Origin of the sequence: Pseudomonas sp. KNUC1026 (genome assembly GCF_021650705.1) — a bacterium.
Lineage (GTDB): Bacteria > Pseudomonadota > Gammaproteobacteria > Pseudomonadales > Pseudomonadaceae > Aquipseudomonas.
Window position 1 is genome coordinate 288,358 of sequence record NZ_CP087138.1, and the last position, 111,393, is coordinate 399,750.

Annotated in this window: 103 protein-coding genes, 1 tRNA gene and 10 pseudogenes (2 of these 114 cut by a window edge); 54 read left to right on the forward strand and 60 right to left on the reverse strand. The window is 63.9% G+C overall.

Translation table 11 applies throughout. The annotated features are described in order from the left end of the window. Positions 1-1,333, reverse strand: partial view of a polynucleotide adenylyltransferase PcnB gene (locus LN139_RS01035; RefSeq protein WP_236358025.1) — the 5' portion only. The gene continues 41 nt to the left of window position 1, outside the view; 1,333 of the gene's 1,374 nt are visible here — the first part of the coding sequence; it begins with the start codon at positions 1,331-1,333; its stop codon lies off the left edge, out of view. Between the two features lie 99 nt (positions 1,334-1,432). Between LN139_RS01035 and LN139_RS01040 the strand changes: the two genes are divergently transcribed. Continuing rightward, a complete protein-coding gene (locus tag LN139_RS01040) occupies positions 1,433-1,858 on the forward strand; it encodes a hypothetical protein (RefSeq protein ID WP_236358027.1) in 426 nt (141 codons plus the stop codon). A 200-nt stretch (positions 1,859-2,058) separates the two neighbouring features. Here the strand turns inward: LN139_RS01040 and LN139_RS01045 are convergent, their stop codons facing one another. The 5 genes and pseudogenes from LN139_RS01045 to dksA all read right to left on the reverse strand — a co-directional run bounded on the left by LN139_RS01045 (position 2,059) and on the right by dksA (position 8,129). Next, the gene (locus LN139_RS01045; RefSeq protein ID WP_236358029.1) at positions 2,059-3,498 is read right to left on the reverse strand and encodes a sigma-54-dependent transcriptional regulator; all 1,440 of its coding nucleotides are present in this window, start codon (positions 3,496-3,498) and stop codon (positions 2,059-2,061) included. Between the two features lie 4 nt (positions 3,499-3,502). Next, positions 3,503-6,471 (reverse strand): annotated as a pseudogene (locus LN139_RS01050) (sensor histidine kinase). Then, the gene (locus LN139_RS01055) at positions 6,461-6,637 is read right to left on the reverse strand and encodes a hypothetical protein (RefSeq protein ID WP_097085740.1); all 177 of its coding nucleotides are present in this window, start codon (positions 6,635-6,637) and stop codon (positions 6,461-6,463) included. Before LN139_RS01055 ends, LN139_RS01050 begins: the two are co-directional and overlap by 11 nt. A 120-nt stretch (positions 6,638-6,757) precedes the next feature. After that, a complete protein-coding gene (gene gluQRS, locus LN139_RS01060) occupies positions 6,758-7,642 on the reverse strand; it encodes a tRNA glutamyl-Q(34) synthetase GluQRS (protein ID WP_236358031.1) in 885 nt (294 codons plus the stop codon). Between the two features lie 40 nt (positions 7,643-7,682). Beyond that, positions 7,683-8,129 carry an RNA polymerase-binding protein DksA gene (dksA, locus tag LN139_RS01065; protein WP_236358033.1) on the reverse strand — a complete coding sequence of 149 codons (447 nt, stop codon included), beginning with the start codon at positions 8,127-8,129 and terminating at the stop codon, positions 7,683-7,685. Between the two features lie 214 nt (positions 8,130-8,343). Between dksA and LN139_RS01070 the strand changes: the two genes are divergently transcribed. Next, positions 8,344-9,516, forward strand: a complete 1,173-nt coding sequence (locus tag LN139_RS01070) for a pyridoxal phosphate-dependent aminotransferase (RefSeq protein WP_236358034.1) — start codon at positions 8,344-8,346, stop codon at positions 9,514-9,516. After that, positions 9,516-10,226 carry a DNA/RNA nuclease SfsA gene (sfsA, locus tag LN139_RS01075; protein ID WP_236358036.1) on the forward strand — a complete coding sequence of 237 codons (711 nt, stop codon included), beginning with the start codon at positions 9,516-9,518 and terminating at the stop codon, positions 10,224-10,226. The genes LN139_RS01070 and sfsA overlap by 1 nt, the downstream gene beginning before the upstream one ends. A gap of 170 nt (positions 10,227-10,396) precedes the next feature. Here sfsA and LN139_RS01080 read toward each other — a convergent pair whose 3' ends face one another. From LN139_RS01080 to LN139_RS01095, 4 genes are all read right to left on the reverse strand, one after another. Further along, positions 10,397-11,188, reverse strand: a complete 792-nt coding sequence (locus tag LN139_RS01080; RefSeq protein ID WP_236358038.1) for a Crp/Fnr family transcriptional regulator — start codon at positions 11,186-11,188, stop codon at positions 10,397-10,399. Between the two features lie 44 nt (positions 11,189-11,232). Continuing rightward, positions 11,233-11,505, reverse strand: a complete 273-nt coding sequence (locus tag LN139_RS01085) for a TfoX/Sxy family protein (RefSeq protein WP_236358040.1) — start codon at positions 11,503-11,505, stop codon at positions 11,233-11,235. A gap of 75 nt (positions 11,506-11,580) precedes the next feature. After that, positions 11,581-11,925, reverse strand: a complete 345-nt coding sequence (locus LN139_RS01090; RefSeq protein WP_236360195.1) for a pentapeptide repeat-containing protein — start codon at positions 11,923-11,925, stop codon at positions 11,581-11,583. Positions 11,926-12,017: 92 nt separating this feature from the next. Further along, a complete protein-coding gene (locus tag LN139_RS01095; protein ID WP_236358042.1) occupies positions 12,018-13,547 on the reverse strand; it encodes a bifunctional aminoglycoside phosphotransferase/ATP-binding protein in 1,530 nt (509 codons plus the stop codon). A 107-nt stretch (positions 13,548-13,654) separates the two neighbouring features. On the opposite strand from LN139_RS01095, the gene mrcB reads away from it, so the two are divergent. From mrcB to LN139_RS01110, 3 genes are read left to right on the forward strand one after another with little or no spacing between them, the layout of a single operon-like run. Beyond that, the gene (mrcB, locus tag LN139_RS01100) at positions 13,655-15,982 is read left to right on the forward strand and encodes a penicillin-binding protein 1B (protein ID WP_236358044.1); all 2,328 of its coding nucleotides are present in this window, start codon (positions 13,655-13,657) and stop codon (positions 15,980-15,982) included. A 16-nt stretch (positions 15,983-15,998) separates the two neighbouring features. Further along, positions 15,999-16,748 carry a tetratricopeptide repeat protein gene (locus LN139_RS01105; RefSeq protein ID WP_236358046.1) on the forward strand — a complete coding sequence of 250 codons (750 nt, stop codon included), beginning with the start codon at positions 15,999-16,001 and terminating at the stop codon, positions 16,746-16,748. Next, on the forward strand, positions 16,748-17,071 hold the full coding sequence (locus LN139_RS01110) for a YqcC family protein (RefSeq protein ID WP_236358048.1): 324 nt from the start codon (positions 16,748-16,750) through the stop codon (positions 17,069-17,071). The genes LN139_RS01105 and LN139_RS01110 overlap by 1 nt, the downstream gene beginning before the upstream one ends. On the opposite strand, the gene LN139_RS01115 is transcribed toward LN139_RS01110, so the two are convergent. Next, positions 17,072-17,530, reverse strand: coding sequence for a DUF4124 domain-containing protein (locus LN139_RS01115; protein WP_236358050.1), 459 nt, complete (start codon positions 17,528-17,530; stop codon positions 17,072-17,074). It lies immediately after the preceding gene. A gap of 357 nt (positions 17,531-17,887) precedes the next feature. Between LN139_RS01115 and LN139_RS01120 the strand changes: the two genes are divergently transcribed. Genes LN139_RS01120 through ilvC form a run of 3 tightly spaced genes read left to right on the forward strand, consistent with a single transcriptional unit; the run spans position 17,888 to position 21,178 of the window. Beyond that, positions 17,888-19,612 (forward strand): acetolactate synthase 3 large subunit, encoded by a 1,725-nt coding sequence (locus LN139_RS01120; protein ID WP_236358053.1) that lies wholly within the window; start codon positions 17,888-17,890, stop codon positions 19,610-19,612. Between the two features lies 1 nt (position 19,613). After that, positions 19,614-20,105 carry an acetolactate synthase small subunit gene (ilvN, locus tag LN139_RS01125; RefSeq protein WP_236358055.1) on the forward strand — a complete coding sequence of 164 codons (492 nt, stop codon included), beginning with the start codon at positions 19,614-19,616 and terminating at the stop codon, positions 20,103-20,105. A gap of 56 nt (positions 20,106-20,161) precedes the next feature. Beyond that, positions 20,162-21,178, forward strand: coding sequence for a ketol-acid reductoisomerase (gene ilvC, locus LN139_RS01130; RefSeq protein ID WP_236358058.1), 1,017 nt, complete (start codon positions 20,162-20,164; stop codon positions 21,176-21,178). 246 nt (positions 21,179-21,424) lie between these two features. On the opposite strand, the gene adeC is transcribed toward ilvC, so the two are convergent. Genes adeC through LN139_RS01145 form a run of 3 tightly spaced genes read right to left on the reverse strand, consistent with a single transcriptional unit; the run spans position 21,425 to position 27,159 of the window. Then, entirely contained in the window at positions 21,425-22,876 is a 1,452-nt protein-coding gene (adeC, locus tag LN139_RS01135) for an AdeC/AdeK/OprM family multidrug efflux complex outer membrane factor (protein WP_236358059.1), read from the reverse strand. Beyond that, a complete protein-coding gene (locus LN139_RS01140; protein ID WP_236358061.1) occupies positions 22,873-26,028 on the reverse strand; it encodes an efflux RND transporter permease subunit in 3,156 nt (1,051 codons plus the stop codon). The genes adeC and LN139_RS01140 overlap by 4 nt, the downstream gene beginning before the upstream one ends. A 3-nt stretch (positions 26,029-26,031) precedes the next feature. Beyond that, positions 26,032-27,159 carry an efflux RND transporter periplasmic adaptor subunit gene (locus LN139_RS01145; RefSeq protein ID WP_236358063.1) on the reverse strand — a complete coding sequence of 376 codons (1,128 nt, stop codon included), beginning with the start codon at positions 27,157-27,159 and terminating at the stop codon, positions 26,032-26,034. Positions 27,160-27,413: 254 nt separating this feature from the next. On the opposite strand from LN139_RS01145, the gene LN139_RS01150 reads away from it, so the two are divergent. Continuing rightward, on the forward strand, positions 27,414-28,088 hold the full coding sequence (locus LN139_RS01150) for a TetR family transcriptional regulator (protein ID WP_236358065.1): 675 nt from the start codon (positions 27,414-27,416) through the stop codon (positions 28,086-28,088). 30 nt (positions 28,089-28,118) lie between these two features. Here the strand turns inward: LN139_RS01150 and LN139_RS01155 are convergent, their stop codons facing one another. Beyond that, a complete protein-coding gene (locus tag LN139_RS01155) occupies positions 28,119-29,549 on the reverse strand; it encodes an MDR family MFS transporter (RefSeq protein ID WP_236360197.1) in 1,431 nt (476 codons plus the stop codon). Between the two features lie 1,051 nt (positions 29,550-30,600). Here LN139_RS01155 and LN139_RS01160 point away from each other — a divergent pair. After that, entirely contained in the window at positions 30,601-33,381 is a 2,781-nt protein-coding gene (locus LN139_RS01160) for an ATP-binding protein (protein ID WP_236358067.1), read from the forward strand. Between the two features lie 3 nt (positions 33,382-33,384). Here the strand turns inward: LN139_RS01160 and LN139_RS01165 are convergent, their stop codons facing one another. From LN139_RS01165 to LN139_RS01225, 13 genes are read right to left on the reverse strand one after another with little or no spacing between them, the layout of a single operon-like run. Then, positions 33,385-34,431, reverse strand: a complete 1,047-nt coding sequence (locus LN139_RS01165) for an EscU/YscU/HrcU family type III secretion system export apparatus switch protein (RefSeq protein ID WP_236358069.1) — start codon at positions 34,429-34,431, stop codon at positions 33,385-33,387. 2 nt (positions 34,432-34,433) lie between these two features. Further along, on the reverse strand, positions 34,434-35,246 hold the full coding sequence (sctT, locus tag LN139_RS01170; protein ID WP_236358071.1) for a type III secretion system export apparatus subunit SctT: 813 nt from the start codon (positions 35,244-35,246) through the stop codon (positions 34,434-34,436). A 4-nt stretch (positions 35,247-35,250) separates the two neighbouring features. After that, the gene (locus tag LN139_RS01175; protein ID WP_236358073.1) at positions 35,251-35,520 is read right to left on the reverse strand and encodes an EscS/YscS/HrcS family type III secretion system export apparatus protein; all 270 of its coding nucleotides are present in this window, start codon (positions 35,518-35,520) and stop codon (positions 35,251-35,253) included. A 4-nt stretch (positions 35,521-35,524) separates the two neighbouring features. Then, positions 35,525-36,178, reverse strand: a complete 654-nt coding sequence (sctR, locus tag LN139_RS01180; protein WP_236358075.1) for a type III secretion system export apparatus subunit SctR — start codon at positions 36,176-36,178, stop codon at positions 35,525-35,527. Continuing rightward, positions 36,175-37,137 carry a type III secretion system cytoplasmic ring protein SctQ gene (gene sctQ / locus LN139_RS01185; RefSeq protein ID WP_236358077.1) on the reverse strand — a complete coding sequence of 321 codons (963 nt, stop codon included), beginning with the start codon at positions 37,135-37,137 and terminating at the stop codon, positions 36,175-36,177. Before sctQ ends, sctR begins: the two co-directional genes overlap by 4 nt. Continuing rightward, the gene (locus LN139_RS01190) at positions 37,134-37,601 is read right to left on the reverse strand and encodes a hypothetical protein (protein ID WP_236358079.1); all 468 of its coding nucleotides are present in this window, start codon (positions 37,599-37,601) and stop codon (positions 37,134-37,136) included. Before LN139_RS01190 ends, sctQ begins: the two co-directional genes overlap by 4 nt. Further along, positions 37,598-38,920, reverse strand: coding sequence for a FliI/YscN family ATPase (locus tag LN139_RS01195; RefSeq protein WP_236358080.1), 1,323 nt, complete (start codon positions 38,918-38,920; stop codon positions 37,598-37,600). The genes LN139_RS01190 and LN139_RS01195 overlap by 4 nt, the downstream gene beginning before the upstream one ends. Next, the gene (locus LN139_RS01200) at positions 38,917-39,498 is read right to left on the reverse strand and encodes a FliH/SctL family protein (RefSeq protein ID WP_236358082.1); all 582 of its coding nucleotides are present in this window, start codon (positions 39,496-39,498) and stop codon (positions 38,917-38,919) included. The genes LN139_RS01195 and LN139_RS01200 overlap by 4 nt, the downstream gene beginning before the upstream one ends. After that, complete coding sequence (locus tag LN139_RS01205; protein ID WP_236358085.1) at positions 39,495-40,100, reverse strand: type III secretion protein; 606 nt, start codon at positions 40,098-40,100, stop codon at positions 39,495-39,497. Before LN139_RS01205 ends, LN139_RS01200 begins: the two co-directional genes overlap by 4 nt. Then, entirely contained in the window at positions 40,097-40,837 is a 741-nt protein-coding gene (gene sctJ / locus LN139_RS01210; RefSeq protein ID WP_236358086.1) for a type III secretion system inner membrane ring lipoprotein SctJ, read from the reverse strand. The genes LN139_RS01205 and sctJ overlap by 4 nt, the downstream gene beginning before the upstream one ends. Before the next feature lie 4 nt (positions 40,838-40,841). Then, positions 40,842-41,273: a hypothetical protein gene (locus LN139_RS01215; RefSeq protein WP_236358088.1), complete on the reverse strand. Its 432-nt coding sequence runs from the start codon at positions 41,271-41,273 to the stop codon at positions 40,842-40,844. 11 nt (positions 41,274-41,284) lie between these two features. Beyond that, a complete protein-coding gene (locus LN139_RS01220; RefSeq protein ID WP_236358090.1) occupies positions 41,285-41,500 on the reverse strand; it encodes a hypothetical protein in 216 nt (71 codons plus the stop codon). Between the two features lie 36 nt (positions 41,501-41,536). Beyond that, positions 41,537-42,142, reverse strand: coding sequence for a type III secretion protein (locus LN139_RS01225; protein ID WP_442964406.1), 606 nt, complete (start codon positions 42,140-42,142; stop codon positions 41,537-41,539). A gap of 48 nt (positions 42,143-42,190) precedes the next feature. Between LN139_RS01225 and LN139_RS01230 the strand changes: the two genes are divergently transcribed. Then, a complete protein-coding gene (locus tag LN139_RS01230) occupies positions 42,191-42,961 on the forward strand; it encodes a tetratricopeptide repeat protein (RefSeq protein WP_236358094.1) in 771 nt (256 codons plus the stop codon). A 17-nt stretch (positions 42,962-42,978) separates the two neighbouring features. Here the strand turns inward: LN139_RS01230 and LN139_RS01235 are convergent, their stop codons facing one another. The 7 genes and pseudogenes from LN139_RS01235 to LN139_RS01265 all read right to left on the reverse strand — a co-directional run bounded on the left by LN139_RS01235 (position 42,979) and on the right by LN139_RS01265 (position 48,718). After that, the gene (locus tag LN139_RS01235; protein ID WP_236358096.1) at positions 42,979-43,380 is read right to left on the reverse strand and encodes a hypothetical protein; all 402 of its coding nucleotides are present in this window, start codon (positions 43,378-43,380) and stop codon (positions 42,979-42,981) included. 10 nt (positions 43,381-43,390) lie between these two features. Beyond that, positions 43,391-44,713, reverse strand: a complete 1,323-nt coding sequence (locus tag LN139_RS01240) for a type II and III secretion system protein family protein (protein ID WP_236360199.1) — start codon at positions 44,711-44,713, stop codon at positions 43,391-43,393. A 129-nt stretch (positions 44,714-44,842) separates the two neighbouring features. Then, positions 44,843-46,855, reverse strand: a pseudogene (sctV, locus tag LN139_RS01245) (type III secretion system export apparatus subunit SctV); the annotation flags it as partial. Beyond that, on the reverse strand, positions 46,852-47,187 hold the full coding sequence (locus LN139_RS01250; protein ID WP_236358098.1) for a tetratricopeptide repeat protein: 336 nt from the start codon (positions 47,185-47,187) through the stop codon (positions 46,852-46,854). The pseudogene sctV and the gene LN139_RS01250, both read right to left, overlap by 4 nt. After that, positions 47,184-47,552, reverse strand: coding sequence for a hypothetical protein (locus LN139_RS01255; protein WP_236358100.1), 369 nt, complete (start codon positions 47,550-47,552; stop codon positions 47,184-47,186). The genes LN139_RS01250 and LN139_RS01255 overlap by 4 nt, the downstream gene beginning before the upstream one ends. Then, on the reverse strand, positions 47,549-48,463 hold the full coding sequence (locus LN139_RS01260; protein WP_236358102.1) for a SctD/MshK family protein: 915 nt from the start codon (positions 48,461-48,463) through the stop codon (positions 47,549-47,551). Before LN139_RS01260 ends, LN139_RS01255 begins: the two co-directional genes overlap by 4 nt. 93 nt (positions 48,464-48,556) lie before the next feature. Then, the gene (locus tag LN139_RS01265) at positions 48,557-48,718 is read right to left on the reverse strand and encodes a hypothetical protein (protein ID WP_236358104.1); all 162 of its coding nucleotides are present in this window, start codon (positions 48,716-48,718) and stop codon (positions 48,557-48,559) included. Between the two features lie 486 nt (positions 48,719-49,204). On the opposite strand from LN139_RS01265, the gene LN139_RS01270 reads away from it, so the two are divergent. After that, on the forward strand, positions 49,205-52,969 hold the full coding sequence (locus tag LN139_RS01270; protein WP_236358105.1) for a hypothetical protein: 3,765 nt from the start codon (positions 49,205-49,207) through the stop codon (positions 52,967-52,969). A gap of 187 nt (positions 52,970-53,156) precedes the next feature. Here the strand turns inward: LN139_RS01270 and LN139_RS01275 are convergent, their stop codons facing one another. After that, on the reverse strand, positions 53,157-54,080 hold the full coding sequence (locus LN139_RS01275; protein ID WP_236358107.1) for an AraC family transcriptional regulator: 924 nt from the start codon (positions 54,078-54,080) through the stop codon (positions 53,157-53,159). A gap of 298 nt (positions 54,081-54,378) precedes the next feature. Here LN139_RS01275 and LN139_RS01280 point away from each other — a divergent pair, with 298 nt between their 5' ends. Beyond that, entirely contained in the window at positions 54,379-54,711 is a 333-nt protein-coding gene (locus LN139_RS01280) for an antibiotic biosynthesis monooxygenase family protein (RefSeq protein ID WP_236358109.1), read from the forward strand. On the opposite strand, the gene LN139_RS01285 is transcribed toward LN139_RS01280, so the two are convergent. Continuing rightward, positions 54,712-55,329 carry a flavin reductase family protein gene (locus tag LN139_RS01285; RefSeq protein ID WP_236358111.1) on the reverse strand — a complete coding sequence of 206 codons (618 nt, stop codon included), beginning with the start codon at positions 55,327-55,329 and terminating at the stop codon, positions 54,712-54,714. It abuts the gene before it with no gap. Positions 55,330-55,442: 113 nt separating this feature from the next. Between LN139_RS01285 and LN139_RS01290 the strand changes: the two are divergent. The 6 genes and pseudogenes from LN139_RS01290 (at position 55,443) to LN139_RS01315 (ending at position 61,137) form a co-directional block, all read left to right on the forward strand. Next, positions 55,443-56,605: pseudogene (locus tag LN139_RS01290) on the forward strand (phospholipase D-like domain-containing protein). 98 nt (positions 56,606-56,703) lie between these two features. After that, the gene (locus tag LN139_RS01295; RefSeq protein ID WP_236358113.1) at positions 56,704-57,819 is read left to right on the forward strand and encodes an AAA family ATPase; all 1,116 of its coding nucleotides are present in this window, start codon (positions 56,704-56,706) and stop codon (positions 57,817-57,819) included. After that, on the forward strand, positions 57,780-58,004 hold the full coding sequence (locus tag LN139_RS01300) for a hypothetical protein (RefSeq protein WP_236358116.1): 225 nt from the start codon (positions 57,780-57,782) through the stop codon (positions 58,002-58,004). The genes LN139_RS01295 and LN139_RS01300 overlap by 40 nt, the downstream gene beginning before the upstream one ends. A gap of 75 nt (positions 58,005-58,079) precedes the next feature. Further along, positions 58,080-58,397 carry a DUF4276 family protein gene (locus tag LN139_RS01305; RefSeq protein ID WP_236358118.1) on the forward strand — a complete coding sequence of 106 codons (318 nt, stop codon included), beginning with the start codon at positions 58,080-58,082 and terminating at the stop codon, positions 58,395-58,397. A 128-nt stretch (positions 58,398-58,525) separates the two neighbouring features. Continuing rightward, positions 58,526-60,508 (forward strand): methyl-accepting chemotaxis protein, encoded by a 1,983-nt coding sequence (locus LN139_RS01310; protein ID WP_442964364.1) that lies wholly within the window; start codon positions 58,526-58,528, stop codon positions 60,506-60,508. A gap of 50 nt (positions 60,509-60,558) precedes the next feature. Further along, positions 60,559-61,137, forward strand: coding sequence for a DJ-1/PfpI family protein (locus LN139_RS01315; RefSeq protein WP_236358120.1), 579 nt, complete (start codon positions 60,559-60,561; stop codon positions 61,135-61,137). A 65-nt stretch (positions 61,138-61,202) separates the two neighbouring features. On the opposite strand, the gene LN139_RS01320 is transcribed toward LN139_RS01315, so the two are convergent. Further along, entirely contained in the window at positions 61,203-62,726 is a 1,524-nt protein-coding gene (locus LN139_RS01320; RefSeq protein WP_236358122.1) for a fumarate hydratase, read from the reverse strand. Positions 62,727-63,041: 315 nt separating this feature from the next. On the opposite strand from LN139_RS01320, the gene LN139_RS01325 reads away from it, so the two are divergent. Next, complete coding sequence (locus LN139_RS01325; protein WP_236358124.1) at positions 63,042-64,148, forward strand: GGDEF domain-containing protein; 1,107 nt, start codon at positions 63,042-63,044, stop codon at positions 64,146-64,148. Continuing rightward, positions 64,141-65,067, forward strand: coding sequence for an iron-sulfur-binding ferredoxin reductase (locus LN139_RS01330; protein WP_236358126.1), 927 nt, complete (start codon positions 64,141-64,143; stop codon positions 65,065-65,067). The genes LN139_RS01325 and LN139_RS01330 overlap by 8 nt, the downstream gene beginning before the upstream one ends. Positions 65,068-65,080: 13 nt before the next feature. Here the strand turns inward: LN139_RS01330 and LN139_RS01335 are convergent, their stop codons facing one another. The 8 genes from LN139_RS01335 to LN139_RS01370 all read right to left on the reverse strand — a co-directional run bounded on the left by LN139_RS01335 (position 65,081) and on the right by LN139_RS01370 (position 71,551). Continuing rightward, positions 65,081-65,905, reverse strand: a complete 825-nt coding sequence (locus LN139_RS01335; RefSeq protein WP_236358128.1) for an HDOD domain-containing protein — start codon at positions 65,903-65,905, stop codon at positions 65,081-65,083. 80 nt (positions 65,906-65,985) lie between these two features. Then, complete coding sequence (locus tag LN139_RS01340) at positions 65,986-67,104, reverse strand: ABC transporter substrate-binding protein (RefSeq protein ID WP_236358130.1); 1,119 nt, start codon at positions 67,102-67,104, stop codon at positions 65,986-65,988. Positions 67,105-67,174: 70 nt separating this feature from the next. Then, a complete protein-coding gene (locus LN139_RS01345) occupies positions 67,175-67,930 on the reverse strand; it encodes an ABC transporter ATP-binding protein (RefSeq protein WP_236358132.1) in 756 nt (251 codons plus the stop codon). 15 nt (positions 67,931-67,945) lie between these two features. Then, entirely contained in the window at positions 67,946-68,695 is a 750-nt protein-coding gene (locus LN139_RS01350; protein ID WP_236358134.1) for an ABC transporter permease, read from the reverse strand. Next, complete coding sequence (locus LN139_RS01355) at positions 68,692-69,507, reverse strand: ABC transporter permease (RefSeq protein WP_236358136.1); 816 nt, start codon at positions 69,505-69,507, stop codon at positions 68,692-68,694. The genes LN139_RS01350 and LN139_RS01355 overlap by 4 nt, the downstream gene beginning before the upstream one ends. Further along, entirely contained in the window at positions 69,494-69,931 is a 438-nt protein-coding gene (locus LN139_RS01360) for a hypothetical protein (RefSeq protein ID WP_236358138.1), read from the reverse strand. The genes LN139_RS01355 and LN139_RS01360 overlap by 14 nt, the downstream gene beginning before the upstream one ends. An 18-nt stretch (positions 69,932-69,949) precedes the next feature. After that, on the reverse strand, positions 69,950-70,612 hold the full coding sequence (locus LN139_RS01365; protein ID WP_236358140.1) for an ABC transporter substrate-binding protein: 663 nt from the start codon (positions 70,610-70,612) through the stop codon (positions 69,950-69,952). Positions 70,613-70,639: 27 nt separating this feature from the next. Beyond that, the gene (locus LN139_RS01370) at positions 70,640-71,551 is read right to left on the reverse strand and encodes a TauD/TfdA dioxygenase family protein (RefSeq protein WP_236358141.1); all 912 of its coding nucleotides are present in this window, start codon (positions 71,549-71,551) and stop codon (positions 70,640-70,642) included. A gap of 244 nt (positions 71,552-71,795) precedes the next feature. On the opposite strand from LN139_RS01370, the gene LN139_RS01375 reads away from it, so the two are divergent. From LN139_RS01375 to LN139_RS01420, 10 genes and pseudogenes are all read left to right on the forward strand, one after another. Further along, entirely contained in the window at positions 71,796-73,607 is a 1,812-nt protein-coding gene (locus LN139_RS01375; RefSeq protein ID WP_236358143.1) for a copper resistance system multicopper oxidase, read from the forward strand. Positions 73,608-73,689: 82 nt separating this feature from the next. After that, a pseudogene (locus LN139_RS01380) lies at positions 73,690-74,327 on the forward strand (copper resistance protein B); the annotation flags it as partial. 803 nt (positions 74,328-75,130) lie between these two features. After that, a complete protein-coding gene (locus LN139_RS25350; RefSeq protein ID WP_442964407.1) occupies positions 75,131-75,793 on the forward strand; it encodes a methyl-accepting chemotaxis protein in 663 nt (220 codons plus the stop codon). 8 nt (positions 75,794-75,801) lie between these two features. Continuing rightward, positions 75,802-76,170, forward strand: coding sequence for a response regulator (locus LN139_RS01390; protein WP_236358146.1), 369 nt, complete (start codon positions 75,802-75,804; stop codon positions 76,168-76,170). Beyond that, complete coding sequence (locus tag LN139_RS01395; RefSeq protein ID WP_236358148.1) at positions 76,167-76,466, forward strand: STAS domain-containing protein; 300 nt, start codon at positions 76,167-76,169, stop codon at positions 76,464-76,466. Before LN139_RS01390 ends, LN139_RS01395 begins: the two co-directional genes overlap by 4 nt. Positions 76,467-76,488: 22 nt before the next feature. Next, positions 76,489-78,606, forward strand: a complete 2,118-nt coding sequence (locus tag LN139_RS01400) for a chemotaxis protein CheA (RefSeq protein WP_236358150.1) — start codon at positions 76,489-76,491, stop codon at positions 78,604-78,606. 26 nt (positions 78,607-78,632) lie between these two features. Beyond that, entirely contained in the window at positions 78,633-80,270 is a 1,638-nt protein-coding gene (locus tag LN139_RS01405) for a methyl-accepting chemotaxis protein (protein WP_329610993.1), read from the forward strand. Positions 80,271-80,281: 11 nt separating this feature from the next. Further along, a complete protein-coding gene (locus tag LN139_RS01410) occupies positions 80,282-80,788 on the forward strand; it encodes a chemotaxis protein CheW (RefSeq protein WP_236358151.1) in 507 nt (168 codons plus the stop codon). Continuing rightward, positions 80,785-81,591 carry a CheR family methyltransferase gene (locus LN139_RS01415; protein ID WP_236358153.1) on the forward strand — a complete coding sequence of 269 codons (807 nt, stop codon included), beginning with the start codon at positions 80,785-80,787 and terminating at the stop codon, positions 81,589-81,591. The genes LN139_RS01410 and LN139_RS01415 overlap by 4 nt, the downstream gene beginning before the upstream one ends. A gap of 11 nt (positions 81,592-81,602) precedes the next feature. Further along, positions 81,603-82,664, forward strand: coding sequence for a protein-glutamate methylesterase/protein-glutamine glutaminase (locus LN139_RS01420; RefSeq protein ID WP_236358154.1), 1,062 nt, complete (start codon positions 81,603-81,605; stop codon positions 82,662-82,664). A gap of 785 nt (positions 82,665-83,449) precedes the next feature. On the opposite strand, the gene LN139_RS01425 is transcribed toward LN139_RS01420, so the two are convergent. The 4 genes from LN139_RS01425 to LN139_RS01440 all read right to left on the reverse strand — a co-directional run bounded on the left by LN139_RS01425 (position 83,450) and on the right by LN139_RS01440 (position 86,368). Further along, complete coding sequence (locus LN139_RS01425) at positions 83,450-83,917, reverse strand: metallophosphoesterase family protein (RefSeq protein WP_236358157.1); 468 nt, start codon at positions 83,915-83,917, stop codon at positions 83,450-83,452. A 139-nt stretch (positions 83,918-84,056) separates the two neighbouring features. Beyond that, complete coding sequence (locus LN139_RS01430; protein WP_236358158.1) at positions 84,057-84,230, reverse strand: hypothetical protein; 174 nt, start codon at positions 84,228-84,230, stop codon at positions 84,057-84,059. Positions 84,231-84,493: 263 nt separating this feature from the next. Continuing rightward, entirely contained in the window at positions 84,494-85,327 is an 834-nt protein-coding gene (locus LN139_RS01435; RefSeq protein ID WP_236358160.1) for a hypothetical protein, read from the reverse strand. Positions 85,328-85,495: 168 nt separating this feature from the next. Next, complete coding sequence (locus LN139_RS01440) at positions 85,496-86,368, reverse strand: LysR family transcriptional regulator (protein ID WP_236358163.1); 873 nt, start codon at positions 86,366-86,368, stop codon at positions 85,496-85,498. Positions 86,369-86,478: 110 nt separating this feature from the next. On the opposite strand from LN139_RS01440, the gene LN139_RS01445 reads away from it, so the two are divergent. From LN139_RS01445 to LN139_RS24620, 6 genes and pseudogenes are all read left to right on the forward strand, one after another. Beyond that, on the forward strand, positions 86,479-86,904 hold the full coding sequence (locus LN139_RS01445) for a VOC family protein (protein WP_236358165.1): 426 nt from the start codon (positions 86,479-86,481) through the stop codon (positions 86,902-86,904). Between the two features lie 110 nt (positions 86,905-87,014). Further along, positions 87,015-87,833 (forward strand): 5-oxoprolinase subunit PxpB, encoded by an 819-nt coding sequence (pxpB, locus tag LN139_RS01450; protein WP_236358167.1) that lies wholly within the window; start codon positions 87,015-87,017, stop codon positions 87,831-87,833. Next, complete coding sequence (locus LN139_RS01455; RefSeq protein WP_236358169.1) at positions 87,830-88,780, forward strand: biotin-dependent carboxyltransferase family protein; 951 nt, start codon at positions 87,830-87,832, stop codon at positions 88,778-88,780. The genes pxpB and LN139_RS01455 overlap by 4 nt, the downstream gene beginning before the upstream one ends. Positions 88,781-88,916: 136 nt before the next feature. After that, a complete protein-coding gene (locus LN139_RS01460) occupies positions 88,917-90,242 on the forward strand; it encodes an MFS transporter (RefSeq protein WP_236358171.1) in 1,326 nt (441 codons plus the stop codon). Between the two features lie 224 nt (positions 90,243-90,466). Then, positions 90,467-90,736: pseudogene (locus LN139_RS24615) on the forward strand (D-glutamate cyclase family protein); the annotation flags it as partial. Positions 90,737-90,764: 28 nt separating this feature from the next. Further along, a complete protein-coding gene (locus LN139_RS24620; protein ID WP_268944803.1) occupies positions 90,765-90,989 on the forward strand; it encodes a D-glutamate cyclase family protein in 225 nt (74 codons plus the stop codon). A gap of 65 nt (positions 90,990-91,054) precedes the next feature. Here the strand turns inward: LN139_RS24620 and LN139_RS01470 are convergent, their stop codons facing one another. Beyond that, entirely contained in the window at positions 91,055-91,813 is a 759-nt protein-coding gene (locus LN139_RS01470; RefSeq protein WP_236358173.1) for an SDR family NAD(P)-dependent oxidoreductase, read from the reverse strand. Positions 91,814-91,819: 6 nt separating this feature from the next. Continuing rightward, positions 91,820-92,587, reverse strand: coding sequence for an SDR family NAD(P)-dependent oxidoreductase (locus LN139_RS01475; protein WP_236358174.1), 768 nt, complete (start codon positions 92,585-92,587; stop codon positions 91,820-91,822). A gap of 153 nt (positions 92,588-92,740) precedes the next feature. On the opposite strand from LN139_RS01475, the gene LN139_RS01480 reads away from it, so the two are divergent. Continuing rightward, a complete protein-coding gene (locus LN139_RS01480) occupies positions 92,741-93,709 on the forward strand; it encodes a LysR substrate-binding domain-containing protein (protein WP_236358176.1) in 969 nt (322 codons plus the stop codon). 117 nt (positions 93,710-93,826) lie between these two features. Further along, a pseudogene (locus tag LN139_RS01485) lies at positions 93,827-94,755 on the forward strand (hypothetical protein). Between the two features lie 184 nt (positions 94,756-94,939). On the opposite strand, the gene LN139_RS01490 reads toward LN139_RS01485, so the two are convergent. The 7 genes and pseudogenes from LN139_RS01490 to LN139_RS01520 form a co-directional block, all read right to left on the reverse strand. Continuing rightward, complete coding sequence (locus LN139_RS01490; protein WP_236358178.1) at positions 94,940-95,650, reverse strand: rRNA pseudouridine synthase; 711 nt, start codon at positions 95,648-95,650, stop codon at positions 94,940-94,942. A 43-nt stretch (positions 95,651-95,693) separates the two neighbouring features. Further along, a pseudogene (locus LN139_RS01495) lies at positions 95,694-95,882 on the reverse strand (DUF1289 domain-containing protein); the annotation flags it as partial. After that, on the reverse strand, positions 95,875-96,234 hold the full coding sequence (locus LN139_RS01500) for a hypothetical protein (protein WP_236358180.1): 360 nt from the start codon (positions 96,232-96,234) through the stop codon (positions 95,875-95,877). The gene LN139_RS01500 and the pseudogene LN139_RS01495, both read right to left, overlap by 8 nt. Beyond that, on the reverse strand, positions 96,231-96,506 hold the full coding sequence (locus LN139_RS01505; RefSeq protein WP_236358181.1) for a metal/formaldehyde-sensitive transcriptional repressor: 276 nt from the start codon (positions 96,504-96,506) through the stop codon (positions 96,231-96,233). The genes LN139_RS01500 and LN139_RS01505 overlap by 4 nt, the downstream gene beginning before the upstream one ends. Positions 96,507-96,570: 64 nt before the next feature. Beyond that, entirely contained in the window at positions 96,571-96,747 is a 177-nt protein-coding gene (locus LN139_RS01510) for a hypothetical protein (protein WP_236358183.1), read from the reverse strand. Positions 96,748-96,831: 84 nt separating this feature from the next. Continuing rightward, entirely contained in the window at positions 96,832-98,193 is a 1,362-nt protein-coding gene (locus LN139_RS01515) for a Fic family protein (RefSeq protein WP_236358185.1), read from the reverse strand. Between the two features lie 234 nt (positions 98,194-98,427). Then, a tRNA-Leu gene (locus tag LN139_RS01520) sits at positions 98,428-98,511 on the reverse strand. A 109-nt stretch (positions 98,512-98,620) separates the two neighbouring features. Here LN139_RS01520 and queA point away from each other — a divergent pair. From queA to LN139_RS01550, 6 genes and pseudogenes are all read left to right on the forward strand, one after another. After that, positions 98,621-99,683: pseudogene (gene queA, locus LN139_RS01525) on the forward strand (tRNA preQ1(34) S-adenosylmethionine ribosyltransferase-isomerase QueA). 14 nt (positions 99,684-99,697) lie between these two features. Further along, entirely contained in the window at positions 99,698-100,813 is a 1,116-nt protein-coding gene (tgt, locus tag LN139_RS01530; protein WP_236360203.1) for a tRNA guanosine(34) transglycosylase Tgt, read from the forward strand. Between the two features lie 44 nt (positions 100,814-100,857). Then, positions 100,858-101,193: a preprotein translocase subunit YajC gene (gene yajC, locus LN139_RS01535; RefSeq protein WP_236360205.1), complete on the forward strand. Its 336-nt coding sequence runs from the start codon at positions 100,858-100,860 to the stop codon at positions 101,191-101,193. A 65-nt stretch (positions 101,194-101,258) separates the two neighbouring features. Beyond that, positions 101,259-103,127 (forward strand): protein translocase subunit SecD, encoded by a 1,869-nt coding sequence (secD, locus tag LN139_RS01540; RefSeq protein WP_236358187.1) that lies wholly within the window; start codon positions 101,259-101,261, stop codon positions 103,125-103,127. 10 nt (positions 103,128-103,137) lie between these two features. Further along, positions 103,138-104,052: a protein translocase subunit SecF gene (gene secF / locus LN139_RS01545; protein ID WP_236358189.1), complete on the forward strand. Its 915-nt coding sequence runs from the start codon at positions 103,138-103,140 to the stop codon at positions 104,050-104,052. A gap of 119 nt (positions 104,053-104,171) precedes the next feature. Beyond that, complete coding sequence (locus LN139_RS01550; RefSeq protein ID WP_236358191.1) at positions 104,172-104,729, forward strand: glycine zipper 2TM domain-containing protein; 558 nt, start codon at positions 104,172-104,174, stop codon at positions 104,727-104,729. Between the two features lie 59 nt (positions 104,730-104,788). On the opposite strand, the gene suhB is transcribed toward LN139_RS01550, so the two are convergent. Continuing rightward, entirely contained in the window at positions 104,789-105,604 is an 816-nt protein-coding gene (gene suhB, locus LN139_RS01555) for an inositol monophosphatase family protein (RefSeq protein ID WP_236358193.1), read from the reverse strand. Between the two features lie 147 nt (positions 105,605-105,751). Between suhB and trmJ the strand changes: the two genes are divergently transcribed. From trmJ to hscA, 8 genes and pseudogenes are all read left to right on the forward strand, one after another. Then, the gene (gene trmJ, locus LN139_RS01560; RefSeq protein WP_236358195.1) at positions 105,752-106,510 is read left to right on the forward strand and encodes a tRNA (cytosine(32)/uridine(32)-2'-O)-methyltransferase TrmJ; all 759 of its coding nucleotides are present in this window, start codon (positions 105,752-105,754) and stop codon (positions 106,508-106,510) included. A 1-nt stretch (position 106,511) separates the two neighbouring features. Beyond that, a complete protein-coding gene (gene cysE, locus LN139_RS01565) occupies positions 106,512-107,303 on the forward strand; it encodes a serine O-acetyltransferase (RefSeq protein ID WP_236358197.1) in 792 nt (263 codons plus the stop codon). A 152-nt stretch (positions 107,304-107,455) separates the two neighbouring features. Then, complete coding sequence (gene iscR / locus LN139_RS01570) at positions 107,456-107,950, forward strand: Fe-S cluster assembly transcriptional regulator IscR (protein ID WP_236358199.1); 495 nt, start codon at positions 107,456-107,458, stop codon at positions 107,948-107,950. A 44-nt stretch (positions 107,951-107,994) separates the two neighbouring features. Next, a pseudogene (locus LN139_RS01575) lies at positions 107,995-109,210 on the forward strand (IscS subfamily cysteine desulfurase). Between the two features lie 89 nt (positions 109,211-109,299). After that, positions 109,300-109,686, forward strand: coding sequence for a Fe-S cluster assembly scaffold IscU (iscU, locus tag LN139_RS01580; RefSeq protein ID WP_236358201.1), 387 nt, complete (start codon positions 109,300-109,302; stop codon positions 109,684-109,686). Positions 109,687-109,703: 17 nt separating this feature from the next. Next, positions 109,704-110,027, forward strand: coding sequence for an iron-sulfur cluster assembly protein IscA (gene iscA / locus LN139_RS01585; RefSeq protein ID WP_236358204.1), 324 nt, complete (start codon positions 109,704-109,706; stop codon positions 110,025-110,027). Positions 110,028-110,035: 8 nt separating this feature from the next. Next, positions 110,036-110,558, forward strand: a pseudogene (hscB, locus tag LN139_RS01590) (co-chaperone HscB). A 40-nt stretch (positions 110,559-110,598) separates the two neighbouring features. Next, positions 110,599-111,393 carry the 5' portion of a Fe-S protein assembly chaperone HscA gene (gene hscA, locus LN139_RS01595; RefSeq protein ID WP_236358206.1) on the forward strand. Its footprint extends 1,068 nt past the window's final position, so 795 of the gene's 1,863 nt are visible here — the first part of the coding sequence; its start codon is at positions 110,599-110,601; its stop codon lies beyond the right edge, outside the window.

Below are 111,393 nucleotides of genomic sequence, written 5' to 3' on the forward strand. Positions count from 1 at the left end.
TGCGGGGTGCCGAACCGCTGTCTTCATCACCACCGGCCAGTTCGCTGATCATCGCGCGGCGTTCGCGGTCCGGCAGTTCCTGGTACTCGGTCCACCATTGGCCAAGGCCATTGGTCTGTTCACCCGCTGACTCGCGCAACAGCAGGAAGTCGTAACCGGCGCGGAAACGCGGGTTTTCCAGCAGTACATCGGCGCGCTTGCCGTTGCGCCGTGGCAGGCGCTCCTGCATGTCCCAGATTTCCTTGATCGGCAAGGTAAAGCGCTTGGGGATCGCGATGCGCTGGCACTGTTCGCTGATCAAACCATGAGCGGCTTCCTGCATCGCCGGGATCGGTGGCAGGCCCTGGCCTTGCAGGTAAGCGGCTCGCATCGGCAGCGCCGGCCACAACAGAGCGGCGAACAGGAATGCTGGGGTTACCGGTTTGCCCTGTGCCACGCGCAGGTCGGTGTTGACCAGTGCATTGCGGATCAGCGTGTGGGTGTATTCCGGCTCGTGCTCCAGTGCGTAGGCGCTACCAGGGAACAGCGCATCGAACAGTTGCAGGTCGACGAGCATTTCATAAACGTGCGCGCCATGGCCTGAGAGGAACAGCTTCAACGTCTCCTCGAACAGCCGAGCGGCAGGGATATCGCGCAGGCTTGCGGCCAGTTCGCGGATCGGCTCCACGGTACGGCGCTCGATGCCGAAGTCGAGCTTGGCGGCGAAGCGCACGGCGCGCAGCATGCGCACGGCGTCTTCCTGGTAGCGTTGCTTGGGGTCGCCGATCAGGCGGATCAGCTTGTTGCGCACGTCGTGCACGCCACCTGCGTAGTCGAGGATGCGCTCGGCTACAGGATCGTAATACAGGGCGTTGATAGTGAAGTCGCGGCGCTGGGCGTCTTCTTCCAGGGTGCCGTAGACGTTGTCGCGCAGGATTCGCCCGCTCTCATGGCGCGAGGAATTGCGGGTGTCCTCGGCTTCGTCTTCGGGGTGGTTGGCCCGGAACGTCGCCACTTCGATGATTTCGCGGCCGAAGTGAACATGCACCAACTTGAAACGCCGGCCGATGATGCGAGCGTTGCGAAACTCCGCACGCACCTGCTCGGGTGTCGCGCTGGTGGCAACGTCGAAATCCTTGGGGGTGATGCCAAGCAACAGGTCGCGCACGCAACCGCCAACCAGGTAGGCCTGGTAGCCTGCCTGTTGCAGGCGCTCGACGATGCCGACCGCGTGGCGGCTGAACTGCTGGCGTTGCAGCGAGTGCTGCTGGCTGCCAAGCACCTGCGGCGTGGTGCGATGGGCGTGCGTGGGGCGCACGGAGGGGCGGATCGACTGGAACAGCTTTTTCAGCATGGGATGCACTGTGTCAGGGAATGGCCGGCCACGCGCAGAGCGATGACCGCATGATGGGCGGGGATTCTAGCATTTAGTAACAGGATGGTGTAAGGCGCCGTGGAAGATGGCCTGGAGAAGGGGGAAAAGGGAAGTAAGTATCGGAATGCCGGAAACCACAAGGGGAGCCTGAGCTCCCCTGGAAGTCTTGTTCTGCTCGTTGTTGTTTTTCTGACGGGCTTTTTGTTTTTGTTCAACGCCCTACCCGTGAAGCCAGGGGCTTCGTGGGATCGCCCCCTAGAAGGGGGCCAAGAGCAAACGGATTGCTTTGAACGCCGTATTGAGATGACCAGTGGTCCAACCAGTGCCGAGCTGCTTGATCGCAGTGTTGTTCTTTTCGCCGGTTGCGGGGGAAGACCCGAAAACAATACCTCTCCAAAAGAATCAGTTAGCTGCGCCTCATGCCGTCTTGTTCTTGTTATGCGTGAGCCGATTCGTGTTGTTTTTGTTATGGGTGTTTCGCTTGTTATTGTTCTTGTACCGTAGATAAAGCAGGCGCCGTGCCAACTTTTCAAAACCCTTTAAAATCAATGGTTTGGTCAAGTCTGTAGCTTTTTTGAACGAAGGCTACACGACTTTTTTGTTACTGATTGCCTCGCAGGGTGTTACGTCGCTCCGGGAGAAGGTAACACCTTCGTAGGTGCTACCAAAGGCGCATGCTAGAGCGGTTCGGAAGCTGAAGCGGTTCAGCCTTCACTGGCCAGGCTGGATTTGCGACGAGGAATGCCCAGGCGTTGCCGGCGTTCCCACAGGCACTTGCGGCTCACGCCCAATTTGCGCGCCAGCTCGGTTTCGGTCATGTGGTCCTGATGTTCGAGCACGAAGTGCTGGAAGTAGTCTTCCAGCGACAGATCTTCACTCGGGTCATGAGCATTGGCGGTGTTGGCCACGGTGGTCTGGGCCGGCAGGCCGACAAACGCATCGATCTCCGGCAGGTCGCCTGGCTCCAGGTCAATGCCCAGCAGGTCGGAGGATATCTCTTCACCCTCACTCAGAATCACTGAGCGCTCGATGGCGTTTTCCAGCTCGCGCACATTGCCGGGCCAGCTGTAGTGGCGGATGGCGCGCTCAGCGTTCGCACTGAATCGCAGGCCCTCGCGGCCCAGGCGGGCGCTTTGCCGGGCCAGGAACACATTGGCGATCTCGATCACATCGCTGCCGCGCTCACGCAGGGCCGGCAACTTCAGTGCGATCACGTTCAGGCGGTAATAAAGGTCTTCGCGGAACTGGCCGGTCTTGGCCAGGGTTTTCAGGTCGCGGTGAGTGGCGGCTACCAGCCGCACATCGACTTTTTGCGATTGCACGGAGCCGACGCGGCGAATTTCACCTTCCTGCAAAACCCTCAGCAGGCGCGCCTGGGCTTCCAGCGGCAGTTCGCCGATCTCGTCCAGAAACAGCGTGCCGCCGTCGGCGGCCTCGACCAACCCCGCGCGGCCCGCGCTGGCACCGGTGAAGGCGCCTTTTTCGTGGCCGAACAGCTCGGACTCGATCAGGCTTTCCGGGATCGCGGCGCAGTTGACCGAAATCATCGTGGCCTTGGCGCGCCGCGAAAGGTTGTGCAGGGCGCGGGCGACCAGCTCCTTGCCGGTGCCGGATTCGCCCTGCACCAGCACGTTCGAATCGGTAGGGGCTACCTTGCGGATCTTGCCGTAGAGATCCTGCATGGGCGGGCAGGAGCCGATAATGCCGATCTCGCCATTGGCGCTGTCTGCCGCAGGCTTGTCGCCCCGCGCGGCCGGCCGGGCGTCGCTGCTGGCAGGGCTGGGCGAGGCCGCAGCACGGTCGCGCAGGATGCGCGCAACGGCCTGGAGCATCTCGTCGTGGTCGAAGGGCTTGGCGATGTAGTCGACCGCGCCCATTTTCATGGAGTCGACCGCCGAGCGCAGGCTGGCGTAACTGGTCATGATCAGCACCGGGCGGCCTTCGCCCAGGCGGATGAGCTCGGTACCCGGCGCGCCAGGCAGGCGCAGGTCGCTGATGATCAGGTCGAAACCGCTTAAGGCGAAACGTTCCTGGGCTTCCTGTACCGAGCCGGCTTCGCTGACCTGATACTGGTTGCGCTCGAGCAGGCGGCGCAGGGCAGAGCGAATGATGGTTTCGTCTTCGACGATAAGAATGTGAGGCATTGAGTCAATTCTCTCGACGGTCTCGTTTGCCAGTAGACGTGGCTTCGTTGTGCCGTGGCAGGGTCACCCGGATGCGGGTGCCGAGCTGCCGTTCTACGTCAGCCGGGCTGTCGATGGTGATTTGTCCATAATGCTCCTCCACGATCGAATAGACCAGAGCCAGCCCGAGGCCTGTGCCTTCGCCGGGGTCCTTGGTCGTGAAGAAGGGTTCGAAAAGCCGGTCCATGATGTTCTTGGGAATGCCGCTGCCTTCGTCCTCCACGATCAGGTCGACAGTGTGTTCGTTCGCCTCGCTGCGCACCCGTACCGCGCTGCCGGGCGGCGAGGCATCGCGGGCGTTGGAGAGCAGGTTGATCAGTACCTGCGCCAAGCGCTGCGGGTCACCTTCGGCCCAGTGGTCCGGCTCGCACAGGTTAAAAAATGTATCTCAAAATTTCGGCGGTTCAGCGCCAGCAACCCGATAGCATCCTGTGCCACCTGAGCCAGGTTCACCGGTTCTTCGCTGGTCTGGTGGGCGCCGGCGTGGGCGAAGCTCATCAGCGACTGCACGATGCGTGACACGCGCTTGGTCTGTTCAAGGATCTGGCTGCTCAATTCACTGATCTCGCCATCCTCCTCACGCTCTTCGCGCAGGTTCTGCGCAAGGCAGGCAATGCCGGTGATCGGGTTGCCGATCTCGTGGGCGACCCCGGCCGCCAGCCGCCCGATGCTGGCCAGGCGTTCGGAATGCACCAGCTTGTCTTCGAGCAGTTGTGTGTCGGTGTGGTCTTCCACCAGCAGCACCAGGCCACTGCTGCCGGTGGCCAATGGCTCGGCGATGGCGGCCTTGTGCAGGTTGAGCCAGCGGGTGTGGCCGTCGATGGAGAGGTTCTGTTTGTGCAGGTGCTGGTCGGGCAGGTTGATGAAGCCCAGCAGCAGCGCGCGCCAGGGCTCGTCCAGTGTGGCCAGGCGCGAGCCGACCACCCGCTGCGAACTTATGCCGGTGAGCTCTTCCATCGCCTTGTTCCACATCAGGATCTCGTGGTCGGTGGCCAGCGAACACACCCCCATGGGCAGCTCCTGAAGCGTCTGCCGGTGGTAGCGGCGCAGGGCGTCCAGCTCGGCGGCAAGGCCGGTAAGGCGGGAGTGGTAGTCTTCCAGGCGGCTTTCGATGAAGTGGATGTCTTCGGTGACGTAGCTTTCACCGCCTGCGGCCTTGTAGGGCAGGAAGGTTTCGACGATGTCCTGCGCCACGCTCGGGCCCATCAGGCCGGAGAGGTTGGCTTCGATGCGGTCGCGCAGGCGGCGCAGCGCATAAGGGCGGCGCTCGTCGAAGGGCAGGTAGAGGTCACGCAGCGCTTGCTCCACTTCCCGTTGTGCGGTGCGCGCGCCCAACGGCTTGGCCAGCTGAGTAGCGAACTCCTGCGGGGAGGCGGCGTAGAGTTCACGGCGTTGTGGCCGGCGCACGTTGTCCACGGTGCAGGCCTCGGCGGCGCTGACCTCTTCGGCGCTGGCACTGCTGAACAGCGAGATCAGGGTGAACAGCAGCACGTTGACCGCAAGCGATGCGATCGCCGCCATGTGCCAGCTGGTGTCGTCCATCACGTAGACCAGGTTCAGCAGCGGCACGTAAAAGCCCTGCACATCCCCCAGCAGCGGCATCAGCATGGTGACCATCCATACCAGCATGCCGCCCAGCAGCCCTGCGATGAAGCCGCGCCGGTTGGCGGTTGGCCAGTAGAGCACCGACAGCACGCCTGGCAGGAACTGCAGCGTCGCTACGAAGGCGACAATGCCTAGATGAGCCAGGTCCTGGCGGGTGCCCAGTATCAGATAGAAGCCGTAACCCGCGACCAGGATCGCCACGATCAGGCCGCGGCGGGTCCATTTCAGCCAGCGATAGATGCTGCCTTCGGCCGGTGGCTGATAAAGAGGCAGCACCAGGTGATTCAGCGCCATGCCGGAAAGCGCGAGGGTGGTGACGATGATCAGCCCGCTGGACGCCGACAGCCCGCCAACATACGCCAGCAGCGCGAGCAGGGGATGCTGGGAGGCCATGCCCACCCCGAGGGTGAAGTACTCGGGCGTGGTGCTCACCCCAATTGCAGGCCGGCCCACAATATCAAAGGCACGGCCAGGCTCATCAGCAGCAAGAACAGCGGCAGGCCCCAGCTGGCGCTTACCAGCGCCCGTGGGTTGAGGTTCTCGGTAAAGGCCATGTGGTACATGTGCGGCATCACGATGGCCGAAGCGAAGAACACCAGCAGCAGGGTGCGCCAAGGGCCTTCCTGGAGCGGTGTGTGCAGCGCGGTCAGGGCCATCTGGTTTTGCAGCAGCCATTGCTCCAGCGCGTGCGGGCCGTCGAATACGCCATAAAGCGCATAAAGTCCGATGCCGGCCATCGCCACCAGCTTGATCAGGGACTCGAACGCGATGGCGAACACCAGGCCTTCGTGCTTTTCGCGCGAGGCAATGTGGCGCGAGCCGAAGAACAAGGTGATCAGCGCCACCATCACGCAGTAGCCGATAGCGACCTTGTTCTGCACCAGTTGCCGGCTGAGGATGCCGATCGAGTCGGCCACTGCCTGGATCTGCAGCGCCAGCAGCGGCAGCACGCCCACCAGCATGAACAGCGTGGTGAGTGCGCCAGCCCAGGTACTGCGAAAACGAAAAGCGAACAGGTCGGCCAGCGACGACAGCTGGTAAGTACGGGTGATGCGCAGGATCGGGTAGAGCAGCACCGGCGCCAGCAGAAATGCCCCTGACACCCCGAGGTAACAGGCCAGGAATCCATAGCCGTATTCGTAGGCCAGCCCCACGGTGCCGTAGAAGGCCCAGGCGCTGGCGTAAACGCCCAATGAAAGCGTGTAGGTAAGCGGATGGCGGGTGAGTGAGCGGGGCAGCAAGCCGCGCTCGCTCACCCAGGCCACGCCGAACAGCACCAGTAAATCAGGCAGCGGTCACCAGGACCATCTGGGTGAGGCTAAAGCTCATCGGCGTCTCGCTGGCTCTGCAGGATGAAAGCGACCACGATGAGAATCAGCCATAGCAGGTACGGGCGATACCAGGCGCCGGTGGGCTCGATCCACCAATCCATGATGGCCGGGGAGAACAGATAGATGCCGACCACCAGCAGCAGCACCAAGCGATAGATGTACATGGTTACCTCTCACTCTTGGCTTGCCACGCCTGCGCGGATCGTAGCCGGCGATGGTAGCTAAGCCGGCTCCTCGACGCTACAAGCTCCGAGCTGCAAGCTTCAAGAAAAAGCCTCGTGAGGTTACAGGCTGGCTTCTGGTAGGGCGCGTTTGCATGGGATGGAAGAGGGGCTCCAGTGCTCGATTGCCCATTGGAGAGCTTCTTGAACAGGCAGGTGCTCAAGCGTATCCGGGGGCCTCTGGCCAAGGGCGCGCAGTGCGCGGGTGAGCAGTGCAGGCGCCTGGCCCGCCTCCAGTGGCGGGGAGCGGTAGCTTTTGCCCAATTTGTGGCCATCGGGCTGGGTGATCAGCGGCACGTGCAGGTAGCGCGGGGCAGGCAGGCCGAGCAGCTCTTGCAAGTAGAGCTGGCGAGGAGTGGAGTCGAGCAGGTCGGCGCCGCGCACGATATCGGTGACGCCCTGCAGGCCGTCATCGAGCACCACCGCCAACTGGTAGGCGTAAAACCCATCGCGGCGGCGTATCACGAAATCGCCGGCTTCCGTGCCCAGATGCTGCTCGAAGCGCCCCTGTACCCGGTCGTCGAAACCGTAGCGCAACTCCGGCACGCGGATGCGAATGGCCGCGTCATGCCATGGGTGGCCGGCATTGCGGCACAAGCCAGGGTAGATGCCAGCATAATGCTCGACGGTTTTGCGCGAGCAGGTGCAGGCGTAGGCGAGGCCCTGGCGCAGCCACTGGTCGATGATCGCCTGGTAAGCCTCGTGGCGCTGGCTCTGGTACAACACCGCACCGTCCCATTCCAGGCCGTAGCTTTCCAGGGTGCGCAGGATCGCATCGGCTGCCCCAGGCTGTTCACGGGGTGGGTCGAGGTCTTCCATGCGCACCAGCCAACGGCCTCCCACGCTGCGGGCGTCGAGAAACGAGGCCAGGGCGGCGATCAATGAACCGAAGTGCAGGTAACCGCTGGGGGTTGGGGCGAAGCGGCCGGTATAGGCGGGCGTTTTCATGGGGGAGGCAAGCGCCAGCGGTTGGCTGGCGCGGCGTCGGTCATTTGCCGACTTGCTTTTCCTTGATTTCCGCCAGGGTCTTGCAGTCGATGCACAGGTCAGCGGTGGGGCGAGCTTCGAGGCGCCGCACACCGATTTCGATGCCACAGGACTCGCACCAGCCATATTCCTCGTCGAGGATGAGCTGGAGGGTCTTGTCGATTTTCTTGATCAGCTTGCGCTCGCGGTCGCGGGCGCGCAGTTCAAGGCTGAATTCTTCTTCCTGGCTGGCGCGGTCGGCCGGGTCGGGGAAGTTTGCAGCCTCGTCCTTCATGTGGTCGACGGTACGGTCGACTTCCTGCATCAGCTCCTGCTTCCACTTGTTGAGGATGAAGGTGAAATGAGCGCGCATGGGCTCGCTCATGTACTCCTCACCCTTGGCAGGGGTGTAAGGCTCGAAGCCGCGCACAAGCTCACTGCTCTTTTGCTGGTTCTCGTTGGTGGGCATGACCGCCTCTCGCTCTTCTGATCCGTTGCGCAGAATGATCCATCTCCGGCACCCGCCGGGCCTGCGACTGCAAGCCGGCGAAATTACCAGATCGATTACGGGCGCGCTACTCCCGGTTATCGAGCCTGCTTGAGGCGCTGTTAGGACCGCCGCTTGCGCGGAAAATGCCATCACCGGGTTAGAATCTGCGCTTTGCCATTTCAGGGGCCTGCCCATGCCACCCAACTACAGCGCCCGTAGCCGCGCCATCGAACCTTTCCATGTGATGGCGCTACTGGCGCGCGCCAACGAGCTGCAGGCCGCAGGCCACAATGTGATCCATCTGGAGATCGGTGAGCCAGACTTCACCACCGCCGCGCCTGTGGTCGAAGCTGGCCAGGCGGCGCTGGCCGCCGGCTTGACCCGCTACACCGCTGCGCGCGGTTTGCCTGCGCTGCGCGAAGCCATCGCCGGCTTCTATGCGAGCCGCTACGGGGTGAGCGTCGACCCGGAGCGGATTCTCATCACGCCGGGCGGCTCCGGTGCGCTGCTGCTGGCCAGCAGCCTGTTGGTGGAGGCAGGGCATCACTGGTTGCTGGCCGACCCGGGATACCCCTGTAATCGCCACTTCCTGCGGTTGGTTGAAGGGGGCGCCAAACTCGTGCCCGTCGGCCCTGAACAGCGCTACCAGCTCACACCGGCCTTGCTCGATGAGCACTGGGACGAATACACCGCAGGCACCTTGGTCGCGTCGCCTGCCAACCCTACTGGCACCCTGCTGGGCCTGGATGAGCTGGCAGGCCTTGCCGACACAGGCAAGCGGCGTGGCGGCCACCTGGTGGTGGATGAGATCTATCACGGGCTCACCTATGGCGTGGACGCCGACACGGTACTCAAGGTGGACGACGACGCTTTTGTCCTAAACAGTTTTTCGAAATATTTCGGCATGACCGGTTGGCGCCTGGGTTGGCTGGTCGCGCCGCAAGCGGCGGTGCCGGAGCTGGAGAAGCTGGCGCAAAACCTTTATATCAGCGCATCGTCCATCGCCCAGCATGCTGCGCTTGCCTGTTTCACCGCACCTGCCATCGAGATTTTCGAGCAACGCCGGCAGGCCTTCGCCGAGCGTCGCGACTTCCTGCTGCCCGCCCTGCGCGAGCTGGGCTTCAAGATTGCGCTGGAGCCTGAAGGCGCGTTCTACCTGTATGCCGACATCAGCGCGTTCGGCGGCGATGCCTTCGCCTTCTGCCAGCATTTCCTCGAAACCGAGCACGTTGCCTTCACGCCTGGGCTGGATTTCGGCCGGTACCGTGCCAGCACTCACGTGCGCTTCGCCTATACCCAGAGCCTTGCGCAGCTGGAGGAAGCCGTTCAGCGGCTGCGCAGGGGCCTTGCGAGCTGGAGGCCCTGATGCGCTTTGACCCTCCTCTGGAGCGTGCCACGCTGCTGCGTCGTTACAAGCGCTTCCTTGCCGACGTGCAGTTGCCCAGCGGCGAGCTGCTGACGTTGCACTGCCCCAATACCGGTTCGATGCTCAATTGCATGAAAGAGGGCGGGGCGGTGTGGTTCAGCCGCTCCAACGACCCCAGCCGCAAGTTGCCAGGCACCTGGGAATTGAGCGAAACGCCGCAGGGCCGCCTGGCCTGCGTGAACACTGGGCGCGCCAACGCGTTGGTGGAAGAGGCGTTGCGCGCTGGGATGATCGAAGAATTGGCGGGCTTCACCTCGCTCAGGCGGGAAGTGGCCTATGGGCAGGAACGCAGCCGTATCGACTTTTATCTCGAGTATGCGCAAGGGCCGGCCTGGGTCGAAGTCAAGAGCGTGACGCTGGGCTTCGATGCCAACGGCGTGGCGGCGTTTCCTGACGCTGTTACTCAGCGTGGCGCCAAGCACCTGCGCGAACTGGCGGCGCTGGCTCGGCAGGGGTTGCGAGCGGTGCAGCTGTATTGTGTGAACCTGACGGGCGTCGACGCCGTGCGCCCGGCCGAAGAGATAGACGCAGCTTATGCCACTGCGCTTCGCGAAGCGGTGGCCGCGGGTGTGGAGGTGCTGGCCTACGGGGCGCGGCTGGATGAGCATCAGATCGCTATCGACCGCCGTTTACCGGTGCATCTGGGCTGAACGCAAGGCAAAAAAAGACCCGGCAAAAAGCCGGGTCAATAACCGTGATTAGCCTGATGAGGAGATAAGCTGAGACCCTTCGGCGCCAGATTATCGGCTGGCCTCGCGACCAGTTGCGGTAATCATAACAATTCTCATTTCGGAGTCAACCCCCTCGGCTGAAATGTTTTTCAGCGTCCGCTTTCTTCCTGGCGGGTCAGTTGCCGATTCAGCGAGTCGATCTTCTTGGCCATGCTTTCGATCAGGCTGTGGGCAATGCGCGGGTTGGTCTGGGTCAAGCCAAGGAACTGCTCCTTGGGGATTACCATCACCGTGCACGCGGAGCTTGCCACCACCGTGGCACTGCGTTTTTCGTCGGTGAATACTGCCATTGCGCCGAAAATCTCATCCTTGGGCACATCGCCCACCTTCTGCCCATCGACAAAAGCCTCGGCGTGGCCTTCGGTGATGATGAACACATGGTCGGCATCATCCCCCTGGCGAATCAGCATCTCCCCCGGCGCCACGCGTTTGAAACCGTTGTTGCTGCGGTACTCGGGCTGTTTCAGGCGGGTGATGGCGTCGGCCAGCAGCAGTGCCTGGCCATTGAGATACTCCACTACCAAGGCCAGATGCTCGTTGCCGGCCACATGGGCGAAAACCGCCTGGCGGTCATAAGGACGCAGGTGAATCGGCGCGTCACATTGCAACTTCAGCTTTAGCGCCGTGCTGGCAGCGTCCAGTTGCACCAGGTCACCTTCCTGAAGGTGAAACAACGCCCGGTCGTTGAGGCGCAATTGCAGCATGCCGCTCTCGAGCAGATAAACGCAGTCGGGCGCCAGCTGTGCGCAGATGTCTGTACCGGCTTCCAGAGCCAGGCTCGGCCCGCTGGGCTCCAGGCCTGCGAGCAAGCGCGCCGGCAGGGCCTGCAGATGGTTGACCCACGTGTGCGCATAGGGCGGTTGCTCGCCAATCAAGTACATGTTCACCTTCATTGCCCCGCGCCAGCATCGGGGCTGCGCGGTGCTTACTGGAGGCCGGGCCCGGGGAGGGCGTCGACCTGTTTGTTCAAGGCAGCCTTGCGCTCGCTGGGCACATCATTCCAGTGCACATCCAGCAGCGCGCCCTCGATAGCGTAGAGCAAGACCTTCGAAGCGCGAAAGCCCCGCCGCTTGACCGCGCCATAGGCCGTCGCGGCCCCAACCCGGCGCAGGTCGGCGATGCTGTGGATGCCCACCGCGTGCAGCCAGCGCGCCGACGTCTTGCCCAGGTTTTTCAGGTGAAGAAGTTCATCGTTCATCCAGCCTCCGGCGGTGCGTGTGAACTTCAATCAGACTGCTATGCCGGGCCAGAGGTTCGCCACTATCCTGTCGGATCAGCGTGTGCGGTAGCGCAAGCGGGTGCCGAAATTGACCGACATCAGGATCTCGTCAGCGCTCAGCTCTACCGGGAAGTACGCCCCCGAGATCTGCGCATGGGCAAGCGAAGCACCCTCCAGCCGAGACTCGCGGAAGTCGACACCGCGCAGGTCTGCCGAGCGAAAGTACGCGTCGGAGAAGTCCACCAGGGTCGCATCCAGCTGGCGCAGGTCCAGGCCACGGAAATCGCCCCCACGGAAATCCACAGGGCCGTGCTCCTGCTTGTCGCGATTGAACCCACTCACATCCTCGCGACGCAGGAGCGTGAACAGCGGTGAGTCCAGTTGTTTGGGCTGATTCATGTTCATGATGACGCCTCATTGTTTTCTGGCGCCATCATAGTGACACTGCGCCAGATTGAACATCGTCTACTCCGTCACACTTCTACGCAGGTTCAAAGCCCTGGCAGGCGCTTGCGGAATTCATCGACCAGACGGTCAAGGCTGGCACTTTCGTGGGTGTTCACCACCTGCGTGTGCAGGCTTTCACGTGCGGTCAGAGAATCGCGCCCGGCCTGCTGTGCGGCGATCACCTCCAGCGTCGCTTCGGATGGGTCGCTGCCCTGCGCCTGGCGCTGTGCGAGCCAGCTGTGGATCACCGCCTCGGGCGCCTGGCAATCAAGAACCAGGAACGGCACGCCCCGGCTGTGCGCGACTTCTTCGGCGGCTTCGCGCTGAGGGGCCTTGAGGTAGGTGGCATCGATCACTACCGGGAAGCCGGCTGCCAACACCTGGGACGCAAGCCGATGCAGGTGCTCGTAGGTCGCCTCGGTGGCCTGGGCCTCGTAGCGGCCCTCGGCGAACAGCCTTTGGCGCTCCACGTCCGAACGCAAACGAATGGCGCCCAATGCTTCGACCAGGCGCATTGCCACGTGGCTCTTGCCCACGGCCGAGACGCCGCTGGTAACGGCCAGGAAGCGAGAGGGAATGGCGCTGTAGCTCTCGGCCAGGTTCGCGTAGTTGCGGTACTGGCGCAGGGCGTTTGCCTTTTGTAGCCCGCTTGCGCCCGCCGGCATGCTGAACAGCGCGATTTTGGCGCGCACCATGGCGCGGTAGGCTTTATAGAAATTCAGCAGCGGCAGGCCCGCGTAGTCGCCGGTGTGTTCCAGATACAGGCTGATGAAGCGCCGGGCGAGGCATTTCAGGCCGCGATCTTCCAGGTCCATCGCCAGGAACCCGGTGTCGGCCCACACATCAGTGAAGCGGAAGGGTTCGTTGAATTCGATGCAGTCGAAGATCACCACCTTGCCATCGATCAGCGTGGCGTTGCCCAAGTGGATGTCGCCGTGGCACTCGCGGATGAAGCCGCCTGCCTTGCGCTGCTCCAGCAGCGGCAGGAGCCGGTCATATTCGGCGCGCGCCCAGGCTTGGAGTGCCGTGAGCTGATCGAGGTCGGCCTTGTCGCTCAGGAAGGGAAGGATCTGCTCGAAGTTCTGCAGCACCGGCGCCATGGCAAATTCCGGCGAGCCTTCGGCGCGCTCGGCGGGTACTTGCGGGGTCGCTTCATGGAAGCGGGCGATCTGTTCGGCCATGGCATCTATATGGCGGGTGCTCAGTTCGCCATTGGCCTGCAGGTTGTTGAGCAACTGGCTCTGCGGGAACTGGCGCATCTTGAGCGCGTACTCGATCGGCTCGCCTTCGCCGCCGATCACCGGCGCCTCGGCGCTGCCGGTGATGGGCACCACCTCCAGGTAGAGGTTTTCGGTCAGGCGGCTGTTCAGGTGCAGCTCCTGCTCGCAGAAGTGCTTGCGCTGGGGGAGGCTGGTGAAGTCGAGGAACCCGAAGTTCACCGGTTTTTTCAGCTTGTAGGCGTATTCACCGGTCAGGAGCACCCATGAAATATGGGTTTCGATGACCTGGAAGGCTTCCACCGGGTGCGAATAGAGCGCCGGGTTCTGCAGCGCGGTGATCAGTGGCTGGCTCACGAGAATTCCTTTGGCTGTGCGAGTGCGTTGGGCGACATTATGGCCGCTGTGCCGAGGCCTGCAAGCGTCTGTCCGGCACCTTGGCAATGTGCGTATAATCCGCCGCCATGACCCGTACCCGATCCCCTCGCAAGTCCAAGAAAAACGCCCCCAGCCGCCTGCGCACCTGGCTGGGCTGGGCCTTGAAGCTCAGCCTCGTGGGCCTGGTAGTGCTCGCAGGCTTTGCCGTTTACCTCGATGCCATCGTCCAGGAAAAATTCGCCGGCAAGCGCTGGAGCATTCCGGCCAAGGTCTATGCTCGGCCGCTGGAGCTGTTCGCTGGGCAAAAGCTGGCGCAAAAGGATTTCCTCACCGAGCTCGACGCCCTGGGCTACCGCCGCGTCAGCAGCGTGGCCGGGCCGGGCGATGCCGCTGTCAATGGCGGCACCGTGGTGCTGAACACTCGAGGCTTCCAGTTCTATGAGGGCCTGGAACCTGCGCGCCAGGTGCGGGTGCGTTTCTCTGGTGACTTCGTCGCCCAGGTCGACGGCGCTGGCGGCGAGAAGCTGCCTGTCGCGCGCCTCGAGCCGCTGATGATCGGCGGCATCTACCCCAAGAACCTCGAAGACCGCATCCTGATCAAGATCGACCAGGTGCCCCCGTACCTGCTCGATACGCTGGTGGCGGTCGAGGATCGTGACTTCTATCACCACTTCGGCGTTTCGCCCAAGGGCATTGTGCGTGCGATGTGGGTCAACGCCAGTTCCGGGCGTATGCGCCAGGGTGGCAGTACGCTCACTCAGCAGCTGGTGAAAAACTTCTACCTCACCAACGAGCGCAGCGTTACCCGCAAGGTCACCGAGGCCATGATGGCGGTGCTGCTGGAGATGCACTACTCCAAGCGCGAAATCCTCGAGGCGTACCTGAACGAGGTGTTCGTCGGCCAGGATGGCCAGCGTGCGGTGCACGGCTTTGGCCTTGCCAGCCAGTTCTTCTTCGGCCAGCCGCTGTCCGAGCTCAAGCTGCATCAGGTGGCGTTGCTGGTGGGCATGGTCAAAGGGCCTTCCTACTACAATCCGCGCCGTTATCCCGAGCGTGCGATGGAGCGGCGCAATCTGGTGCTTGACCTGCTCCAAGAGCAGGGGGTGGCCAGCCCTGAGGTGGTCGCAGCGGCCAAGAAGATGCCGCTCGGCGTCACCCAGCAGGGCAGCCTGGGCGACAGCTCCTTCCCGGCCTTCGTCGACCTGGTCAAGCGCCAGCTGCGCGACGACTACCGCGACGAAGACCTGACCGAAGAGGGCCTGCGTATCTTCACAAGCTTCGACCCGATCCTGCAGATGAAAGCCGAAGGCGCGATCCTCGACACCTTCCAACGGTTCAAGGGGCGCAAGGGTGTGGATCAGATCGAGTCGTCGATGGTGGTCACCAACCCTGAAAGCGGCGAGGTGCAGGCCATCGTCGGCAGCCGTGTGCCGGGCTTCGCCGGATTCAACCGAGCACTCGACGCCGTGCGCCCGATCGGTTCGTTGGTCAAACCGTCGGTGTACCTCACCGCGTTGCAACAGCCGGACAAATACACCCTCACCACCTGGATCAAGGACGAGCCGTTCTCGGTCAAGGGCGCTGATGGGCAGGTGTGGACGCCGCAGAACTACGAGCGCAACTCCAATGGCACCATCTTCCTGTACCAGGGCCTGGCGCATTCGCTGAACCTTTCCACGGCTCGCCTGGGCCTGGACATGGGTGTGCCCAAGGTCTTCGACACCATCCACAAGCTGGGCGTGGACATCGACTGGCCGGCCTATCCTTCGATGCTGCTGGGCGCTGGCGGCATGTCGCCGCTGCAAGTGGCGACAATGTACCAGACCATCGCCAACGGCGGCTTCAACACGCCGATGCGCGCTATCCGCAGTGTGCTCACTGCCGAAGGCCAGCCGCTCAAGCGCTACCCGTTCCAGGTGCAGCAACGTTTCGACAGTGGCGCGATCTACCTGCTGCAAAGCGCCATGCAACGGGTGATGCGCGAGGGTACCGGGCGCTCGGTGTACAACGTGCTGTCGCCGTCGCTGAACCTGGCGGGCAAGACCGGCACCACCAACGACTCGCGCGACAGCTGGTTCGCAGGGTTCGGCCAGGACACTCTGGCAGTGGTGTGGATGGGCCGCGACGACAACGGCAAGACACCGTTCACCGGCGCAACTGGCTCCCTGCAAATCTGGACCAGCTTCATGAAAAAGGTCGACCCATTGCCCCTGGATACGCCGATGCCGGGTAATGTGATCAACGCCTGGATCAATGCACGCACTGGTGAGGGCTCGGCCGAGGGTTGTCCGGATGCGGTGCAGATGCCTTATATTCGCGGCAGCGAACCGGCCCAGGGCGCTGCCTGTGGTGCTGGCCCCGAATCCACTCCGGCTGCGCCGGTGATGGACTGGATCAAAGGCTGGCTGAACTGAACCTCGAGGATTTTTCGTGAAAAAGTGGTGGTTACCTGTACTGAGTTCCGTGGCGCTGCTGCATGGCTGCGCCAGTGTGCAACGCGGCTCGATCCCGGTGGTGGACCAGAGCCAGGCAGTGTCCAATGGTGAGCGCGTGGCGGCCAACCGCGGCAATGCCACCTACCGGCAGGCTCCGGTGGCGCAGCCGCAGGTCGCACCGGAGGAGTCCGGCGCCCAGGTGATGGTGCCCCAGGGCGGTAGCTCGCAGCCGATCACGCCCAGCGCGCCAATGAGTACCGGCCCGGGTTTTAGCACGGGGCCTGGCTTCGGCAGCAGCAGTGCGCCGGCCCAGGCCCCTGTTCCTGCCACCTCGAACGCCGGCAGTTACAGCGCCCCGAGCGCACCGTCGGGTATCCCGCGCAGCAGCGGCAGCGCTGGCGGGCTCTCTGCCGATGAGCAGTTGGACGGCCCGGTGCTCGCGCTGCTGACCACCGCCCAGCAGCAGCAGGGCGGCGGCGACCTCAACGGCGCCTCGTCGAGCCTGGAGCGCGCCCAGCGTATCGCCCCGCGCGAACCTCAGGTGCTGTTCCGCCTGGCTCAGGTACGCCTGGCCCAAGGCGATGCCGCCCAGGCCGAGCAGCTCTCGCGCCGCGCGTTGACGTATGCGGGCGGGCGCCCCGATTTGCAGGCAAGCCTCGATGAAACCATCGCCCAGGCCCGTGAGAAGCAGGGTGATGCCGCAGGCGCCGCACAGGCTCGCCAGCAAGCCCAGGCCGCGCGTTGATGGACGCCCGGCTGCCGCAGCTGGCCGACCAGTTGCTGCTCATCGAGCGTGAGCTGCGGCTGCTGGGTTGGTGGGAGGAGGTGCCGCCGGCGCCGGAACAACTGGCGAGCCAGGAGCCCTTCTGCGTGGATACCCTGGATTTTCACCAGTGGTTACAGTGGATCTTCCTGGTGCGCATGAAGCACATTCTGGAGCAGGCCCAGCCCCTGCCCAATACTTCTGGCATCCTGCCCATGGCCGAAATGGCCTGGCAGGCGCGGCCTGAAACTGCAGCCTTGCGCCAGCAACTCGAAGCCTTCGATGCCTTGATCACTCAGGGCTGATCAATTCTGGCAATTGTCGTTGATTCCTTTCTGGGTTGTAGCGATCTGGGTGTCACGATCCTGTTGCGTCATGCGCCGCACCTCACCCTCTTCGGTGGTCATGCTCAGGCGCGGGTTGTTGCGTAGCCGCGCGAGGTTCTCCCGGGCCTGTTTGCAATAGTCGTCGATCTGCCGCTGCTGGTCGTTCGCTTCGGCCTTGGCTGCCGCATCAGCCTGCCGTTGTGCGGCGTCGCCGCCGTTGCCACTGGGGCGGGCAGGCGCGGTATCTTCGCCTTCCTCGCCAGCAGGGGTAGCTGGGGCAGGGGTGTTTATCTGCACCGGTTTCGCCTGTTGGCCGGGTGGCGGCTGGGTGTCGAAATGCTGCACGCCCTGGGCATCGGTCCACTTGTAGATCTGGGCCGCACCGGCCGATGAGCTTGCCACCAAAACCGCTACCGCGATGAGTGATTTGATGCGCATAAAGGCTCCAAAAGAATTAACCTGCCAAAAATGCTATCACACCTGAAGAAAAGCCACGTACGGCTTGACTTGCCTGTGGCGATTCACAACAATCCCAAGTCCGCTGTGCAGGGGCTGCCAGAAGCAGGCCCACTCAGCAGATCATGAGGCGCATACCCGCGCCGACCTGCTTCACCCCTTAACGCGTTACCTCGCGCTGGGTGGGATAGCTCCGCAACACCATGGAGCGCTCCCGATACTTGCTCAGTCAGTAGCTGACGTAGTCGGCGACCACGGTCGCTCATGCTCTGCTTGGCAGTAAACCTATCAAGACCCGCTCGCGACGAGCGGTATTCTGGCGTTTCAGAGGTGAACAACGTGGAGCTGTTATCCGGCGGTGAGATGATCGTCCGCTTCCTGCGTGACGAAGGCGTCAAGCATATCTACGGGTACCCGGGTGGTGCTCTTCTTCATGTTTACGACGCGCTGTTCAAGGAGCCCGAGGTGTCGCACATTCTCGTGCGCCACGAGCAGGCCGCAACCCATATGGCCGACGGCTATGCCCGTGCCACCGGCAAGGCCGGCGTGGTGCTGGTGACTTCCGGCCCTGGCGCTACCAACGCCATTACCGGCATTGCAACCGCTTACATGGATTCGATTCCGATGGTGGTGCTGTCCGGGCAGGTGCCGAGCACCGTGGTAGGCACCGATGCCTTCCAGGAAACCGACATGATCGGTATCTCGCGCCCGATCGTGAAGCACAGCTTCATGATCAAGCACCCGTCGGAAATCCCCGAAGTACTCAAGAAGGCCTTCTACCTGGCCGAGTCCGGCCGCCCTGGCCCGGTCGTGGTCGATATCCCCAAGGACATGACCACCCCGGGCGAGAAGTACGAATACATCTACCCGAAAAAGGTCAAGCTGCGTTCCTATTCACCTGCCGTGCGCGGCCACTCCGGGCAGATCCGCAAGGCCAGCGAGATGTTGCTCGGTGCCAAGCGCCCGATCATCTACGCCGGTGGCGGCGTGGTGCTGGGTGGCGGCTCGGCGGCCTTGACCGAGCTTGCCCAACTGCTCGACGTGCCGGTCACCAACACCCTGATGGGCCTGGGCTCTTACCCCGGCAGTGACCGCCAGTTCGTCGGCATGCTCGGCATGCACGGCAGCTACACCGCCAACCTCAGCATGCACCATGCCGATGTGATCCTGGCCGTGGGTGCACGCTTCGATGACCGCGTGATCAACGGCGCTTCCAAGTTCTGCCCCAACGCCAAGATCATCCACATCGACATCGACCCTGCGTCGATCTCCAAGACCATCAAGGCCGACGTTCCGATCGTGGGCCCGGTCGACAGCGTGCTGGCCGAGATGGTCGCCACGCTGAAGGAGATCGGCCAGGCGCCGAACAAGGAAACCGTTGCGGCGTGGTGGAAGCAGATCGAGGAGTGGCGCGGTGACCGCGGCCTGTTCCCCTACGACAAGGGCGATGGCAGCGTCATCAAGCCGCAGACCGTGATCGAAACCCTCTGGGAAGTCACCGGCGGCGATGCGTTCGTCAGCTCCGACGTCGGCCAGCACCAGATGTTCGCTTCGCAGTACTACCGCTTCAACAAGCCCAACCGCTGGATCAACTCCGGCGGCCTGGGCACCATGGGCTTCGGTTTCCCGGCGGCCATGGGCGTGAAGCTGAACTTCCCGGATGACGACGTGGCCTGCGTCACTGGCGAAGGCAGCATCCAGATGAACATTCAGGAGCTGTCCACCTGCATGCAGTACGGCTTGCCGGTGAAGATCGTCAACCTGAACAACGGCGTGTTGGGCATGGTTCGCCAATGGCAGGACATGAACTACAGCAGCCGCCACTCGCACTCCTACATGGAATCGCTGCCCGACTTCGTCAAGCTCGCCGAGGCCTATGGCCACGTGGGCATGCGCATCACCCGGCTCGAAGACCTCAAGCCGATGATGGCCGAAGCCTTCGCCATGAAGGACCGCCTGGTGTTTCTCGACATCGCGATAGACATCAGCGAGCACGTCTATCCGATGCAGATCAAGGACGGCGCGATGCGTGACATGTGGCTGAGCAAGACGGAGCGTACCTGAGATGCGGCATATCATTTCCCTGCTGCTGGAAAACGAACCCGGTGCGCTGTCTCGCGTGGTCGGCCTGTTCTCCCAGCGCAACTACAACATCGAAAGCCTGACCGTGGCCCCGACCGAAGACCCGACCCTGTCGCGCCTGACGCTCACCACCATCGGCCACGATGAAACCATCGAACAGATCACCAAGAACCTCAACAAGCTGGTGGAGGTGGTCAAGCTGGTGGACCTGTCGGAAAGCGCGCACATCGAGCGTGAGCTGATGCTCGTCAAGATCAAGGCCACTGGCGCCCAGCGCGCCGAGGTCAAGCGCACCACGGATATCTTCCGCGGGCAGATCGTCGACGTCACCAGCAGTGTGTATACCGTGCAGCTCACCGGCACCAGCGACAAGCTCGACAGCTTCATCCAGGCGGTCGGCACCGCGTCGATCCTGGAAACCGTGCGCAGCGGCGTGACCGGCATTGCGCGCGGCGACAAGGTTCTGAGCATCTGAACTTTTTTCATTTTGCAGATGGCCGCCAGCGGCCCAGATAAAACCAGGGGTATTTCATGAAAGTTTCCTACGACAAAGACTGCGACCTGTCGATCATCCAGGGCAAGAAAGTCGCCATCATCGGCTACGGCTCGCAAGGCCATGCCCAGGCGTGCAACCTGAAAGATTCGGGCGTGGACGTCACTGTCGGCCTGCGCAAAGGCTCCCCGACCGTTGCCAAGGCCGAAGCGCATGGCCTGAAAGTCACTGACGTGGCCAGCGCTGTCGCTGCCGCCGATTTCGTCATGATCCTGACCCCGGACGAGTTCCAGGGCCGCCTGTACAAGGAAGAGGTCGAGCCGAACCTGAAGAAGGGCGCCACCCTGGCCTTCTCCCACGGCTTCTCGATCCACTACAACCAGGTCGTGCCGCGCGCTGACCTCGACGTGATCATGATCGCGCCGAAAGCCCCGGGCCACACCGTGCGCTCCGAGTTCGTCAAAGGCGGCGGCATCCCTGACCTGATCGCCGTTTACCAGGACGCTTCGGGCAACGCCAAGAACGTCGCACTGTCGTACGCCGCAGGCGTTGGCGGTGGCCGTACCGGCATCATCGAAACCACCTTCAAGGACGAGACCGAAACCGACCTGTTCGGCGAGCAGGCCGTTCTGTGCGGTGGCGCGGTCGAGCTGGTCAAGGCTGGCTTCGAAACTCTGGTCGAAGCCGGCTACGCGCCTGAAATGGCCTACTTCGAGTGCCTGCACGAGCTCAAGCTGATCGTCGACCTCATGTACGAAGGCGGCATCGCCAACATGAACTACTCGATCTCCAACAACGCCGAGTACGGTGAGTACGTCACCGGCCCTGAAGTCATCAACGCCGAATCCCGCCAGGCCATGCGCAATGCACTCAAGCGCATCCAGGACGGTGAATACGCGAAGATGTTCATCGCCGAAGGCGCTTCCAACTACCCATCGATGACTGCCCGCCGCCGCAACAATGCTGCCCACGGCATCGAAGTGATCGGTGAGCAACTGCGCTCGATGATGCCTTGGATCGCCAAGAACAAGATCGTCGACAAGAGCAAGAACTGATAGCGGTTCAGCTCCCATAAAAAAACGCGGCCCAGGCCGCGTTTTTTTATTTTGGGAATGTGCCACGGCGTCCCTTATACGGCGCCCGGCAAGCCGGCCTCCCACAGATTTCGACACAGTGGGAGTGTCGCCCGGCAAGCCGGCCTCCCACGGATTTCGACCCATTGGGCGGGTGTCACCCGACGAGCCGGCCTGCCACAGATCTAAACCAGGTGGGAGGGCGGCTTGCCGCGCGACCTGAGGGCATCAGCCCTTGTTCGCCTCCCCGGGCTGGCCTTTGGCCTGCGCAGCGGTCTCATACCACCCGCCACCCAGCGCCCGATACAGGTTCACCTCTGCACTGAGCTGCGCCAGGCGGTCGCTGATCAACGTCTGCTGCGCGCTGAACAACGAACGCTGGGCGTCGAGGAACGTCAGGTTGCTGTCTACGCCGATCCGGTAACGGCGCTCGGCCAGGCGCTGGTAGTCCTGGCTGGCCTTGACCAGGTCGTTCTGGGCCTGCATCTGGTCAGTCCAGGTCTTGCGTGCGGTGAGGCCGTCGGACACTTCCTGAAAGGCAGTCTGAATGGCCTTCTCGTAGTTGGCGACGTTGATGTCCTTCTGGATCTTCGCGTAGTCCAGGCTCGCGCGCAGCTCGCCGGCAGTGAAGATCGGCAGGCTGATCGACGGGCTGAACGCCCAGCTGCCCGAGCCGCCCTTGAACAGGCCGTCCAGCGCAGCACTGGAGGTCCCTGCGCTGGCGGTCAGGCTGATGCGCGGGAAGAACGCTGCCCGCGCAGCACCGATGCTGGCGTTGGACGCCTTGAGCGAATACTCGGCCTGGAGAATGTCCGGCCGGCGGGTGAGCAGGTCGGAGGGCAAGCCGGCCGGTACTTCGGCGAGCATGTCGCTGGCCAGCGGTTGCGGCGCTGGCAGGTTGGCCGGCAGGCCGGTACCGAGCAGCAGAACCAGCGCGTTCTCGTCCTGCGCCACAAGGCGCTGGTAGGCCGACAGGCTCGCCTTGGCGCTCTCGACCGAGGTCCGCGCCTGCGAAAGGTCCAGCGCCGACGACACACCCACTTCGTTGCTGCGGGTAGTCAGGCGCAGGCTTTCTTCATACGCGGCCAGGGTGTCCTGGGTCAGCTTGAGCAGCTCGCGGTCGGCCTGCCAGGTGAGGTAGGCATTGGCCACGCTCGCCACCAGGCTGATCTGCGTGCTGCGCCGGCCTTCTTCGCTGGCGAAGTAGGTCTGCAGGGCTTGCTGGCTCAAGCTGCGGACGCGGCCGAACAGGTCGAGCTCATAGGAACTGATGCCCAGGTTCACGTCGTACTGGCTGGAAATCCCCGCTTGGCCGGTGCGTGAGAGATCTGCCGGCGTGCGCTGGCGAGTGCCGGTGGCGTTGGCGTTGACGCCTGGGAACAGGTCAGCCCGCTGAATGCGGTACTGCGCCCGATAGGCATCGACGTTCAGCGCCGCGACACGCAGATCGCGGTTGTTGCTCAAGGCGGTCTGGATCAGCTCCCGCAACGCAGGGTCGCGGAAGAACTCACGCCAGCCTTGCTCGGCCGCAGCCTGTGCCGGTGCATTGGCCGCCGAGTAGGCCGGCCCTTGCGGGTATTGCGCGGCGACCGGGGCTTGCGGGCGCTCGTAGTCGGGGATCAGCGAGCAGCCGCTCAGCACGGCTGCGGCCACCGCCAGGGATATCAGGGACTTGCTCATTGACCAGCCTCGTCGCGGGAAGGCGCTTCATCCTGCTTCATTCGGTTGCCTTTGAAGAGGGACGAAACGGTAACGAAGAACATCGGGACCCAGAAGATCGCCAGAATCGTGGCGGTGATCATACCGCCAATTACACCGGTGCCAATGGCGTGCTGGCTGCCGGAGCCTGCGCCGGTGGAGATGGCCAGCGGCACCACGCCGAGCACGAATGCCATGGACGTCATCACGATCGGCCGCAAGCGCATGCGGCAGGCCTCCACGGCGGCCTCGAACAGGGTGCGGCCCTGCTCGTGCAGCTCCTTGGCGAATTCCACGATCAGGATCGCGTTCTTCGCCGCCAGGCCCACCGTGACCAGCAAGCCCACCTGGAAGAACACGTCATTGGAAAGCCCGCGCAAGCTGGTGGCCATCAGCGCACCGATCACGCCCAGCGGCACTACCAGAATGACCGCGATGGGGATCGACCAGCTTTCATACAGCGCCGCCAGGCACAGGAACACCACCAGGATCGACAGCGCGTACAGCATCGGTGCTTGCGAGCCGGAGAGCCGTTCCTCGTACGACAGCCCCGTCCAGGACAAGCCCACACCCTGGGGCAATTCCTTGGCCAGGCGCTCGACCTCGGCCATGGCCTGGCCCGAGCTGTAGCCAGGTGCTGGCGTACCCAGCACTTCCTCGGCCGCCACGCCGTTGTAGCGCGAAAGCTTGGGCGAACCGTAGATCCACTCGCCGCTGGAGAAGGCGGAGAACGGCACCATCTTGCCGGTGCTGTTGCGCACGTACCACTTGTCCAGGTCTTCGGGCTTCATCCGCGCTTCGGCGCGGCCTTGCACGTAGACCTTCTTCACCCGGCCACGGTCGATGAAGTCGTTGACGTAACGCGAACCGAAGGCCACCGACAGGGTGGTGTTGATGTCCGACAGCGACAGGCCCAGGGCGCTGGCGCGCTCGTCGTCGATGGTCAGGTGGTATTGCGGCTCGTCGGCAAGGCCGTTGGGGCGCACACCGGCCAGCACCTTGCTTTGCGCGGCCAGGCCGAGGAATTGGTTGCGAGCCTCCATGAGCTTTTCATGGCCCACGCCGGCCTGGTCCTGCAGGTAGAAGTCGAAACCGGTGGCGTTACCCAGCTCCAGCACCGACGGCGGCACCACGGCGAATACCATCGCATCGCGGTAGCCGAAGAAGTGCGCCTGCGCACGCTGGGCCACGCTGAACACGGTGTTGTCGCTGTCGCGCTCACCCCAGGGCTTGAGCATCACGAACGCCAGGCCCGAGCTCTGGCCGCGGCCGGCGAAGTTGAAGCCGTTGACCGTGAACACCGAGTTGACCGCCTTGCCTTCGCCCTTGTCGCCGTCGAGCAGGAAGGTACGCATGCGGTCGAGCACCGCCTGAGTGGTTTCGGCCGAACTGTTGGGCGGGGTCTGCACCTGGGTGAAGATCACGCCCTGGTCTTCGTCGGGCAGGAAGGAGGTGGGGATGCGGGTGAACAGCCACATCATGCCGGCGATGATGATCAGGTACACCACGAACGCGGGCACCTTGTGCTTGATGATCCGGCCCACGCCGCGCTCATAGCCACGCACAGTGGCATCGAAGCTGCGGTTGAACCAGCCGAAGAAGCCGCGCTTGGGCTGGCCGTGCTTCTGCTCGTCGATCGGCTTGAGCAAGGTGGCGCAAAGGGCAGGGGTGAACACCAGTGCCACGAATACCGACAGCGCCATGGCCGAGACGATGGTGATGGAGAACTGGCGATAGATCACCCCGGTGGAGCCGCCGAAGAAGGCCATCGGCAGCAGCACTGCCGAAAGCACCAGGGCGATACCCACCAGCGCACCCTGGATCTGGTCCATGGACTTGCGCGTGGCTTCCTTGGGCGATAAATGCTCCTCGGCCATCACCCGCTCGACGTTTTCCACCACCACAATGGCGTCGTCCACCAGCAGGCCGATCGCCAGGATCATGCCGAACATGGTCAGGGTGTTGATGGTGAAGCCGGCGGCCGCGAGGATACCGAAGGTACCCAGCAGCACCACCGGAACGGTCATGGTGGTGATGATGGTGGCGCGCAGGTTCTGCAGGAACAGCAGCATCACCAGAAACACCAGCACGATCGCCTCGCCCAGAGTGTGAACCACGCCGCTGATCGACTCGGTCACCACCGGGGTGGTGTCGTACGGGTAGACCGCGTCCACACCTTCAGGGAAGAACGGCTTGAGGCGTTCGATGGTGGCGCGGATCGCCTTGGCAGTGTCCAGCGCGTTGGCGCCGGTGGCCAGCTTGATCGCCAGGCCAGAGGCGGGCTTGCCGTTGAACTGCGCATCGATGCTGTAGTTTTCACCGCCCAGGCTGATGTCGGCAACGTCACGCAGGCGCACCTGCGAGCCATCGGTGTTGACCTTCAGCAGGATGTTGCCGAACTGCTCGGAGGTCTGCAGGCGGGTCTTGCCGATCATGGTGGCGTTGAACACGGTGCCCTTGACCGCCGGCAGCCCACCCAGCGAGCCGGAGGAAATCTGCACGTTCTGTGCGCTCACGGCAGTGGTCACGTCCACCGGGGTGAGCTGGAACTGGTTCAGCTTGGCCGGGTCGAGCCAGATGCGCATGGCGTACTGCGCACCGAACACCTGGAAGTCGCCCACGCCTGGGGTCCGCGAAATCTGGTCCTGGATGTTCGAAACGATGTAGTTGGACAAGTCTTCCTTGCCCAGCTTGCCGTCGGTGGACACCAGGCCGATGACCATCAGGAAGTTCTTCACCGCCTTGGTCACGCGCAGGCCCTGCTGCTGCACTTCCTGCGGCAGCAGCGGGGTGGCCAGGTTGAGCTTGTTCTGCACCTGCACCTGGGCGATATCGGGGTTGGTGCCCTGGTTGAAGGTGACGGTGATGGTCATGCTGCCGTCGGCGTTACTCTCCGAAGAGATGTAGCGCAGGTTGTCGATGCCGTTCATCTGCTGTTCGATGACCTGCACCACGGTGTCCTGCACGGTCTGCGCCGAAGCGCCCGGGTAGCTGACCTGGATAGCGATGGCCGGCGGCGCGATGGCCGGGTACTGGTTGATCGGCAGGTTGAGGATCGACAGCGTCCCCACCAACATGATCACCAGTGCCAGCACCCACGCGAAGATGGGCCTATCGATGAAAAACTTCGACATGGTTTACTCCGATTTGGCGCTGGCGTCGGCCGGGTTGGCTTTGGCTTCGTGCGGGTTCACCTGTGCGCCCGGCTTCACGTACTGCAAGCCCTCGACGATGATCTTGTCGCCAGCCTTCAGGCCGCTTTCGACCAGCACCTCGTTGCCGATGGTGCGGCTGGCCTTGAGCGGGCGCTGCTCGACCTTGTTGTCGGCAGTCACCACCATGGCGGTCGGGTTGCCTTTCAGGTCACGGCTTACGCCCACCTGCGGTGCCATGATGGCCTCCTGGGCGATGCCGGCAGGCAGCGTGGCATGCACGAACATGCCCGGCAGCAGCAGGTGGTCCGGATTCGGGAACTTGGCGCGCAGGGTCACTGAGCCGGTGGTCTCGTCGACCGACACTTCGGAAAACTCCAGCGTGCCGTCCAGCGGGTACTTGCTGCCGTCTTCGAGTTTGAGGTTCACCTTGGCCGCGTTGGCACCTGCCTTCTGTAACTGGCCGTTTTCCAGCGCGCGGCGCAGCTTGAGCATGTCGGTGTACGACTGGGTGACGTCCACGTAGATCGGGTCCAGCTGCTGGATGGTCGCAAGCGCGGTGGCCTGGCCATTGGAAACCAGCGCGCCCTCGGTCACTGCAGAACGGCCGATGCGGCCGCTGATCGGCGCCAGCACCTTGGTGTAGCGCAGGTTGATCTGCGCGTTTTTCACCGTCGCCTCTGCCTGCATCTGCTGGGCGCGTGCCGTGTCGTATTCCTGCCGGCTCACGGCCTGTTCATCGATCAACTGGCGATAGCGCCCGGTCAGCGAGCGGTACTGCTCGACGCTGGCCTGGGCACTGGAAAGGGCTGCCTCGTAGGTCGACGGATCGATCTGATACAACTGCTGCCCGGCCTTGATCTCAGAGCCCTCGGTGAACAGGCGTTTGAGGATGATCCCATCGACCTGCGGGCGCACCTCGGCGGCCCGGAACGCGCTGGTGCGCCCGGGCAGCTCGTTGGAGAGGCTTACGGTTTTGGGTTGCAGGGTCACGACCCCCACCTGGGGAACCTGGGCAGCCGGGGCGGCGGCTTGTTCCTTGTTGCAGCCACTGAGCAGCGTGGCCAGGGCTATGGCGGATACCAAAGCGGGAACGGCTGGCTTGAATTGCATGGAAATCCTCGGGGGCGTGTACGCGCAAGACGCTCAAGAGTGGAAAGACGGCAGAAAGTCTGTTGCTAGATATGTAGCTTGCTATCGAATATACTTACATTCGCGACTGTTTGTAAACAGCCTTCGCCTAATGAATCCGGCCCTCTGCAACGGGCCATAGCCACGCCGGGCACTGCTAACGATAACCAGCCCGGCTTCTGCGCACGGCGCCTTGCAAGGCTCGCCGCGCGATGTACCGTCGAGGTTGCCCTGCCATGGTTCGCCGCACCAAAGAAGAAGCCCTGGAAACCCGCCAGCAGATACTCCAGGCTGCTGAAAAGGCCTTTTACGAAAAGGGCATGGCGCATACCACGCTGAACGATATCGCCGTGCTCGCGGGCGTTACGCGTGGCGCGATCTACTGGCATTTCAGCAACAAGGCCGATCTGGTGCAGGCCATGTTCGACAGCCTGAGCGAGCCGCTCGACGAACTGGCCAGCGCTGCTGAAAACGAGGACGAACTCGACCCGCTGGGCTGCATGCACCAACTGCTGGTTAAATTGTTTCGGCAGATTGCAACAGACCCGAAAACCCGACGCATCAACGAAATCCTCTTCCATAAGTGTGAATTCACCGACGAGATGTGTGACCTGCGCCAGCAGCGTGTGCAGATCAGCGCCGAGTGCAAGGTGCGCATCGAGCGTTCACTGCATAACGCCGTGCAGCGCGGCCAACTGCCGGCCGACCTCGATACCCGCCACGCATCGCTGGCCATGCATGCCTATATCGACGGCCATATCGGCCAATGGCTTTTGTTACCAGACAGCCAGCCCTTGGCAGAAAACGCCGTGCGTATCGTCGATGGCCTGATGGACATGCTCAGGCTGAGCCCGGCCATGCGCCACGGGCAACACATTCAACAGGCCAATACTATCCCGCCATTACCTTAATGAGCGGTTAAATAAAAGTTTACCGCCGCCTCAGCGGCCCCGCAGTTGCCGGTCGGGCAACGCCAGCGCCGCAGCAAGGCCCAGCAGGGCGACTGCCGCACTGGCGAACAGCAGGTGTTGGAAAACCCCTTGCAGTTGCAGGCGCAGCGCGTCCCGCGCGGGGCCTTGAGCTGCATTCAGCGCATCGAGCAGCAGGTTGCCAGTGCCTTCGCCCAGAGCCTCTGCCGCCCCGCCCAGATGCGCGGCGTGCAGCAACGCCAGCAGCAGCGCCGACATGCATGCCACACCCACAGCCCCGCCGAGTGATCGGAAGAGGTTGGTGGTGCTGGTAGATACGCCGATGTCCTTGACCTGCGCGGCATTCTGCGCGCCCACCAGTGAGGTAGGGAACTGCAACCCGCAGGCTATCCCCGTGCCCACCATGAACAGCGTGCTTAGTACAGCGGCCTGAGGTGGGGTGAACGCAAGGCCCAGGATCATCAGCGGCATCAGCACAGCGCCTGCCAGGATCACCGGCTTGAAGCGCCCACTGCGAGCCGTATGGCGGCCTCCGAAAAATGCCCCCAGCGGCAGCCCCATGGCCAGCGGCAGCATGTGCAGCGCGGCGCTGTCGGCGCCGGCCCCGGCCACCACCTGGTAGCGTAAAGGCATCAACATGGTGAGCGAAATGGCCTGGAAGGCCGTGCAGAACACCGTGCACCAGCACAGCACCGCAGAGCGTTCGGCGAACAGGTGAAGTGGCAGCAGCGGCTCATGGAAACGCCGCTCATGCCAGATGAACAGTACAAGGGCCAGCACCGAAAGCCCGAGCAAAGTGAGCGTTGCAGACTCGGTGGTGTGGGCGCCCTGGCCAATCATAGTGATGGCGAGCAACAAAGAAGCCAGCCCGATGATCATCAACGCTGCCCCGCCGTAGTCGACCTGCGCCTTGCGCTGTGGCGTGCTGAGCCCCGCCAGTGTGCGGCGCATGTACAGCCAGCCGAAAATGCCCAGCGGCAGGTTGATCCAGAACACCCCACGCCACGACCAGTATTGAGTGAGGTAACCGCCTGCGACCGGGCCGATGACACTGGCCGCTGCATACATGCTGCTGAAGTACCCCTGATAGCGCCCGCGCTCGCGGGGCGGCACCACATCACCAATGATTGCCTGGCTCACCGAGACCATGCCGCCCGCGCCTATGCCCTGAACGACGCGGGCGAGCACCAGCTGCTCCATGCTTTGCGCAAGGCCGCAGAACAACGAAGCCAGAATGAACAGCCCGGTGCCGAAGAGGATCATCCGGCGGCGCCCGTACAGGTCGCCAAGCTTGCCGTAGATGGGCGTTGCGACGGTCATCGCGACCATATAGCCGGCGATCACCCATGCCAGCAGTCCCAGATTGCTGAACTGCGCCGAAATAGCCGGCATCGACACGGCCACGATGGTCTGATCCAGCGCACCCAGAAAGATGGCGAGCATCAGCGCCGTGAGAATCGAGCGCAAAGCAGGGGCGTGGGTATCGGTCACGGTAAGGCTGCGCTCGGCGGGGCGGGCGGCCAGTCTATCCGATAGCCTGCTAACGTTCCACGCGGCCTAGCGATGGGTCATCGCATGGCGCTGAACGACGCCGATTGCGGCACGCACTGGGCATAGGCGCAGCTCGCGCCATTCGGGCCCTGCATCCGCATCTGTTCAGCTCGCCACGCGGCGCCGGCATACAGTGCCATCAGGGCCGCGATCGAGACGGCTGCAACGCATTTTCTTGTGATTGTGTGCATCTGACGTACCTCCCAGGCCAATATCCAAAGGCACTGGCCGTTGACTTGACTCGTCAATAGGAAGCGTAGCCACGGCTGAGTCGGCGGCATATACCGTTGTGGCTCAATGCCACTCTTTGATAAGGACCGCAGGCATATGCGCGCGCACTCGAATCACATAAAAATATTGGTTTGAGTGCAAAATAATGTAATGGATTACGTTGCTGGCCATATGAAATCATTCAACTTTCAAACAGCTGTTTGGTGCCAATAGACCTATGAGAAGTGTGGAGTAAGTTGTTCTACAAAATTCGGCTTTCCGAACGTGTAGATGGGAGATATTCGGCATTTCGATCAAAATTTCCTCTGTAATCAGCGTCCCGCGTGTATCTAGATGTTTCACAGTATTGAGAATTTTCCTTTCACTGCTCAATGGCACATCACTTGCAAACTTTCAGTAACAACTTTCCGATAGCCTCCCACACTCTTGGATGTGCGCGGGTAAAGTTGCCCAACTGTGGTGCATAGCCTGGAAGGAATGCGAAGTGATGCGCAAAAAAATACAAAAAGATGATGCGTGGTTGAACAAGGTCCATCCTTCCCTGTCATTCGGGGCAACCCCCTCCCCGGACGGTGGCCCGCCCGTAGAACGCAATCCAGCAGGCGCCAGGCGCGCCTGATCGCTCCATGCACATGAAGAGGCGACTCGCCCGGGCAAAGGCCTGCGACGCAGCAGTCGCTGCTGAGAAAACCTCAAGCAAAAAGGTTCATTCATGACACCTATCAGCATTGGCTTGCAAAACGAGGTGGCCGCTCACGGCCCGATGGATGGCGAGGTGGGCCTGCGCTTCGGCCCCTTCCTGCTTTACCCGCAACAGCAGGTGCTACTGCGGGACAACCAGCCCGTGGCACTGGGCAGCCGCGCATTGAGCCTGTTGGCAGCGCTGGCGACACGGCCGGGAGAACTGGTCGAGAAAAACGAGCTGCTGGCGCTGGTATGGCCACGCGCAGTGGTGGAGGAGTGCAACCTGCGCGCCCAGGTCGTAGCCCTGCGTCGGGCGCTGGGCGAGAGTGACGAGTTCAGCTATATCGTCACCGTGCCGGGGCGCGGCTATCGCTTCGTCGCCCCCGTGCATAACGCTTTGCCCGCCGCCCCACCGGCAGCGCTGCCGGCAGTGGCCGCGGCGCTGCCGAATGTGGCCACCCGGGTGATCGGCCGCGAAGGCGCGCTTCAAGCGCTGCGTGAGCAACTGCAACGGCGCCGTTTCGTCACCCTGATCGGCCCCGGGGGCGGCGGCAAGACCACGGCGGTGCTGGCGGTGGCCAACCAGGTCGCGCCGGGCTTCGAGCTGGGCGTGGCATTCGTTGACCTGGCGGCGGCGGTCAGCCGCCAGCAGGTGCAGGGCATGCTCGCCAACGCATTGGGCGTCAGTGCACTGGGCGACCATCCGCTGCGCCAGCTCGGCCCGTCCGAAGGCCGGTTTCTGCTGGTGCTGGATAACTGCGAGCACGTGCTCGACGACCTGGCCGAAGCCATCGAGACCTTGCTCAATCAGGGGCCGCAATACCGCGTGCTGGTGGCCAGCCGTGAGCCTTTGCACGCGCAGGGCGAGTACCTGCAAGCCCTTGGCCCGCTGGCAATGCCGCCGGCCGGCGAGCGGCTGACCCCGGCCCAGGCGCTGGCCTGGCCTGCCGTTGAGCTGTTCATCAAGCGCGTTGCCACCCACGACCCGGATTTCGTGCTGCAAGCCGCCGACATCGAGGCAGTGTGCTCGATCTGCCGCAAGCTCGACGGAAACGCCCTGGCCCTGGAGATCGCTGCCGCCCGTGTGCGTACCTTTGGTGTACGCGAGCTGGTGAGCCTGCTCGACAGCAGCTTCCGCCTGCAGATGACCGGCCGGCGCACCGGGCTCGCTCGCCACCGCACCTTGAGCGCCACCCTGGATTGGACCTACGGCATGCTCAGCGCCCCTGAGCAGGCGCTGCTTCGCCAGCTCTCAGTGCTAAGCCCTGGCTTCAGCCTGGAAGCCGCCGGTGCGGTTGCCGACAGCGGCAGCCACGATCTGGCGCCTCTGCTGGAAAGCCTGGTGGGCAAATCCCTGCTCGGCGCCTTCGAGCACAGCCATGGCAAACGCTACAGCCTGCTCGAAACCACCCGGCTGTATGCCCACTACAAACTCGAAGAGGCGGGCGAAGCCGCGCGCATCGGCCTGCGCCACGCGCAATACATGCTCCAGCGCCTCGGCGAGGCACTGGCCTGCCTCGACCGTTTGAGCCCCGGCAAATGGCTGGGTTGTTACGGGCCTGAGATCGACAACGTGCGCAATGCCCTGCAGTGGGCGTTCGCCGAGCAGGGTGATGGGCTGCTAGGCATCGAGCTCACCCTGCACAGCGCACCCTTGTGGCTGCGCCTGTCGCTGTTGGGCGAATGCCAGGGCTGGATCGAGCGCGGCCTGCTCGCGGCGAGCCTGGCAACCGGCGCCCGGCCCAAGGCGATGGTGTTGCAAACGTTCCGTGCCAGCATCCTGACCCTCACTCATGGCGGTGGCGCGGCGGTGCGCGAAGCCTGGCAGGCGGTGCTGGATGACGCCACTGCCCTGGGCGACAGCCAGCATCAGCTGCGCGCGCTGTGGGGCCTGTGGAACGACCGGGTCTGCTGCAACGACCCGGCGGCGGCCGTTGCGCTGGCCGACCAGTACGGCGCACTCAGCCAGCGTGAACAGGCGCTCGACCGGCAGTTGGTGGCCCGCCGCATGCAAGCGGTGCCGCGCTTCTACCTGGGTGACTTGGCCGGCGCACGCCAGGCCATCGGCGAAGCCCTCAGTTCGCACTTCGCCCCGCGCTCGCACATCATCGACCTGCACTTCGACCAGCGCCTCGCCGCACGCGCCCTTAAAGCCTTGATTCAACTGATCGAAGGCAACGGCGAGCAAGCCCAGGCCACCGTCGAGCAACTGGTGGGCGACGCCGTGAGCCTCAACCACCCGGCGACCTTGTGGTATTGCCTGTGCTACAGCGCGCTGCCGGTCAGCCTGATGCGTGGCCATGTCAGCACCGCGCGGCACTACCTGCGGCAGATGCAAAGCAGCATTGCCAGCCAGGAACTGCCGCTGTGGTGGCGCCATACCCAGTGTTTCGAATGCGTGGTAAGCCTGCGCGAACAGCACAGCGAAGCCATGCTGACGCGCCTGGGTGAGCTGCTGGCCACCTTGCGTGAGCAGCACAGCACGCCGCTGTACAGCCTGTTCGCCTGCGAATACGCGCAGGCACTGGGCGCCCAAGGCTTGCCGCAATGGGGCCTGGATGCGTTGGAACAGGCGCTTGAGCAAGTGCAGGCGCGTGGCGAAAACTGGTACCTGGCCGAGCTTTTGCGCGCCAAGGCGGCGCTGGTGCTGCAAGCCCAAGGTGGTGTGGCGATGGCCGAGGCCCAGGCACTGCTGGCGCAAGCTAAGGCCGTGGCGCAAAGCCAGGGCGCACGCTTCTGGGAGCAGCGGGTGTGGTCGCTGGCGACCCGCGGTGACGCCTTGCCGCCGTTGGGCATCGCAGCCCACTGAGGGTCAGATCAGGCGCGCGGCGACGAGAATGTCGGCCACCGCCTGGAAGGTGTGTTCCGGCACCGGCTCACCGGCGACAGTGCGGCGGGCGATTTCGGCCGCCAGCACCGGTGCGTGAACCTGCGGCACGCCCAGTGCCGCAGCCTGCTCCAGCATGGCGGGGCCTTCTTCCGGAGCTGCGCGGCACACCACCACCGGCACTGGCGTGTCGCCCCGCACATAGCGGATGCCGATCAGCCAGCCGCCCTCGCTGCCCAGCAGGATCGAAGCCTGGCCGATGCCGGTGCGGCCGCTGGTAGCGCCCATCTCCTGGCGCTGCCGATTGCGTGCGCGCTTGATCAGCGGGTCGCCGTCCTGGTCCTTGCGCTCCCGTTTTTGCTCGGAGTGGGTCATCTTCATGTCGCGGTTGAACAGCCAGCGCTGCATCAGCACGTCGACGCCGCCCAGCAGCAGGAAGGCCGCGATCACCGTGAACATCAGCGGCTTGAGCACCAGGTAGAAGGTCGACTCGATGCAGCCCGGGCCGCAGCGTGACGATTCCATCAGCGCTTGCAGCGCGCCGCGGCCGATCACGTAGAACGCCACCGCCAGGCCGCCGACCTTGACCAGCCCCTTGAGAAACTCCACCAGGTTGCGCATGGCGAAGATCCGCTTGAAGCCCTCGGCCGGGTTGATGCGCTTGAACTCGGGCTTGATCGGCTCGCCGGAAAACACAAAGCCCTGCATGGTGGTCACGTTGGTCAGCACCACCGCGCCTACCGTCACCGCCACCACCGGCAGGGTCAGGCTCAGCAACAGGCTTTCGGCGGTCGCAAGCACCTGTGGCCACACCTGGGCGAACGGCTGCACGTAGATCTGCGCGGTCAGCTCCAGCAGCGCGCTCACCTGCGCCCGGGCGCGCGGTTCCACCACCGAAATGCACAAGGTACACAGCAGGATCACCACGCCTGAGACCATGTCCTGGCTTTTGGCGACCTGGCCCTTTTCGCGCGCTTCCTTGAGCTTTTTCTTGGTTGCCGGCTGGGATTTCTCTTCGCTGGTATCAGCCATGCTCAGCCCTCGCCGGCCAGGGTTTTCAGAAACTCGACGGTGGCGCGGAATTCACCGAGCTGGTCGAGCATCACCGGTATGAGGAAGGCGATGTACACCACCATCAGCAGGGTGAAGAACAGGTTCTTCACCGGCAGCGAGAGGTCGAAGATGTGGAAGTTCGAGGCCATGCGCGAGAGGTAGGCCAGCATCAGGTCTGTGGCCAGCAGCGCGATCACCAGCGGCGCGACCATCAACACCCCCACGTGCATCACCTGGTCGAGAATCGACAGCACCGCGGTGAGCGCATGCTCGGCGAAGATCGGCGTGAAGGCCATGGCCGGCCACAGCTGGTAGCTGTGGTAGTAGCCGTCGACCATCAGGATGAACCCGCCGGACATGAAAAACAGCGCCACGATGGTCACCACCAGCAACGTGGCCATCACCCCCGACTCGTTCGAGCCCAGCGGGTCCACAAGCTGCGCCATGGTCGAGCCGCGCTGCAGGTCGACCAGCTCGCCGGCCACTTCGGCGGCCCAGAACGGGATGCCGAACAGCAGCCCCACCAGCACGCCGATGAGCATTTCCTTGATCAGCAGGCCGGCGATGAAAATGCTGCCGTGCTCGCTCAAGGCGGTGAAGCCTTCGTAGATCGGAAAGAACATCGGCACCGAGATCGCCACCGCCACACAGGCGCGCAGCATTCCGGTCAGGCCCAGCCGGTTGAAGGCCGGCGTCACCAGCACCAGCCCCGTGGCGCGGGCGCAGGCCAGAGCCGCAGAGCTGATCACCGGGTAGGCGACCTCGACGAAGGCGGTAGCGAACGCTGTGTCCATCGGCTCAGCGCGTCCACATCGGGAAGTTGTCCAGCACCTGGCCGCCCAGCTCCATGATCTGCCCGGCCAGCAACGGCCCGACGAACACCACCACCAGCAGCACCGCCACCAGTTTCACCACCTGCGGCAGGGTCTGGTCCTGGATCTGCGTGAGCGCCTGCAACAGGCCCACGCTCAGGCCGACGATGATCGCCACCCCCAGCGCTGGCGCCGACAGCAACAGCACGGTCATCAGCGCCTGTTTCATCGATGAGAGAAAGACATCCTGGCCCATGGCTTCACCCGTAACTCAGAATCAGCCCGTGCATCAGCCGCGACCAGCCGCTGAGTGACACGAACAGGAAGATTTTCAACGGTATCGAGATCAAGGTCGGTGACACCATCGACATGCCCATGGCCATCAGCACGTTGGACACCAGCAGGTCCACCACCAGAAACGGAATGTAAAGCAGAAAGCCGATCTCGAAGGCGCGGGTGAGTTCGGAGCTGACGAATGCCGGGATCAGCACCACCAGGTCGTCGTCGCGCAGCTCGGCGCGCGCCTCAGGCGACCACACGGTTTCGGTCGCCTGCATGAAGAACCCGCGCTCGCTCTCGTTGGCAAAACGCGACAGATGCGCCTGCAACGGTGGGCGCAGCGCGCTGCCGAGTTCTTCGAGCTGCTGGGCGTTCTCGAACTTCAGCTCTCGGCCCTGCACCTGGCGGTACATGTCGCCGATCAACGGGGTGGTTACGTATACCGAGAGGATCAGTGCGATGCCGTAGAGCACCAGGTTCGGCGGGGTCTGCTGCACGCCCAGGGCGTTGCGGATCAGGAACAGGACCACGGAGATCTTCAGAAAGCCGGTGAGGGTGACCACTGCCAGCGGGATCAGGCCGATGGTGGCAACGACCAGAATGATCTCGATCAGGTTGGGCTGGTAGCCACTCATAGGCTGGCAAAGCTCAGCACGCGAACGCCCAGGCCCTCGCCGATGCGGACCAGTTGGCCCTGGCCGATGCGCCGGCCGTTGACCACCAGTTCCACGCCGTCCTCGGCGCGGCTTTCCAGCGCCAGCACGCTGCCTTCGCCCAGCTCGCGCAGTTGCCCCAAGGTGAGGTCAAGGCGCCCGACCTGGCAGGTCAGGGTCAAATCCAGCTCATCGAGCGCGGCGTCCGGGCCGGCCAGTGCAGGGGTATCGCTCATGGGTGTCTCCATACCAGGGGTCAAGGCGCCGGCGAGCCGCCAGCGCGTGTCGTCGCGTTCAACAGGGGCGCTGCGGCCGGCGCAATGCAGCGCCGGCTGGGTGTGGTCGAGCATCACCACATCGCCTGTGCGCAGGCTGCGCAACTCGGCGAGGGTCAGGCGCGTATGGGCAGCATTCACATGGGCTGGCAAAGCCAGGCCCGGCATTTGCGCGCGATGGGCGGGCCAGTGGGCGTCGATGGCGGTGGTCAACAGCCGGGCCGCACCCTGGCTCAGGTGCAACACCAAGGCCGCGCCGGGGCCTTCGCCCAGCGTCAGTTGCCAGTGCAGGCGCAGCCAGGTGTCGAACGGGTGCGCTGAAGTGACCTGGCACGCCTGCCCGATGATCGCTTCCAGCGGCTCGATCAGCGGCAACAGCGCTGCTTCCAGCAGCAGCTCGCCGGCCGCGTCCTCGGCCTTGGGCAGTGCATCGAGCCAGGCGCTGGGCAGCTCGGCGATCAGCGGGTATTCACCCAGGCTCAGTTGAACGGCCGAAAGCGGCCCTGGCTCACCGGCACGGGCCTCCAGGCACAGCGGCTCGCCGCGCCATTGCCCGTGCCAGGGCACCCGGCGCCGGTGCAGGCTGGCCAGCACCGGCACATCGGCCGGTGCCAGCTGTTCCAGGCCATGCAACGGCAGTGGCAGGGTGGGCGGGCTGCAGGTCATGGGCGCACCTGCGGGCCGGGCAGTTCATCGTTGTCTTCGCGCCGCTCCTGCTCGAGCAGGTCGCGGCGCTGGCGGCGCTCCACCAGCAGGTCACAAGCCTCGAGCTGGCGCTGGCGGGCCAGGCGTTGCTGGCGCAGGGCGTCTTCTTCGCGCAGGTGAAAATCCAGGTGCTGATGCGCGGCATCCACCTCGCCGGTCAGGGCTTCATCGCTTTGAGCCAATGCCTCGAGCTGTTCCTGAGCGGCTTGCCAGGCCCCGACCGACAGGCCCTCGCTGAAGCGCCCGAACACTTGCTCGGCGCGAGTTGCCAGGGCAGCGCGGTGGTCGTGCAGGCGCTGCTGCGCCTCGCTCAGTTGCGCATCGGCCTGCTCGCGCTGCTGGCGTTGGCCGGCCAGTTCCCGGGTGGCGCGCTCTTCACGCAGGGCGCGCAGTTGTTGCAGCTGGTTCAGTTGCCTTGCGTTCATGCCAATACCTTGCGCAGGTGCTGCTGGGTTTGCGCAGCGTTTGAGGGTTCGTGGGCGCCCTGGCGCAGGAACGCCTCGATGGCGTCGGCGCGGGCTAGCGCCTGGTCGGCGAGCGGGTCGCTGCCGGCGGCGTATTCGCCCACGCGCACGAGCATTTCGATGGCTTCATGGCGCGCCATCAGCTCGCGCACGCGGCGCGCCATGTCCAGGTGTTCGTTGGGCACAACGTGGTCCATCAGGCGGCTGCGGCTGCGCAGTACGTCGACGGCAGGGAAATGGTTGCGCTGCGCCAGCTCCGGGCTGAGCACGATGTGCCCATCTAGGATCGAGCGGGTTTCCTCGGCGACGGGGTCGTTGGCCACATCCCCTTCGGTGAGCACCGTGTACAGCGCGGTGATGCTGCCGGTGGCGCCGGGGCCGGCACGTTCGAGCAGGCGCGGCAGGGCGGAGAAGAACGACGGCGGATAGCCGCGCCGGGTCGGCGGTTCACCCACTGCCAGGCCCAGTTCGCGCTGGGCACGGGCGAAGCGGGTGAGGCTGTCCATCAGCAGCAGCACATGCTTGCCCTGGTCGCGGTGGTATTCGGCCACGGCGGTGGCGACGAACGCTGCGCGCACCCGTTCGGCCGCCGGGCGGTCGGAGGTGGCCACCACTGCCACGCTGCGCGCGCGGGCTTCGCGGCCCAATTGCACATCCAGCAGTTCGCGCACTTCGCGGCCGCGCTCGCCGATCAGGCCGATCACGATCACCTCGGCGTCGGTGTGGCGCACGATGCTGGCCAGCAGTGACGATTTGCCCACCCCCGGCTCGCCGAAAATGCCCATGCGCTGGCCACGCGCGAGGGTCAGCAGGCCGTCGATGGCGCGCACGCCCAGGGTCATCGGCTGCTCGATCAACTGGCGGCTGAACGGGGCGGGCGGCTCGGCGTGCAGCGGGTAGCGCTCGAGCGCCGCCACCGGTGCATCGCCGTCGAGCCATTCGCCCATGGGGCTGATCACCCGGCCCAGTTGCGCCTGGCCCACCGGCACACCAAGGGCCTGGCCGGTGGCAGTGATCAAGGTGCGGCTGGAGAGGCCCTGCATGTCGCCGATGGGCGACAGGATCGCCTCGTCGTCCTCGAAACCGATGACCTCGGCCGCCAGCGTGCGGCCGCTGACCGGGTCGGACAAATGGCACAGCTCGCCAATGCTCACGCCGGCGACACTGGCGCGCAGCAGCACCCCGCGCAGGCTGCGCAGTGTGCCGCGCATTGGCCGGGGGCGGGCGGCCTCAAGGCGTGCCTGAAGGCGGCTGAAGGTGGCGTCCAAAGCGGTGCTCATGGCGTGCCCTCATCGTTGGCGAACGGCAGCAGCGCGCGGCGCAGTTGCGCCAGTTGCTCCTGCACGCCCAGCTCCACGGCGCCCTGGGCACTGGAGAGGCGCGCCTGGCCGGCGGTGAGTTGTTCGTCGGCCTCCACGTTCACCGCCAGGCCCGCCAGCGCTTCGCGGCTGCTGTCGACGGCATCGCGGGGTACGAACAGGGTCAGGGCCTGGTCCTGGCGAAAGCTGCCCAGTGCGGTGCGGGTCAGCGCTCGCAGGCGCTGCGGCTCGGGCAGTTCGCCGACCAGCTGGCGGGCGATGGCCAGTGCCAGGTCAGCCAGCGCGCCTTCCTGGCTGGCCAGCCATCGGTCGTGAGCCAGTTGTTGTTCGAGCATGGCCTGCGCCATCTGCGCGCGGCCTTGTGCAAGCCCTTGCTCCAGGCCTTCACGGCGAGCCTGCTGGCGCCAGAGCTCGGCGCTCTGGCGCATCTGGTCGGCTTCCCGGCGGGCGGCGTCGATAAAGGCAAAGCCGTCGATCCATTGCTCGGCCTGTTCGGCACGCAGGATGCGCGCGGCCGGGCGGGTGGGCAGCTCACTCATGCTGCGTGCTCCTCAAGGCTGTGCAACGCTGCGGCGGCGGCCTCGACGATCGCCAGGTTCACCGGTGGGCGTGCGGGCTGCGCGGCTGGCAGGCTCAGGCGCAGCGCCAGCCAGCGTTGCAACGGCGCCGGCTGCGCTTGTGCCCAGGCGGCCACGCAAGCCGCGCCGTCCTGGTCGATCGCCTGCACGAGCGCGGCAGGCTCGCGCAGCAGGTCGGCGGCACCGGCCAGCTCGCGGTGCGCCAGGGCCTGGCTGTACAGCTCGCTGCCCAGTGCCTGGCGCAGGGTTTGCTGAGCCGGGGCGCGCACCTCGCGGGCCAGGGTCGCTGCGTGCCAGATGGCACCGCACAGCCTGGGCAAGCGGCTGAACGCCAGCGGGCTGAGCTCCAGCACGCTCATCGCCGTGGCGTCGGGTGCGGTGATTTCGCTCAGTGGCTGCAACTGGTGGCGCGCCAGCAACAGGGCAAGCAGGCGCATGCGAAAGCGCGGTTGCGCCAGCACCTGCTCGCGCAGCTCGGGCGGCGCATCGCCCAGGCAGGCAGCCAGGTGGCGCGGCGCGACGAAACTCAGCGGCGCTTGTACAAATCGCTCCCAGCGGCTCATTCGGCCTCCTTGAGCGCCCAGGTGCGGGTGGCCTGGTGGCGTTTGTAGCGCTGCCAGCCCAGCGCGCCGAGGGCGGCCAGTGCAATGGCCACCAACGCACCCAGCAACCAGCGCGACAGCCCGGCGCCGCTGGCGGCTCCGGCCTGAGGCGCCATCGGGGCGTTCACCCGCGCCTCCACGGCGGTGATCGACACGCCGTCATAGGAAAGCCCGGAGATACCGTTGGCCACCAGCGTCTTGATCTTGGGCAGCAGCGCGGCGATGTCGGTGCCAGGCTCGTAGCGCACCAGCACCGAGGCGGAGGAGGGTGAAATCACCCGCTTGAGCAGGTCGTTGTCCGGCAGCACCACGTGCACCCGCGCCGAGACAATGCCGTCGATCTGCGACACGCTGTGCGACAGTTCCTCGCTCAGCGCGTAGACCATCTGCGCGCGCTCCTGCACCGGCGAGCTCACCAGCCCGTTGCTTTTGAACACCTCGCCCATGTTGGCGAACTTCTCGCCCGGCAGCCCTGCGTTGTCGAGCACCGCCATAGCCTCGGCGAAGCGGCTCTCGTCCACCAGCACGCTCATCTGGCCGTTGTCCTGCACCTTGCGCGAGGCCTGGATGCCTTCGCGCAGCAGGGCGGCGACCATGCTGTTGGCCTCGCGCTCGCTCAGGTTGCTGTACAGCGTGGTGTCGCAGGCGGCGAGCAGGCTTGCGAACACCAGAACGAGCATCAGGCGGGCGAATTTCATCGTGTCATTGACCTTTGAGCAGGGTGTTGGCGGAGCCGGAAATCTGCGTGGCGCCGCGCACCACCATCTGCGTTTCGATGGAGTAGTCGAACATCTTGCCCAGCGAATGCACGAGCTGGTCGACCTGGGCGGTGCCGGCCTTTTGCGCGGCGTTATTGCCGGCGTCGACGTTGCTGGCCAGTTGCACGGGCGGATTGGCATTGGGCGTGCCGGCCGCCGGAGTGCCCGCAGCGAGCGCATCAGCCCGCGCATTGAACAGGTGCGAGCGGTCCATGAAGCTGTCCAGCCGGTTCATCAGGCTTTCGCCGATCTGATGGGGGCTGGCGCCTTCGGGCATGCCCTTGGCGGTGCTTGCCATGTGTTCGAACAGGCTCTGCTGAGCCTGGGTACCTCCCGGCGGCAAGGCCGCCGTGGTCGGTGCAAGGTTTGCGCTCATCAGGCAGCCTCTTACTCGTCGTCGTCGCTGGACATCGCTTCGTTCAGGATTTCCTGGGCTTTGGGCATGATGATGAACTGCCCGCCAATCACGATGCCCTGGTTGATCAGCTCGTCGGTGAGCTGCTGTTCGGTCATCCCGCTGGAGCTGTCGACGGCGGCGTCGAACTTGGTTTGCGGGTTGCTTTCGTTGCTGGCGCCGGTGGCGTCGGTCGGGGTTACGGCCATGATTGCTGCTCCTTGTTGCCAGTGAATGAACAGGGGTTAGTCGGGGTTCACTTCGCTCACGCTGTTGCCGCGAAACACGCGCACGCCGTGGCTGCGCGGGGCGCTGGCCACTTGCGTGGGGCGGCGCTGCTGGTCGATGTGCTGCTGCACCAGCGCAAGATATGGGGGCGGGCCTGAAACCAGCAGCTCGTCGCCGCTCTCGCTCAGGCGCATGGCCAGGCGCTCGCCGTACACGTCCAGGCCTGCCAGGTAGCCGCGCAGCTCATCGAGGCGCGCTTCGCCGGGGCGGAACAGGCGGCTGGCGACTTCGTCGGCGCCGCTGACATACAGCACGTTGCCGTCGAAATACCAGGTCAGGTTGTTGACGGCGCACAGGTTCTGCAGGAAGTCGCCGGCCTGGGTGCCACGCACCACACCGCGGGACTTGCCGCGCACCTTGTCGGAAAACACCACGGTCAGCTTCAGTTGCTGGGCGAAGGCGTCCATGGCGCTGCGCAGGTCCTGTTCCACCAGTACGTAGGGGTAGGGCGCGCTGAACCACTGCGGGTCGTCGCCTTCGGCCGCCTGAGCGCCACCGGCCAGCAGCAGCGCCAGTGCACCGAACAACCACCCGGCAACAGGCTGTAACAAGGCCTGTGGCAGGCTGCGTAACCGGTTAGACTCGCCGCACACGCCTGAAGAGACCTGCACATGCCGCATCGCTTCGTTCCCCTTCTGTTGGCCAGCCTGTTGCTGGGTGCCTGCGCCTCCCAAACGCCTTCCGATCCCGCCTACGCGCGCTACCTGCGTCTGGGCGACGACCTCGCCAGCCGTGGCGACCCGGTCAGCGCCGCGTCGCTCTACGACAAGGCCACGCAGCTGCCCGGTGCGGGCCTGGACGCCTGGCTCAAGCTCGGCCAGGCGCGGCTGGCGGCGCAGGATGCCAGCGGTGCCGAACGCGCCTACCAGCAGGCCCTGAACGACGCGCCGGAGAACGCCGATGCGCTGTTGGGCCTGGGCACCGCGCAATTGCGCCAGGGCCGCTACGACCGCGCCGTCATCACCCTCACGCAAGCGGCCGACCGCGGTAACCAGCCGCAGGCCTGGAGCCGCCTTGGCGTCGCTCAGGTGCTGCGTGGGCAGACCGGCCCGGCGCAGGCAGCCTTCGAGAAAGCCCGCGCGCTGCAACCGCAGAGCCTGGACACCCAGTGCAACCTGGCCTTGGCCCAGGCGCTTGGCGGCCAGGCCGATGCCGCCATGCAGACCATCCGCGCCGTGGCTCAGTCGCCCCGCGTGCTGCCACGCCATCAGCGCAACGCGCTGCTGGTCGCCGTGCTCGCCGGCCGCGAAAGCGCTGTGAACGAGCTCAGCCTCGATCAGTTGCCCGCTGGCCAGCGCCAGGCGCTGATCGAGCAAGCCCGGCAGATCAAGGCGCTCGGCGACCCCGCCGCCCAGGCGCGGGCCATGGGCCTGGTGGAATAACTTCATAGGAGCGGCCATCACTGCGCCCCTCCGTTCTGCGCTGCGGCTTGCTGTTCCTTGAGCCGGCGGCGCAGCTCTTCGCGGTCATAACCATCGATGTACACCTGCGCAGCGCGCCCCACCGGTGCGGCCATGGTCTGCCCGCTGATGCGGCCGCGTTCCAGGTCCTGGCGCTGCTCGACCATCTGCAACAGCACCAGGCTGTTGGCGCAGCCGGGTGCAAGCTTGGCCTGGTAATCCTCATCCAGCCCGAACTCGTCGGGCGTGGCCGGCGCCAGGCACTGCACCGGCACCAGGCCGCTGCGGCCGTTGGCGTCGGTGAAGCGCTGGTAGTCCGGCGACCAGTGCGCTGGTTCCAGGTGGGTCTGGCAACCGCTCAGGGCCAGGGCGGCAAAGGGCAGGGCAATTCGCAGGCGCATGGCGTGGCCCTCAGTTCAGGTAGAAGCCGAAGGCGCCGCCGCTGCGCGGCCCGGCCTGGGCAGTGGTGTTGCCGGGCTGGGCGTCCAGCGGCGTTGCCGCCACCCGCTCGCGCACAGGCTCCACCAGGTAAGGGGTGATGAGAATCACCAGCTCCGTCTCGTTGCGCTGGAAGCGCTTGGAGCGAAACAGGTTGCCGAGGATCGCCATGTCACCCAGCGCCGGCACCTTGTCCACGTCCGTGTTGTTTTCACGCTGGAACAGCCCAGCGATGGCGAAGGTCTGGCCGCTGCCCACTTCCACGCGGGTGTCGGCGCGGCGCACGCGGAAGGCCGGCACGGTGATGCCGTTTGCCAGGGTGCCGTTCTGGGCGCTGATGCTGCTCACTTCCGGGCGCACTTGCAGGGCGATGCGGCCGTTGGGCAGCAGGGTAGGGTTGAACAGCAGCGACACGCCATAAGGCTTGTATTCGATACCCACGGTGTCGCGGTTCACCGGGATCGGCACCGGCACCTCGCCGCCTGCGAGGAAGCTGGCGGTCTGGCCGGTCATGGCGGTGATGTTCGGCTCGGCAAGTACTTCGAGCACGCCGTTGCTTTGCAGGGCATCGAGCACCGCGTCGATGTTCACGTTGCCGCTGGCAAGGCCCGCGCCGATGGTGTTGGTGGCGCCAGCGACCTTCGCCGCGGAAGCCAGCGGGCCGCCGGTGAGCAGGCCGAAGGAGAACGTGCCGTTGTTGAACAGCGCGTTCCAGTTCACGCCGTAGCTGAGCAGTTGCGAGCGCGAGACTTCAGCGAAGCGCACACGGATGTTCACCTGCGCCGAGCCCGGCAGCGTGGTGGTGTTCAGCGCAGGCTGCAGGTTCTGCCCTTCAACGCTGAGCAGCGCGTTGAGGTCGGTGGCTTCGGCCACATCACCCAGCTGTCCGCGCGCCACCATGCGGTTGCCGGCCGCCGTCACTTGCGCATTGCTGCCCGGGTGCAGGCGTGACAGCGGCGCGCTCACGCCCGATGTGCTGGTGCCCACCGAAAGTGCCATGTTGGCCATTTCGTTACCGTCGTCGCCCAAGGCAATCAGGCTGGTGCTGCCGGGGGCCTTGCCGAACAGGTAGATCACACCCGGCGAGACCACTTGCAGGTCGGCGACATTGGGGTCGGCCACCAGCACCGACTCCACCGGCCGGCTGAAATGCAGGATCCGCCCTTGCCCGGAGGTGAGCTCCAGGGTGCCGCGTGCGCCAGGCGCCAGCGTTTCGGCCTGAGCCGTCAGCGCCAGCAGCAGGGTGGTTGCGCCGAACAGCCAGCGCGAGACAGCATGAGTTGCAGGTCGGATCATGAAGCGTTCGCCAGTGTGTTGGGCGCGGTGCCGGCGGACACCGCGCGGGGTGATTTCGCTGAGGCTGATGTTGGCCACCGCTTGCAGGTTGTATTCGCCGGCAAGATCCCGGAACGACAGCACCGGCAACGGCACCTCGCCGCGCATGCACAGCCGGCGCACGCTGCGGCGCAGTTCCGGGTGCACCAGCAGCACGGTGCGGTCGTCTTCGGGCAGGCGCTGCCAGGCGTGGCGCAACTGGGTGAGCAGGCTGCGGGCGAGTTCGTCGGGCAGGCTTTCGCCGGCCTTTTCCTGGCGGCGCAGGGCCGAGCGCATCTGGCCTTCCAGGCCCTGGGCGAGCACGAAGGCGCTGATCACCCGCTGGCTGTTGGCGTACTGATGGCTGATCTGCCGCGACAGCGCTGCGCGCAGGTGCTCGGCCAGGCGCCCGGCATCCTGTTCGCGGGCGCCCCATTCCACCATCGCCTCCAGCAGCGCGCGCAGGTTGCGCACCGATACGCCTTCGGCCACCAGCGAACGCAGGGTCTCGGCCAGGCGTTGCAGTGGCACGTGGCGCAGCACTTCCTTGATCAGTTCGCCGTAGCTGCCTTCCAGGCGTTCAAGCATCTGGCGGGTTTCCTGGATGCCGAGGAAATCTGCGGCATAGCGGCGCAGCGTGCGTTCCAGCAGGCCGCGCAACACTTCATCGGTGTGCAGATAGGCGACGCCGGCCTGTTGCAGGGCTTGTTCGTGATGGCGCGGCAACCATTGGCCGTCGCGCTGGCTGAGCGGGGAGGGCGCCGCAGTCGGCTCCAGCTCCAGCAGTTGCGCGTGCACCGGGTCGTCGCGCAGCAGCAATTGGGCCAGCGGCAGCGTGCCTTCGCTGACCGGCACACCTTCGAGCTCCACCACATAGCGGTCGGCCGGCGAGGTGCGGTCCAGGTACAGCTCTGGCACCGGCATCTCCAGGCCCAGCTCGGCGCGCAGGTCGTGGCAGAGGGTTTCGATGCGCTGGCGCAGCAGTTGCTCCGGCGCCTGCTCGGCGATGCCGCTGCCCAGGCACAGCAGCACGCGGGCATCCAGCGGCTTGGTCTGCGGTTCGTTGACCAGCTCGGCGTTCAGCGGTTGCGGCTCTTCGGCCGGCGCGGCCTCGGCCATGGCCTGGGCTTGCTGCGCGCGCTGTTGCTTGCGCCACATCAGGAACGCGCAGGCGCCCAGCGCCCCGCCCAGGCCGATGAACACCAGCGCCGGGAAGCCCGGCAGCAGGCTCACGCCGAGCAGGATCGCGGCGGTCAGGCCCAGGGCGCGGTGGCTGTTGCCCAACTGGCTGATGATCTCGCTGCCCAGGTCGCGCGGCGAGCCTGCGCTGTTGACCCGAGTGACCACCGTGCCGGCGGCGACCGAGATCAACAGCGCCGGGATCTGCGCAATCAGGCCGTCACCAACGGTGAGCAGCGAATAGGTGTGCACCGCGTCCGCGAAGCCCATGTTGCGCTCGACCATGCCGATCATCATGCCGCCCAGCAGGTTGACCGCCAGGATCACCAGGCTGGCGATGGCATCGCCCTTGACGAACTTCATGGCGCCGTCCATCGCACCGAACATCTGGCTCTCGCGCTCCAGGCGCGAGCGGCGCCGGCGCGCTTCGGCCTGGTCGATGTCGCCGTTGCGCAGGTCGTTGTCGATGCTCATCTGCTTGCCGGGCATGGCGTCGAGGGTGAAGCGCGCGGCCACTTCGGCGACCCGCTCGGCGCCCTTGGTGATGACCACGAACTGCGCCACGGTAATGATGAGGAACACCACCAGGCCCACCACCACTTGGCCTGCGATCACGAAGTCGCCGAAGGCTTTCACGATGTGGCCGGCGTCGCCGTGCAGCAGGATCAGGCGCGTGGTGGTGATCGACAGTGCCAGGCGGAACAGCGTGGTCAGCAGGATCAGCGGCGGCAGCGCCGAGAACTCCACCGAGTGCACGATGTAGAACGCCACCACCAGCACCAGGATGCTCAGGCCGATGTTCAGGCCGATCAGCACATCCACCAGCGCCGTGGGCAGCGGGATGATCATCATCACGATGGCCATCAGCATGAACGCGACGATGATCACATCGGTGCGCTGGGCCGCGAGGCGGGCCACAGCGTTGAGGCGGTTCAAGGCGGTCATGGGCGATGTTTCCGCTGGGCAAGGTAGGTTTTGAAGCAGGCGCGGGCCTGCTCGCTGTCACCACCGCGCCACAGCGCCCGGGCGCGCAGCAGGTGGTCCTCGGGGTCGTTGCCGCCCAGCGCTTGCAAGCGGTCCAGGGCGTTGAGCGCACGCGTAGCATCGCCGCTGTCGGTGAACGCCAGTGCCAGGTTGCGCAGCAGCGTGCGGTCGGTCGGCATCATGTGCGCGGCGATCAGCAGCATCACCAGCGCGCGTTGCGGCTGGCCGGCGCGCCGATACAGCTCGCCCATGCCACGCAGCAGGTCACGGCTGTCGCGGTCCAGGCGGCTCATGCCTTGGCCTCGCTGCGTTGCTGTTGCAGGTGCTCGCGCATGTGAATTTCCTCGCGAATCATGTCTTCGGCCAGGGTGCGAACGTCAGGGTCCAGTTCCAGGCGCGGCAGCACCTCGTCGAGGATGTGGCCCAGCAGCTCCATCGAGCGCGGGGCGGCGAACAGGGCGGGGTCGAGCGCCTCCAGCTCGCTGGCGTCGTCCACGTTCTGGCGCAGCACCTTGCGTGCAGCGGCACGGCGGCCGCCCAGCAGGGCATCGAAACGTGCGCCCTGGCGCGGGCTGACCGGTTGAACACCCTCGACACCCTGTGGCTTTTGCGGGCCTTCACTGGCAGGCGGCAACGGCGGCCGCGGGTCGATCCTCATAGGGTGAAGGTGAAACGTTCATCGCCGCGCACCAGCACGATCTGGTTGGCCTCGATGCGTTCGAGCACCCAGCGATCATCCAGCGCTGAACCGGGGTAGAGGCGTTTGCCACTGCCGTCGATCACGTACGGGTTGGGGCCTGCCCACACGGCCTGGAAGCGTACGCGCGGGGTGTCGCTTGCAGCGTGCTGAGTGACGTCGCCGCGCAGGCCCAGCTGTGGGCCGAAGCGGCTGTCGAAGCCTTGTTGCACGCTGTTCCAGCGCGCCTTTTGTGCGGGCATGAAGTTGCCATGGGCGATCACCTGGTGGTCGCCGGTTTCACTGCTGATGCTGCTCAAGCCTGCCTGGCGCAGTTGTTCATCGAGCCAGGCTTTCGCCTGGGCGGGCGTCGCTGGCGGGGTTACTGCCTGCGGTGCGGATGCGGCCTGGGCGGGTGCCGCTTGCTGTGCCGGCTGGCGCAGGGCAAAGGCCGACACGCACACCAGCAGCAATGCCAGCGCCACCAGCCAGTGCGGCTGCCAGCGAGTGGCGGGGCGCGGGGCGACGGCCTGGGGCGCATGCAGCTTCAGCTCCGCCTGCCCCATGCGCAGGCGCAGGGGCAGCCGCGCGCGATGGCCGTGGCCTTGCTGAAGTGTCCACGGGCTCTGGCCCGGCGTGTTGATTTCGACACTGCCGCCCACCGCTTCGAGCGTGAGCTGGTTGCCTTCTGGCCGGATGCGCAAATGCAGCGGCGCGACGGCCGGGTCGTGCAGCACCAGGTCGGCGGCTTCGCCGCTGCCAAGCTGGTACAGGTCGCGGTCCAGCGCCAGGGAAACGCCCTGGTGCAGGCCGGCTGTGATGTCGAGCACCGTAGTGCCCGGGCTCGCTGCCGTGAAACGCGGCAGCCGAGCGGAAGAAGTCAGGGCTGTCATGGTCGCCATACCACCGTTCTATCCGCAAAGGGTTACAGCTGGTGGCGCGAAACGCCTGGTGTGCGGGGCGGCTTGCGCCGCCCGCACGGTGCATCAGTTCTGCGGACGCTGTTTGGTCGCGTCGAGCTCGGCCTTCTTGGCGGTCGAGATCTCGGTGATCTTCGCGGACTTCTCGATGGCCATGTTGAAGGTGGCTTCCATCTTGGCGATGGCGGCGTCAGAGTTGCCCGAGCTTACTGGTGGGGTATCAGCCATGATGTTTCTCCTAGCAAGGTAGAGGGTTCGGATCGGTCGCCTCAGCCGCGATGAGCGAGCTGAAACTTGTTGCACACCGCAGTCAGTGCCTGATGAAGCCGAAGGCCTGCGCTGCACGATTCAAATACTACGCAGGGGTGTTTGTCGCGGGCTGTGAAATGTTGTGAAAAGTTTAGGAAGGTTGCGAAATGGCGGGTTGTTTGAATAAAAATAAATTTCAACCCGTTGATTTATCGATGGTTAATCGATAAGCCAAATTATGGGCGTCGAATTCATGTCGCAAACTGTTGTTGCCTGGAGTTCATTGTTGGCGTCGCTGTGAAACCTTGTGAAAACACACTCGAAAAACTGTTATTTAAAACTTTCGCTGTTATGTTGCTTGACAGGCATTTTGTCATAAAAGCCAACTTTCCCTCGGTAAGGGTCGGCCCGGTGGCGCGCTGATCTGCGAGGGTTTGCGCCCCGTCATTGAGGAGAGCGAGCACTATGTCCACCAGCCCGGTCAATCAGGTCCCCGATTCGAAACTGCCCAAGAGCAACCCGCTGTCGTTCATCAAGGTGCTCGAAAGCCGCCAGCGCAGCACGGCCAGCTACCGGCCCGCCGCCGTCGACGAAAAGGCCCCGGGCCTGGGTGATTTTTCCGAGATCGAGAAGCCCGGCCAGGCCGGTGCCGACACCATTCGCTACGTCACCAAGGACGGCGACCATGTGATCGTCTCCAAGTCCACCACCCCCGAACTGTTCAAGCGCCTGGAGGCGATCCAGGGCCAGGTGGCGGGCGTGAACCAGAGCCTGAAGGATGGCTATGCATTGGCGGCAAGCGACGCCAAAGCCCCTGAGAGCATCAGCGAGAGGCTCATCGGCCCGCCGGGCGAGGTAGGCGAGGGGCTGATCCGTTATGTCGACGCCGACGGCAAGAAGGTCATCGTGTCGGAGCAGGACAACCCTGAGCTGTTCAAGCAACTGAGCGAAGATTTCAAAGCCCTCTCCGGGATCAATGCCAGCGAAAAAGACGGCTACGTGCGTGCCGGCGCTGACGCCAAGGCACCGGACAAGCTCACCGACATCCGTTTCGTCGGGCCTGAGGATGAAGCGGGCCCGGGGCTGATCCGTTTCGAGACCCAGGATGGCAAGAAGGTGGTGGTGTCCAAGCGGGACAACCCGACGCTGTTCGAATTCGCGCTCAACGCCCGCGAGCAGATTCAGGGCAAGGACAAGAGCCGTGATGACGGCTACCGCGTTGCCGGCGACAACGAAACCTGGCCTCCTTTCGGCGGCACGACCATCGGCCCGCCCGACGAGATGGGCCCGAACCTGATCCGCTATGAGCATAATGGCGAAAAGGTGGTGGTCGCCCGCGAAGACAACCCCAAGCTTTTCGATCACCTGGCTGGCATGTACAGGGTGATGACCGACCCGGACAAGAAGAGCGCCGTGGAAGGCGCGCTCAACGGCGGGGCGGTGCTGGACGATGCCAATTCACCGTTGCCGGGCTTGAACGACATCACCGACTTCTCCTGGCAGGTGGGCGAAGAGGGCAGCGTGCTCAGCTACAAGACCCAGGACGGCAAGCAGCATGTGGTCAGCAAGGACGTGGCGCCCGAGCAGTTCAAGCAGGTGGAGAAGGTGCGCGAGACCTGGGCCAAGATCCACGACAGCGAAGCGCAGGGCTACAAGCTCGCCGGGCCGAATGATTTCGTGAAAAACCAGGACATGACCTTTGGCTCGCCTGACGAGCTGGGCGACGGCCTGATCCGCTATCAGAACGATGACGGCAAGTTCATCGTTTCCAAGGACATCAGCCCGCAGCTTTACGAGGATGTGCTGGCTCGGTGGACCGGCGCTACCGAAGGTGAGGTCGACAACACCCGCAGCTCGCACAAATTGCCGCCTGAGAAAGAGGTGGACGTGCTCAACCTGGGCACCGGCGAGCACGCCGACCCTAAGGACCCCAAGTCGCCGGAGCTCAGCGTCAGCGAGCTGGCCACCCAGAAGCTGATCGAGGATTACCGCAAAGGCGTGGAAGACGGCTCGATCGCCAAGGACGACCCGCGCGCCAAGCTGGTGCGTGCCCTCGAGGCTCAGGCCGCTTATTCCAACGGCCACGGCATCACTGGCTACACCGAAGACCAAGGCGCGTTCGGCGGCACCTGGCGTGAATTCAGCGACGGGCAAACCCAGCTGACCAGCGCCGACATGCACGACATCATCGACGGGCCCAAGCTCAAGGAAACGATCGGCAAGCTGTTCTCCGACCCGACCATCGCCAAGGACTACAAGGACCGCATGAACGCGGCGATCGACAAGATCCCCAACAAGGACGAGGTCAAGAAAAAGCTGCAAGACATGGTGGGCGAGCACCGAGACGACTACGTCGCCTACCTCAACGATCTGAAGAAGCAGGGCAAGGTCACCGAAGCTCAGGAAGACCTTTCCAACACGCTGACGTCGCTGTCGATGTTCGACCCGGACGCCGCCACCAAGGCCGCCCAGGACATCCAGGCCGATGGCCTGACCGTCGACCTCAACGAGTTGATCGCCGATCCGAGCAAGATCAGCGAAGACAACAAGGAGCTGGCGACCAAGGACCTGTTCGGCCTGCTCAAGAGTGTGCTCAAGGGGGAGCTGCTCGACCTGCCGCGGCGCACCCAGGAAACCATCGAGAAATTCCTCGAAGAGGGCTTCAAGGACAAGAGAACCACTTCAGCGGTGAGCAAGGCGCTCGAAGAGCTGGGCGAAGCCTACAAGACCAACGGCAGCATCTCCGAGGCCGACATCAAGACCGCGCTGTCCAAGTCCTATGTGCCCATCGCCGATCGCGGCAAGCTGGGCGAGGTGTTCAGCGCCCTGAATACCAAGGGCATTCTGGGTTCGATGGGCGCCGGGGTGTCGCTGTTCTCGGGTATCTATCAGCTTGTGGGCAACGGCGGGAAGCTGGCCGAAACCGACCTGCAACGCCTGTCGATCGCCAAGGACTTTCTCAGCTTCGCCGGTGCCGGCAGCCATTTCGTACGGCTGGGTGACAAGGTGGCCGAGCTGGTGGGCAAAGGCGGCATGGTGGATTTCCTCGGGCTGGACAAGACCCTGCCTGAAATCTGGGGCAAGGGTGGCTCGTCGCCGATGGTCGATGTGCGTGATCCCAAGATCTCTGCGGAGATGAAGACCAAGATCAGCAGTGCACTGGACATCACCCCCGACATCTCGACCATCCTCGGCGATGGCAAAGGCACGTTTGCGGACGCTGCGAAAATCCAGGGCAGCATCACCGAGCGGCTTGACGATACGGTCAAGCTCGGGGCTGGCAAGGCCGCGAAAATCGCCGGTTCAGTCATCAAGGTGCTGGGGCCGGCGACCGACATCGCCGGCGGGTTCGCCGACATCGTGCTGGGTGCGTTCACCATCAAGAGCGGCATAGAAACCAACGACGCACTGGCCAAGGCCCAGGGCGGCCTGCAGATCGCGGCCGGGGCCTTCGGTGCGTCGGCCGGCGTGCTCGGTGGCGCGGCGCTCATTGGCGCAGGCTCCGCCGCGGCGCTTGCCGGCCCGTTCTTTCTGGTGGGTGTGGCGCTGGCGGTGGTGGGCGGGATCATCGGTTACTTCGTCGACCACAACAAAAAGCAGAAGGCCACCGAGAAGGAAAACGACTGGTACCGCGACCTGGCTGCCGATGGCCTGCTGCAGGACAACTGGGGCGACAAGGTCGAATACGCCCACTACTCGATCTACCACTACGGTGGCCGAGAGGCGCCGGAAGACGACAGCCTGTTCCGCTTCCAGCAAAACGAATGGCAGCACTTCGACGAAACGCCGCAGGAAAACGGCTCCTCGGCCAACCGCCTGGATGAATCCCGGCACAAGGATGAAAACGGCATCGTTGGCTACAACACCAACGGCACGGCGATGAAGGAGTACGGCAAAGCGTTCTACGAGAAGAACAAGGAGACGCTGGACTACATCCATTCGCGCTGGGACGACTGGAACGGCTCGGACAAGATCGTCAGCGACAAGGACCTGCGCAAGATTGCCGCCGGCAGCGATGAGAAGGAGAAGAAAGCCGCGCAGTTCCTGCTCGACAACAAAGGCTTCTTCGACATGCTCGATACGTTCTGGAAGCGTGATGGTGCTGACGGCAAGCTGAGCACGGACGACCTGGAGGCTTACTTGAAGCTGGTCGGGGGGATGGAGATCAAGGAAGGCGACAGTGTGTTCTTCGATTCCGAATACACCGATGGGAAGAAGTTCGGAGAGTAGCGCCGGATTGTTCTGAAGATCGCCTGTCGCCCGTTGCACGGCGCCCGGCGAGCCGGCCTCCCACTGCATGTTCCGAGTTTGCGGTTTCACATTTGGTAGGAGTTCACTGGTGGGAGTTCACACCGGTGGGAGGGCGGCTTGCCGCGCGACGAGCGCCGTGCACGGGCGCAGTGCAACGGCCCAACCCTCATTCCCCGCCGGCACGCAACCGGGCCAGGTCCCTGGACGGTGGCGCGCCGTACTGGCGGCTGTACTCGCGGCTGAACTGGGACGGGCTTTCATAGCCCACCCGGTAACACGCCGCAGCAGCTTCCAACCCTTCGTTGAACATCAACCGGCGGGCTTCCTGCAAGCGCAGCTGCTTTTGATACTGCAGCGGGCTCAGGTTGGTCACCGCCTTGAAACGGTGGTGCAAGGTCGACACGCTCAGGTTCACCCGGCGTGCCAGGTCATCAATGCGCAGCGGCTGGTGAAAATGCCCGTTGAGCCAATCCACTGCCTGGCTCACCCGGTGGGTCTGGCTGTTGCACAGGGCGATTTCATACAGCCGATGGCCCTGTTTGCCGCGCAGCAGGCGGTAGAGAATCTCGCGCCGAATCAGCGGCGCAAGCATCGGGATATCGCGCGGGGTATCAGCCAGCCGTACCAGGCGCAGCAGTGCATCGAGCAGCGTCGCCTCCAGCGGCTCGACGTACAGCCCGCGCTCGGCAGGGCGTGTGGGCACGCCTTGCGGGCCGGCGTCGGCGATCAACTGGGTAATTTCGGCCGGGTCGATGTCCAGCCGCACCAGCAGGCTCGGGTCTTCGGGGGTCGCGTTGAGCAATCGCCCGCTGACTGGCATCGCCACCGACACCACCAGGTAATGCAGCGGGTCGTACACATAGCGCTCATCGCCCAGATACACCTCCTTGCTGCCATGTGCGAACACGCACAGCGCAGGCTGGGCGATGGTGGCCGCCGAAGGCCGGCAATGCTCGTAACGGGTCAGGTGCAGGTCGGGCACCGCGCAGGGGCAGCACACATGGCCTTCGGGCGTGCTGTGGGTGTGGCGGCGGATCAGCCCGGCCAGTTCCTGGCGCTGGGCTTCGAGATGGCTAGCGGGGGAGGGCATGGCACGCTCCGGAAGAGGCCGATGGCCGGGCCAACGATGGAGCAAAAGGTAGCTATAGGCAAACGAGGGGTGGTAGGCCATTCCTGCGAAATGCTTGCCCGATTCTGCCTTGTGCCGCTGCGATGGGTCTTTTTCGGCTGTGCTTGCGACAGGCAGTGCACCACCTGGCAGATGGTTAAATGGGTCGTCGTGCAGAATCGGGCAAGCCACAGGCAGGATCGGGATAACGCACCGTTAACCCGGCCAGTATTCTCTATGGCTGTCAGAGTTTTCCGAAGGTCTACCAGGGAGAAACGCCATGACTTCACTTCCCGCCGTCAGCCACTGTGTGTTCATCCGCGCCCGCCGCGGCCGCAGCGATGCACTGGGCGAATGCCTGGGCCACCTGGCCAGCCGTACCCTCAAGGTGCCGGGTTGCCTGCACTGCGCGGCGCAAAGAGCGCTGCACGAAGAAGACACGTGGCTGCTCAGCGCTCAATGGGCCAGCGAAGAGGCGTCCAGCGCCTGGGTGCAGGCGCCGGGCGCAGATTGCTTCAGCCTGCTCGCCCGTGATGGGCTGATCACCCACATCGATGTGCAGACCTTCGGCCAGGCCGTGCGCGCAGCCCCCGAGTTGCGCCGCGCCGGTTGATCAAGCCTGCGGGCGCCTCATCTCGAAGCGTTCACCCAGGCGGAAATAATCGGCAGGCCCGCCGCCACGCAAGATGGGCTCGGCCGCCGCAGTGTCGTACACCCCTTCCTTTATCAGTGCCTTGGCGATATGCACCGCCACCACTTCACCCAGCACTATCCAGTTGGGCAGCAAGGCGCCCGCCGCTGTTTGCATCTGAATGATCTGGCTCACCTTGCATTCGAAGGCCACCGGGCTTTCCTGCACCCGTGGCGCTTTCACCTGCCGCGACGCGGCTGGGGTCAGGCCGGCCAGTTCGAACTCGCTGACCTTTGGCTCGACCGGCGCACTGCTTTGGTTCATCTGCTGGGCCAGCGCCCAGGTCGACAGGTTCCAGACGAACTCCCCGCTGCGCTCGATGTTGGTGAGGCTGTCCTTGCGCCCCAGGCTGCTGAAGCCAATGATCGGCGGGCTGTCGGCGAAGGCATTGAAGAAACTGTAGGGCGCCAGGTTCAGTACCCCTTCCGGGCTGCAGGACGACACCCAGCCAATCGGCCGTGGGGCAATGATCGCCTTGAAGGGGTCGTGCGCCAGGCCGTGGCCTGTGGCTGTTTCGTAATAGTGCATCGCATCGCTCATGGCGCGCTCCTGTCATTGAATAGAGGCAGTTTGCCATAGCTCGTAACTGCATGTTGCGCAAAACCCCGGCCCCCGGATAAGGTGGCCCGCGTCTCGTTCAGCCTGGAGAACCCATGGGCGGCCCGGTGTTTCCCTGGCGCAATGACAACCGCTTCGAGCTACTGGTCGATGGCCCGCGCTTCTTCCCATGCATGCTGGATGCCATTGAGTCTGCGGCCGACCAGGTCGACCTCGAGCTGTACCTGGTAGAGGCGGGCAGTTGCGCCGACGCGGTGGTGCAGGCGCTGTGCGATGCCGCCGAGCGAGGCGTTTCGGTACGCTGCCTGTTCGACGGTTATGGCAGCCTCAAGCTGGGCCGGGCACTGGTCCAGCGGCTGCAAAGCGCTGGCGTGCAATTGCGCCACTACAATCCGGTGCGCTGGCACCGCGGCCTGCGCAACCTCTACCGCGATCATCGCAAGCTGTTGCTGGTCGACCAGCGGCTGGCGGTGGTCGGCGGTACGGGGTGACCGATGAATTCTGGCAGCCCGGCCAGCAAAGCAGCGAATGGCACGAAGTGATGGTGGCCATCGAGGGCCCGCTGGTGGCGGACTGGCAGGCCCTGTTCGACCGCCAGTGGCGCGCCAACCTGCGCCGCACCGAATGGCGGCCACCCACGCACTTCGGCCTGCCCCGTTTGCCACGCCTGCCCGAGGGCGACGATCATCAGGGTGAGGGCCGTGTCGCCTACGCCGACGCCCGCCAGCACCGCGACATTCTGCAGTCGCTCAAACGTGCCCTGCGCACCGGGCAGCGCCGCATCTGGCTGGCCACACCGTACTTTCTGCCGACCTGGTCGGTACGCCGCGCGCTGCGCCGCGCCGCCAGCCAGGGCGTGGACGTGCGCCTGCTGCTCACCGGCCCGCGCACCGACCACCCCTCTGTGCGTTACGCCGGCCATCGTTACTACCCGCGCCTGCTGCGCGCTGGGGTCAAGATCTTCGAGTACCAGCCGTGCTTTCTGCATTTGAAGATGGTGCTGGTGGACGATTGGGTGAGTGTCGGCTCCTGCAATTTCGACCACTGGAACCTGCGCTTCAACCTCGAAGCCAACCTCGAGGCCATCGACCCGGCGCTCACTGCCGCCGTGCAGGCAAGCTTTCAGGTGGATTTTGCCGAAAGCCGGCTGGTGACCCTGGCCGACTGGAAACGCCGGCCGCTGTGGCGGCGGGTGCAGCAGCGGATCTGGGGGTGGGTGGATCGAGTGGTGGCCAATGCCCTCGACAGGCGGAATTGATGGTGCCGCAAGCCGGGCCGCGCGATTGCTGTAGAATCGCGGCCATTGAGCCCCGTGCGTAGACGTTATCGGGCACCTTGGCGGGTAATGGAGCTTCGATGAAAATTGATTATCTGAGGGTGGAGGGGTTCAAGAGTATCGCCGAGGCGGTGCTTCGTGATATCGAACCTTTCACCGCATTTGCCGGCGCCAATGGCGCCGGCAAGAGTAATCTGGTCGACGCTTTGGCTTTCTTCGGCGCGGTGGTCAAGCGCGGAGCATCTCAGGCGATTCGGGATTTTGGGGGTTTCAACCAGATTCACTGCTTCAAACATCGCAAGACCAAGCGTACTACCGCTCGATTCAAGCTTCGGATCTCGCTTCAGGGCGTGCAATGCGTTTACAGCCTGGCTGTGGCGAATATGCACCTCGCTCCGGAGGTGACGGAGCACTTGGCCGTTGATGGCCTCACGCTTATCGAACGAGAGGTCAGTACCCAGCCGCGCATCCTCTTTCCTGACAGTTCAACTCCGAGCGTGCTGCCTAACTACAGCCCCGACATGACAGCGCTGATGCTGCAAAGTCACTTGGAGCTTTACCAGTGGCTGACCAACATATCCGTTTACCGATTCGATCCACTTCAGGCCAAGCGGCCTAACGCTTCGACAGTGGATGCAACGTTGCTCTCCACTGATGGCAGCAACGTGGCTGCCCTTCTTTCGGTCATGGAGAAGAACGCCGCTCACCGGGACCAGATTCTTGAATGGATCGAGTTGATCGTTCCCGGCATGAAATCCGTCTCGACTCAGAAACAACGGCTCGACAGCACGACAGTGCTTACCTTCGAAGAGCAGGGCACAAAAACTCGTTTTCCCGCTCAACTCATTTCCGACGGTACTGTTTATGCGCTGTGCATCATGGCGGCATTGCTCAGCCGATCCAGCAAAAGTGGTCTCACCATCATCGAGGAGCCTGAGCGAGGGGTGCATCCCAAGGCCATTGGCGAACTGGTGCAGTTGATGCGAGAAAACGCATCGCTCGAGCATCCAGTGCTGATTACCACGCACAGTGAATCCATCGTTCGCAACCTTGATCTCGAAGAGCTGCTGCTGGTGAGCAAGCCCGACGGTCGCACTTCCATCAAACGGGCTTCTATGGCAGGGGCCAGCACAGAGGATATTCCGCTGGATACGGCATGGTTGACCAACATGCTCGATGGGGGCTTGCCGTGGTAGGCGTCGGCTTCATCGTTGAAGGTGATAGTGAAAAGATTGTGGTCGAGGCTGGCGCTTTTCGTGATCTTCTCGCTGTCAACGGCCTGGAACTGATAAGCCCCGTACTCAATGCCAAAGGTGGGGGAAATCTGTTGCCTCGCAATATCGGCGCTTTTTTGGGACGGCTCGAAGCCGCGAAAGCGTAGTACATCTTCGTCCTCACTGATCTCGAAGACGAAGTTTCGGTGCAACGCGTTCGGGAACGTATCGAGCATGAGCGTGTGACTGCGATCTTCGTTGCCGCTAAAGCACTTGAGGCCTGGTTCCTGGCGGATACCGCCGCAATGTCAATCTGGCTGGAGACCGCCGAGTTCTTCGAAGCGCAGCCCGAGCTTACCCCACTAAAACCCTGGGATCGGTTGAAAGACGTAGCCCAACTGCACGGCGCCCGCGGCCCGGGCAACAAGACGGCGTTCGCCAAGCGCATGGTCAACCACTACGGCTTCGACATCAGAAACGCCGCGGCACATCCTGGCTGCGCCAGTGCAAAGGAATTGGTCGACGCCGTGCAATCGATGTTGGCTGGCGCAACTCGCTGAAGCCGGGGCAATGGCCAATGCCCTCGACAGGCGGAATTAAACCTGCCGGCTGATCAGCCGATAGTGATGGCGTTATGGCACAAGAAATGCCTAGAACTGCCAACACCGGCCAGCCAAGGAATCGCCCAGTGAGCATCATGCCCCGCAAGATCATTACCCGCCTGTCGTTGGGGATGCTGTTCATCGTGCTGATCACCGCCGTGGCGATCTATGCGGTGATGGTGCTTTCCGGCGAGCCCAAACTGATCCAGACCAATACCGAACGTGCCGAGCAGTCGGCCGCTGCGATTGCCGGGCAGTTGTCCATCGAGCTGGGCGAGGTCGAGGGCCGCGTCGTGTCCATGGCCCGCCTCGGGGGTTCGCTGCCCAAGGACCCTGAGCTGATCAAGGCCAGCCTGGGGCCGATCATCGATTCGCTCAGCGCGACCTCCATTGCCGGCGGCGGTTTGTGGCCTGAGGCCGGGGCATTGACGCCAGGCGTCGACCTGCGCAGCTTCTACTGGGCGCGCAGCGGCCAGACGCTGGGGTATTCGGAGGAGTACAACGCACCCGGCACCGAGGCCTACCAGACTGCGGACTGGTACCTGCAGGGCAAGGCTTCCGACGCAAGCCGTTGTGGCTGGTCGGATGCTTACCTGGATCCGGTGAGCAAGATCCTGATGACCACCTGCACCGTGCCCTATCAACGTGAAGGGCGCTTTGCCGGCGTGGCGACCATCGACATGACCCTCTCGGGCCTGGCCGATTTTCTCAAGGCCAACGGCAACGTTACCGGAGGCTACGCTTTCGCGCTGGACCGCTCCGGCAAGGTACTTTACTTCCCAGGCCAGCCTGCGGCGGATGACAAGGCGCTCACCCAGCGACTGCCGTGGTTCGCTGCCGTTACCGATTGGCGCGGCCAGCCCAAGGCGGGCACCACCACCTTCCCGGTACCTCAGGAAGCCCAGTTGGGCGAATCAGCCTACGTGAGCCTGACCCGCATCCCGTCCACCGGTTGGGTGATCGGCCTGGTAACACCGCAGACGCAAATGACAGCCGTGGCCAAGCGCCTGACCCTGAACATCCTCAGCATTCTGCTGCCGTTGCTGCTGGTGGTGTTCGGCCTGGCGTGGCTTGCCGGGCGCGCGATCCTGCGCCAGATCGGTGAAACCACTGAGCAGATCGACCGCCTCAGCCAGGGCGGCAGCAGCGGTGAAAAGCTCGAGGTGCTGCGTGACGATGAGATCGGTGCGCTGCGCCACTCGGTGAACCGCTACGCCGGCACCCTGCGCGACATGCTGAAGGCCATCGCTAGCGAGGCTGCGCAGTTGCAGACCCAGTCCGATGACGTGGCACGCCTGGCGACCTTGATGGCCGAGCGCGCCGAGAAGCAGCGCGAGGACAACGACCTGTTGGCCACCGCCATTACCGAGATGTCGTCCAGTGCCCAGGAAGTGGCGCGCACCACCGTCGATTGCTCCGATACCGCCCGCTCTTCGCTGGAAACCGCGCGCGGAAGCCAACGCCATGTCGGCGAGAACAGCCAGACCATCGGCTCGCTGGCCGGTGACCTGACCCAGGTGGCGCAAGCCATCACGGGCCTGGGCCAGGACATCGAGAGCGTCAGCGGCGTGCTTGAGGTGATCAAGGCGATTTCCGCACAGACCAACCTGCTGGCGCTCAACGCTGCGATCGAGGCTGCCCGTGCCGGCGAGCAGGGCCGAGGCTTTGCAGTTGTCGCCGATGAGGTACGCACGCTGGCGGCGCGCACACAGACCTCCGCTGCACAAATTCAGGACATGATCGCCGAACTGCGCACCGCGTCGAGCCGCGCAGTGAACACCATGGTTGCCGGTGAGGACCGCACGCGCACCGTTGTGGATCAGGCCGGTGTGTTGGTTGATTCATTAGGAAGCACGGTCAACGCCTTCGATGACATCGTCCAGCGTGCTCAGCAGATCGCGGTGGCCGCGCAGGAGCAGAGCCACGTTACCCAGGAGATCAACGAGCTGGCGGTGCGCATTCACCAGGCCAGCGAAGAAGGTGCCCGTGATGCCGGTTCGCTCTCTGGCCTGAGCCGCGGCATGCAGGACCTCTCCCGGCGGTTGACGAGCCTGAGCCGGGGTAGCTGAGCGGGCGGAACAGGCTACCCTTGATCCCACACGATCCGGGAGCCTGTTCCATGACCGCCAAGAAAATTCTGATGCTGGTCGGCGATTTCGTCGAAGACTACGAAGTGATGGTGCCCTTCCAGGCGTTGCAGATGGTCGGGCACAGCGTGCATGCCGTGTGCCCTGGCAAGAGTGCCGGCCAGGCGGTGCGCACCGCGATCCACGACTTCGAAGGCGACCAGACCTACAGCGAAAAGCCCGGGCACCTGTTTACCCTCAACCAGGATTTCTCCCGCGTACACGTGTCGGACTACGACGCGCTGGTGATCCCCGGTGGCCGCGCCCCGGAATACCTGCGCCTGGATGGCAAGGTGCTGGCGATGGTCAGCCACTTCGCCGAGCACCGCAAACCCATCGCCGCCATTTGCCATGGCGCGCAGCTGTTGGCGGCGGCGGGCGCGCTGGATGGCCGCGAATGCAGTGCGTACCCGGCATGTGCGCCTGAAGTGAAGCTGGCCGGTGGCAAGTTCATGGACATCAAGGTCAGCGAAGCGCACGTGGACGGCAACCTGGTAACCGCGCCAGCCTGGCCTGCGCACCCGGCCTGGCTGGCGGCATTCCTCACGGTGCTCGGCACACGCATCGGTTGAAGCCACTGCACCACGCCCATGAAAAAGCCGCTCACAAGGAGCGGCTCGTTCTACAGCGGCGTGGCTTACTTCACTTCCACCGCCAGGCTCTGGGCGATCTTGTTCTGCCAGATCGCAGGGCCGGTGATGTGCACCGACTCGCCATTGCTGTCGACCGCTACGGTAACCGGCATGTCCTTGACCTCGAACTCGTAGATCGCCTCCATGCCCAGTTCCGGGAAGGCCAGCACTTCGGACTTCTTGATCGCCTGGGCGACCAGGTAGGCGGCGCCGCCCACGGCCATCAGGTAGCTGGCCTTGCTGTCCTTGATCGCTTCGATGGCGGTAGGGCCGCGCTCGGACTTGCCGATCATGCCCAGCAGGCCGGTCTGCTCCAGGATCTGGCGGGTGAACTTGTCCATCCGCGTGGCCGTGGTGGGGCCGGCAGGGCCGACGACTTCGTCACGGACCGGGTCGACCGGGCCTACGTAATAAATGAAGCGGCCCTTGAGGTCGACCGGCAGCGGCTCGCCCTTGTTGAGCATGTCGACAATGCGCTTGTGCGCGGCGTCGCGGCCGGTGAGCATCTTGCCGTTGAGCAGCAGGGTTTCGCCCGGTTTCCAGCTCTGCACTTCTTCCGGCGTGACGGTGTCGAGGTTCACGCGGCGCGCCGAAGGGCCGGCTTCCCAGACGATTTCCGGGTAGGCATCCAGGGGCGGTGCCTCCAGGCTGGCCGGGCCGGTGCCGTCGAGCACGAAGTGCGCGTGGCGGGTGGCGGCGCAGTTGGGGATCATGCACACCGGCAGCGAGGCGGCGTGGGTGGGGTAGTCCATGATCTTGACGTCGAGCACTGTGGTCAGGCCGCCCAGGCCCTGGGCGCCGATGCCCAGCTGGTTGACCTTGTCGAACAGTTCCAGGCGCAGCTCCTCGATGCGGTTCTGCGCACCGCGGGCCTTGAGCTCATGGATGTCGATCGGGTCCATCAGCACTTCCTTGGCCATCACTGCGGCCTTTTCCGCAGTGCCGCCGATGCCGATGCCGAGCATGCCCGGCGGGCACCAGCCGGCGCCCATGGTCGGGACGGTCTTGAGCACCCAGTCGACGATCGAGTCGGACGGGTTGAGCATGGCCATCTTGGACTTGTTCTCCGAACCGCCGCCCTTGGCCGCGACGTCCACCTCGACGGTGTTGCCCGGCACGATGGAGTAGTGGATAACGGCCGGCGTGTTGTCCTTGGTGTTCTTGCGGCTGCCGGCAGGGTCCGCCAGGATCGAGGCGCGCAGCACGTTCTCGGGCAGGTTGTAGGCGCGGCGCACGCCTTCGTTGATCATGTCGTCCACGCTCAGGGTGGCGCCATCCCAGCGTACGTCCATGCCCACGCGCACGAACACGGTGACGATTCCGGTGTCCTGGCAGATGGGCCGATGGCCGGTGGCACACATGCGCGAATTGATCAGGATCTGTGCGATCGAATCACGGGCGGCCGGCGACTCTTCACGCTGATAGGCCTCATGCATGGCCTGGATGAAGTCGACGGGATGGTAATAGGAAATGAACTGCAGGGCATCGGCGACGCTTTGAATCAGGTCGTCTTGCTTGATCACGGTCATCAGGCGCGCTCCTCTTGTTTGGCGGGAACAGGTTCGGTTGCCGCCAACTGGCCAGCGCGAGGCCGTGGACGGCGCCCCCGGGGCAGTGCAGGCCGCGTGCGAGGGCGCGGCAGTATAGCGCGCCGGTGCAAGGCTGGCACTGGCGGCTACATTTGCTACAGCCAATTGGCAGGCGCGGCGCGCACAGTGCGCGGTTCTGCGCGGGTAACTCACTGGGGGATGGTTATTTTTGGGTAAGCACTCTAAAGTGGCAACTTGCCATATCCTGTGGTGCCGGCAAGGGATGGATCAACCTTGAGCACGGTGAGTCAACGAGTGACCGATAAGACCCTGCAAGCTCTCTTGCTAAAACGCTTCAGCCTGGCAGCCGGCACTTACGTGCTGTTTCTGGCAGCGGCCTGGTGCGCCTGGTTTGCCGGCGACCTGGCGCTGTCATTGCCCGCAGCGCTGGGTGGCACCGCCCTGGTGATCGGTTGCGAGCTGGTGCTGCTGGCCGTATTCGTCAGCCAGGTCAACTGGCGTTTCTCCGACCCAAGCCTTACGCAGGTGCAGGTGGTTTCGGCCATCGTGCTGCTCACGGGGCTGCTTGCGTTTCTCGGGCAGACGCGCGGGCTGTTCATGATGCTGTACGTGGTGCTGCTGTTGTTCGGGCTGTTCCATCTGCCCAGGCGGGTGTTCATACGCTGCGCGGTGCTCGAATTCATCGGTTTCAGTGCCATGAACCTGGCCCTGGCCTGGCATGAGCGGCTGGACCACCCTGGCGAGGCGCTGATCCAGACGCTGGTGCTGTCGCTGGCCCTGGTGTGGATCTGCATGTACGCAAGCTATGTGCAGGCTTCGCGCCAGCGCATGCGCCAACGGCGCTTCGCCTTGCAGGCCCATCAGGACACGCTGCGCGGCATGATGCGTCAGCTCGAAGACCTGGTCGCGACCGACGAGCTGACCGGGCTGTTCAATCGTCGGCATTTCCTGCGCATGGCGTCGAGCGAACTGGCGATCTTGCGTACGGGCATGTGCCACGGCCTGGCACTGATCGACCTGGACCATTTCAAGCGCATCAACGATGTGCATGGCCATGCCGCCGGTGACCAGGTGCTGCAATCTTTTGCCGAGGTCGCGCTGGCCTGCCTGCGCGACGGCGATGTGCTCGCGCGCTACGGCGGCGAGGAGTTCGTGCTGATGCTGCCGGACTCCGACAGTGAGCGCCTGACCCTGTGCTGCGAGCGCCTGCGCCAGGCTTTCCAGGATGCAGCGCCGCTGGCCGGTCGCATTTCGCCCTTGAGCTTGTCCGTCGGCATGACACTGCTCGAGCCGGGCGATGACCTCGACGACGCCTTGCAACGCGCCGATAAAGCGCTCTACCAGGCCAAGCGCGAAGGGCGTAACCGTTGCTGCGCCGCCTGGGAAGTGGCCGATGCCTGAGCTGCGGGCACTGGGCCGCACGGCGCAGCTGGTTACAGGCAGCAACCTGCTCGATGCACTGCTCACCCTGGGCGTGGCGGTGCCCTGGAGTTGCCGCGCCGGCAGTTGCCAGGCCTGCCTGGTCCGCTGTGAGGCCGGCGAACCGGCCGATGCCCAGCCCGACGCATTGCCTGCGGCCATGCGCGAACAGGGCTGGCGGCTGGCCTGCCAATGCCGCGTGATCGATGACCTTCATGTCAGGCCGTTCGACCCTGCACTGGACGCCGCCAGTGCCCGTGTGGTCTCGCTGCATTGGCTTGCGGGGGATGTACTTGCCTTGCGGCTGATGCCTGAACGGTCGGTTCACTACAGCGCAGGGCAACATGTGCCGTTGTGGCTGGCCGGTGTCGCGCGGCCCTACTCGTTCGCAAGCCTTGCGCAAGTTGACCCCTGGATCGAGTTTCACATCGGTTGCCGCCACAACGGTGCGTTCGCCACTGCCGCAAAAACGCTGAAAGTTGGCGACAGCATCAGCCTGGGCCAGGTGAGCGGCGGGGCGCTGCATTACGACCCTTCGTGGTCGGGGCGGCCGCTCTGGCTATTCGCTGCCGGTACAGGCCTGGCACCGCTTTGGGCTGTGCTGCGCGAAGCCATTGCGCAAGGGCATGAAGGGCCGATCCGGGTGATGCACCTGGCGCGCGAGGCTTATTGGCAAGGCGAGTTGCAGGCACTGCAAGTGCAGCATCCGGCGTTGGCGGTGGAGTGTGTTACGGCGTTGCCCAGCGGGCTGCGCGCCGACCGTCGAACGATCGCGTTGGTGTGCGGATCGCCGCAAAGCGTGGAGGTATTCGGCAAGGCGTTATTCATGGCGGGTGTGCCGCGCAGCCAGGTGCTGGTGGAGCGATTCCTGGTGCGCGGTGACGGTGCAGCCGAGCTTTGAGCGCGGCGCCTGCTCAGCTCAGCAGTTCGGCGAATTGCTTGTCGGCCTCGAGCACCGGCGGCAGTGCCTGGAACAGCGCGTCCAGGTCGACCCCTTCGAACAGCGGCGTGCGCAGTGAGGCTTTGGCCTCCTCGTTCAGCCCGCCATGGGCCTCCAGCGCGTCGGATACCAGAATGGCCTGGGCAATGATCCTGGGCTGCACTTCATTGTTCGGCGCCTGCAGGGGCTTCGCCTGATAGGCGATGGCGTTCTGGATGACCTTGGGCAGGTTCCAGCGACGGGTGAGCTCGGCGCCCACTTCCGGGTAACCAAAACCCAGTTGCAGGCTTTCGCTGGCCACGTGGCCAGCGGTGTTGCCACGGTGCGCGGCATTCACCCGCTCGGCTACTTCCGGCGCGCCGATCTGGATCAGCAACTCGCCGATGTTGTGCATCACGCCGCTGGTGAAGGCGATCTCGGCGTCGGCACCGCTCTTTTTCGCAAGAATGCGCGCCACGCTCGCCACTTCGAAACTTTTGAGCCAGAAACCCTTGATGTCGAAACTGGGGCCGGCCTTGAACGCGCCGGTGACGGCGCTGGCCAGCACCAGTGTACGCAGCGTGTTGAAGCCCAGGCGCGAGGCGGCGTCTTCGATGCTGGTGGATTCGCGTGCGCCGCGAAAACGTGCCGAGTTGGCCAGGCGCAGAATCTTCGCCGAGATAACCGGGTCTTTCTCGATGTTGCGCGCCACCGCATCCAGGCTGGAGCCCGGGTTGTCGAATTGCAGGATCAGGTCCTGGGCGACCTTGGGGATGCTGGGCAGGGTGTGGATTTGCGCAAAGAGGGTTTCGATTTGCATGGGCGGCACCTTATGTCGACGGTTCCCACAACCATAGGCGATTTTCACCCGTTGCAACGGCAAAAACGCCCAGTCACCCGTCAGGCCCGAAAGCGCGCCATGATCTCCGCTCGCAAGGGGCTGGTGAGCGTGGCGGCAGCGCCGTATTCAAGCAACGACAAGGCCTCGGCGGCAGGGTAGAGCACCGGGTCCTGGAGCATGTCCGCTGGCAGCAGGGCATCCACTCGCTTGTCGCCGCTGGGGAAGCCATGGGCCATCACCTCTCGGACGTTCTGCGCGGGAGTCAGCAGGTAGTCGACCAGAGCATAGGCCGCGTCCTTGCGGGTGCTGGCGCGGTTGATGGCGAAAAAGTCAGTCCACAGCTCACCGCCTTCCTCGCCCAATACGTAGGTGAACGCTGAGTTGTCGCGGCGCAGCAATCGCGCGTCCCCGGTCCAGGCCATCGACAGCCAGGCCTCGCCGCCCTGCATCATCGGCTGGGTGTCGGACGTGACGGCCAGCAGATGCGGGCGCGTTTGCATCATCAGGGCCTCTGCCTTCTCAAGCTCTTGCGGCACCAGTGAGTTGAAACTGAAACCGCAGGCCTTCAGCGCATTGCCGATGGCGGTGAGCTGGTAATCGTGCACCAGCGTGCGGCGGTCGGCGCGGGTGCGGGCCATGTGCCAGAACTCACGCCAGCTGCGTGGGCCTTTGCGCAGTTTGTCGGCGTTGTAGAGCATGCCGGTGGTGCCCCAGTTCTTCGGTAGGGCATAGGTGGTCTTGCCGACCTGGCCCTGCGCGAGCATGCGCCCGTCATAGGCGCTGGCGTCGAAGGCAGGCACCCGCGACAGGTCCAGCGGCTCGATCAGCCGCTGGCCGGCGTAACTGGGGATCACGTAGTTGGTGCCCACCAGCACGTCGATGCCCAGGGTGTTGTCGCGCAGCTTGGCGAGCATCTCCTCGTTGGAGCCGGAAATGTCGAGCGTGACCTTCACGCCGGTCGCCTGCTGGAAGTGGTCGAGGTTTTCCTGGCTGTAGTAGTGCGGCCAGGTGGCCACCACCAGGCGGTCGCCGAGGTCGGGCCGGGCCAGCACCGGCCGCGCTTGCGCCGCCAGCACGGCGGTCGCCAGGCCCAGGCCGGTGCGGCCGAGGAAGGTGCGGCGGCTGATCGAGCCGCGCTGGCAACTGCGGAGCAATTTGAGGAAGAAATGAGCGTCCATAGAGCTGCCGCAGCGAGGGGGTGGCGCAATGGAAGCACAGCCGTTGGCGCTTGTCAGCAGGGTGCAACGCTCAGTGAGTGAAGTCTGCCAGCACGTTCTCGCGCAGCCGCACCAGGCGCTGGTCGCTGCGCTGGCGCGGGCGGGGCAAGCCCACCTCCACCACGCGCTTGATACGGCCTGGCCCCGGTTGCATCACCACCACCCGGTCACCCAGGTAAACCGCTTCTTCGACGTCGTGAGTCACCAGCACCATGGTGATTTTTTCCTGTTCCCAGATGCGCTGCAGCTCGTCCTGCAGGCGAGCGCGGGTGAGGGCATCCAGCGCACCGAACGGCTCGTCGAGCAGCAGCACGCCCGGGCGGTTGACCAGGCCTCGGGCGATCGCCACACGCTGGGCCATGCCACCGGAGATCTGGTGCGGGTAAGCCTCGGCGAAGCGCTCCAGCCCCACCAGGGTGAGGTGCTCACGCACCGCATCACGTTTGGCCGCGGCGGGCAGCGGGCTGTTCTTCAGGCCTACGGCAATGTTGTCGCGCACGTTCAGCCATGGGAACAGCCGGTGGTCCTGGAACACGATGCCGCGCTCCAGCCCTGTACCGTTGACCGGCTCGCCGCCTAGCAGGATGCGCCCTTCGTAGGCGGTCTCCAGCCCCAGGATCATGCGCAGCAGTGTGGATTTTCCGCAGCCGCTGGCGCCGACGATGCTGATGAACTCGCCCGGCGCAATGGCCAGGGCGATGTCGTCGAGCACCTGTAGCTCGGTGCCGTCATTGCTCAGGAAGCGTTTGCTCAGGTGCTCCAGCACCAGGCTGTTATGTGCGCTCATCCCGTAGCCCCTCGTTCAAAGATTGCCGTAAAGCCTGCGCAGCCGCTGTTCGGCGAGCCGCGCCAGGCTGTTCAAGGCCCAGCCCACCAGGCCGATCACCAGCATGCCGAACAGCACCTGGTCCATGCGAAAGTGCTCACTGCCGTCGATCAGGGTGTTGCCGATGCCCTCGCCGGAAACCAGCAGGTACTCAGCGCCGATGGTCGCCAGCCATGAATAGATCAGCGCCAGATACAGGCCGGTGAACAGTGACGGTAGCGCGGCCGGCAGGCGCACCAGCCACAGCGCCTGCCAGCGGCTGTAGCCGTAGACCTTGGCCACTTCCAGCAGCGTCGGTGGCACGTTGCGCAGGCCGTCGCGGGTGTTGACCGCCACCGGCACCAGCGCCGCCAGCGAGAGGAACACCACCTTGGCCACATCGCCCAGCCCGAACCACACCGAAATCAGCGGGATCCAGGCGAACAGCGACACCTGCTTGAAGGTGTTGAAGCTGCCCCCCAGCAGCCGCTCACCCAGGCGCGACAGCCCCAGCAGCGCACCCAGCAGCAGCCCCAGGCTGGCGCCGATGGCAAAGCCGGCGAGGTCCCGCGCCAGGCTCGCCCCCAGCGCCGTCCACAGGTGCCCGCTGGCTACATAGGCTTGGGCGGTATCCCACACCTGTTCGGGGGTCACCAGCAGTTTCGAGTCGCTCAGGCCCGTGCTGGCCACACCCCACCAGAGCGCGACCGCAGCCAGCGGCAATACGGCGCCGCGGTAATCCCTCATGCCGGCCTCCACAGGCTCAGCCGCCGTTCGGCCGCATCGAACAGGCGGTCGATGGCATAACCCAGCGCGCCGACGACCACCACCGCCGCCATGACCAGGTCAAGCTGAAACAACTGGCGCCCGTAGACGATCAGGTAGCCCAAGCCTTCACTGGAGGCCACCAGCTCGACTACCACCAGTGACAGCCAGGCCTTGGTAAAGCCCAGGCGCAACGCTGTGAACAAGGTGGGCACCGCCGCCGGCAGCACGATCTGGCCGATGGCCTGCCAACGGCTGAAACCGTACACCCGGCCCACCTCCAGCAGGTTGCGCGGGGCCTGGTCGAATGCTTGCAAGGTGCCGAGAGTGACGGGCACCAGTGCGGCCAGGGCGATCAGCGCGTACTTGAGCGGCTCGCCGATGCCGAACAGCAACAGCGCAAAGGGCAGCCAGCCCAGCACCGGGATTTGCACCAGCGCGTTGAACGTCGGCAGCAGGTAGGCGCGGGCACTGCGCGACAAGCCCATCAGCCCGCCGAGCACCAGCCCCAGGCTGGCACCTGCGGCAAAGCCTGCCAGTACCCGTTGCAGGCTGGCGAAGGTGTTCACCCACAGGTCGCCACTGCTGGCCAGGTCCCTAAGGGTTTCCCACACATAAGCCGGCGGCGGCAGCACCTGCTGCGAAACCCAACCGTGCTGCGCGCCCACCGCCCACACCGCGAACAGCGCCAGTGGCAGCAGCCAGGGCAGCAGCGGGTTGGTGACCCGCCAGGCGACGGCCGGCCAGTCGGCGGCGCGGCTAGCCTGCCAGCGGGCGCTGTCAGCCCGGCTCATGCGTAACCTCCGGCGCGCGGGTTTGCGCGGTGCTGGCGGCCGGCGTCTTGCCGTCGGCGCCGTAGGCGGTCCATTCGTTCTGCAGGCCCTTGGCCTTGAGGGCTTTGTCCAGGTACTGAGTGTCGAACCAGCCATCGACGCTGACTTCCCGGCGGATCAGCTTTTGCTGATAAGCCTGGTCGGCCACGGCCTGGTAGCGGCTTTTGACGAAATCATCCACCAGCGGCGAGAGCCGCAGGCTCACCGAGTCGCCCGGGAATTCCGCCTGCCAGGAGGCCACCGGCGTGCCGCTTTTGGCGAACTCCTCGAACAGTGCCTGGCGGTTGGCCGGGTCGGTCGCCCAGTGGGCGGCATCTACCAGAGTGTCGACGACTTTTTGCGTCTGCTGCGGGTGAGCTTTGGCGTAGTCGGTGCGCACCAGCAACGAGGTCTGCCGCGTGAGCTAGGGGTCTTGGGCTTCATTGGCGTAGATCAGGTCGACGATGCCCTGGTCGCGCAACTTGAACAGCTCGAAGCCACCGAAGGCGGCGTCTACTCCTTTGGAGGCCAATGCGGCCTGGGAGCTGCCGGTGTCGAGGTTGACCACCTTGAGGTCGCGCTCGGTAAGGTTCGCCGTGGCCAGCACGCGGATTGCCAGCAGGTGCAGGTTGGTGCCGCGGAAGATCGCCACCTGCTTGCCTTTCAGGTCGGCCAGGCTGTGGATGTCGGAGCCTTCGGGCACCGCTACGTAGACGGGCGCGCGAGTGCCGAGTGTCGCGAGCAGGCGGGTATCCAGGCCATTGGCGCGGGCCACCACCTGCGGCAGGTCGCCTTCGTAGGCAAAGTCGATCTGCTGGTTCGACAGCGCTTCGTTCACCGCAGGCCCCGCGCCTTTGAAGAAGAACCACTGCACTTCGGTGCCGCTGCCGGCGAAGGCTTTTTCCAGCAATTGCTGATTGCGCAGCACGCTGGCGCTGGAGCCACCGAAAGTCACCGGCTCACCGCCGCCGGCACTGGCCACGCCAATGCGCAGCACGTCGGCCTGGGCAGTGCCCGCCGCCAGCCAGCCTGCCAGAACACTGGCCCCCGCCAGGTACGCGATTCGTTTCACTTTGTCCTTGGTCATGGCTGTTTCCTTTATAAAGCCCTGGGCTCAGGCGGCCAGGTGCGTCTTGTCGGCTTCGCTACGCGGCGAGAGGGTCTGGGCGGTGGGCTTGATCGCCCGGCTGGGCTGACCGTCGATGCCGTGGAGGATGTCGCCGTCGATGGTGGTACGGCGCACGATGCGCTCGGCGGTGCCGTAGTCGTTCACGGCGATGTGCTGGGTGGCGCGGTTGTCCCAGATCGCCACGTCACCTTCCTGCCAGCGCCAGCGCACAGTGTTGTTCACATCGGTGATGCGGTCGTGGAACAGCCGGAACAGCTGCCTGGAGTCGTTTGGCGTCACGCCCACGAAGTGTTTGACGAAGTGCCCCAGCACCAGCGCGCGCTCGCCGGTTTCCGGGTGGACGTGCACCAGCGGGTGCTCGGTTTCGTATTCCAGCGCGGTGAACTCTTCGCGGTAGCGTTTGAGTGCGGCCTCGGCGGCGTGGCGGGGGGCGGCGTAGTCGTAGAGGTTGCTGTGCACCGCGCGCAGGCTGTCGGCCAGTTGGCGCAGCGGCGCGGGCAGGTCGTCGTACGCGGTGGCGGTGTTGGCCCAGACAGTGTCGCCGCCGTAGGGCGGGATCACCACACCGCGAAGGATGGAGACCTTCGGCGGGTTGGCCACGAAGGTGACGTCTGTGTGCCAGGAGTTGGCGCGGCTTTCCTTGGCGTCGAGGTTGAGGAGCGCGGTGCTGTTGTTGGCGGAGCGCACGGTCGGGTGCGGCACCTGGTCGCCGAACAGTCGCGAAAAGCGCTCTTGTTGCTCGTCGGTCAAGTGCTGGCCGCGGAAGAACAGCACCTTGTGCTGCAGGAGGGCCTGGTGAATCTGCTCGAAGGTCTCGCGCGGCAGGTCGCCTGACAGCTGTACGTTATCGATTTGCGCGCCGATGCGGCCAGCGACGGGGTGAATGCTCAGGGCCATGGGTCGAACTCCTTATCTGTGCGGGCGGAAGATAGGGGCGAGCCTACGGCTGATAGCCAGAAGATATGAAATGCCGATTTCTTATAAGTTATTGACCACCACGGTTCTATTTTTAGAACCCTGTGGGGCCATATGCATATGCCATTTTCCGCAACCTTACGGTTTCGTAATGTTCACATCAGGTAACTGACAGTTCCGCTCCGGCACGCTGGCAGGCACTCTCCAGTCTCTCGGGCACAGCCTCATGCACACGCGAAGAACCTTTATCCAGACGCTGGCCGCCGGCACTGCGCTGGCCGGCAGCGGCCTCTGGCGGCAACCGGCCTGGGCCGCGCCGGTCAGCGCCGGGCAGGCGCTCACCGGCGCCGATTTCGACCTGTACATCGGTGAGCAAACGGTGAACCTCACCGGCACCTCGCGCACTGCGCAAACCATCAACGGCAGCTTGCCTGGCCCCTTGCTGCGCTGGCGTGAGGGCGACACGGTGAGCCTGCGGGTGCGCAACCGCCTCAACGAAACCACTTCGATCCACTGGCACGGCATCGTGTTGCCGGCCGACATGGACGGCGTGCCGGGCCTGAGCCGCTTCCGCGGCATCGCCCCCGGCGAGTATTACGACTACCGCTTCACCCTGCGCCAGAGCGGCACTTACTGGTACCACAGCCACTCCGGGTTCCAGGAGCAGCGCGGGGTCTACGGCCCCTTGATCATCGACCCGGCGGAACCTGCGCCGTACCACTTCGATCGCGAACACGTGCTGATGCTCAGCGACTGGACCGATCAGAACCCCGAGCGTATCTTCGCCCGCCTCAAGGAGCAGCCGGAGTATTACCAGCAGCAGCGCACGCTGGTGGACTTCATCAATGACGTGGCCGACCAGGGTTTCAGCGCTGCCGTGAAGGACCGCGCCATGTGGGCGCGCATGCGCATGTCGCCCACCGACATCGCCGATGTCAGTGGCCAGGCCTACACCTACCTGGTCAATGGGCACGGCCCGCAGGCCAACTGGACCGGGTTGTTCAAGCCGGGCGAGAAGGTGTTGCTGCGGCTGATCAACGGCTCGGCGATGAGCTATTTCGACCTGCGCATTCCGGGGCTCAAGCTCACGGTGGTGGCTGCCGATGGGCAGTACGTGAAGCCTGTGGAAGTCGATGAAGTGCGCCTGGCGGTGGCCGAGACCCTCGATGTTCTGGTGGTGCCGGGCGATGCCGCTGCCTATACCGTCTTCGCCCAGGCCATGGACCGCAGCGGCTATGCCCGCGCAACGCTGGCCCAACGTGCGGGTGCCGAGGCGCAGATTCCTGCGTTGGACCCACCACCGCTGCTGACGATGGCGGACATGGGCATGGACCACGGCCAGATGCAGGGCATGGACCATGGCCAGATGCAGGGCATGGACCATGGCCAGATGCAGGGCATGGACCATGGCCAGATGCAGGGCATGGACCACGGCCAGATGCAGGGCATGGACCACAGCCAGATGCAGGGCATGGACCACGGCCAGATGCCGGCGCCCAACCCGATGACCCAGCCGGTCAAACACCCCGCCAGCGAAACCGGCAACCCGCTGGTGGACATGCAGGCCCAGAACCCCACGCCCAGGCTCGACGACCCCGGCATCGGCCTGCGCGACAATGGCCGACGCGTACTCACCTACTCGGACCTGCGCAGCGCTTTCCCCGACCCCGACGGCCGCGAGCCGAGCCGTACCTTGGAGCTGCACCTGACCGGCCACATGGGCCGCTTCGCCTGGTCGTTCGACGGCGTGAAATTCGCCGACGCCGCGCCCATCGTGCTCAAGCACGGCGAGCGGGTGCGCATCGTGCTGGTCAACGACACCATGATGGCCCACCCCATCCACCTGCACGGCATGTGGAGCGATCTGGAAGACGAGCAAGGGCGCTTCATGGTGCGCAAGCACACGCTGGACATTCCGCCCGGCACCCGCCGCAGTTATCGCGTCACCGCTGATGCGCTGGGCCGCTGGGCCTATCACTGCCACATGCTCTATCACATGGAAGCGGGCATGTTCCGCGAGGTACGCGTCGATGCGTAATCTGTTGCTACTCCCGTTGCTGGCGGCAAGCCCGCTGGCACTTGCCGATGACATGGCCAGCATGAACATGGACGCCATGGGCATGCACGATCGTGACCTTCACAGCTATTTCTCCTTCGACCGCCTCGAATACCAGAAGGCCGACGCCGGCACGGCGCTGGCCTGGGATTTCGAGGGCTGGTGGGGGGCGATGTCAACCGCCTGTGGCTGCGTTCCGAAGGCGAGCGCACCAACGGCCACACCGAGGAAGCCGAGCTGCAGGCGCTCTATGGCCGCGCCATCAACCCCTGGTGGGACGTGGTGGCCGGCGTGCGCCAGGACTTCAAACCGGCCAGCCCGCAAACCTGGGCCGCGTTCGGTATCCAGGGTGAGCCGCTGAGTGATCTGGATACCCAGGCCACGCTGTACTTCGGCGAGAACAGCCAGAGCGCACTGCGGCTTGAAGGCGAATATGACCTGCCCATCACCCAGAAACTGATCCTGCAGCCGCGCGTGGAGGCAAACCTGTACAGCCGTAACGACCCGATGCGCCAGGTGGGGGCGGGGCTCTCCGAAGTCGAGGCCGGGCTGCGTTTGCGCTACGAATTCATTCCCGAGTTCGCGCCCTATGTGGGCGTGAACTGGAACAAGCAATACGGCCGCACCGCCGACTACGCCCGCGAAGAGGGTGACGATGCCGAGGAGGCGCGGTTGGTGGTCGGGGTGAAAATGTGGTGGTGAGGGGCGGATGCGGAAACGGCTTTTAGACATTAAATGGCTATTAGTCAAACTTGTACAAAGCACCGTTTCGCTGCCGCCGTTTCGCTTGCAGGTCAACGCCAGTGGGCATGCAGGTTGTGGCGCGAAAGGCTATTTTCAGCGTTCTTCTACCTGCAAAGTCGCTTGTACAGACCTTGCATAATGGGATCCATTTCGCCGACGAACGGCGCTTTAATTGATTAATGTAATCAACCCCATGGTGGATAACCCAGGTACCTGCCCGGTTTGCGGGCGATGTCACCGAGGTTGTCATGGAACATGCGGGTTTTGCGTTTTCACCCTCGAAAAGGGCGGCCCTTTCGGCCGCCGCTGGCCTTGCCGGGCTGGCCTCGGTGGCGCTGCCTTTGGCTCTCGAATCCTTGGCGCCGACCTACCAGGCCGCGCTGGTTGCCGTGCCCTATGCCGGGCTGCTGGCATTGATCTGGGCACGGGGTTCGCGCCGCGCCGAGCTGCAATCAAACGTTGAAACCACCTCGGCCGAGCCCGTTGAAGCCACGCCCGATGTCGACCGCTTGCTGGCCCAGACCCTGCCGGTGTGGCAGCGCCAGCTGGATACCTCCCGTGAACAGACCGAAACCGCCGTCGGCGCGCTGACTCAGCGTTTCGTCGACATCGCCGCGCGCCTTGACCACACCGTCGACGCCTCGCGCCAGGCTGCCGGGCAGATGGGGCAGGGCGGTGCCGCGACGGGCCTGGCCGACAGCCAGCGCTCGCTCAACCAGGTCGTGGACAGCCTGCGTGTCAGCCAACAGAGCCGCGATCAGATGCTCGCAGCGGTGCGCCACCTGACCGACTACACCGGCGAGCTGCGGCACATGGCGGCAGAAGTGGCCGCCATCGCTGCGCAAACCAACCTGCTGGCGCTCAACGCGGCTATCGAAGCGGCCCGCGCTGGTGAAGCCGGTCGCGGCTTTGCGGTGGTGGCAGACGCTGTGCGTTCGCTGTCGAGCGAGTCCAGCGAAACCGGGCAGAAGATGTCGGCCAAGGTCGATGTGATCAACGGCGCCATCCAGCACCTGGTGGAAGTGGCCGGTGACAGCACCGACAAGAGCAACGACAGCGTGATGCAGGCCGAGGCGGCTATCGCCGAGGTGCTGGGCAACTTCAGCCAGATCACCGGGCAACTGCAGGGCGCTTCGCAGCTGCTTCAGGACGAAAGCGCGGGCATTGGCCATGAGCTTTCGGACGTGCTGGTGGCGCTGCAATTTCAGGACCGGGTGAGCCAGATCCTCAGCCAGGTCAACCTGCGCATGGCCGACCTGCATCAGCGGCTCGAACACAGCCAGGCCGTTGGGGAGCCGTTGCAGCTGGACGTGGCCGCCTGGCTTGCCGAAACCGAGCGCACCTACGCGATGCAAGAGCAGCGCAACAACCATCACGGCCAGGCCACCCGCGCGCCCGCCGACAGTTCGATCACTTTTTTCTAGGAGTAAAAATGGCCAAGTCCATATTGGTGGTGGATGACTCCGCAAGCATCCGCCAGGTTGTCGGCATCGCCCTGAAAAGCCAAGGCTACGACGTGCTCGAAGCCTGTGACGGCAAAGACGCGCTCGGCAAGCTGAGCGGGCAGAAGATTCACCTTGTGATCAGCGACGTGAACATGCCGAACATGGACGGCATCACCTTCGTCAAGGAGCTGAAAAAACTCCCGGCCTACAAGTTCACGCCGGTGATCATGCTCACCACCGAGTCCCAGGAAAGCCGCAAGCAGGAAGGCCAGGCCGCAGGCGCCCGGGCCTGGGTGGTCAAGCCGTTCCAGCCGGCGCAGATGATGGCGGCGGTCGCCAAGCTGATCGCGCCATGATCGCCTTCGAGCGCGTGGGCGAGCAGTTGCAGGCAGCCGTGCACACCGAACTGACCATATACCAGGTGGCCGACCTGCACGGCGCCGCCAACCCCTGGCTGGCGCAGCCCTGCGACTGGGCGCTCGATTTGAACGAGGTGCCGGAAATCGACGGCGCCGGCCTGCAATGGCTGCTGCACCTGCACCACCAACTGCGCGCCAGCGGCCACGCACTGAGCGTGACCCGGGCCAGCGCCTGCGTGGCCGAGGCCCTGCGCCTGTGCCCCGCGGCACTGGCAGCGCCGGCTTGCCATTAACCCTTTCACGGAGCTTGCCAGCATGCCCCTGAATCTCGACGCAGCCTTGCAGACGTTCATCGCCGAAGCGCGTGAACTGCTGCAGGAAATGGAACAAGCGCTGCTGCGCCTGGAAGGTGAGCCGGGTGACGGCCAGGCCATGGACGCGGTGTTTCGCGCCGCTCACACCATCAAGGGCTCGGCCGGGCTGTTCGGCCTGGATGCGCTGGTGAGCTTCGCCCACGTGGTCGAGGACCTGCTCGACCGCCTGCGCGGCGGGAGCCTCTCGGTGAACCGCGAGCGCATCGCGCTGATGCTGGCGTGCAACGACCACCTGGGCACGTTGCTGGAGCAGGTGGCGGTGCGCCGCAACGCGCCGACCGAGGCCATGCAGGCCACCGAAACCGAGCTGCGCGAGCGCCTGCTGGCCTCTGGCGCCGGCTCGGCCAGCGCTGCCGCAGCCACCGCCGCAGCACCTGCCAGCCCCAGCGCCGAGCGCCTGTGGCATGTGTCGGCGCGCTTCGGCCAGGACACCTTCCGCCACGGCATGGACCCGCTGTCGTTCCTGCGCTACCTGGATTCGCTCGGTGAGCGCCAGGCGCTGCTGATCGACGATCACGCCATCGCCACCGCGCAGGAGTTCGACCCCGAGACCTGCCTGCTGGGCTTTCACCTGCGCCTGCGTGCCGACTGCGAAGCATCGGTGCTGCGTGACGCCTTTGCCTTTGTCGAAGAAGAGTCGGACATCGCGATTTTCGACCTGGCCAGCCAGGCGAACGAATTCAATCAATGGCTGAGCCAATGGCCGGCCGAGCGTGCGCAGTGGCTGAGCGAGGGCCTGGGCGAGGTGGTGGTGCAGCAGGCGCCACCAGCGCCCGCCAGCCCATCGGCCGATGCACAGGAAGCCGCCGAGCCTGCAGCTGCCGCCAAGCCCGCCGCTGCACCTGTCGCTGCCGGTAGTGATAGCCGCCAGGCCTGGGTGCGCGTGCGCGCCGACAAGCTTGAAACCCTGATCAACCTGGCCGGCGAGCTGGTAACAGCCGGTGCCGGTGCCCGCTTGCTGGCCGAGCAGAGCGCCGATGAGCCCTTGATCGAAGCCAGCACCGCGATCAGCAACCTGGTCGAAGCGGTGCTCGAAAGCACCTTGGCCATGCGCATGGTGCCGATCGGCGAAACCTTCAACCGCTTTCATCGCACCGTGCGCGATGTGAGCCAGGCCTTGGGCAAGGACATCGAGCTGGTGGTCAGTGGCGGCGACACCGAACTGGACAAGGCACTGGTCGAGCAACTGAGCGACCCGCTGATGCACCTGCTGCGCAACGCCATGGACCACGGTATCGAGGCGCCCGAGCAGCGCCTGGCCGCGGGGAAACCTGCGCGTGGCCGTTTGCAGCTCAACGCCTTCCATGACGCCGGCAACATCGTGGTCGAACTCAGCGACGACGGCGCCGGGCTCAACCGTGAACGGATCCTGGCCAAGGCCCGCGAGCGCGGCCTGGTCGGCGCCAGCGAACCTGCCGACCGCGAACTGCTGGCGCTGATCTTCGAGCCGGGGTTTTCCACTGCCGCCTCGGTGACCAACCTCTCCGGCCGCGGTGTGGGCATGGACGTGGTCAAGCGCAACATCACCGGCCTGCGCGGGCACATCGAGTTGCTCAGCCCGCCTGGCCAGGGCACCACCGTGCGCATTCGCTTGCCGCTGACGCTGGCGATGATCGACGGGCTGTTGGTGGAAGCGGCTGGCAGCAGTTATGTGCTGCCGCTAGGGATGGTGCGCGAGTGCATGGAGATCCGCCCGGAGCAGCGCCAACAGGTGCGCGCCAAGGGCCATGTCGACCTGCGCGGCGAAGTGCTGCCGGTGGTGTTCCTGCGTGACCACTTCGGCCTGCAAGGCTGTGCGCCCAAGCGCGAGAACATCGTTGTGATCCAGGCCCAGGGCATCAAGGCGGGGCTGGTGGTCGACGACCTGCTGGGCGAGTACCAGACCGTAATCAAACCCCTTGGCCCGATGTTCAGTGGCGTCAAGGGCATCAGTGGCTCCAGCGTGCTGGGCAGCGGCGTTGTCGCGCTGATCCTCGACGCGCCAGCGCTGCTCAAGGACCTGATCGAACGCGGCAGCACGCTGGCGCATTCACCTTCTCTCTATTCACTTTCCGCCTGACGAGCGCGTTCGTCCCGAGGTGCATCATGCAATGGTTCTACAACCTGAAAATCTCCGCCAAGCTGCTGATAGCCTTTCTGCTGATCCTGGCCCTGTCCGTGGTGTTGGGCGTGTTCGCGATCTTCCAATTGGGCGCGCTCAACCAGGCCTCCGAAAAGATCACCGGTGATTCCGTGCCGTCGATCCGCGCCGCTGCCAGCATGCGCTACAACCTCACCCAGTATCGCACCCGTGAAGCCCGGCACATCCTGGCCGACAGCGATGCGGAAATGGACGACCTGACCCAGAACCTCAACCAGTCCCGCGCCGATGTGGATGCCAACATCGACAACTACAAGCCGCTGATCTCAAGCGACGAAGAGCGCCAGCTGTACGACAACTTCGTGGCTGACTACCGGGTTTACCTGAAGATCAGCGAGAAAGTGCTGAACCTCTCGCGCCAGAACGACAAGACCGCTGCCAAAACCATGCTGGCGGTGGAATCCAAGCCGGTGTTCGAGCGCGCTTCCACAACCCTTGGGCAATTGGTAGCCCTGAACGACCGCAACGCGCAAGCCGCGAGCGACGAGGCCGCCGTCACCTACAGCCGCGCTCGCCTGTCGATCGCCGCCGTGCTGGCCGGTGCCCTGGCACTGGGCCTGTTCCTCACCTGGTTCGTCTCGCGGATCATCTCCCGCCCGCTGCGCCATGCCATGGATGTGGCCAGCCGCTTGGCCGAAGGCGACCTGAGCGTGAGCGTACAAGTCACCGGCCAGGACGAAACCGGCCGCCTGCTGACCGCCATGCAGAACATGGTCGGGCAACTGGGCCGCATCATCGGCGAGGTGCGCCATGCCGCCGACAACCTGGCCAGCGCTTCGGAAGAAGTGAGCGCCACCGCCCAGTCGATGAGCCAGGCCACCAGCGAACAGGCCGCCAGCGTCGAGCAGACCAGCGCGTCGATCGAGGAGATGACCGCCAGCATCAACCAGAACACCGACAACGCCAAGGTTACCGACGGCATGGCCAGCAAGGCTGCCCGTGAAGCGGTAGAAGGTGGGCAGTCGGTGCAGGCCACCGTCGAGGCGATGAAGAAGATCGCCCAACGCATCGGCATCATCGACGACATCGCCTACCAGACCAACCTGCTGGCGCTCAACGCCGCCATCGAAGCCGCCCGTGCCGGCGAGCACGGCAAAGGCTTTGCGGTGGTGGCTGCCGAAGTGCGCAAACTGGCTGAGCGCAGCCAGGTGGCAGCCCAGGAGATTGGCGAGCTGTCCACCGGCAGTGTGCAATTGGCCGAGCGCGCCGGTGCCCTGCTCACCGAGATCGTGCCCTCGATCAGCAAGACCAGCGATCTGGTGCAGGAAATCAGCGCCGCCTCCGAAGAACAGTCCGCAGGCGTGGGGCAGATCAACATGGCCATGGTGCAGCTCAACCAGGTGACCCAGCAGAACGCTTCGAGCAGCGAAGAGCTGGCCGCTACCGCCGAAGAGATGAGCAGCCAGGCCGAGCAACTGCAACGGGCCATGAGCTTCTTCAAAGTCGATGGCGAGCAACTGGCCAGCAGCGCCGCACGCCCGGTGGCCCGCGTAGCCCGCACGGCCACCCCGGCAGTAGCGCGCCCCGCCTGGCGCTCGGCCCCGGCGGCAGAGCTCAGCGAAGCTGAATTCACCCACTTCTGAGGCTAGCCAGCATGACTGAGCACAACCTGAACGGCGCCTCGGACGCGCAACACCTGACCTTCGCCGTGGCTGGGGAAACCTACGCCCTGGCGATCGAAGGCATCAAGGAAATCATCGAGCTCAGCCCGTTGACCGTGGTGCCGATGATGCCGGCCTACCTGCGCGGGGTGATCAACCTGCGCGGGGCAGTGGTGCCGGTGATCGACCTCGCCGCGCGCTTCGGCCAGCCACCTTCGCAGGTGGGCCGGCGCAGTTGCGTGGTGATTCTGGAGCTGGCCAACGAGCAGGGCGAGCGGCAAGTGTTCGGCCTGCTGGTGGATGCGGTGTGCGCGGTGCTGGACATCGCCCGCGAGCAGATGGAGCCGGCGCCGGCCTTCGGCGCGCCGATCCGTACCGACTTCATCGCCGGCATGGCGCGGCTGGAGGAGCGCTTCGTGGTCGTGCTCGACGCCCAGAACGTGCTGGCCGCCCATGAGCTTGCGCAGGTGGTGCAGGCGGGCAGCGAGGCGGCGGCGTGAACAGTGGCGGCCTGAGCGACGCGGTATTCGCGCAATTCCAGCAGTGGATCTACCAGCGCGCCGGCATCCACATGGCGCCGAGCAAGCGGGCATTGGTGGCGGGCCGGCTTGCCGGGCGCCTGCGCCACCACAACCTTGCCGATTATTCGCAGTACTTCGCCATGGTCAGCAGCGGCGTCGGGGCGCCCGAAGCGCAAGTGGCGCTGGACCTGCTGACCACCAACGAAACCTACTTTTTCCGCGAGCCCAAGCACTTCGACTGGCTGCGCCAGCAACTGCCCACCTTGCAACGGCCGGGCCGCACCTTGCGGGTCTGGAGTGCAGCCTGCTCGTCGGGTGAAGAGCCCTACAGCCTGGCGATGCTGCTGGCCGACTGCCTGGGTGATAAACCCTGGGAGATTCTCGGCACCGACATCAGCACGCGAGTGCTGGAGAAAGCCGCTCGCGGCCATTACCCGATGGAGCGTGCGCGCAACCTCAGCCATGAGCACCTGAGCCGCTACTGCCTGAAGGGCACCGGCAAACAGGCCGGGACCCTGCTGGTGGACAAGCACCTGCGCGAGCGCGTGCAGTTCATGCAGGTGAACCTCAACGAGCGCCTGCCACGGATGGGCGAGTTCGACGTGATCCTGCTGCGCAACGTGCTGATCTATTTCGACCCGCCGACCAAGCAGCGCGTGGTGGAGCGGCTGCTGCCATTCCTGCGCAGCGGCGGGGCGTTTCTGGTCAGCCACTCGGAGAGCCTCAACGGCGTGACCGAGGCGCTGACGATGGTGTCGCCTTCCATTTACCGCAAACCGTGAGCGCTGAACCCATGTCTATTTCGGTCCTGATCATCGATGACTCGGCGGTGGTGCGGCAGGTGCTGCAAGCGATCCTGGAAAGCACCAGCGACATGAAGGTCATCGGCGTTGCCAGCGATCCGCTGTTCGCCATGGAGAAAATGGCCAAGCAATGGCCTGACGTGATCGTGCTGGATGTGGAGATGCCGCGCATGGACGGGGTGACCTTCCTGCGCAAGCTGATGGCCGAACGGCCGACGCCGGTGGTGATCTGCTCGACCTTGGCCGAGCGTGGCAGCGAAACCGCCGTGCAGGCGCTCGCCGCAGGTGCGGCCGACATCATCGCCAAGCCCAAGGTGGGCCTGCGCGACTTTCTGCAAGGCTCGGCTGCAGACCTGATCACGGCCATCCGCACCGCTGCGCGGGCCAACCTGCGCGCACTGCGCCCGCGCCCAGCCGCCCCGGTGGCCACGGTGCCCAAGCTCAATGCCGACGCCATCCTGCCCGCTGGCCAGGCGATGGCGCGAACCACTGAGCGATTGGTTGCGCTGGGCACCTCCACCGGTGGCACCCAGGCGCTGGAGCGCGTGCTCACCGCTTTGCCGCGGGTGAGCCCGGCAATTCTGGTGGTGCAGCACATGCCCGAGAAGTTCACTGCCGCCTTCGCCCAGCGCCTGAACAGCCTTTGTGCGGTACAGGTGCGCGAAGCGCAGGACAATGACCGCGTGCTGCCGGGGCAGGTGCTGATCGCCCCCGGCGGGCGGCACATGATGCTGGCCCGCAGCGGCGCGCAGTACCACGTGCGCGTGGTGGACGGGCCAGCGGTGAACCGGCACAAGCCGTCGGTGGACGTGCTGTTCCGCTCCATGGCGCGCTTTGCCGGCGCCAATGCCACGGGCGTGTTGATGACCGGCATGGGCGACGACGGCGCGCGTGGCTTGAAGGAAATGCTCGAAGCGGGCGCCGATACCTTCGCTCAGGACGAAGCCTCCTGCGTGGTGTTCGGCATGCCGCGCGAGGCCATCAAGCTCGGTGCGGCGCGGCATATCATCGGGTTGGACAGCATTGCCGAGGTGATCACACGCGCCGGGTGAGGCCTGGAGAGGCGCGCGTCGCCCGTTACACGGCGTCCGTTACACGGCGTCCGTTACACGTCGCCCGGCAAGCCGGCCTCCCACTTGATGGCAGATTCAATCCACTTGGCAGATGCAAGACACTTGGCAGGCTCCACCCACTTGGCTGATGCCACTGATTTTGATGGTGGGAGGGCGGCTTGCCGCGCGACGGCCCCCCACCCATTGCCCGACAACAACAATACTGGGCACAGAGCCTTACGCAAACTGCCCGATTCAGGCCCTACTCGCCTCCGCGCGGAGACTTGCGACGAGCCATTCCCTTGCCCATGGCTCAGCCCTTGGCCGGGCCTGCCGGAGGGCTTCGCTATGGGCAGAAGCCAGGGCATGACCCTCATCACAAGCCTGGCAAGCCAATTGGGCGGCAAGCCGAAATTCACACGCGGCAACGGTGCCACGTCGCGTATCCGGTTTCCCTGAATCGATCAGATTGGCAGTCATAGTGTCTTGTGTGCCTGGCAAATTGATGCAGATGTTTGCCCCACGACGTTTTAGGGCGCACTATTGCACGGTCGTTCAGGCTGGAAGCCCCCTCATGCCCTTATCGGACCCCATCAAACGTGCATCGCTGCTGGCTGAGCAAGCGGCGGCTACACCTGCCGATTGCGAGCTGAAGCTTGAGGCGTGGGCCGCTGTGGACGACGCACTGGAGCATCTGATCGACCGAACTCAGCAGCAGGCGATAGACATATTCGGGTCGGTCAGGCTGCAACCCCTGCCTGTGCTGGCACCTGTGCCTTCCTGCATCAACCTGGTGGATCGAGCAGTGGCGTCAGTTCAGCCCGAGGCTGATGACCTTCCAGCCACAGGTGTGCCACCGTCACCGGCAGCTTGAAGCGCCGGGGGCCTGCACTTCCGGGGTTCAGGTAGAGGCGGCCATCGCGCCATTCGATCCTGGGCTTATGTGAATGCCCGGTTATCACGATTCGAGTCTCTGCTTTCAGCGCCGGATCGGCGTCGGCAATGTCGTGCACCAACAATATGTGCCAGCCATTTAGATCCTGATGTACCACGTCGCCTATAGAGCTGGCCCAAGGCGCATGTTGATCGTTATTGCCTCTGACTGCCGTGACCGGTGCGATCGCCGCAAGCTGTTCAATGATATCCGGCGAGCCGATGTCTCCCGCATGCAGGATCCAGTCGCTACCTTCAAGTGCCTCGACGGCTTGCGGACGCAGGAGCCCATGAGTGTCTGAAATAACCCCGACTTTCATTTCTTTGGCGGGCTCCCGGTCAGATGCACAAGCGCCAAGTTCGGATAGAGTTGGCCGTGGCAGCAGTTTTGCAAACTTTCACGATGGATATTGCAATGTGCAATGGTCATCTTGCAAGTTGCACGGAAGTTGAACCATGTCACACCGCCTTGCGCAAAGGGATTGCCTCGGCTCTCCCCTCTACCACGCAGATCCAGCGGTGTTCGTCCCGGTAGGGCGCGCGGATGAACTTCAAATGGGCGACCCGGGTTTCACCGCAACTGGCGGCCAGGACCTTGGTAAGTTCAGCAAGCGTGGAAGCTTCGATAACCATTTCACACCTCGATCGTCTTCGTTACCTTATTCTTGACGAGCGCAATAAAGATGAAATTCCATAAACTTTCGATGCGGATTAAAGTTGCACCGGTCGAACCGACGAACGGCGTTTTTTGAATGCTTGTCAAGGGTGATCAAAAAGGGCTAGCGCTAAGTTGCTCGTCTTGTTCTCCCTGAGCTCTCTTCCACAGCGCCGGTTGCATGAGCCGGCTTCAACAGGCAACACCTGCACCGCGACCCTGCGGTTGATGTACAGCCAATTCACCTGCCAACGGGCTCGAACAGCTTTTCCTGAAACCGGTCGAAGGGCCGCATTGCCCAGGTATTTCGGGGTGACAGGTTTGAAGCTGCGAGCATCCTGTTCAGGTAGCGATAAACGCGCTGGTCGGTCAACGCCGGCCGTTTGCTCAGCCACCACAAGTCGCCGAGGTGCCTCAGCAGTTGCCCAAGCACCAGCACCAGCAAGGTCACTTCAAAGCACAAGAGCGTTCCGGTGATGGTCACCAAGGTAATGAATTTCCATTGCCCGATGGCCTCGAACACTGCATCGATCGAGCTGCCCAGGGTCAGCATCGCAGCCATCATGGTCAGGATCCCCAGCAACCAGGTCATAAGGCGCGTGGTGTCTGGCAGGCTGAAAAAATGCTGCATGCGTGTCTCTATGGCGCTGTAGCCGGTTTTACGTTGCATGGCACTTTGCTCTTGCCAGCGATTGAACAGCTCCATGCAGCGCGCCCCCAGCTCCCTTGGCGTGCATTGGTAGCGGCGGCAAAACCATTGCTGCTGCACCGCCAGTACTGTTCTGTAGGCGTCTTGCCCCGCTGGCACCGGGTGTTTGAGGCGCAGCCGGGCGTAGATCTGCTGAATCCGAATCGCGCACAGTGTGCTGAACAGGGCGCTCACAAACAGCGCGCTCAGCCTGATCCAGGGTGAGCCATCGTTTTGCTGCATCAGGTAACCCAGCGAAGGCAGCCAGAAGAAAAACCAGCGCAGGCATACGCGAAAGTCTTTTTCCTTCCAGGCTCGGAGAAAGGGGGCCTGGATGAATCGGCGGTGGTGTTCATTCACGTTGCGGCGAAGGTGATGCAAAGGCATCGCTGGCTCCTGTCAGCAGAAAGTGGAATACGGAGGCAAAGTTGAACGCGCTTGGCTAAATCGAGCGCGGCCAGGTCATTGTGTGCTGGCTGGCTGCAAAGGTTTGCACGCGTTTGAATTCTTCCCGTTTTCCTACAGGCTCAGGCGCCGGGTCTTGGATCGTGGCGCTCACCCTTGGCCGACATGGTCCGCTACACACGCCTTGAACAGCTGCAACGGCGCCGACTGCCGCGCTCCGTAGCGAGACACCAGCACCAGCTCCCTATCGAAGGTCAACGGCCCCAGCGGCAGCACCTGTACATTGTGCGGGCTCTCCAGCCACAGCCCGGCCAGCGGCACCAGCGAAATCCCCAGCCCGCGTTCGACCATCTTGGCAATCGCGTCCAGCTCGTCGAGCTCCAGCACCTGTGCGGGTTGCAGGTGATGGCGGCGCAGAAACTGGGTGACCAGGCGGCCGCCGAAGGAGCTGCGGTCGTAGCGCACGAAAGGGTGCTCGGCGAGCATTTCCAGCGGCGGCTTGAGCGGCATGCCCTGTGGCGCGATCAGCACGAAGGGCTCGCTGCGCACCGGCTCCATCACCAATTCCTTGGGCAAGGAGAAGGGCGGGCGAATGATGATCGCCAGGTCGATTTCGCCGCTGTCGACCTGGTTGAGCAGGTTCAGCGACACGCCTGGAATGAGCTTGGGCTCGATGCCCATCGCCCGCTGCCTGAGGCTGAGCAGAATCGCCGGCAGCAGGCACGACTGCACGGTGCCGATCGCGCCGATGCGCAGCTCGCCCCTGAACTGCTCTGCCTGCGCGGGCGTGCCCATGGCGTGGAACAGTTCCAGGATCTGCTCGGCCATGGGCACTGCGCGTGTGCCCATGGCGTTGAGGGTGGCGGTGCGGCCGGTGCGGTCGAACAGCAGCAGGCCAAGGGCGTCTTCGAGGTTCTTGATCTGCGCGCTCACGGCGGACTGGGTAAGGCCCACTTGCTTGCCGGCGGCGGAAAAGGTGCCGCAGCGGGCGACGGTGAGGAAGGTTTTCAGTTCACGAATCATGGCGGCGATTGATCGAAATTATTTGTGCTCGGATCAAAACATATTCGTTATCCCACAACGAATACAAGGGTTAATAATCGAACCATGCACAACCACCACAGGATTGCCCCGTGAGCCTATCGCCCTTCCACCTCGCTATCCCGGTCTACGACTTGCCCGCCGCACGGGCGTTCTACGGCGAAACCTTTGGCCTTGCCGAGGGCCGCTCCTCGGACCACTGGGTCGATTTCGACTTTTTCGGCCATCAATTGGTGATTCACGAACACCCTAAGACCGCTTCGCAGGAGTCGGCTCACACCAACGCGGTGGATGGCCATGACGTGCCCGTCCCGCATTTTGGCGTGATCCTTGGTTGGGAGGAGTGGGAGGCGCTGGCGGATCGCTTGCAGACCCGCAATACGCGTTTCGTGATCGAGCCCTACATTCGCTTCAAGGGGCAGGTGGGCGAGCAGGCCACCATGTTCCTCTTCGACCCGTGCGGCAACGCACTGGAGTTCAAGGCGTTCAAGGACATGAGCCAACTGTTCGCCAAGTGATACCTGTACCGCGACCGCCTCCTGAAGAGAGGCGGCGCCTCTTGCCTTGCGCTGACCGTGACCGATGCATGCCGGTGTGATCGCCCGCGATCCTTGCCGCCTGTGCCTTCATGCTCGTGCAAAGCGCTTCATGCTCGCTGCCACGGATGATGAAGACGCACATGGGCACTTTCCCGACTCCCGGCTTCACCTCGCCACCCCAGGCATCGCTGTGGCCGATCAGCGCCTGTGGTGACACCTGCCTGATCATCGAGCTGGCTCAGACGTTCAGTACGCGGGCCAATCGCCAGGCGGCGGCGCTGGCCGAGCATCTGCAAGCGCTGCGCCTGGCGGGGCAATTGCAGGGTGTGCTGGATATTGTGCCGGCGATGGTCACCGTTGGAGTGCATTACCACCCAGGCTCGGTGCACTGCCTGCCCGGCGAATTACCTTGGCGCAGCCTCGGCAGGCAGCTGGAGCAGGTGCTGCGCGATGTGCCGGATCTTCAGGGCAGCCATGCGCCACGTTTGATCGAGCTGCCGGTGTGCTACGGCGGCGAATATGGGCCAGACCTCGAAGCCGTGGCTGCAAGCTGCGGCATGACCCCCGCCGAGGTCATCGCGTGCCACAGTGCAAAGCCGGTAGCGGTACTGATGTTGGGCTTTGCGCCGGGGCATGCATACGTAGGCCGCTTCGATGAGCGCCTGGGCTTGCCGAGGCGCGAAGTCCCTCGCACTCAGGTGCCGCGCGGCAGCATCGGGCTGGCGAACCGTCAAAGCGTGATCTACCCCAGTGACTTACCGGGCGGCTGGCACCTGATCGGCCGCACCCCGGTAAGCGTGTTCGACCTGGCACAGGCCGAGCCTTGCCTGCTGCGTGCAGGAGACCGTGTGCGCTTCGTGCCTATCGATGAGGGCCAGTTTCAGGGATTGGCACAGGTGCAGCCATGACCTTGCATGTCATCAAGCCGGGCTTGGCAAGCACCTTTCAGGATCTGGGGCGCAGCGGCTTCCAGCATCTGGGCGTACCGGCCAACGGCGCCATGGACAGCGATGCGCATAGCCTGGCCAACCTACTGGTGGGCAACGAAATGGCCGAGGCCACCCTGGAGGTGCTGCTGCAGGGCCCGACCTTGTGCTTTCAGGTCGGCACCGTGATTGCGCTTGCCGGGGCAGACCTGGATGCGCAGCTCGACGGCCAACCCCTGCCGCCGTTGCGAGCCGTGCGGGTGCGCCCCGGTGCAGTGCTGGCCTTCGGCAAGCGGCGTTGTGGGGCGCGCGCTTACCTGGCGGTTCACGGCGGTTACCGGCTGCCGCGCACGCTCGGCAGCCTGAGCACCAACGGCCGCGCAGGCTACGGGGGCCATGCGGGGCGGCCGCTGCAGGCGGGCGATGTGATCTCGATCCGCTCCTGTTTCGCCAACCCTCCGCGCGTCGATGCCACCGGCTGGCAGGAACAGGCAAACGACGCGCCGATCCGGCTCATGGCCGGCCGCGAGTGGCACCTGTTCAGCGACGCGGCCCGTCACCACCTGCTGGGCAGTGCCTACCGCATCGGTAACGACTCCGAGCGCATGGGCTATCGGCTCAGCGGCCAGGCGCTGGCCTTGCTGAGCCCCGTCAATCTGCTGTCCGAGGCGGTGACCTTCGGCAGCGTGCAGGTGCCGCCCAATGGCCAGCCGATCATCCTGATGGCGGACCGGCAAACCACCGGGGGCTACCCGCGAATCGCCCAGGTCATCAGTGTCGACCTGCCGCGCCTGGCGCAGAAACTCCCCGGCGACACCGTGTACTTTTCTCTGGTGGACATCGACCAGGCACAACACCTGAGCCAGGCCCGCGACGCTCGCCTCGCGCGGTTGGCCCTTCATTCACTCCAAGGCTCACAGAGGCCCTGAGCGCTGCATTTCCCACTGCCGAGATTCACCCGACATAACAAAAGAGGGCCGCGCCAGCCTGAACCGGCGCGGACGACAAGAACGGCCGACGATACCGGCCAGAACTGCCTCCATGCATCTACATAACAGGTGAAACATGTCTCGTGTGCTGACGTCTCCTCACGCCCTTGGCGCCGCCGCGCGCCCTAACCACAACGCCTCGGTCGCCCGCCGTGCAGCCACGGCGTCCGCCACCGGCACGGCGGTGGAATATTACGAATTCGGTGTCTATGGCTACATGGCCGCGATCATCGGGCCACTGTTCTTTCCCGGAGATAACCCTACAGCCTCGTTGCTTGCGGTACTGGCGGTGTTCGGTAGTGCGTTTCTGGTGCGCCCGCTGGGCGGGGTGGTACTGGGCCGCCTGGGCGATCGCATCGGCCGGCGCGCGGTGCTGCTGACGACGGTCATCGGCATGGGCGTGGCTACAGCCGCCATTGGTTTGCTGCCAACGGCTGCGCACGTGGGCATTCTGGCGCCGGTGCTGCTGGTGCTCATCCGGCTGGTGCAGGGCTTCTTCGCCGGTGCCGAGGTGATCGGCGCGGCGGCCTTCGTGGCCGAGTCGTCGCCCACTGGCCGGCGCGGTTTCTTCGGTGCCTTCACCCCGGTGGGTGTGGCGCTCGGCGGCGCCTGCGCGGCGGTCACCTGTGGCCTTACCACCGCGTTGCTCAGCGACGGGCAACTGCATGAATGGGGCTGGCGCATTCCGTTTCTGTTGTCGATTCCGCTGGCGATGCTGTCGTGCCGGATGCGCCACAACGTTGAAGAGACCCCAGCCTTCAAGGCCTTTCTGGAAAAGGAACAGCCGCCCAAGGCGCCGATCCGCGAGGTGCTGGCCTCTCACCGCGGCGCGCTGGTCAAAGTGATCCTGCTGACCTTCGGGCAGAACGCCGGCTACTGGATTGGCCTGGTGTTCATGAACATCTACCTCACCACTTACCTGGGCTTCAACAAGACCGATGTGTTCTGGGTGATCGCCAGCATCAGCCTGTGCATGGCAGCGATGATGCCGTTCTGGGGCGCGCTGTCGGATCGCCTGGGCCGGCGCAAGGTGCTGGCGGTGGGCTTTACCGGTTATGTGCTTTTGGTGATCCCGATGATGCTGGTGATGGGCAGCGGCAGCCTGTGGCTGGCGGCCCTGGCGATGTTCGTCGCCACCTTGCCGATGCCGGTGATCCAGTCGGTGGGCTACCCGACCTACGCAGAGCAGTTCCCAACGCGCGTGCGCTACACCGCCATGGCCATCAGCATCAACCTGGGCGCGATCCTGGGCGGCGGCATCACGCCCTATATCGTTACCTCGATCATCGGCAAAACGCAGAACCTGTTAACGCCCGGCTATTTCATGGCAGGCGCGGCCCTGTGTGCGCTGCTGTCGTTGCTGGCACTGCGCGAAACCGCTCACGGGGAGCTGGCGCAATGAACCCTACCAGCCCGGCGCAACTGCGCCAGTGGATCGCCAACGGCCAATGGGCCGGCCCTACCGCTGGCGTGCTCGACGATTATCAGCAGGCGAACCTGGCAGTGGTGCCGGCTGATTTCGCCTATGACTTTCTGCTGTTCTGCACCCGCAACCCGAAGAGCTGCCCGGTGCTTGCCGTGACTGAGCCGGGCGACCCGTTCGTGGGCAACATCGACCTGCGCAGCATGCTGCCGCGTTATCGCGTGTGGGAGCGGGGCGAGCTGGTCGACGAGCCCATCGACCTCAGCGCGCGTTGGCCGGCGGATGCAGTGGGCTTTTTACTCGGTTGCAGCCACACCTTCGATGCACCGCTGCGCCGCGCCGGGATCCCGGTCGCCAGCACCGCGCCTGCGGTGTATGTCACCGACAGGCACTGCCAACCCGCCGGCCGGCTCAGCGGGCCGCTGGTGGTGAGCATGCGGCCGGTTGCAGCGGCCAAAGTCGCGCGCGCGGTGGAGGTCACTGCGCGCTACCCAACCGGGCATGGCGCGCCGGTGCACATCGGTGACCCGGCCTGTTCTGGGTATTGCAGACCTGAGCCGGCCGGATTTCGGTGTGCTGCCGCAGATAAAAGAGGGCGATGTTCCGGTGTTCTGGGCCTGCGGGGTGACGCCGCAACTGGCGCTGCCGGGGTTGAGGGCGCCCTATGTGTTCACGCATTACCCGGGGCATATGCTGGTGATGGATGAGCGGGTGGATGAGCTTTGACGCCCGGTGGCGCTTTTTGCGCCCCGGGCTTCGTTCAAGTGGCAGTGCAGGGCTGGCTGGCAGGGCTAGAAGGGCAACGGGAGTTTGGCCGTTCGGCCACCGTCGACCACCAGTACCTGCCCTGTCACGAAGGCCGCATCATCGCTGGCGAGAAAAGCCACCGCGCCACCCACGTCGGCAGGCTCGCCCGTGCGTCCCACCGGGTGCAGCCCCAGCAGCCCATGTCGAGCCTGAGCAGGGTTGGCCTGGGCATCCACATAGGCTTGGCTCAGGTCCGAGTTGATCCACCCCGGCGCAACAGCGTTGCAGCGAATGCCATCGCGTCCCAAATCCACCGCCAGCGCACGGGTGAGGCCATGCAGGCCAGCCTTGGACGCACAGTAGGCGGTGTGCCAGGGGTTGGCGCCGATACCTTCGATGGAGCCGACATTGATGATGCTGCCGCCACCACGCCGCCGCATCTGTTCCAGCAGGGCCTTGGCGAGAAATACCGGGGCGCGCAGATTGATAGCCAACATCCGGTCCCACTCTGCTTCACTCAGCGCCTCGATGGCGCGCTCGAACATGATGCCGGCGTTGTTGACCAGAATATCGGCGCCTCCGAAGTGCCGTTCAACGGCCTGAGCGATCACCTCGGGCGCCCCAGGTGTGGCCAGGTCGGCCTCGACCCAGGCTACTCGTTCGTTGCACGCCAGCGCGCCCTCCAGCGGTTGGCGCTGGGCGATCAGTAGGTGCGCACCGTGTTCGAGCAGCGTGTGCGAAATGCCTTGGCCGATGCCGCGCCCGCCACCGGTCACCACCGCGATCTTTGCGTCGAGTTTCATGATGGTTCACCCTGACACCGGCTTGGCGCCGGTGACTTCGAGGGTTTCTGCAGCGATATAGCGGGCCTGATCCGAGGCGAGGAAGGCGATCACGTCGGCGATGTCTTCAGGCTCTGCAATGCGGCCAAGGGGCACGGTCTTGTTGAGCTCCTGTATCGCTTTGTCTGGGTCCAGCCCACGACGCTCGAATCCGGTGCGAATCATCGGTGTGTTGATTTCATGGGGGCATACGGCATTCACGCGGATATTGAACGGCGCGGCATCGCGGCCCATGTTCTTGGTCAGTGCCGCCACGGCGCCTTTGCTGGTGCAGTACGCAACATGGCCGGGGCCCGGGTAGATGCCCCACACCGATGAGGTATTGACGATCGCGCCACCGCCGCGAGCCTTCATATACGGGATCGCTGCGCGCGAAAGGAAGAACACCGCAGTGAGATTTACATCCAGTGCCGTGAACCACATCTCATCCGTGGTTTCCTCAATGGTGCCACGCGGAATAATGCCGGCATTGTTGAGCAGGATATCGACACCGCCGAAGTGCTGGGCCGCTCCCTCGATCAAGGCTTCGCAATAGGCCTTGTCACGCAGGTTGCCTGCCAGGTACTCGGCTTGGGCCCCTGCCGCACGCGCCTGCTCGGCGACCGCCTGGCAACGCATTGCGTCGACATCGGAAATCATCAGCCGAGCGTCCTCCGCGGCGAACAGCTTGACCAATGCCTGGCCAACACCGCCTGCACCCCCAGTTATCACCACCGTCTTGCCTTCGAACCTCATCGCGCACACCTCATTGAACGTTGTGCGTTGATACTCCCTGCTCAATGCAGTGGGCGACAAACGAGATTTGAGGTGGCTTTCGATTGACTTTTAATCAAGTGAAAAACTCGGGCGCCAGCGCTAGGCTGGCGTTTTCTCGGCCCAGGCTGCGCTATGAGCTCATCGCGAACACTGCCTCCACTCAATGCCTTGCGAACTTTCGAAGCCGCTGCGCGCCTGCTCAGTTTCAAACGTGCCGCTGATGAGCTGTGTGTGACCCAGGCAGCCGTCAGCCGGCAGGTGCAAACCCTCGAGGCCTACTACCGGTTGAAGCTGTTCGAGCGCGGCAATCGGCGTGTAGCGCTGACCCCGGAGGGCCAGAAGTTGCTGGAGGCCACCCAGCCTGCCTTCACTCTGATCGCCGCTGCTTCTCGGCAGTTGCTGCAAGCCATTGCCGAGAAGTACTTGCCGCTGTTGACTACCAGCGCCTTTGCGCAGCGCTGGTTGCTACCGCGCCTGGGCCGGCTGCGCCAGGCGAACCCATCGCTGCACCTGCAACTGATCAGCAGCGAGGCCAATCCCGATTACCGGGAGGGTTTCGACGCTGCGATAACGCTTGGGCTGGAGGAGCACAGTGCTTATGAGGCTACCTGGCTGTTCAGCGAGGAGGTCTTCCCCGTATGCACGCCAGCCTTTCTCGACGGCTGCCCGGCACTTTGCGACTTGCAAGGCCTGGCCCATGTGCCATTGCTGGACCTGAGCGCCCGCCATTGGCAGCCCAGGCTCTGGGCACCAGTGGATTGGGCGTATTGGTTTCGGCATTTCGGCTTACCGCCGGCAGCTGCCAGGCAGGCTATGAGCTTCAGCCACTTTTCTCTGCAGATGGACGCAGTCATGCAGGGGGAGGGCGTCGGCCTGGCTTGGCGGCATCTGGTGCAGCCCCAGGTTGACCGCGGCGAGCTGGTCATGCCGTTGCCTCATACGCTGCACTTGCCGGAGCGCAGACACTATTTCGTCAGCCGTATCGGTGCCGATTCACAGCGCGAGATCGAATGGATGCGGCAGTGGTTGTTGGATGAAACCCTTGCCTTGCGGGGGACCGGTAAACAGGCGCATGCACCTCGGTTGCCGCTTGTACAGTGAACTCGACCGCTAATCCTTCACGCGCAAGAAACTCGGAATAATTTTGTAACAACTGGATCGCGCCGCAGGTCGTAACCAGTGAAAGGACTTCCCCTTCACTGCCAAAGGCCTTCAAAAATGACAACTCCCGTGCAAACCCTCGGCCCTGACCGGGCCAACCAATCCGGTGTTTCCTGGGCGGCGATCTTCGCCGGTGCCGCTGCTGCCGCCGCCCTTTCGATGATCCTGCTGCTGCTTGGGACCGGCCTGGGCTTCGCTGCCAGCTCGCCGTGGGCTGACGAAGGCGCTTCGGCCAAGACCTTGGCGATTTCGACCATCGTGTGGCTGCTAGTGACGCAAATTCTGGCTTCAGGCCTGGGCGGTTATCTCGCCGGCCGGTTGCGGGTCAAATGGGCCAGCTTGCACGGGGATGAGGTGTATTTCCGCGACACCAGCCATGGTTTCCTGGCATGGGCAGTGGCAACCCTGGTGACCGCAGCACTGGTCGCCAGCACCGTTGGCGGCGCTGCCAGCAGCGTGGCTCAGGCGGGTGGGCAAGCGGCAGGGGCGGTGGTTTCTGCCGGGGGTGCTTCGATTGCTGGCGCCGCTGCCAGCGGCCAGGGTGACAACGGCTACTTCGTCGACAAGCTGCTGCGCAGCGCCGACCCTGCACAAGCCAACCAGACCGATGCCCAGGGCGCTACCAGCCGCATCCTGAACAAGGCGCTGGCCGGTGACGGGCAACTGAACGCGGATGATCGCACTTACCTGGCCAAGTTCGTCGCACAACGCACCAGCCTGAGCCAGCAAGAAGCCGAACAACGCGTGGACCAGGTCTATGCCGAGGCTCGCAAAGCTGCGCAAGACGCCAAGGTTGCTGCTCAGCAAGCCGCCGACAAGGCCGCCAAAGTCGCTGCCTACACCGCGCTGTGGACCTTCGTCGCCCTGCTGTGCGGTGCATTTTCGCAAGCTTCGCTGCGCTGTTCGGTGGCCGCCAGCGCGACCGCGCGGTATGGCTGGATGAACCTTATGCAGGCACTGTTCGCGAAGGCGTCAGTGTTCGTTGATCCGATTCGGTCTTATTGATCCGGCATTGCCGGAAGGGAGAAAGTTATGCGTTCGCTTCTGCTGTGGTTCCTTGGAGTACCGATCCCTGTGATCATCCTGATCGCGATCTTCATGCACTGATGCAATATCGACAGTGGGCCGCGTAGGCCCACTGTTCGTTTCAGGCTGGAGCTAGATGCGCCGTCAAAAGCGCTCCTTCGCCGAGACATAGCGCCATTGCCCGGCCGGCAGCTTGCCCATCGGCACACCGCCCAGCCGAATTCGGCGCATCGAGACCACCTCAAGCCCCACCGCCGCACACAGCACGGCGATCACACCAGGCTCAGGCGCCTTCAATGCAATGCGAAGGTGCGTTTCGTTCTGCCAGCTGCACTTGGCCTTTGGCAGTTCTCGGCCCTTGTGCATGGCCCCGCGTTTCAAACGGTCCAGCCCGCCTTCGCGTAGCGTGCCGCTGACCTGCACGACGTACTCCTGCTCCAGCTTGGCGAATTCCACCGTGAGTTTGCGCGCTGTGCGCCAGTCCTGGCTGAACACCTGCAACCCACTGGCCCCGGCTTGCAGCGGCGCCAGGCACTTCAAATTGCGAAAGTGCCCCTTGAGCACACGCTTGCCGGTGTCGAACGTTTCGGCCTGGTTCTGGGGTGTGATCGACGCAAGCGCGCTTGCCTCATCCAGGCCCGGTGCCTGGTTCAACACCAGCGTGATGGGCTCGGGTGCTTCGGCCCTGGCATCGGGAAGCAGTTGCACCTGTTGGCCGGCCACCTGGAACTGAGGCGTGTCGACCACTTCGCCATCGACGGTAACCCAGCCGCCTTCGATATAAAGCTCGGCCTCGCGGCGCGAGCACCCAAGCAGTTCGATAAGGCGGCGGGAAAGGCGTTGGGGTTCGGACATGGCGAAGGGCTCTGAAAAGCGTGCAGTGTAACGGCCTAGTCTTTTTCTTCTTCTTGTTCTTTTTCCTGAGGCTCTTGAGCCGGGCGGCGGCCTTTTCGACCGTTTCCATTTTTTCGGGGCGCTTCATGCTTTTCCATTTGCGGATTTCATCGCGCGAGCGGCCGCAGCTGGTGCACATCTCGCTGTTGAGTTTGCATTCGGAAATGCACGGGTTTTCCACGTCTTTAGCCATGTTGGCCCCTGGTGCTTAGCCGCGCGGCCCAGTCGCCGCCGTGTTGGGCGGTGCAGCGCTGTTCTGAGTCCAGCCTTACGTGGGCGCAGATATCGCTGACAGCTATGCCTGCTTCATCGAAGGCTGCGAGGGTGAGCGCATGTAAACGCGACAACTCGGCTGCCTGGCGCTGGGGCTCGGTGGCGAACACCCAGGTCACGATGAGGCTGGCGGGGAAGTGTTGGTAATCGACGCGGTGGGTGAGCCACTGAAAGCCGACGATTTCCGCCAAGGCCTGATCGCAGGCTGCGGTCAGTGCGCGGGTGAGCGCTCTATCCGTCAACGCCTGCTGGCGTTTGGGTGAGCCTTTCATTTGTTGTAACGGCGAATGGCTTGAAGGAGCTCTTCGACGCCTTCGGCCCGCGCCTGGTCAGTCAGCCCGGCCTTGGCCACGTGCTCGCGTGCATGTGCTTCGACGATTTCGTCAAGCAAGCCGTTGATCGCGCCCCTTGTGGCGGCCACGAGATGCAGCGTGGTGCCACATTCAGCCTCGCTTTCCAGCGCACGCTCGATCGCTTGCACCTGGCCGGCGATACGTTTGACGCGTTTGAGCAGGTCGCTTTTACCTGCGTGGGTGTGAGACATGGGATACCCCCCTGGGTTATGGAGGGTATGGTGCCGGTGAGCAAGGGATGCAGGCAAGGGCCGCTCAGCCTTTCTCTTCGCGGTCCTGCACAAACAAAGCAGTGGCTTTGCGCGCTGCCTCTTCCTCATCTTCGAAGTAGCTCAGCGAGCCGTCATCGGACTCGACACGAAACACCTGGGGCAGGTGCTGGTACTCAGCGGGTCGCTCGTCGCCTTCCAGTTTCTTGACTCGGGTGGCCATGGCCGTTCGCTCCGCAGTGTGGGTACAGGCAGTGGACCGCGGGGGGAGGGAAAGGGTCTGTTGGGCTTGAATTTGCAGGCGGCATCAGACTTTCCAAGATCTTATGATTTGCTCGCTATCATTCATGGAGTAGAGCCACTCGTTATTAACCTTCGTTTTGTTGAAAAGCTTCAGCTCTACTAATCCATTGAGTACGGCAGCCGCAGTGTTGTAAGCGCATCCGAGGTTTTCTTTTACGTTTGTGATGGTGAAAAACTGAGCCTTTTCGGTTTTTGCGACGTTGAAGACGATCCTTTGCTTCTCGGACAGTTTTTTATACAGGCCTGACTCATATAAAAAAGCGTTGAACTGATCGACGTCTCTCAGCGTTTCTTCATATGCTTTTCTGAATTGCTTGATTGTTCTGGCAACCACTCGGGCCTGATAATCGATGAAATAGGTCAGGTCCATGCCATCGGTTTCAGTATACAGATAGCTTTTTCCGTATTGAATTCTCGCCAGTTTCAACAACGTGCTGATCGGGATGTACCGGAACCCGCCAAACCCGTTTCTGAACATGTACCAATAGAACAAGGCCCTTGCAACCCTGCCGTTGCCATCATGAAATGCATGCTCGTAGCCCATGCAGAAATGCAGGATGATCGCTGTGACCAAAGGGTGCATGTAATTTTTATTGGAGACGTCGGCGTGGTGCTTGTTCGCCCATTCAACAATCTCCTGCAGCCGCTTTTTGAGATCCTTGGCAGGTGGCGGTTGGTGAACGATCTCGCCATCACCATCCTCGATCACCACGTCATCAGTCTTGCGAAAGTTGCCTGGCCGATAACGCTCGTCGTCAATGCCTTCCACGCCAATCTGATGCAGTTCGCAAATAAGGTCGAGGCTGAGTTCTCTGTCACGTGCCTCCCAGGCAAACTTCATCATCCTGAAGTTTCCAAGGATCATTTTCTCATCCATCGTCCTTGGCCCCCGGGCTCTTTTGAGCAGGTCCTTGGCCGCCTTGGTCGTGGTGGCCGCGCCCTCGAGCTGGCTACTGCTGATGGCTTCATCTTCGATCAAGTCGTTCAGCAAATAATGCACGTGCTTTCGCTCACCGATCCGGCTGCACATCCATTCAAGTGCGGCGGTGGTTGTGTGCTGGTCGCACATCGAAATCGCCATATGCATTGCGGGTGTATGCATGAACTTGCAAAGCGCGGGAGGGGAGCCTATGGGCAGCGCCGGAGTCAGCTGTTTATCCCGAGATTCCCTGACGAGCGACCATGCCAAGTCAGCATCTAGATCCGGGCCCACCCTGAAACGAAACTTATCGTATGGCAGGTAACGGCCTTTTGAATCCAGGGGGTGGCTGAAGGCCATATATTTAGCGAACTCCTCACGCGGCTTCTCGAAGAGCTTAGTGAAGGGGAGCAGGGGTTGGGGAGGGGGTGACTTGATCGCTGCCATTTCAAAAACCTCTCGGATTGAAATGGAGCATAGGTCAGTGCATGTCGAAAATCCATGAGATTGAGATGAAAACCATCTGCCTCAGAGGCGCGCAACAAGTCATCCAGTCGCCTGGGGCGTACCTACCAGAAGAGGAGGCGACCAGGGCATCAGGCTCAAGGGCTTTCCCCTACCAGTTGATGATGCCTCTAAAGCGCAAAAAACCCGTAGATCAATGATCTACGGGTTTGGTTTTGGTGCCCCGGGGAGACTCGAACTCCCACTCCTTTCGAAAACGGATTTTGAATCCGCCGCGTCTACCGATTCCGCCACCGGGGCAATGGCGGCGAAGTATAGAGACCTGCCGCTGGTCGGTCAATCAGCTTTCATGGTCAATGCGCTGATTTTCCGCTAGAATTTCGCGCCCTGTCGCCCCCTGAAGCTCACCATGCGCGTTGCCGATTTTTCCTTCGACCTTCCCGATGCCCAGATTGCCCGCCATCCCCTGGCCGAGCGCCGTGGCAGCCGCTTGCTGGTGCTCGATGGCCCGAGTGGCGCCCTGGCCCATCGGCAATTCGCCGACGTGCTCGAGTACCTGCGCCCCGGCGACCTGATGGTGTTCAACAACACCCGGGTGATCCCCGCGCGGCTGTTCGGGCAAAAGGCGTCCGGTGGGCGGGTCGAAGTGCTGGTGGAGCGCGTCACCGGCAGCCATGAAGTGCTGGCTCACGTGCGCGCCAGCAAGGCCCCCAAGCCGGGCACGCAGCTATTGATCGATGGCGGTGGCGAGGCCGAGATGGTGGCGCGGCATGACGCGCTGTTCGAGCTGCGCTTCGCCGAGCCGGTGCTGCCGCTGTTGGAGCGGGTAGGGCACATGCCGTTGCCTCCTTATATCGACCGGCCTGACGACAGCGCCGACCGCGAGCGCTACCAGACCGTCTACGCCGAACGTGCCGGTGCGGTCGCTGCGCCCACGGCGGGGCTGCATTTCGATGAGGCGCTGCTGGCGGCGATCCGCGAAAGGGCGTGAGCACCGCATTCGTGACCCTGCATGTAGGCGCGGGCACCTTCCAGCCGGTGCGCGTCGAGCGTATCGAAGACCACCACATGCACAAGGAATGGCTTGAGGTCAGCGCCGAGGTGGTGGAGGCCGTCGAGGCCTGCCGCGCGCGAGGCGGGCGGGTGATCGCAGTGGGCACTACCAGTGTGCGCTCGCTCGAGAGCGCTGCCCGCGACGGCAAGCTCGAACCCTTCAGCGGCGACACCGACATTTTCCTTTATCCAGGCCGGCCGTTTCATGTGGTCGATGCGCTGGTCACCAATTTCATTTGCCCGAGTCCACGCTGTTGATGCTGGTCTCGGCATTCGCCGGTTACCCCGAAACCATGGCCGCCTATGCTGCGGCAGTGCAGGGCGGTTACCGCTTTTTCAGTTACGGTGATGCCATGTTCATCACCCGCAACCCCGCGCCTCAAGGCCCAATGGCCGGCGCTGCCGAGGAACACCCATGAGCCGCACCTGCCGGATGTCGTTCGAATTGCTGGCCACCGACGGCAAGGCCCGTCGCGGCCGCTTGACCTTCCCACGCGGGGTGGTCGAAACCCCGGCGTTCATGCCGGTAGGCACTTATGGCACGGTCAAGGGCATGTTGCCGCGCGACATCGAGGCCATCGGCGCGCAGATCATCCTGGGCAACACGTTTCATTTGTGGCTGCGCCCAGGCACTGAAGTGATCAAGGCGCACGGCGACCTGCATGATTTCATGCAGTGGAAAGGCCCGATCCTCACCGATTCCGGCGGCTTCCAGGTGTTCAGCCTGGGCGCTATGCGCAAGATCAAGGAAGAGGGCGTGACCTTCGCCTCGCCCGTCGACGGCGCCAAGGTGTTCATGGGCCCCGAGGAGTCGATGCAGGTGCAGCGCGACCTGGGCTCGGACATCGTGATGATCTTCGACGAGTGCACACCGTACCCGGCCGACCACGACACTGCGCGCAAGTCCATGGAGCTGTCGCTGCGCTGGGCGCAGCGCTCGAAGAACGCCCATGCCGAAAACACTGCCGCGCTGTTCGGTATCGTCCAGGGTGGCATGCACCAGGACCTGCGCATGCGCTCGCTGGAGGGCCTGCAACAGATCGGTTTCGATGGCCTGGCCATTGGCGGGCTGTCGGTGGGTGAGCCCAAGGAAGAGATGATCCGCGTGCTGGATTACCTCCCTGGCCAGATGCCCGCAGACAAACCTCGTTACCTTATGGGCGTTGGCAAACCCGAAGACCTTGTGGAAGGTGTGCGCCGCGGCGTGGACATGTTCGACTGCGTGATGCCCACCCGCAACGCGCGCAACGGGCACCTGTTCATCGACACCGGTGTGCTGAAGATCCGCAACGCGATCCATCGCCACGATGACTCGCCGTTGGATGCCTCCTGCGATTGCTACACCTGCCAGAACTTCTCCCGCGCTTACCTGCATCACCTGGACAAGTGCGGCGAAATGCTCGGCAGCATGCTCAATACCGTCCACAACTTGCGCCATTATCAGCGCCTGATGGCTGGTTTGCGCGAGGCTATCCAACAGGGTAAATTGGCCGCCTTCGTCGATGCCTTCTATGCCCGGCGCGGGTTGCCCGTGCCGCCGCTTGACTGATCCTTTCTATTAATAATTAGCAACTGGAGCGCTAAATGAGCTTGCTGAGCTTTCTGATCCCCACCGCGCAAGCGGCTGATGCCGCTGCGCCCGCAAGCCCTCTGGGTGGCGGTTTCGAGTGGATTTTCCTGGTCGGCTTTCTGGTCATCTTCTACTTCATGATCTGGCGCCCGCAGGCCAAGCGTGCCAAGGAGCAGAAGAGCCTGCTCGGTGGCCTGGCCAAGGGTGATGAAGTGGTCACCACTGGCGGCATCGCCGGCAAGATCACCAAGGTCACCGATGATTTCATCGTGGTCGAAGTTTCCGACAACGTCGAGCTCAAGTTCCAGAAGGGCGCCGTAGCGGCGACCCTGCCAAAGGGCACGCTCAAAGCGATCTGAACGGCGGTTTTCTTCTTTATACGTCAGGGCGCGCAACGCGCCTTGCGTCTTGAACGGGCGGCGTGATGCTGAACAAATACCCTCTGTGGAAATACATTCTGATCGTGGCGGTGCTCGCGGTCGGTTTTATCTATTCCGCACCCAACCTCTACCCAGATGACCCAGCCATCCAGCTCACCGGTGCCAGCAGTGCGCTGCAGGTGAACCAGGCGGATCTGGACAAGGCTACCAAAGCGCTCACCGACGCCGGCATTGCGGTCAAGGCCTCCTCGCTCGCCCAAGGTGGCAAGGGCGGCCTGCTGCGCCTGAACAACAAGGAAGACCAGCTTCCTGCCAAGGATGTGGTGCGCAATGTCCTGGGCGATGACTACGTCGTGGCTCTGAACCTGGCCCCCACCACCCCGCAGTGGTTGCGCTCGCTGGGTGCTCACCCGATGAAGCTGGGCCTGGACCTGTCCGGTGGCGTGCACTTCCTGCTGGAAGTGGACATGGACAAAGCCGTTGATGCCCGCCTGAAGATCTACGAAGGCGAAGTCAAAACCCTGCTGCGCAAGGAACAGGTGCGCTACCGCAGCCTGCCGCAGGACGGAAATGCGATTCAATTGGGCTTCAGCGATGATGCTTCGCGTGACAAGGCGCAAAGCCTGATCCGCAAGGCGTTCACCGACTTCGAGATCACCCCCGGCAGCCGCGGCGAGCTGTCGGTGCTGCGTATGGGCCTGACCCAGGCCAAGCTTGCGGAAATCCGCGAATATTCGATCAAGCAGAACCTCACCACCGTGCGCAACCGCGTCAACGAGCTGGGCGTTGCCGAGCCGCTGGTCCAGCGCCAGGGCGCCAACCGCATCGTGGTCGAGCTGCCGGGCGTGCAGGACACCGCCGAAGCCAAGCGCATCCTCGGCAAAACAGCCAACCTCGAGTTCCGCCTGGGCGCAGGCCCGGAAGACACCCGTGCCAGCACCGAGACCTTCGAGTTCCGCGACGGCAGCCGCGCTCCGGCAGCTGTAGAGCGCAACCTGATCATCACCGGCGACCAGGTGACCGATGCGCAGGCCAGCTACGACGAGCACGGCCGCCCGCAAGTGAACATCAAGCTCGACGGCCATGGCGGCGACCTGATGAACCGCTCCACCCGCAGCAATGTGGGCCGCAGCATGGCGGTGATCTTCATCGAGCAGAAGCCGACCACCAAGACCGTGCGCCAGACCGTCGACGGCGTCGAGAAGGACGTGACCGTCCCGACGTTCACCGAAGACAAGAAGATCATCAGCCTGGCGACCATCCAGTCGCCACTGGGCAACCAGTTCCGCATCACCGGCCTGAACGGCCAGGGTGAATCCTCGGAGCTGGCCCTGCTGCTGCGTGCCGGTGGCCTCGCGGCGCCGATGTACTTCGCCGAAGAGCGCACCATCGGCCCGAGCCTGGGCGCCGACAACATCACCAAGGGTGTCGACGCATCGCTCTGGGGCATGCTTTTCGTGTCGCTGTTCATCATCGCGATCTACCGCTTCTTCGGCGTGATCGCGACCGTAGCACTGGCCTTCAACATGGTGGTGCTGCTGGCGCTGATGTCGATCCTGGGCGCTACCCTCACCTTGCCGGGTATTGCCGGTATCGTGCTGACCATGGGCATGGCGGTGGACGCCAACGTGCTGATCTTCTCGCGGATCCGCGAAGAGATCGCTGCCGGCATGGCCGTGCAGCGCGCCATCCATGAAGGCTTCAACCGCGCCTACACCGCGATCATCGACGCCAACCTCACCAGCCTGCTGGTGGGCGGCATCCTCTTCGCCATGGGCACGGGCCCTGTGAAGGGCTTCGCGGTCACCATGTCGCTCGGTATCTTCACCTCGATGTTTACGGCCATCATGGTGACCCGCGCGTTCGTCAACCTGATCTACGGCGGCCGTGACGTCAAGAAGCTGTGGATCTAAGGGGCTCGCGATGAAACTCAATACCATCAACTTCATGGGCGTGCGCAATGTCGCGTTCGCCGTGACTGTGTTGCTCACCATCCTGGCGCTGTTCAGCTGGTTCCACAAAGGCATCAACTTCGGCCTGGACTTCACTGGCGGCACCCAGATCGAGCTGACCTACCAGAAGGCTGCCGACCTGGGCGCGGTGCGTGAGGAGCTGGCCAAGGCCGGCTATCACGAGGCCATCGTGCAGACCTTCGGCTCGGCCAACGAGCTGCTGGTGCGCATGCCTGGCGACGATGCCAAGCTGGGTAACGAAGTGGCTGCAGCGCTGCAGAAGTTCGGCGGCGACAACCCTGCAACCGTCAAGCGCGTGGAGTTCGTAGGCCCGCAGGTGGGCGAGGAGCTGCGTGACCAGGGTGGCCTGGGCATGCTGCTGGCCCTGGGCGGCGTGCTGGTGTACCTGGCGTTTCGCTTCCAGTGGAAGTTCGCTGTCGGCGCCATCGTTTCGCTGATTCACGACGTGGTCGTGACGATGGGTATCCTGTCGTTCTTCCAGATCCAGTTCGACCTCACGGTGCTGGCTGCGGTGCTGGCGATCATCGGCTACTCGCTCAACGACACCATCGTGGTCTTCGACCGGGTCCGCGAAAACTTCCGCGTACTGCGCAAGGCCTCGCTGATCGAGAACATCAACGTTTCCACCACGCAGACGCTGCTGCGGACCATTGCCACCTCGGTTTCGACCTTGCTGGCAATCGCGGCACTGCTGATCTTCGGCGGCGACAACCTGTTCGGCTTCTCCCTGGCGCTGTTCATCGGTGTGATGGCGGGTACCTACTCCTCCATCTATATCGCCAACGTGGTGCTGATCTGGCTGAAGCTCTCCAGCGACGACCTGATTCCTCCGGCCACCAAGGATGTGGTAGATGAGCGCCCCTGACGCTCTGGCTAGCCACTAAGCCCATGAAAAGGCGCAAGTATTGAACTTGCGCCTTTTTTGTTGCTCCAAGGCTTGGGGTTAGCCGCCATGAGCGGCGCCATACTTCAGGAGAGACTAACGTGAACAAATCGTTGCTGATTGGTGCAGTGCTGGGTGCTGTCGGTGTCACCGCCGGGGGTGCAGTGGCGACCTACAGCCTCGTTAACAAAGGACCCGAGAACGCCGTGGTATTGGCGTCCGAACCGATCAAGGAACAGATCAAGACGCCTCGCAAAGAATGCCAGCAAGTCAACGTGACGCGCCGCAAGCCCGTGCAGGATCAGCACCAGATCATTGGTAGCGTGGTCGGTGCGGTAGCAGGTGGCCTGCTGGGTAACCAGGTTGGCGGCGGTAATGGCAAGAAGATTGCCACGGTCGCTGGCGCCGTGGGCGGCGGTTACGCGGGCAACAAAGTGCAGGAGCACATGCAGAACAACGACACCTACACCACCACTGAAACCCGTTGCAATACCGTCAACGACATCAGTGACAAGGTGGTGGGCTACAACGTTAAGTACCAGCTCAAGGGCCAGGTTGGCCAGGTTCGCATGGACCATGACCCGGGTTCGAGCATTCCGGTGAACCAGCAGGGCCAGCTGGTATTGACTCAGAGCCAGCCGGGCCAACAAGCCCAGTGATTCTGAGCCCCGCCCACAAAAAAAGCACCTCGAAGGTGCTTTTTTGTGGGCCTGGAATATCAGCGCTTGATCGAAGCCGGCAGGTGCGGCTGGATGGCGGTGAGCACCGCCTTGAAGCACTTGATGTTGCCCGCAACGATATGGCCCTTCTCGAGGAAGTCATGGCCACCGGTGAAGTCGCTCACCAGGCCGCCTGCTTCCTGGATCAGCAGTGCGCCGGCTGCCATGTCCCATTCCGACAGGCCCGACTCCCAGAAAGCATCGAAGCGGCCGGCCGCGACATAGGCCAGGTCGAGGCTGGCGGCGCCAGCGCGGCGGATGCCGGCGGTCTGGCCGACCAGGCTGCGGAACATGCCCAGGTAGTTGTCGAGGTGATCCATCTGGTTGTCGCGGAACGGGAAGCCTGTGCCCAGCAGGGCGCCTTCGAGGCTGGTGCGGCTGCTCACGCGCATGCGGCGGCCGTTGACCTGAGCGCCGTGGCCGCGGCTGGCGGTGAATTCTTCCTGGCGTACCGGGTCGAGCACCACGGCGTGTTCGAGGCGGCCGCGGTATTTGCAGGCGATGCTGACTGCGAAGTGAGGGACGCCACGCACGAAGTTGGTGGTGCCGTCGAGCGGGTCGATGACCCACAGGTACTCGGCGCCTTCGCCGGAGCCTGCATGCAGGCCGCTCTCTTCGCCGAGGATGCCGTGGGTGGGGTAGGCCTTGCGCAGGGCGTCGACGATCACACGCTCGGCGGCGCGGTCGACTTCGCTGACGTAATCCTTGGCGCCCTTTTCATCCACCTTGAGGGTATCCAGGCGCTCGATGGAGCGGAAGATCAGTTCACTGGCGCTGCGGGCGGCGCGCAGCGCGATATTCAGCATGGGCTGCATGGATGTGTTCACCTGGGGACGTTAAAAAAGAGCCGGGCATTCTACCAGAAACTACGGCGGTAAAAAGAGCGTCGAGCAGTGCGTGGCGTTGTTTTCGTCGCTTCTGTAGTATCTGTGGCCCCCTTTGCGAACCGAGAGCGCCTTACCGTGCTGCAGAACATCCGTGTCGTGCTGGTCAACACCAGCCACCCCGGCAATATCGGCGGGGCGGCCCGTGCCATGAAGAACATGGGGCTGGCGCAGCTGGTACTGGTCGATCCCGTGGCGTTCCCCTCACCTGAAGCCAGTGCTCGGGCCTCAGGCGCTGACGACGTGCTGGTGGGTGCCCGTGTCGTGGCCACCCTTGAAGAAGCTCTGGCGGGTTGCTCGCTGGTGCTGGGCACCAGTGCGCGCGACCGCAGCTTGCCCTGGCCCATGCTCGAGCCGCGTGAGTGCGGTGAAAAGGCCGTGCAGGCGGCTGCCTGCGAGCAGCAGGTGGCCCTGGTGTTCGGTCGCGAGCACGCAGGGCTCACCAACGATGAGCTGCAGCGATGTCATTTCCATGTGCACATTCCTTCCGACCCGGCCTTCAGCTCCCTGAACCTGGCCGCTGCGGTGCAGGTGCTGGCTTATGAGGTGCGTTGCGCCTGGCTGGCAGGCCAGCAAAAACCTGTGGCAGAGCAGGGCAGTGCAGCGCCGGCACTCGCCACCATGGATGAAATGGAAGGGTTCTACCGGCACCTTGAGGCCACGCTCGTAGAAGTCGGCTTTCTGGACCCGGCGAACCCCCGTCATCTGATGGCACGATTGCGCAGGCTGTTTGGCCGCAGCACCGTTGACCACACAGAAATGAGCATCTTGCGGGGCATTCTCACCGAAACCCAGAAGGCGGCACGGGGTGAGCCTCACAAGCGCAAGGAGCCCTGAAATGTTCGAACGCATGCGAGAAGACATCCAAAGCGTATTCCACCGCGACCCTGCGGCGCGCAATGCGATCGAAGTGCTGACCTGCTACCCGGGGCTGCACGCTATCTGGTTGCATCGCGTGGCGCACGCGCTGTGGGCGCGCCGTTGGAAGTGGCTGGCGCGCTCGGTGTCCAATTTCAGCCGCTGGCTCACCGGCATCGAAATCCACCCGGGTGCCCGCATTGGCCGGCGCTTTTTCATCGACCATGGCATGGGTATCGTTATTGGGGAAACGGCTGAGCTGGGTGATGACGTCACCCTTTACCAGGGTGTAACCCTGGGTGGCACCAGCTGGAATGCCGGCAAGCGTCATCCCACGCTGGAAGATGGCGTGGTGGTGGGGGCGGGCGCCAAGGTGCTGGGGCCTTTCATCGTGGGTGCCGGCGCCAAGATTGGCTCCAACGCCGTTGTCACCAAAGCAGTGCCTGCCGGGGCTACGGCGGTGGGCATTCCCGCCAAGATCATCGTCAAGGACGTGCCCGATGATGCGCTGGATGCGCAGCGCAAGGCCATGGCCGAGAAGATCGGCTTCGATGCCTATGGCCTGGCGGGAGAAATGCCGGACCCTGTAGCGCGCGCGGTTGGCCAGCTTCTCGACCACTTGCATGCGGTGGATAGCCGCCTTGAAGGCGTGTGCGGCGCGCTCACGCGCCTGGGTAGCGATTATTGCGCCAAGGAGCTGCCCGCGCTGCGCGATGAGGATTTCGACTGCGTCAAAGGCGAGCAGCCGGCAGAGCGAGCCGCCCACCCGTGACCGCTGTATTGCCGTGAAGCTGTGATATCATCCGTCGCCGCTTCGCTGGCATTCCCGAGTAATTCACTAGGTCTTTTAGTTGACTCTTTTACTCGGGAATCGCATACTCGCCGCATCGTGAACCTTTTCTCGCAACCCGTGGTAACGATTCCATGCGACTGACCACCAAAGGCCGATACGCCGTGACCGCCATGCTGGACCTGGCCCTCCACGCGCAGCGTGGCCCCGTCTCGCTGGCCGACATCTCCGAGCGTCAGGGTATTTCTCTTTCCTACCTCGAGCAGTTGTTCGCCCGCCTTCGGCGCTCAAACCTGGTGTCCAGTGTGCGCGGCCCGGGGGGCGGCTATCAGTTGTCACGAGACATGCAAGGCATTCAGGTCGCTCAGGTGATCGATGCGGTCAACGAGTCGGTCGATGCCACTCGTTGCCAGGGCATGGGCGATTGCCATTCTGGCGACACCTGCCTCACCCATCACTTGTGGCTCGACCTGAGCCAACAGATTCATGAGTTCCTGAGTGGTATCAGTTTGGCCGATCTCGTCACCCGTCGTGAGGTGCTTGAAGTGGCCCAACGTCAGGACCAGCGCCGCTGTAGTACCGGGCGTGCGCCGATTCTGGACAAAATCGAAACGTCCGTCGTCGACTGACCGCCCCAGAAGCGGCGCGCGAGCCTGATAGGAGAAAGATCCAAATGAAGTTGCCGATTTACCTCGATTATTCCGCCACCACGCCGGTCGACCCCCGCGTTGCCCAGAAGATGGTCGAGTGCCTGACCCTCGACGGCAACTTCGGCAACCCGGCCTCGCGCTCGCACGTCTTTGGCTGGAAGGCCGAAGAAGCCGTGGAGAATGCTCGCCGCCAGGTCGCCGACCTGATCAACGCCGACCCGCGCGAAATCGTCTGGACCAGCGGTGCCACCGAGTCCGACAACCTCGCCATCAAGGGCGTGGCGCACTTCTACTCGGGCAAGGGCAAACACCTGATCACCAGCAAGATCGAGCACAAAGCCGTGCTCGACACCGCTCGCCAGCTTGAGCGCGAAGGCTTCGAAGTGACCTATCTGGAGCCAGGCGAAGACGGCCTGGTCACTCCTGCCATGGTCGAAGCTGCCCTGCGCGAAGACACCATCCTGGTGTCGATCATGCACGTGAACAACGAAATCGGCACCGTCAACGACATCGCGGCCATCGGGTGAACTCACCCGCAGCCGCGGCGTGCTGTTTCATGTCGATGGTGCTCAGTCGGCAGGCAAGGTCGAGATCGACATGGCCAAGCTCAAGGTCGACCTGATGTCCTTCTCTGCCCACAAGGCTTATGGCCCCAAGGGCATCGGCGCGCTGTATGTCAGCCGCAAGCCGCGTGTTCGCCTTGAAGCGACCATGCACGGCGGTGGCCACGAGCGTGGCATGCGGTCCGGCACCCTGCCGACCCACCAGATCGTCGGCATGGGCGAAGCTTTCCGCATCGCCAAAGAAGAGATGGCCAAGGATACCGCTCACGTCAAGGCGCTCTCCGATCGCTTCTACAAGCAGGTCGAAGACCTCGAAGAGCTGTACGTGAACGGCAGCCTCACCCAGCGCGTGCCGCACAACCTGAACCTGAGCTTCAACTACGTTGAAGGCGAGTCTCTGATCATGTCCCTCAAGGACCTGGCCGTCTCGTCCGGTTCGGCCTGCACCTCGGCCTCGCTCGAGCCTTCGTACGTGCTGCGTGCGCTGGGCCGCAACGACGAGCTTGCACACAGTTCCATCCGTTTTGCCTTCGGCCGCTTCACCACCGAAGAAGAGATCGACTATGCCGCCGCGCAGGTGCGCACCGCGGTCACCAAGCTGCGTGAGCTGTCCCCGCTGTGGGACATGTTCAAGGATGGGGTTGACCTGTCCAAGATCGAGTGGGCTGCGCACTGACATTCAAGTCGCCGTCGCGGGCCCGTCATGGGCCGCCCATCGGGCGGGCCCCAGAGCGACAACTGATGAGTTGAGAGGATAGACACACCATGGCTTACAGCGAAAAGGTCATCGACCACTACGAAAATCCGCGCAATGTCGGCAAGTTCGACAAGGCAGACCCGGACGTCGGCACCGGCATGGTCGGTGCGCCGGCCTGCGGCGACGTGATGCAGTTGCAGATCAAGGTCAACGGCGCAGGCGTGATCGAAGACGCCAAGTTCAAGACCTACGGCTGCGGTTCGGCGATCGCCTCCAGCTCCCTGGCGACCGAGTGGATGAAGGGCAAGACCCTGGACGAAGCCGAAACCATCAAGAACACCCAGCTGGCCGAGGAACTGGCTCTGCCACCTGTGAAGATCCACTGCTCGGTGCTCGCCGAAGACGCCATCAAGGCTGCCGTGCGCGACTACAAGCAGAAGAAAGGCCTGCTCTGAGCGGCTGAGGAGTTCCAATGGCTATCACCATGACCGAAGCTGCCGCCAACCACGTACGCCGCTCCCTGCAAGGGCGTGGCAAGGGTGACGGCATCCGCCTGGGTGTTCGCACCACTGGCTGTTCGGGCCTTGCATACGTGCTGGAGTTCGTGGACGAAGCCGACGGTGAAGACCAGGTGTTCGAAAGCCACGGCTTGAAGGTCGTCATTGACCCCAAGAGCCTGGTCTACCTGGACGGCACCGAGCTGGATTTCGTGCGCGAGGGTTTGAACGAAGGCTTCAAGTTCAACAACCCCAACGTGCGCGGTGAGTGCGGCTGCGGCGAAAGCTTCAACGTTTGAGGCCAGCCGTGGGTACTCCTTGCCATTACGCTCTGTTCGAGCTCGCGCCAGCCTTTCGCCTGGACCTCGATCACCTGGCTACGCGCTACCGGGAGCTTGCACGTGCCGTGCACCCCGACCGGTTCGCTGATGCTTCGGAGGCCGAGCAGCGCCAGGCGCTCGAGCGTTCTGCCGAGCTGAACGAAGCCTATCAGACCCTCAAGAGTGCGCCACGCCGCGCGCGTTACCTGCTGGCCATCAGTGGCCAGGAGGTGCCTGCAGGAAATTACCGTGCATGACCCGGAATTCCTGATGCAGCAGATGCAGTGGCGTGAAGAGCTCGAGGACCTGCAGGATAACGCCGACGTGGAGGGTATCGTGCCCTTCAAACAGCGTCTGAAGGTCGCCCAAAGCGCCCTGGAAGATGATTTCGCCGGCTGCTGGGACACCCCGGCAGAGCGTGAACAGGCCGAGCGCCTGATGCGCCGCTTGCAGTTTCTCGACAAGCTGGCGCAGGAAGTGCGCCGGCTCGAAGAGCGCCTCGACGATTAACCCCGTGCCGCCTCGGCCGCACGCCTGGTAAATGACAAGCATGGCTCTACTGCAGATCGCCGAACCCGGCCTGAGCCCCCAGCCGCACCAGCGCAAGCTGGCCGTGGGGATCGACCTGGGCACCACCAACTCGCTGGTCGCTTCCGTGCGCAGCGGGCTCTCCGAACCCCTGGCCGACGAGCAAGGCGCCGTTATCCTGCCTTCAGCGGTGCGCTACCACGCCGACCGCGTCGAGGTGGGTGCTGCTGCCCGGGCTGCCGCGTCGGCTGACCCCTTCAATACCGTGCTGTCGGTCAAGCGCCTGATGGGCCGCGGCGTTGCGGACGTTCACCAGTTGGGTGGGCAACTGCCGTATCGCTTTATCGAAGGCGAGTCGCATATGCCCTTCATCGATACCGTGCAAGGCCCCAAGAGCCCTGTGCAGGTGTCGGCCGACATCCTCAAGGTGCTGCGCCAGCGCGCTGAAGCCGCCTTGGGCGGGGAACTGGTCGGTGCAGTGATTACCGTACCTGCCTATTTCGATGATGCCCAGCGCCAGGCAACCAAGGATGCCGCGCGCTTCGCCGGCCTGAACGTCCTGCGCCTGCTCAACGAACCTACCGCGGCCGCCGTCGCCTATGGCCTGGACCAGAACGCCGAAGGCGTCGTGGCCATTTATGACCTTGGCGGTGGCACCTTCGATATCTCCATTCTGCGCCTCACCGCCGGTGTGTTCGAAGTGCTGGCCACCGGCGGCGACACTGCGCTGGGTGGCGATGATTTCGACCATGCCATCGCTGCCTGGGTGATCGAGCAGGCCGGCCTCTCGCAGGACCTGGCTCCGGCCGCTCAGCGC

What these genes read in the sequence shown, in the direction of transcription:
- LN139_RS01045 (WP_236358029.1), bottom strand. Translation starts at nt 3,498, where the DNA reads ATGCCTCACATTCTTATCGTCGAAGACGAAACCATCATTCGCTCTGCC.
- LN139_RS01055 (WP_097085740.1), bottom strand. Translation starts at nt 6,637, where the DNA reads ATGTACATCTATCGCTTGGTGCTGCTGCTGGTGGTCGGCATCTATCTG.
- gluQRS (WP_236358031.1), bottom strand. Translation starts at nt 7,642, where the DNA reads ATGAAAACGCCCGCCTATACCGGCCGCTTCGCCCCAACCCCCAGCGGT.
- dksA (WP_236358033.1), bottom strand. Translation starts at nt 8,129, where the DNA reads ATGCCCACCAACGAGAACCAGCAAAAGAGCAGTGAGCTTGTGCGCGGC.
- LN139_RS01070 (WP_236358034.1), top strand. Translation starts at nt 8,344, where the DNA reads ATGCCACCCAACTACAGCGCCCGTAGCCGCGCCATCGAACCTTTCCAT.
- sfsA (WP_236358036.1), top strand. Translation starts at nt 9,516, where the DNA reads ATGCGCTTTGACCCTCCTCTGGAGCGTGCCACGCTGCTGCGTCGTTAC.
- LN139_RS01080 (WP_236358038.1), bottom strand. Translation starts at nt 11,188, where the DNA reads ATGTACTTGATTGGCGAGCAACCGCCCTATGCGCACACGTGGGTCAAC.
- LN139_RS01085 (WP_236358040.1), bottom strand. Translation starts at nt 11,505, where the DNA reads ATGAACGATGAACTTCTTCACCTGAAAAACCTGGGCAAGACGTCGGCG.
- LN139_RS01090 (WP_236360195.1), bottom strand. Translation starts at nt 11,925, where the DNA reads ATGAATCAGCCCAAACAACTGGACTCACCGCTGTTCACGCTCCTGCGT.
- mrcB (WP_236358044.1), top strand. Translation starts at nt 13,655, where the DNA reads ATGACCCGTACCCGATCCCCTCGCAAGTCCAAGAAAAACGCCCCCAGC.
- LN139_RS01110 (WP_236358048.1), top strand. Translation starts at nt 16,748, where the DNA reads ATGGACGCCCGGCTGCCGCAGCTGGCCGACCAGTTGCTGCTCATCGAG.
- LN139_RS01115 (WP_236358050.1), bottom strand. Translation starts at nt 17,530, where the DNA reads ATGCGCATCAAATCACTCATCGCGGTAGCGGTTTTGGTGGCAAGCTCA.
- ilvN (WP_236358055.1), top strand. Translation starts at nt 19,614, where the DNA reads ATGCGGCATATCATTTCCCTGCTGCTGGAAAACGAACCCGGTGCGCTG.
- ilvC (WP_236358058.1), top strand. Translation starts at nt 20,162, where the DNA reads ATGAAAGTTTCCTACGACAAAGACTGCGACCTGTCGATCATCCAGGGC.
- adeC (WP_236358059.1), bottom strand. Translation starts at nt 22,876, where the DNA reads ATGAGCAAGTCCCTGATATCCCTGGCGGTGGCCGCAGCCGTGCTGAGC.
- LN139_RS01140 (WP_236358061.1), bottom strand. Translation starts at nt 26,028, where the DNA reads ATGTCGAAGTTTTTCATCGATAGGCCCATCTTCGCGTGGGTGCTGGCA.
- LN139_RS01145 (WP_236358063.1), bottom strand. Translation starts at nt 27,159, where the DNA reads ATGCAATTCAAGCCAGCCGTTCCCGCTTTGGTATCCGCCATAGCCCTG.
- LN139_RS01150 (WP_236358065.1), top strand. Translation starts at nt 27,414, where the DNA reads ATGGTTCGCCGCACCAAAGAAGAAGCCCTGGAAACCCGCCAGCAGATA.
- LN139_RS01155 (WP_236360197.1), bottom strand. Translation starts at nt 29,549, where the DNA reads ATGCTCGCCATCTTTCTGGGTGCGCTGGATCAGACCATCGTGGCCGTG.
- LN139_RS01160 (WP_236358067.1), top strand. Translation starts at nt 30,601, where the DNA reads ATGACACCTATCAGCATTGGCTTGCAAAACGAGGTGGCCGCTCACGGC.
- LN139_RS01165 (WP_236358069.1), bottom strand. Translation starts at nt 34,431, where the DNA reads ATGGCTGATACCAGCGAAGAGAAATCCCAGCCGGCAACCAAGAAAAAG.
- sctT (WP_236358071.1), bottom strand. Translation starts at nt 35,246, where the DNA reads ATGGACACAGCGTTCGCTACCGCCTTCGTCGAGGTCGCCTACCCGGTG.
- LN139_RS01175 (WP_236358073.1), bottom strand. Translation starts at nt 35,520, where the DNA reads ATGGGCCAGGATGTCTTTCTCTCATCGATGAAACAGGCGCTGATGACC.
- sctR (WP_236358075.1), bottom strand. Translation starts at nt 36,178, where the DNA reads ATGAGTGGCTACCAGCCCAACCTGATCGAGATCATTCTGGTCGTTGCC.
- sctQ (WP_236358077.1), bottom strand. Translation starts at nt 37,137, where the DNA reads ATGACCTGCAGCCCGCCCACCCTGCCACTGCCGTTGCATGGCCTGGAA.
- LN139_RS01190 (WP_236358079.1), bottom strand. Translation starts at nt 37,601, where the DNA reads ATGAACGCAAGGCAACTGAACCAGCTGCAACAACTGCGCGCCCTGCGT.
- LN139_RS01195 (WP_236358080.1), bottom strand. Translation starts at nt 38,920, where the DNA reads ATGAGCACCGCTTTGGACGCCACCTTCAGCCGCCTTCAGGCACGCCTT.
- LN139_RS01200 (WP_236358082.1), bottom strand. Translation starts at nt 39,498, where the DNA reads ATGAGTGAGCTGCCCACCCGCCCGGCCGCGCGCATCCTGCGTGCCGAA.
- LN139_RS01205 (WP_236358085.1), bottom strand. Translation starts at nt 40,100, where the DNA reads ATGAGCCGCTGGGAGCGATTTGTACAAGCGCCGCTGAGTTTCGTCGCG.
- sctJ (WP_236358086.1), bottom strand. Translation starts at nt 40,837, where the DNA reads ATGAAATTCGCCCGCCTGATGCTCGTTCTGGTGTTCGCAAGCCTGCTC.
- LN139_RS01215 (WP_236358088.1), bottom strand. Translation starts at nt 41,273, where the DNA reads ATGAGCGCAAACCTTGCACCGACCACGGCGGCCTTGCCGCCGGGAGGT.
- LN139_RS01220 (WP_236358090.1), bottom strand. Translation starts at nt 41,500, where the DNA reads ATGGCCGTAACCCCGACCGACGCCACCGGCGCCAGCAACGAAAGCAAC.
- LN139_RS01230 (WP_236358094.1), top strand. Translation starts at nt 42,191, where the DNA reads ATGCCGCATCGCTTCGTTCCCCTTCTGTTGGCCAGCCTGTTGCTGGGT.
- LN139_RS01235 (WP_236358096.1), bottom strand. Translation starts at nt 43,380, where the DNA reads ATGCGCCTGCGAATTGCCCTGCCCTTTGCCGCCCTGGCCCTGAGCGGT.
- LN139_RS01240 (WP_236360199.1), bottom strand. Translation starts at nt 44,713, where the DNA reads ATGATCCGACCTGCAACTCATGCTGTCTCGCGCTGGCTGTTCGGCGCA.
- LN139_RS01250 (WP_236358098.1), bottom strand. Translation starts at nt 47,187, where the DNA reads ATGAGCCGCCTGGACCGCGACAGCCGTGACCTGCTGCGTGGCATGGGC.
- LN139_RS01255 (WP_236358100.1), bottom strand. Translation starts at nt 47,552, where the DNA reads ATGAGGATCGACCCGCGGCCGCCGTTGCCGCCTGCCAGTGAAGGCCCG.
- LN139_RS01260 (WP_236358102.1), bottom strand. Translation starts at nt 48,463, where the DNA reads ATGACAGCCCTGACTTCTTCCGCTCGGCTGCCGCGTTTCACGGCAGCG.
- LN139_RS01265 (WP_236358104.1), bottom strand. Translation starts at nt 48,718, where the DNA reads ATGGCTGATACCCCACCAGTAAGCTCGGGCAACTCTGACGCCGCCATC.
- LN139_RS01270 (WP_236358105.1), top strand. Translation starts at nt 49,205, where the DNA reads ATGTCCACCAGCCCGGTCAATCAGGTCCCCGATTCGAAACTGCCCAAG.
- LN139_RS01275 (WP_236358107.1), bottom strand. Translation starts at nt 54,080, where the DNA reads ATGCCCTCCCCCGCTAGCCATCTCGAAGCCCAGCGCCAGGAACTGGCC.
- LN139_RS01280 (WP_236358109.1), top strand. Translation starts at nt 54,379, where the DNA reads ATGACTTCACTTCCCGCCGTCAGCCACTGTGTGTTCATCCGCGCCCGC.
- LN139_RS01285 (WP_236358111.1), bottom strand. Translation starts at nt 55,329, where the DNA reads ATGAGCGATGCGATGCACTATTACGAAACAGCCACAGGCCACGGCCTG.
- LN139_RS01295 (WP_236358113.1), top strand. Translation starts at nt 56,704, where the DNA reads ATGAAAATTGATTATCTGAGGGTGGAGGGGTTCAAGAGTATCGCCGAG.
- LN139_RS01300 (WP_236358116.1), top strand. Translation starts at nt 57,780, where the DNA reads ATGGTTGACCAACATGCTCGATGGGGGCTTGCCGTGGTAGGCGTCGGC.
- LN139_RS01315 (WP_236358120.1), top strand. Translation starts at nt 60,559, where the DNA reads ATGACCGCCAAGAAAATTCTGATGCTGGTCGGCGATTTCGTCGAAGAC.
- LN139_RS01320 (WP_236358122.1), bottom strand. Translation starts at nt 62,726, where the DNA reads ATGACCGTGATCAAGCAAGACGACCTGATTCAAAGCGTCGCCGATGCC.
- LN139_RS01330 (WP_236358126.1), top strand. Translation starts at nt 64,141, where the DNA reads ATGCCTGAGCTGCGGGCACTGGGCCGCACGGCGCAGCTGGTTACAGGC.
- LN139_RS01335 (WP_236358128.1), bottom strand. Translation starts at nt 65,905, where the DNA reads ATGCAAATCGAAACCCTCTTTGCGCAAATCCACACCCTGCCCAGCATC.
- LN139_RS01340 (WP_236358130.1), bottom strand. Translation starts at nt 67,104, where the DNA reads ATGGACGCTCATTTCTTCCTCAAATTGCTCCGCAGTTGCCAGCGCGGC.
- LN139_RS01345 (WP_236358132.1), bottom strand. Translation starts at nt 67,930, where the DNA reads ATGAGCGCACATAACAGCCTGGTGCTGGAGCACCTGAGCAAACGCTTC.
- LN139_RS01350 (WP_236358134.1), bottom strand. Translation starts at nt 68,695, where the DNA reads ATGAGGGATTACCGCGGCGCCGTATTGCCGCTGGCTGCGGTCGCGCTC.
- LN139_RS01355 (WP_236358136.1), bottom strand. Translation starts at nt 69,507, where the DNA reads ATGAGCCGGGCTGACAGCGCCCGCTGGCAGGCTAGCCGCGCCGCCGAC.
- LN139_RS01365 (WP_236358140.1), bottom strand. Translation starts at nt 70,612, where the DNA reads ATGACCAAGGACAAAGTGAAACGAATCGCGTACCTGGCGGGGGCCAGT.
- LN139_RS01370 (WP_236358141.1), bottom strand. Translation starts at nt 71,551, where the DNA reads ATGGCCCTGAGCATTCACCCCGTCGCTGGCCGCATCGGCGCGCAAATC.
- LN139_RS01375 (WP_236358143.1), top strand. Translation starts at nt 71,796, where the DNA reads ATGCACACGCGAAGAACCTTTATCCAGACGCTGGCCGCCGGCACTGCG.
- LN139_RS25350 (WP_442964407.1), top strand. Translation starts at nt 75,131, where the DNA reads ATGCTCGCAGCGGTGCGCCACCTGACCGACTACACCGGCGAGCTGCGG.
- LN139_RS01390 (WP_236358146.1), top strand. Translation starts at nt 75,802, where the DNA reads ATGGCCAAGTCCATATTGGTGGTGGATGACTCCGCAAGCATCCGCCAG.
- LN139_RS01395 (WP_236358148.1), top strand. Translation starts at nt 76,167, where the DNA reads ATGATCGCCTTCGAGCGCGTGGGCGAGCAGTTGCAGGCAGCCGTGCAC.
- LN139_RS01400 (WP_236358150.1), top strand. Translation starts at nt 76,489, where the DNA reads ATGCCCCTGAATCTCGACGCAGCCTTGCAGACGTTCATCGCCGAAGCG.
- LN139_RS01405 (WP_329610993.1), top strand. Translation starts at nt 78,633, where the DNA reads ATGCAATGGTTCTACAACCTGAAAATCTCCGCCAAGCTGCTGATAGCC.
- LN139_RS01410 (WP_236358151.1), top strand. Translation starts at nt 80,282, where the DNA reads ATGACTGAGCACAACCTGAACGGCGCCTCGGACGCGCAACACCTGACC.
- LN139_RS01420 (WP_236358154.1), top strand. Translation starts at nt 81,603, where the DNA reads ATGTCTATTTCGGTCCTGATCATCGATGACTCGGCGGTGGTGCGGCAG.
- LN139_RS01425 (WP_236358157.1), bottom strand. Translation starts at nt 83,917, where the DNA reads ATGAAAGTCGGGGTTATTTCAGACACTCATGGGCTCCTGCGTCCGCAA.
- LN139_RS01430 (WP_236358158.1), bottom strand. Translation starts at nt 84,230, where the DNA reads ATGGTTATCGAAGCTTCCACGCTTGCTGAACTTACCAAGGTCCTGGCC.
- LN139_RS01435 (WP_236358160.1), bottom strand. Translation starts at nt 85,327, where the DNA reads ATGCCTTTGCATCACCTTCGCCGCAACGTGAATGAACACCACCGCCGA.
- LN139_RS01440 (WP_236358163.1), bottom strand. Translation starts at nt 86,368, where the DNA reads ATGATTCGTGAACTGAAAACCTTCCTCACCGTCGCCCGCTGCGGCACC.
- pxpB (WP_236358167.1), top strand. Translation starts at nt 87,015, where the DNA reads ATGCTCGTGCAAAGCGCTTCATGCTCGCTGCCACGGATGATGAAGACG.
- LN139_RS01455 (WP_236358169.1), top strand. Translation starts at nt 87,830, where the DNA reads ATGACCTTGCATGTCATCAAGCCGGGCTTGGCAAGCACCTTTCAGGAT.
- LN139_RS01460 (WP_236358171.1), top strand. Translation starts at nt 88,917, where the DNA reads ATGTCTCGTGTGCTGACGTCTCCTCACGCCCTTGGCGCCGCCGCGCGC.
- LN139_RS24620 (WP_268944803.1), top strand. Translation starts at nt 90,765, where the DNA reads ATGGCGCGCCGGTGCACATCGGTGACCCGGCCTGTTCTGGGTATTGCA.
- LN139_RS01470 (WP_236358173.1), bottom strand. Translation starts at nt 91,813, where the DNA reads ATGAAACTCGACGCAAAGATCGCGGTGGTGACCGGTGGCGGGCGCGGC.
- LN139_RS01475 (WP_236358174.1), bottom strand. Translation starts at nt 92,587, where the DNA reads ATGAGGTTCGAAGGCAAGACGGTGGTGATAACTGGGGGTGCAGGCGGT.
- LN139_RS01480 (WP_236358176.1), top strand. Translation starts at nt 92,741, where the DNA reads ATGAGCTCATCGCGAACACTGCCTCCACTCAATGCCTTGCGAACTTTC.
- LN139_RS01490 (WP_236358178.1), bottom strand. Translation starts at nt 95,650, where the DNA reads ATGTCCGAACCCCAACGCCTTTCCCGCCGCCTTATCGAACTGCTTGGG.
- LN139_RS01500 (WP_236358180.1), bottom strand. Translation starts at nt 96,234, where the DNA reads ATGAAAGGCTCACCCAAACGCCAGCAGGCGTTGACGGATAGAGCGCTC.
- LN139_RS01505 (WP_236358181.1), bottom strand. Translation starts at nt 96,506, where the DNA reads ATGTCTCACACCCACGCAGGTAAAAGCGACCTGCTCAAACGCGTCAAA.
- LN139_RS01510 (WP_236358183.1), bottom strand. Translation starts at nt 96,747, where the DNA reads ATGGCCACCCGAGTCAAGAAACTGGAAGGCGACGAGCGACCCGCTGAG.
- LN139_RS01515 (WP_236358185.1), bottom strand. Translation starts at nt 98,193, where the DNA reads ATGGCAGCGATCAAGTCACCCCCTCCCCAACCCCTGCTCCCCTTCACT.
- tgt (WP_236360203.1), top strand. Translation starts at nt 99,698, where the DNA reads ATGTCGTTCGAATTGCTGGCCACCGACGGCAAGGCCCGTCGCGGCCGC.
- secD (WP_236358187.1), top strand. Translation starts at nt 101,259, where the DNA reads ATGCTGAACAAATACCCTCTGTGGAAATACATTCTGATCGTGGCGGTG.
- secF (WP_236358189.1), top strand. Translation starts at nt 103,138, where the DNA reads ATGAAACTCAATACCATCAACTTCATGGGCGTGCGCAATGTCGCGTTC.
- suhB (WP_236358193.1), bottom strand. Translation starts at nt 105,604, where the DNA reads ATGCAGCCCATGCTGAATATCGCGCTGCGCGCCGCCCGCAGCGCCAGT.
- cysE (WP_236358197.1), top strand. Translation starts at nt 106,512, where the DNA reads ATGTTCGAACGCATGCGAGAAGACATCCAAAGCGTATTCCACCGCGAC.
- iscR (WP_236358199.1), top strand. Translation starts at nt 107,456, where the DNA reads ATGCGACTGACCACCAAAGGCCGATACGCCGTGACCGCCATGCTGGAC.
- iscU (WP_236358201.1), top strand. Translation starts at nt 109,300, where the DNA reads ATGGCTTACAGCGAAAAGGTCATCGACCACTACGAAAATCCGCGCAAT.
- iscA (WP_236358204.1), top strand. Translation starts at nt 109,704, where the DNA reads ATGGCTATCACCATGACCGAAGCTGCCGCCAACCACGTACGCCGCTCC.